92 protein-coding genes, 2 tRNA genes and 2 pseudogenes (1 of these 96 cut by a window edge) are annotated in these 114,643 nt (G+C 72.0%); 39 read left to right on the top strand and 57 right to left on the bottom strand.

Annotated elements, in window-relative coordinates; all coding sequences use genetic code 11:
- Positions 1–405, bottom strand: partial view of a mycothiol conjugate amidase Mca gene (gene mca, locus AB4Y83_RS13815; protein ID WP_442297226.1) — the 5' end (the start) only. Its footprint begins 645 nt before the window's first position; 405 of the gene's 1,050 nt are visible here — the first part of the coding sequence; the start codon lies at positions 403–405; the stop codon falls past the left edge of the window.
- Positions 406–585: 180 nt separating this feature from the next.
- Between mca and AB4Y83_RS13810 the strand changes: the two genes are divergently transcribed.
- Positions 586–957, top strand: coding sequence for a DUF4307 domain-containing protein (locus AB4Y83_RS13810; protein WP_442297225.1), 372 nt, complete (start codon positions 586–588; stop codon positions 955–957).
- A gap of 211 nt (positions 958–1,168) precedes the next feature.
- Positions 1,169–1,450, top strand: a pseudogene (locus AB4Y83_RS13805) (transcription elongation factor GreA); the annotation flags it as partial.
- A gap of 126 nt (positions 1,451–1,576) precedes the next feature.
- Here AB4Y83_RS13805 and AB4Y83_RS13800 read toward each other — a convergent pair.
- The 3 genes from AB4Y83_RS13800 to AB4Y83_RS13790 form a co-directional block, all read right to left on the bottom strand.
- The gene (locus AB4Y83_RS13800; RefSeq protein ID WP_442297224.1) at positions 1,577–2,566 is read right to left on the bottom strand and encodes a hypothetical protein; all 990 of its coding nucleotides are present in this window, start codon (positions 2,564–2,566) and stop codon (positions 1,577–1,579) included.
- A gap of 188 nt (positions 2,567–2,754) precedes the next feature.
- On the bottom strand, positions 2,755–4,104 hold the full coding sequence (locus tag AB4Y83_RS13795; RefSeq protein WP_442297223.1) for a glutamate mutase L: 1,350 nt from the start codon (positions 4,102–4,104) through the stop codon (positions 2,755–2,757).
- Between the two features lie 30 nt (positions 4,105–4,134).
- Entirely contained in the window at positions 4,135–5,313 is a 1,179-nt protein-coding gene (locus AB4Y83_RS13790) for a cystathionine gamma-synthase (protein ID WP_442297222.1), read from the bottom strand.
- A gap of 113 nt (positions 5,314–5,426) precedes the next feature.
- On the opposite strand from AB4Y83_RS13790, the gene AB4Y83_RS13785 reads away from it, so the two are divergent.
- Positions 5,427–6,140 carry an SGNH/GDSL hydrolase family protein gene (locus AB4Y83_RS13785; protein WP_442297221.1) on the top strand — a complete coding sequence of 238 codons (714 nt, stop codon included), beginning with the start codon at positions 5,427–5,429 and terminating at the stop codon, positions 6,138–6,140.
- Between the two features lie 49 nt (positions 6,141–6,189).
- Here AB4Y83_RS13785 and AB4Y83_RS13780 read toward each other — a convergent pair whose 3' ends face one another.
- From AB4Y83_RS13780 to AB4Y83_RS13735, 10 genes are all read right to left on the bottom strand, one after another.
- A complete protein-coding gene (locus AB4Y83_RS13780; protein ID WP_442297220.1) occupies positions 6,190–6,999 on the bottom strand; it encodes an amino acid ABC transporter ATP-binding protein in 810 nt (269 codons plus the stop codon).
- Positions 6,996–7,664: an amino acid ABC transporter permease gene (locus AB4Y83_RS13775; RefSeq protein WP_056778147.1), complete on the bottom strand. Its 669-nt coding sequence runs from the start codon at positions 7,662–7,664 to the stop codon at positions 6,996–6,998. Before AB4Y83_RS13775 ends, AB4Y83_RS13780 begins: the two co-directional genes overlap by 4 nt.
- A 7-nt stretch (positions 7,665–7,671) precedes the next feature.
- Positions 7,672–8,484 (bottom strand): transporter substrate-binding domain-containing protein, encoded by an 813-nt coding sequence (locus tag AB4Y83_RS13770; RefSeq protein ID WP_442297219.1) that lies wholly within the window; start codon positions 8,482–8,484, stop codon positions 7,672–7,674.
- Positions 8,485–8,650: 166 nt separating this feature from the next.
- Complete coding sequence (locus AB4Y83_RS13765) at positions 8,651–9,139, bottom strand: DUF4825 domain-containing protein (protein WP_442273845.1); 489 nt, start codon at positions 9,137–9,139, stop codon at positions 8,651–8,653.
- Between the two features lie 115 nt (positions 9,140–9,254).
- Positions 9,255–9,875 carry a response regulator gene (locus tag AB4Y83_RS13760; RefSeq protein ID WP_442273844.1) on the bottom strand — a complete coding sequence of 207 codons (621 nt, stop codon included), beginning with the start codon at positions 9,873–9,875 and terminating at the stop codon, positions 9,255–9,257.
- Positions 9,872–11,326, bottom strand: a complete 1,455-nt coding sequence (locus AB4Y83_RS13755) for a sensor histidine kinase (RefSeq protein WP_442297218.1) — start codon at positions 11,324–11,326, stop codon at positions 9,872–9,874. Before AB4Y83_RS13755 ends, AB4Y83_RS13760 begins: the two co-directional genes overlap by 4 nt.
- A gap of 44 nt (positions 11,327–11,370) precedes the next feature.
- The gene (locus tag AB4Y83_RS13750) at positions 11,371–11,844 is read right to left on the bottom strand and encodes a hypothetical protein (RefSeq protein ID WP_442273842.1); all 474 of its coding nucleotides are present in this window, start codon (positions 11,842–11,844) and stop codon (positions 11,371–11,373) included.
- 45 nt (positions 11,845–11,889) lie between these two features.
- Entirely contained in the window at positions 11,890–12,303 is a 414-nt protein-coding gene (locus tag AB4Y83_RS13745) for a hypothetical protein (RefSeq protein WP_442297217.1), read from the bottom strand.
- Positions 12,304–12,467: 164 nt separating this feature from the next.
- Positions 12,468–13,466 carry a GNAT family N-acetyltransferase gene (locus tag AB4Y83_RS13740; RefSeq protein WP_442297216.1) on the bottom strand — a complete coding sequence of 333 codons (999 nt, stop codon included), beginning with the start codon at positions 13,464–13,466 and terminating at the stop codon, positions 12,468–12,470.
- Entirely contained in the window at positions 13,463–14,479 is a 1,017-nt protein-coding gene (locus AB4Y83_RS13735; protein ID WP_442297215.1) for a GNAT family N-acetyltransferase, read from the bottom strand. The genes AB4Y83_RS13740 and AB4Y83_RS13735 overlap by 4 nt, the downstream gene beginning before the upstream one ends.
- Before the next feature lie 162 nt (positions 14,480–14,641).
- Here AB4Y83_RS13735 and msrA point away from each other — a divergent pair, with 162 nt between their 5' ends.
- Positions 14,642–15,316: a peptide-methionine (S)-S-oxide reductase MsrA gene (gene msrA / locus AB4Y83_RS13730; protein ID WP_442273838.1), complete on the top strand. Its 675-nt coding sequence runs from the start codon at positions 14,642–14,644 to the stop codon at positions 15,314–15,316.
- 100 nt (positions 15,317–15,416) lie between these two features.
- Here the strand turns inward: msrA and AB4Y83_RS13725 are convergent, their stop codons facing one another.
- On the bottom strand, positions 15,417–25,952 hold the full coding sequence (locus AB4Y83_RS13725) for a calcium-binding protein (RefSeq protein ID WP_442297214.1): 10,536 nt from the start codon (positions 25,950–25,952) through the stop codon (positions 15,417–15,419).
- A 224-nt stretch (positions 25,953–26,176) separates the two neighbouring features.
- Here AB4Y83_RS13725 and AB4Y83_RS13720 point away from each other — a divergent pair, with 224 nt between their 5' ends.
- Together AB4Y83_RS13720 and AB4Y83_RS13715 are read left to right on the top strand one after the other, a co-directional pair.
- The gene (locus AB4Y83_RS13720) at positions 26,177–26,641 is read left to right on the top strand and encodes an SRPBCC family protein (protein WP_442273836.1); all 465 of its coding nucleotides are present in this window, start codon (positions 26,177–26,179) and stop codon (positions 26,639–26,641) included.
- Positions 26,641–27,096, top strand: a complete 456-nt coding sequence (locus tag AB4Y83_RS13715; protein ID WP_442297213.1) for a GNAT family N-acetyltransferase — start codon at positions 26,641–26,643, stop codon at positions 27,094–27,096. Before AB4Y83_RS13720 ends, AB4Y83_RS13715 begins: the two co-directional genes overlap by 1 nt.
- A 72-nt stretch (positions 27,097–27,168) precedes the next feature.
- On the opposite strand, the gene AB4Y83_RS13710 is transcribed toward AB4Y83_RS13715, so the two are convergent.
- The 3 genes from AB4Y83_RS13710 to AB4Y83_RS13700 form a co-directional block, all read right to left on the bottom strand.
- Complete coding sequence (locus AB4Y83_RS13710; RefSeq protein ID WP_442274016.1) at positions 27,169–29,127, bottom strand: M13 family metallopeptidase; 1,959 nt, start codon at positions 29,125–29,127, stop codon at positions 27,169–27,171.
- 136 nt (positions 29,128–29,263) lie between these two features.
- Positions 29,264–29,902, bottom strand: a complete 639-nt coding sequence (locus AB4Y83_RS13705) for a hypothetical protein (protein WP_442297212.1) — start codon at positions 29,900–29,902, stop codon at positions 29,264–29,266.
- A complete protein-coding gene (locus AB4Y83_RS13700; RefSeq protein ID WP_442273833.1) occupies positions 29,899–31,245 on the bottom strand; it encodes a PspC domain-containing protein in 1,347 nt (448 codons plus the stop codon). The genes AB4Y83_RS13705 and AB4Y83_RS13700 overlap by 4 nt, the downstream gene beginning before the upstream one ends.
- Positions 31,246–31,279: 34 nt before the next feature.
- Here AB4Y83_RS13700 and AB4Y83_RS13695 point away from each other — a divergent pair, with 34 nt between their 5' ends.
- Both AB4Y83_RS13695 and AB4Y83_RS13690 read left to right on the top strand, forming a co-directional pair.
- Positions 31,280–32,824 carry an ATP-binding protein gene (locus AB4Y83_RS13695; protein ID WP_442273832.1) on the top strand — a complete coding sequence of 515 codons (1,545 nt, stop codon included), beginning with the start codon at positions 31,280–31,282 and terminating at the stop codon, positions 32,822–32,824.
- Positions 32,821–33,525: a LuxR C-terminal-related transcriptional regulator gene (locus AB4Y83_RS13690; RefSeq protein WP_056778093.1), complete on the top strand. Its 705-nt coding sequence runs from the start codon at positions 32,821–32,823 to the stop codon at positions 33,523–33,525. The genes AB4Y83_RS13695 and AB4Y83_RS13690 overlap by 4 nt, the downstream gene beginning before the upstream one ends.
- 122 nt (positions 33,526–33,647) lie before the next feature.
- Here the strand turns inward: AB4Y83_RS13690 and AB4Y83_RS13685 are convergent, their stop codons facing one another.
- On the bottom strand, positions 33,648–34,478 hold the full coding sequence (locus AB4Y83_RS13685; RefSeq protein WP_442297211.1) for an alpha/beta fold hydrolase: 831 nt from the start codon (positions 34,476–34,478) through the stop codon (positions 33,648–33,650).
- Between the two features lie 250 nt (positions 34,479–34,728).
- Between AB4Y83_RS13685 and AB4Y83_RS13680 the strand changes: the two genes are divergently transcribed.
- From AB4Y83_RS13680 to nirD, 5 genes are read left to right on the top strand one after another with little or no spacing between them, the layout of a single operon-like run.
- Positions 34,729–36,219: a nitrate/nitrite transporter gene (locus tag AB4Y83_RS13680; RefSeq protein ID WP_442297210.1), complete on the top strand. Its 1,491-nt coding sequence runs from the start codon at positions 34,729–34,731 to the stop codon at positions 36,217–36,219.
- A complete protein-coding gene (locus tag AB4Y83_RS13675; protein ID WP_442297209.1) occupies positions 36,216–38,363 on the top strand; it encodes a molybdopterin oxidoreductase family protein in 2,148 nt (715 codons plus the stop codon). Before AB4Y83_RS13680 ends, AB4Y83_RS13675 begins: the two co-directional genes overlap by 4 nt.
- The gene (locus AB4Y83_RS13670) at positions 38,360–39,934 is read left to right on the top strand and encodes an FAD-dependent oxidoreductase (RefSeq protein WP_442273829.1); all 1,575 of its coding nucleotides are present in this window, start codon (positions 38,360–38,362) and stop codon (positions 39,932–39,934) included. The genes AB4Y83_RS13675 and AB4Y83_RS13670 overlap by 4 nt, the downstream gene beginning before the upstream one ends.
- Positions 39,934–42,492 (top strand): nitrite reductase large subunit NirB, encoded by a 2,559-nt coding sequence (nirB, locus tag AB4Y83_RS13665; protein ID WP_442297208.1) that lies wholly within the window; start codon positions 39,934–39,936, stop codon positions 42,490–42,492. The genes AB4Y83_RS13670 and nirB overlap by 1 nt, the downstream gene beginning before the upstream one ends.
- A gap of 18 nt (positions 42,493–42,510) precedes the next feature.
- Positions 42,511–42,945, top strand: a complete 435-nt coding sequence (gene nirD, locus AB4Y83_RS13660; protein WP_442297207.1) for a nitrite reductase small subunit NirD — start codon at positions 42,511–42,513, stop codon at positions 42,943–42,945.
- Positions 42,946–43,076: 131 nt separating this feature from the next.
- Here the strand turns inward: nirD and AB4Y83_RS13655 are convergent, their stop codons facing one another.
- Positions 43,077–43,961 (bottom strand): SDR family oxidoreductase, encoded by an 885-nt coding sequence (locus tag AB4Y83_RS13655; RefSeq protein WP_442297206.1) that lies wholly within the window; start codon positions 43,959–43,961, stop codon positions 43,077–43,079.
- A 96-nt stretch (positions 43,962–44,057) separates the two neighbouring features.
- On the opposite strand from AB4Y83_RS13655, the gene AB4Y83_RS13650 reads away from it, so the two are divergent.
- On the top strand, positions 44,058–44,447 hold the full coding sequence (locus tag AB4Y83_RS13650; RefSeq protein WP_056826742.1) for a winged helix-turn-helix transcriptional regulator: 390 nt from the start codon (positions 44,058–44,060) through the stop codon (positions 44,445–44,447).
- Here AB4Y83_RS13650 and AB4Y83_RS13645 read toward each other — a convergent pair.
- Together AB4Y83_RS13645 and cobA are read right to left on the bottom strand one after the other, a co-directional pair.
- Complete coding sequence (locus AB4Y83_RS13645) at positions 44,437–45,651, bottom strand: uroporphyrinogen-III synthase (protein WP_442297205.1); 1,215 nt, start codon at positions 45,649–45,651, stop codon at positions 44,437–44,439. The two genes, AB4Y83_RS13650 and AB4Y83_RS13645, sit on opposite strands and share 11 nt — an antisense overlap.
- Positions 45,648–46,718: a uroporphyrinogen-III C-methyltransferase gene (gene cobA / locus AB4Y83_RS13640; protein ID WP_442297204.1), complete on the bottom strand. Its 1,071-nt coding sequence runs from the start codon at positions 46,716–46,718 to the stop codon at positions 45,648–45,650. The genes AB4Y83_RS13645 and cobA overlap by 4 nt, the downstream gene beginning before the upstream one ends.
- 167 nt (positions 46,719–46,885) lie before the next feature.
- Between cobA and AB4Y83_RS13635 the strand changes: the two genes are divergently transcribed.
- The gene (locus AB4Y83_RS13635; protein ID WP_442297203.1) at positions 46,886–47,587 is read left to right on the top strand and encodes a sirohydrochlorin chelatase; all 702 of its coding nucleotides are present in this window, start codon (positions 46,886–46,888) and stop codon (positions 47,585–47,587) included.
- Here the strand turns inward: AB4Y83_RS13635 and AB4Y83_RS13630 are convergent.
- The 3 genes from AB4Y83_RS13630 to AB4Y83_RS13620 form a co-directional block, all read right to left on the bottom strand.
- Positions 47,580–47,945, bottom strand: coding sequence for a fluoride efflux transporter FluC (locus AB4Y83_RS13630; RefSeq protein ID WP_056778062.1), 366 nt, complete (start codon positions 47,943–47,945; stop codon positions 47,580–47,582). The two genes, AB4Y83_RS13635 and AB4Y83_RS13630, sit on opposite strands and share 8 nt — an antisense overlap.
- Positions 47,942–48,307 (bottom strand): fluoride efflux transporter FluC, encoded by a 366-nt coding sequence (locus AB4Y83_RS13625; RefSeq protein ID WP_056778059.1) that lies wholly within the window; start codon positions 48,305–48,307, stop codon positions 47,942–47,944. Before AB4Y83_RS13625 ends, AB4Y83_RS13630 begins: the two co-directional genes overlap by 4 nt.
- Before the next feature lie 101 nt (positions 48,308–48,408).
- Positions 48,409–49,035: a WXG100 family type VII secretion target gene (locus tag AB4Y83_RS13620; protein WP_442297202.1), complete on the bottom strand. Its 627-nt coding sequence runs from the start codon at positions 49,033–49,035 to the stop codon at positions 48,409–48,411.
- A 123-nt stretch (positions 49,036–49,158) separates the two neighbouring features.
- On the opposite strand from AB4Y83_RS13620, the gene AB4Y83_RS13615 reads away from it, so the two are divergent.
- Together AB4Y83_RS13615 and AB4Y83_RS13610 are read left to right on the top strand one after the other, a co-directional pair.
- Entirely contained in the window at positions 49,159–49,812 is a 654-nt protein-coding gene (locus AB4Y83_RS13615; protein WP_442297201.1) for an IMPACT family protein, read from the top strand.
- Between the two features lie 72 nt (positions 49,813–49,884).
- Positions 49,885–50,457 carry an HhH-GPD-type base excision DNA repair protein gene (locus tag AB4Y83_RS13610; protein WP_442297200.1) on the top strand — a complete coding sequence of 191 codons (573 nt, stop codon included), beginning with the start codon at positions 49,885–49,887 and terminating at the stop codon, positions 50,455–50,457.
- 103 nt (positions 50,458–50,560) lie between these two features.
- On the opposite strand, the gene AB4Y83_RS13605 is transcribed toward AB4Y83_RS13610, so the two are convergent.
- Positions 50,561–51,931: a cystathionine beta-synthase gene (locus AB4Y83_RS13605; RefSeq protein ID WP_056778051.1), complete on the bottom strand. Its 1,371-nt coding sequence runs from the start codon at positions 51,929–51,931 to the stop codon at positions 50,561–50,563.
- Between the two features lie 156 nt (positions 51,932–52,087).
- Between AB4Y83_RS13605 and AB4Y83_RS13600 the strand changes: the two genes are divergently transcribed.
- The gene (locus tag AB4Y83_RS13600) at positions 52,088–53,248 is read left to right on the top strand and encodes an SGNH/GDSL hydrolase family protein (RefSeq protein WP_442273818.1); all 1,161 of its coding nucleotides are present in this window, start codon (positions 52,088–52,090) and stop codon (positions 53,246–53,248) included.
- A gap of 61 nt (positions 53,249–53,309) precedes the next feature.
- Here AB4Y83_RS13600 and AB4Y83_RS13595 read toward each other — a convergent pair whose 3' ends face one another.
- On the bottom strand, positions 53,310–54,071 hold the full coding sequence (locus tag AB4Y83_RS13595) for a hypothetical protein (RefSeq protein ID WP_442297199.1): 762 nt from the start codon (positions 54,069–54,071) through the stop codon (positions 53,310–53,312).
- A 322-nt stretch (positions 54,072–54,393) separates the two neighbouring features.
- Between AB4Y83_RS13595 and AB4Y83_RS13590 the strand changes: the two are divergent.
- Positions 54,394–55,536, top strand: a pseudogene (locus AB4Y83_RS13590) (acetyl-CoA C-acetyltransferase); the annotation flags it as partial.
- A gap of 385 nt (positions 55,537–55,921) precedes the next feature.
- Here AB4Y83_RS13590 and AB4Y83_RS13585 read toward each other — a convergent pair.
- Positions 55,922–56,803, bottom strand: a complete 882-nt coding sequence (locus AB4Y83_RS13585; protein ID WP_442273814.1) for a Bax inhibitor-1/YccA family protein — start codon at positions 56,801–56,803, stop codon at positions 55,922–55,924.
- Between the two features lie 185 nt (positions 56,804–56,988).
- Between AB4Y83_RS13585 and AB4Y83_RS13580 the strand changes: the two genes are divergently transcribed.
- Both AB4Y83_RS13580 and mptB read left to right on the top strand, forming a co-directional pair.
- A tRNA-Leu gene (locus tag AB4Y83_RS13580) sits at positions 56,989–57,063 on the top strand.
- A gap of 192 nt (positions 57,064–57,255) precedes the next feature.
- Entirely contained in the window at positions 57,256–58,839 is a 1,584-nt protein-coding gene (gene mptB, locus AB4Y83_RS13575) for a polyprenol phosphomannose-dependent alpha 1,6 mannosyltransferase MptB (protein WP_056778036.1), read from the top strand.
- Positions 58,840–58,857: 18 nt separating this feature from the next.
- Here mptB and AB4Y83_RS13570 read toward each other — a convergent pair whose 3' ends face one another.
- The 4 genes from AB4Y83_RS13570 to eno all read right to left on the bottom strand — a co-directional run bounded on the left by AB4Y83_RS13570 (position 58,858) and on the right by eno (position 62,552).
- Positions 58,858–59,832, bottom strand: coding sequence for a Ppx/GppA phosphatase family protein (locus tag AB4Y83_RS13570; protein WP_442297198.1), 975 nt, complete (start codon positions 59,830–59,832; stop codon positions 58,858–58,860).
- Complete coding sequence (locus AB4Y83_RS13565; protein WP_442297197.1) at positions 59,825–60,400, bottom strand: DUF501 domain-containing protein; 576 nt, start codon at positions 60,398–60,400, stop codon at positions 59,825–59,827. The genes AB4Y83_RS13570 and AB4Y83_RS13565 overlap by 8 nt, the downstream gene beginning before the upstream one ends.
- 60 nt (positions 60,401–60,460) lie before the next feature.
- Positions 60,461–60,859 carry an FtsB family cell division protein gene (locus AB4Y83_RS13560; RefSeq protein ID WP_442297196.1) on the bottom strand — a complete coding sequence of 133 codons (399 nt, stop codon included), beginning with the start codon at positions 60,857–60,859 and terminating at the stop codon, positions 60,461–60,463.
- A gap of 391 nt (positions 60,860–61,250) precedes the next feature.
- Complete coding sequence (eno, locus tag AB4Y83_RS13555) at positions 61,251–62,552, bottom strand: phosphopyruvate hydratase (protein ID WP_020144939.1); 1,302 nt, start codon at positions 62,550–62,552, stop codon at positions 61,251–61,253.
- A gap of 406 nt (positions 62,553–62,958) precedes the next feature.
- Here eno and AB4Y83_RS13550 point away from each other — a divergent pair, with 406 nt between their 5' ends.
- Positions 62,959–64,395, top strand: coding sequence for a sugar transferase (locus tag AB4Y83_RS13550; RefSeq protein ID WP_442273810.1), 1,437 nt, complete (start codon positions 62,959–62,961; stop codon positions 64,393–64,395).
- A 112-nt stretch (positions 64,396–64,507) separates the two neighbouring features.
- Here AB4Y83_RS13550 and AB4Y83_RS13545 read toward each other — a convergent pair whose 3' ends face one another.
- The 5 genes from AB4Y83_RS13545 to AB4Y83_RS13525 all read right to left on the bottom strand — a co-directional run bounded on the left by AB4Y83_RS13545 (position 64,508) and on the right by AB4Y83_RS13525 (position 71,329).
- Positions 64,508–65,491: a MazG family protein gene (locus tag AB4Y83_RS13545; RefSeq protein ID WP_442297195.1), complete on the bottom strand. Its 984-nt coding sequence runs from the start codon at positions 65,489–65,491 to the stop codon at positions 64,508–64,510.
- 19 nt (positions 65,492–65,510) lie between these two features.
- Positions 65,511–66,080, bottom strand: coding sequence for a hypothetical protein (locus AB4Y83_RS13540; RefSeq protein WP_442297194.1), 570 nt, complete (start codon positions 66,078–66,080; stop codon positions 65,511–65,513).
- Between the two features lie 33 nt (positions 66,081–66,113).
- Positions 66,114–69,794, bottom strand: a complete 3,681-nt coding sequence (gene mfd, locus AB4Y83_RS13535) for a transcription-repair coupling factor (protein ID WP_442297193.1) — start codon at positions 69,792–69,794, stop codon at positions 66,114–66,116.
- A 102-nt stretch (positions 69,795–69,896) separates the two neighbouring features.
- A complete protein-coding gene (gene pth, locus AB4Y83_RS13530; protein WP_056778006.1) occupies positions 69,897–70,490 on the bottom strand; it encodes an aminoacyl-tRNA hydrolase in 594 nt (197 codons plus the stop codon).
- A gap of 155 nt (positions 70,491–70,645) precedes the next feature.
- Positions 70,646–71,329, bottom strand: a complete 684-nt coding sequence (locus AB4Y83_RS13525) for a 50S ribosomal protein L25/general stress protein Ctc (protein ID WP_442297192.1) — start codon at positions 71,327–71,329, stop codon at positions 70,646–70,648.
- Positions 71,330–71,645: 316 nt separating this feature from the next.
- On the opposite strand from AB4Y83_RS13525, the gene AB4Y83_RS13520 reads away from it, so the two are divergent.
- A complete protein-coding gene (locus AB4Y83_RS13520; RefSeq protein ID WP_442297191.1) occupies positions 71,646–71,882 on the top strand; it encodes a hypothetical protein in 237 nt (78 codons plus the stop codon).
- Positions 71,883–72,035: 153 nt separating this feature from the next.
- On the opposite strand, the gene AB4Y83_RS13515 is transcribed toward AB4Y83_RS13520, so the two are convergent.
- Entirely contained in the window at positions 72,036–73,070 is a 1,035-nt protein-coding gene (locus AB4Y83_RS13515) for an EamA family transporter (protein ID WP_442297190.1), read from the bottom strand.
- A 124-nt stretch (positions 73,071–73,194) separates the two neighbouring features.
- Here AB4Y83_RS13515 and AB4Y83_RS13510 point away from each other — a divergent pair, with 124 nt between their 5' ends.
- Positions 73,195–73,755: a CGNR zinc finger domain-containing protein gene (locus tag AB4Y83_RS13510; protein WP_442297189.1), complete on the top strand. Its 561-nt coding sequence runs from the start codon at positions 73,195–73,197 to the stop codon at positions 73,753–73,755.
- 75 nt (positions 73,756–73,830) lie between these two features.
- Here AB4Y83_RS13510 and AB4Y83_RS13505 read toward each other — a convergent pair whose 3' ends face one another.
- From AB4Y83_RS13505 to AB4Y83_RS13490, 4 genes are all read right to left on the bottom strand, one after another.
- Positions 73,831–74,811 (bottom strand): ribose-phosphate diphosphokinase, encoded by a 981-nt coding sequence (locus AB4Y83_RS13505; RefSeq protein WP_442297188.1) that lies wholly within the window; start codon positions 74,809–74,811, stop codon positions 73,831–73,833.
- A complete protein-coding gene (gene glmU / locus AB4Y83_RS13500; protein ID WP_442297187.1) occupies positions 74,808–76,352 on the bottom strand; it encodes a bifunctional UDP-N-acetylglucosamine diphosphorylase/glucosamine-1-phosphate N-acetyltransferase GlmU in 1,545 nt (514 codons plus the stop codon). Before glmU ends, AB4Y83_RS13505 begins: the two co-directional genes overlap by 4 nt.
- Before the next feature lie 393 nt (positions 76,353–76,745).
- Positions 76,746–76,824, bottom strand: a tRNA-Gln gene (locus tag AB4Y83_RS13495).
- A gap of 53 nt (positions 76,825–76,877) precedes the next feature.
- Positions 76,878–79,124, bottom strand: coding sequence for a sigma-70 family RNA polymerase sigma factor (locus AB4Y83_RS13490; protein ID WP_442297186.1), 2,247 nt, complete (start codon positions 79,122–79,124; stop codon positions 76,878–76,880).
- 396 nt (positions 79,125–79,520) lie between these two features.
- Between AB4Y83_RS13490 and AB4Y83_RS13485 the strand changes: the two genes are divergently transcribed.
- Entirely contained in the window at positions 79,521–80,126 is a 606-nt protein-coding gene (locus tag AB4Y83_RS13485) for a TetR/AcrR family transcriptional regulator (protein WP_256793883.1), read from the top strand.
- Positions 80,127–80,257: 131 nt separating this feature from the next.
- Here AB4Y83_RS13485 and AB4Y83_RS13480 read toward each other — a convergent pair whose 3' ends face one another.
- Positions 80,258–82,048 (bottom strand): sigma-70 family RNA polymerase sigma factor, encoded by a 1,791-nt coding sequence (locus AB4Y83_RS13480; protein WP_442297185.1) that lies wholly within the window; start codon positions 82,046–82,048, stop codon positions 80,258–80,260.
- A gap of 586 nt (positions 82,049–82,634) precedes the next feature.
- Here AB4Y83_RS13480 and AB4Y83_RS13475 point away from each other — a divergent pair.
- Positions 82,635–84,116, top strand: coding sequence for a cryptochrome/photolyase family protein (locus AB4Y83_RS13475; RefSeq protein ID WP_442297184.1), 1,482 nt, complete (start codon positions 82,635–82,637; stop codon positions 84,114–84,116).
- A 12-nt stretch (positions 84,117–84,128) separates the two neighbouring features.
- Here the strand turns inward: AB4Y83_RS13475 and AB4Y83_RS13470 are convergent, their stop codons facing one another.
- On the bottom strand, positions 84,129–85,019 hold the full coding sequence (locus AB4Y83_RS13470) for a methyltransferase domain-containing protein (protein WP_442273799.1): 891 nt from the start codon (positions 85,017–85,019) through the stop codon (positions 84,129–84,131).
- 55 nt (positions 85,020–85,074) lie between these two features.
- Between AB4Y83_RS13470 and AB4Y83_RS13465 the strand changes: the two genes are divergently transcribed.
- Entirely contained in the window at positions 85,075–85,617 is a 543-nt protein-coding gene (locus AB4Y83_RS13465) for a MarR family winged helix-turn-helix transcriptional regulator (RefSeq protein WP_056826719.1), read from the top strand.
- A 13-nt stretch (positions 85,618–85,630) separates the two neighbouring features.
- Here AB4Y83_RS13465 and AB4Y83_RS13460 read toward each other — a convergent pair whose 3' ends face one another.
- From AB4Y83_RS13460 to metG, 7 genes are all read right to left on the bottom strand, one after another.
- On the bottom strand, positions 85,631–85,993 hold the full coding sequence (locus AB4Y83_RS13460) for a VOC family protein (RefSeq protein ID WP_442297183.1): 363 nt from the start codon (positions 85,991–85,993) through the stop codon (positions 85,631–85,633).
- Positions 85,994–86,055: 62 nt separating this feature from the next.
- Positions 86,056–87,927: an ABC-F family ATP-binding cassette domain-containing protein gene (locus AB4Y83_RS13455; protein ID WP_442297182.1), complete on the bottom strand. Its 1,872-nt coding sequence runs from the start codon at positions 87,925–87,927 to the stop codon at positions 86,056–86,058.
- Positions 87,928–88,072: 145 nt separating this feature from the next.
- Positions 88,073–89,017 carry a 4-(cytidine 5'-diphospho)-2-C-methyl-D-erythritol kinase gene (locus AB4Y83_RS13450; protein WP_442297181.1) on the bottom strand — a complete coding sequence of 315 codons (945 nt, stop codon included), beginning with the start codon at positions 89,015–89,017 and terminating at the stop codon, positions 88,073–88,075.
- Between the two features lie 30 nt (positions 89,018–89,047).
- Positions 89,048–89,971: a 16S rRNA (adenine(1518)-N(6)/adenine(1519)-N(6))-dimethyltransferase RsmA gene (rsmA, locus tag AB4Y83_RS13445; RefSeq protein ID WP_056826715.1), complete on the bottom strand. Its 924-nt coding sequence runs from the start codon at positions 89,969–89,971 to the stop codon at positions 89,048–89,050.
- Positions 89,972–90,119: 148 nt separating this feature from the next.
- Positions 90,120–91,286: a ubiquitin-like domain-containing protein gene (locus AB4Y83_RS13440; RefSeq protein WP_442297180.1), complete on the bottom strand. Its 1,167-nt coding sequence runs from the start codon at positions 91,284–91,286 to the stop codon at positions 90,120–90,122.
- A 185-nt stretch (positions 91,287–91,471) separates the two neighbouring features.
- A complete protein-coding gene (locus tag AB4Y83_RS13435; protein ID WP_442297179.1) occupies positions 91,472–92,353 on the bottom strand; it encodes a TatD family hydrolase in 882 nt (293 codons plus the stop codon).
- Positions 92,350–94,269, bottom strand: a complete 1,920-nt coding sequence (metG, locus tag AB4Y83_RS13430) for a methionine--tRNA ligase (protein WP_442297178.1) — start codon at positions 94,267–94,269, stop codon at positions 92,350–92,352. The genes AB4Y83_RS13435 and metG overlap by 4 nt, the downstream gene beginning before the upstream one ends.
- A 133-nt stretch (positions 94,270–94,402) precedes the next feature.
- Between metG and AB4Y83_RS13425 the strand changes: the two genes are divergently transcribed.
- Complete coding sequence (locus tag AB4Y83_RS13425; protein WP_442297177.1) at positions 94,403–94,834, top strand: SRPBCC family protein; 432 nt, start codon at positions 94,403–94,405, stop codon at positions 94,832–94,834.
- A gap of 101 nt (positions 94,835–94,935) precedes the next feature.
- On the opposite strand, the gene AB4Y83_RS13420 is transcribed toward AB4Y83_RS13425, so the two are convergent.
- A complete protein-coding gene (locus AB4Y83_RS13420) occupies positions 94,936–95,361 on the bottom strand; it encodes an OsmC family protein (RefSeq protein ID WP_056777946.1) in 426 nt (141 codons plus the stop codon).
- 130 nt (positions 95,362–95,491) lie between these two features.
- Positions 95,492–96,322, bottom strand: a complete 831-nt coding sequence (rsmI, locus tag AB4Y83_RS13415) for a 16S rRNA (cytidine(1402)-2'-O)-methyltransferase (protein WP_442273790.1) — start codon at positions 96,320–96,322, stop codon at positions 95,492–95,494.
- Between the two features lie 197 nt (positions 96,323–96,519).
- Between rsmI and ppc the strand changes: the two genes are divergently transcribed.
- A complete protein-coding gene (gene ppc, locus AB4Y83_RS13410) occupies positions 96,520–99,357 on the top strand; it encodes a phosphoenolpyruvate carboxylase (RefSeq protein WP_442297176.1) in 2,838 nt (945 codons plus the stop codon).
- Positions 99,358–99,520: 163 nt separating this feature from the next.
- On the opposite strand, the gene AB4Y83_RS13405 is transcribed toward ppc, so the two are convergent.
- Positions 99,521–100,501, bottom strand: a complete 981-nt coding sequence (locus AB4Y83_RS13405; RefSeq protein ID WP_442297175.1) for a helix-turn-helix transcriptional regulator — start codon at positions 100,499–100,501, stop codon at positions 99,521–99,523.
- Positions 100,502–100,562: 61 nt separating this feature from the next.
- On the opposite strand from AB4Y83_RS13405, the gene AB4Y83_RS13400 reads away from it, so the two are divergent.
- Positions 100,563–101,138, top strand: coding sequence for a DinB family protein (locus tag AB4Y83_RS13400; protein WP_442297173.1), 576 nt, complete (start codon positions 100,563–100,565; stop codon positions 101,136–101,138).
- A gap of 14 nt (positions 101,139–101,152) precedes the next feature.
- Positions 101,153–101,761 carry a DinB family protein gene (locus AB4Y83_RS13395; protein ID WP_442297172.1) on the top strand — a complete coding sequence of 203 codons (609 nt, stop codon included), beginning with the start codon at positions 101,153–101,155 and terminating at the stop codon, positions 101,759–101,761.
- Positions 101,762–102,145: 384 nt separating this feature from the next.
- Here AB4Y83_RS13395 and AB4Y83_RS13390 read toward each other — a convergent pair whose 3' ends face one another.
- The gene (locus AB4Y83_RS13390) at positions 102,146–102,526 is read right to left on the bottom strand and encodes a hypothetical protein (RefSeq protein ID WP_442273785.1); all 381 of its coding nucleotides are present in this window, start codon (positions 102,524–102,526) and stop codon (positions 102,146–102,148) included.
- Between the two features lie 58 nt (positions 102,527–102,584).
- Positions 102,585–103,322 carry a dienelactone hydrolase family protein gene (locus AB4Y83_RS13385; RefSeq protein WP_442273784.1) on the bottom strand — a complete coding sequence of 246 codons (738 nt, stop codon included), beginning with the start codon at positions 103,320–103,322 and terminating at the stop codon, positions 102,585–102,587.
- 64 nt (positions 103,323–103,386) lie between these two features.
- On the opposite strand from AB4Y83_RS13385, the gene AB4Y83_RS13380 reads away from it, so the two are divergent.
- The 7 genes from AB4Y83_RS13380 to AB4Y83_RS13350 all read left to right on the top strand — a co-directional run bounded on the left by AB4Y83_RS13380 (position 103,387) and on the right by AB4Y83_RS13350 (position 112,643).
- Positions 103,387–104,262, top strand: a complete 876-nt coding sequence (locus AB4Y83_RS13380; protein WP_442273783.1) for a CPBP family intramembrane glutamic endopeptidase — start codon at positions 103,387–103,389, stop codon at positions 104,260–104,262.
- Positions 104,263–104,329: 67 nt separating this feature from the next.
- The gene (locus AB4Y83_RS13375; RefSeq protein ID WP_442273782.1) at positions 104,330–105,925 is read left to right on the top strand and encodes a dolichyl-phosphate-mannose--protein mannosyltransferase; all 1,596 of its coding nucleotides are present in this window, start codon (positions 104,330–104,332) and stop codon (positions 105,923–105,925) included.
- Positions 105,926–106,204: 279 nt separating this feature from the next.
- Positions 106,205–107,803, top strand: coding sequence for a phospholipase C (locus tag AB4Y83_RS13370; RefSeq protein WP_442297171.1), 1,599 nt, complete (start codon positions 106,205–106,207; stop codon positions 107,801–107,803).
- A 958-nt stretch (positions 107,804–108,761) separates the two neighbouring features.
- The gene (locus AB4Y83_RS13365) at positions 108,762–109,319 is read left to right on the top strand and encodes an RNA polymerase sigma factor (protein WP_442297170.1); all 558 of its coding nucleotides are present in this window, start codon (positions 108,762–108,764) and stop codon (positions 109,317–109,319) included.
- Positions 109,312–109,857 carry a hypothetical protein gene (locus tag AB4Y83_RS13360; protein ID WP_442297169.1) on the top strand — a complete coding sequence of 182 codons (546 nt, stop codon included), beginning with the start codon at positions 109,312–109,314 and terminating at the stop codon, positions 109,855–109,857. Before AB4Y83_RS13365 ends, AB4Y83_RS13360 begins: the two co-directional genes overlap by 8 nt.
- Before the next feature lie 311 nt (positions 109,858–110,168).
- Positions 110,169–110,729 carry a DUF4265 domain-containing protein gene (locus AB4Y83_RS13355; RefSeq protein ID WP_082622882.1) on the top strand — a complete coding sequence of 187 codons (561 nt, stop codon included), beginning with the start codon at positions 110,169–110,171 and terminating at the stop codon, positions 110,727–110,729.
- Between the two features lie 258 nt (positions 110,730–110,987).
- Positions 110,988–112,643 carry a lipase family protein gene (locus AB4Y83_RS13350; RefSeq protein WP_442297168.1) on the top strand — a complete coding sequence of 552 codons (1,656 nt, stop codon included), beginning with the start codon at positions 110,988–110,990 and terminating at the stop codon, positions 112,641–112,643.
- Positions 112,644–112,743: 100 nt separating this feature from the next.
- On the opposite strand, the gene AB4Y83_RS13345 is transcribed toward AB4Y83_RS13350, so the two are convergent.
- Positions 112,744–113,007, bottom strand: a complete 264-nt coding sequence (locus AB4Y83_RS13345) for a hypothetical protein (protein WP_442297167.1) — start codon at positions 113,005–113,007, stop codon at positions 112,744–112,746.
- 680 nt (positions 113,008–113,687) lie between these two features.
- On the opposite strand from AB4Y83_RS13345, the gene AB4Y83_RS13340 reads away from it, so the two are divergent.
- Positions 113,688–114,491 (top strand): TIGR02391 family protein, encoded by an 804-nt coding sequence (locus tag AB4Y83_RS13340; protein ID WP_442297166.1) that lies wholly within the window; start codon positions 113,688–113,690, stop codon positions 114,489–114,491.
- Positions 114,492–114,643: the final 152 nt, after the last annotated feature.

Genomic DNA, 114,643 nt, shown 5'->3' with positions numbered 1-114,643 from the left:
CTCGTCGTACGTCGTCATGACGTGCGGTCGCCACGCGCGGATGACCCGGACGAGCGCCTCGGTGGTCACGTCGATGTCCTCGAGACCGAAGCAGCCGTCGGGCAGCGGCGGCAGCGGGTCGCCCTCCGGCAGACCGGAGTCGACGAAGCCGAGCCACGTGTGCTCGCAGCCGAGCACCTCCTGCGCGGCCTTCATCTCGTCGCGGCGCACCTGGGCGATGTCGCGCAGGATGTGCGGGTCGTCCTTGAGCTTCTCGTTGAGGATGTCGCCGCGCTCGCCGCCCGTGCACGACACGACCATGACGGAGGTGCCGGCGGCGACGTACCTGGCCGTCGTCGCGGCGCCCTTGCTCGACTCGTCGTCGGGGTGCGCGTGCACCGCCATCAAACGCATGCCCTCGGCCACGTGGCTCCCTGTTCGTCGTCAGTTTCGTGGGTGGGACGCGGGTGGCTGGTGGTGTCCGGTGCCCCTCGGCGTCCGGGTCCGTGCGGCTCGCGCCGTGCCATGGGAGACACTGGACCCGTCCGCCATCCTCTCACTCCCTCGCACCTGACGATGCGCGGGCTCGAACCGCCAGGACTCCGTATGCCGTCCCGCACGACCCTGCCCCGCCCCGCCCCCGGCCAGCTGAAGTGGTGGGTCGTCGGCACGGTCGGCATCCTCGCCGGTGTCGGCCTCGCGATCTGGTTCGGCCTGTCGTCGACGCTCGGCCAGCCCTCCTGGCAGACCCTCGGCTACAAGGTGGTCAGCGACCAGCAGGTGCGGGTCGACTTCCAGGTCTACCGACCGGGCGGCACGGCCCTCACGTGCACGGTGGAGGCGCTGTCGCGCGACTTTGCCCCCGTCGGGACGAGCACCGTGCAGGTGCCGGCGAGCGCCGACGAGACCACGGACGAGTCGGTGACGCTCCGCACGACGTCACGAGCCGTGACCGGACAGGTCAAGACCTGCTCGTGAACGGTGCCGCCGCCGGGGGTCGCCAGCGCGGAAATGCCGCGTGAACTGCACGTTTGCCGTTCATTTTGTTATCCTTGTTGCTTCATCCAGGGTCCGGACCCGTCGCCGACCGGCATCACGAGTCGACGACACCACGGTTCGGGCCCATATTTTTGTGCAGGCGCCCACGCGAGCACCGCGTGGGCGCTGTTCATCCGAGGAGTGACACACCGTGACCGAGACTGCCGCTGGCTTCCTGACCCAGGAGGCCCATGACCGCCTCAAGGCGGAGCTCGACCAGCTGACGGGCGAAGGTCGCATCGAGATCGCGCACAAGATCGAGGAGGCCCGCGAGGAGGGCGACCTCAAGGAGAACGGCGGCTACCACGCCGCCCGCGAGGAGCAGGGCAAGATGGAGGCCCGCATCCGCCAGCTCACCGAGCTGCTCCAGAACGCGACGATCGGCGAGACGCCCCCCGACGACGGCGTCGTCGAGCCGGGCATGCTCGTGACCGGACCGCGGGGGCCGGCCCCTCCCCGGCGGGGCCGGCCCGCTCGCACATCCCCACCCTCACCCGTCGAAAGGCCGAAGTTCGCGGGTCCCTGATCGTCGAAAGGCCAAAGATCGCGGTTGCCACCGCTAAGACCGTCGACGGCGAGGCCGAGCGAACTGAGCAGGCGCGAAGAACTGCGGCGCGGCGGCGATCACGTCCAGCACGTGAGCGTTGACCCCCAGGCAGCCGGCGATCTCGCGCAGCTTCGCGGCACGGGCTTCGTGCTCGAACACGTCGGCAGAGACGATCTCGACGACGGCCCAGTCGCCTCGCTCGACCCGGTCACGGCGGAGACCGTCATGGACCTTGTCCCGTGAGCGAGTGTGGAACTCGACGCCCATGTACTCCCCCACGACACGTTGCTGCTCCCAGACGAGGTCGCCGAACCCGAGCCACTCGCCGGTGTGACTGACCACCGGGCGGTTGTGACGAGGCTCCGGAAGTCCTGCCCGAGTGACCATCAGACGGCTACGGGTCTCCATGGGCGACCACGCTCCGAGCCGCACCCGTGGCAGGGCGAACGTCAGGGTCACCTTGCCACGGGGCCGCACCCGCGCCTCGACGGCCCGCTTGAGCGGGGCGACCTCCCCCAGGAGGTTTGCTGCCGCATCGCCCGCAACGATGAGGTCATCGAGGCCAACCGGGAGTCCGGCACCGACGTACTCCCCGAGGTCCGCCCACGTGTCCGCAGGTCCGACGACCGGAAGACCGTGAACCTCGACGACCTCTCTCGACTCCAGACCGCGGTGACCCATCACCTCGCCGCGCCGGATCCGATTGGCATCGGTGGGCGTGACGATGTGGATGTGCGGATCCTCGTCGAGCGCATACGGCAGGGGGATCCCGAGGAGACGAGCCGCCGTGGCGTGCGCGAACGCGAACTCCCGGGGCGCCGCGGCGGCGAACGCATACGTACGCTCGAGCAGCGTCGTCGGAATCTCTACGGTGCGGACGCCCGGTGTCGGGGTCCACAGGTCGTCGGCACGCAGTCGGGAGGGTGTCACTCCCCGTCGGAGGGCCTCGGACGTCCTGAAGGGACGAGTGAGCAGGTCGGGTGGCAGTGCTTGGGCTTCCATGCCCAGACGGTCCGGCGCCATGGCACGTCGCGCGACGCCCGTCGGGTCACCTGTGCGTAACGGCGCCTGCGGCCAAAGAGGTGTGGACAACGGTTGGTGCCCGCAAACGTTGGCCCCTCGACGGGTCAGCACCCGCAAACGTTGGCCCCTCGACGGGTCGGCACCCGCAAACGTTGGCCTTTCGACGGTTAGAGGATTTGGGTGGCTACGGCTCGGGCGAGGTGGCCCTCGTCGGGGTCGTCGGCGAGCAGGCCGGCCGCAAAGAGGAGGTATGCCGTGTCGACGGTCGCGCGGGCGGCGCGCGGCACCTTCCAGCCACCGGCGTGGTCGGCGAGGACCGCGCCGAGCACGTGGTCGCGCCCGGCGGCGTCTGTGTGGCGCAGCACTCCCCCGGACCCGACGAGCGCCGTGACGTTCGCGAGCGGCCGCGGCGACTCTGTCGGCTGGGCCGGGCGCGCGTGCCGGCGCACCGCGACGAGCGCCGCCAGCCGCGCGAGCTCGAGGTCGAGCGCGCGCTCGGCGTCGTCGACGGGGAGCGAGCCAGGGCGCTCGTGGACGCGGGCGGCATACGCGGTCAGGGCGTCGCGGTCGGCGACGGTGTCGAGCAGGTGCTCGGCCACGGCGGCCTCGACGACGTGCTCGGCGTTCCACCGCATGCCGAGGTCGCCCTCGACGGTGCGGGCGTGCCACAGCGGGGCCACGACGTCCTTGCGCAGGCTGGCGTCCTCGCCCTCGGGGGTCAGGCAGGAGTAGACGTCGGTCGTCGCACCGCCGACGTCGACGACGAGGACGTCGCCGCCGTCGGTCACCGAGGCCAGCACCTCGACGCCGCGCAGGACGACGTCGGGGGTCGCGGCCTCGACCATCGCGGCGAAGGCCGGGTCACGCGACAGCCCCTTGCCGCCGATGACGTGGCGCAGGAAGGCGTCGCGGATCGCGGCCCGTGCCGACCCGGGCGCGATGACCCCGATCTGCGGGAGGACGTTCTCGGCGAGGACCGTCGGCCGGCCCGTCGTCGCGAGGACGGCCGCCGCCTCGTCGCGCGCGTCGACGTTGCCGGCGACGACGACCGGCACGGCGTGCGCCCCGTGCCCGCCGATGGCGCCCTTGGCGAGCCGGGAGGCGTTGTGCAGCAGGACGTTGCTGTTGCCGCCGTCGGTGCCGCCGACGAGCAGGATCATGTCGGGCCGGGCCGCGCGGATGCCCGCGACGTCGGCGGTCGTCAGCTCCCCGGCCGCGACGTGGACGACCTTGGCCCCGGCGGACAGGCCGACCCGGTGCCCGGCCTGGGCGGTGACGGTGCGCTCGTAGCCGACGACGGCGAGCCGCAGCCCACCACCCGCGCTCGAGCAGGCCCGCACCGTCGCGTCGTCAGGGACGTCCAGCTCGTCGCGCAGCGTCCGGTAGCCGTCGAGGATGTCGCCCCGCCCCTCGGTACCGGTCGTCGGGGTCGACGCCGTGCCGAGCACGGCGCCGTCGTCGGCGAGGAGGGCACCCTTGGTGAACGTCGACCCGAAGTCGACGGTGAGGATCGTCATGCGCGGTGGTGGTCTCGTGGCCCGGAGCGGTCAGCCGTGGATGTCGAGCGCCTCGCGCAGGTCGGCGATGAGGTCGTCGACGTCCTCGATGCCGACCGAGAGGCGGATGAGGTCGGACGGCACCTCGAGCTCGGTGCCGGCGACGCTCGCGTGCGTCATGCGACCCGGGTGCTCGATGAGCGACTCGACACCGCCGAGCGACTCGCCCAGCGTCCAGAGGCTCACGGCCGCGCACGCCTTGACGGCGGCGTCCTCACCGCGACGCATCCGGAAGCTGACCATGCCGCCGAAGCGCTTCATCTGGCGCGCGGCGACATCGTGGTTGGCGTGGCCGGGCAGCCCCGGGTAGAGCACCTGGGAGACGCCGTCGTGGCCCTCGAGGAACTCGACGACCTTCTCGGCGTTGTCGCAGTGACGCTCCATGCGAATGGCGAGGGTCTTGAGCCCGCGCAAGGTCAGCCACGAGTCGAACGGCCCGGCGACGCCGCCGATGCTGTTCTGGTGGAAGGCGATCCGCTCCTCGGCGTCCTCGTAGCCGGGCACCGTGATGTTCCTGGTTGTCACGACGGCGCCGCCGACGACGTCGCTGTGGCCGCCGGAGTACTTCGTCGTCGAGTGCGTCACGACGTCGGCGCCGAGCGCGAGCGGGCTCTGGAGGTAGGCCGTCGCGAACGTGTTGTCGACGACGAGCACGGCGCCGACCTCGTGGGCGATCGCGGCGATGGCCTCGATGTCGGCGATGCCGAGCAGCGGGTTGGTCGGGGTCTCGACCCAGACCATCTTCGTCTGCCCGGGACGGATCGCGGCACGGACCCCCTCCAGGTCGCCCATGTCGGCGATGGAGTGCTCGATGCCCTGGGGCTTCGCGACCTTGTTGAAGTAGCGGTACGTGCCGCCGTAGGCGTCGTTCGGGACGACGACGTGGTCGCCGGGGACGAGCAGCGCGCGGGCGACCGTGTCCTGGCCGGCGAGGCCGGACGCGAAGGCGAAGCCGCGGCTGCCGCCCTCGAGCGCGGCGATGCACTCCTCGAGCGCGGTCCGGGTCGGGTTGGCCGACCGGCTGTACTCGTAGCCGTTGCGGAAGCCGCCGATGCCGTCCTGCTTGTAGGTCGAGACCTGGTAGATCGGGGGCACCACCGCTCCAGTGAGCTCGTCGGCCTCCTGGCCGGCGTGGATGGCGCGTGTGGAGAAGCCGTGCTCGTCAGACATGAGGACGAGCCTATGCCCTGAGCCGCGGCCCCCCGAAGCCCGTCGGGCTCCGCCGCCACCCGCGACGGCGGCGCTGCGGCGGAGGTCACACCGACGTCTGCGATGCTGCCCCGGTGGGGCCCGACTTCGACTACAGCAACCGCAGCCACCGACCGCGTGGTCCGGTGCTGTCGGCGCTCTCGACGGCCTTCCCCGGCATCCGCTCGGTCCAGGAGCAGGTGCTGCCGTATGCCGGGTGGTGGGAGTCCCACAACCGCGTGGCCGCCGCGGGTGGCGGGCCACTGTGGATCGCCCTCGGCGACTCGATGACGCAGGGCATAGGCGCGAGCGCCCCGGACCGCGGGTGGGTCGGGCAGCTGAGCGAGCGGCTCATCGTGCGCGGCTGGGACCACCGCATCGTCAACCTCGGAGTCAACGGCGCGCGGGTCGAGGACGTGCTCGACCGGCAGCTACCGGCTCTCGAGTCCCTCGCCACGGACGGCCAGACGCCCACGCTGGTCACGGTCGTCATCGGTTCGAACGACGTCGTCATGCGCCGCCACCGTCGTGGGCTCGTCGAGCGCTTCGCGGCGATGCTCGACCGGTTGCCCGAGGGTGCGCTCGTCTCGAACCTGCCCAACCCGCACCGCGAGGCCCGCGCCGTCGACGCCATGCTGCGCGCACGCGCCGACGCCGGTCACCTCGTCCTCGTCGACATGCGCCGTGACGGGCCCCGGTCGTGGCGGGGCCGACTCGCGTCGGACAAGTTCCACCCCAACGACCGCGGCTACGCCGAGATGGCGACCGTCGTGGAGCGCGCCGTCGACCGAGCGGGCCTCATCGCCTGATCCGGCCGGACGGCATACGTCCTCGGGTTGCGCTGCGCCGCAGCGCCGCTCAGTCGAGCGGGTCGAGGATGCGGTGCAGGAACTGGCGGGCTCGCTCGGTGCGCGGTCGGGTCAGCACCTCGTCCGGCGTGCCGCGCTCGACGACGACACCACCGTCCATGAAGAGCACCTGGTCCGCGACCTGCTGGGCGAAGCGGATCTCGTGCGTGACCACGACCATGGTCCAGCCCTGTGCCGCAAGGTTCTTCATGACCACGAGCACCTCGCCGACGAGCTCGGGGTCGAGGGCCGACGTCGGCTCGTCGAAGAGCATCAGCTTGGGCTTGATCGCGAGCGCGCGGGCGATGCCGACGCGCTGCTGCTGCCCGCCGGAGAGCTGGTAGGGGTAGGCGTCGGCCTTCTCCTCGAGCCCGACGAGCCGCAGCAGCTCGCGCGCCTCCTCAGCCACCTCGGCGCGGTCGCGACGCTGCGCGAGGACCGGCCCCGCCGTGACGTTCTCGAGCACCGTCAGGTGCGGGAAGAGATGGTGCGACTGGAAGACCATGCCGCTCTGGGCGCGGAGGGTCGCCACCTGCTGCCTGGTCACCGGACGCTGCGCGAAGTCGACCTCGACCTCACCGATGCGGACGACGCCAGCGTCGGCGACGTCGAGCGCGTTGAGCGAGCGCAGCACCGTCGTCTTGCCCGAACCGGAAGGGCCGATGAGGACGGTGACGCTGCCCGGGGCGACCTCGAAGTCGATCGACCGGAGCACCTCGTGGTCGCCGAACGACTTCGCGAGGCCGGACACCGAGAGGAGCGGGGCGGGCCGCGGCGCAGCGGATTCCGCCGGCATCAAGGGGGTGGTGGGCTCGGTCATGTCGAGACGTACCTGTTCTGTCGTTCCTCGAGACGGGCTTGGACGAAGGAGAGGACGAGGCACACGACCCAGTAGTAGACGGCGGCGACGCCGTAGAGCGCGAAGAACTCGTAGGTCGGTGCCGCGGCCTCCTGCGCCACGCGGAGCAGCTCGGTGACCTGGATGGTCGAGGCGAGCGAGGTGTCCTTGACGAGGGAGATGAGCGTGTTGGACAGCGGTGGGATGGCCGTGCGCACGGCTTGCGGCAGGACCACCCGGCGCAGGGTCGTGACGTAGCCCATCCCGACCGTCGAGGCCGCCTCCCACTGGCCCTTGGGGACAGAGAGGATGGCCGAACGGATCACCTCGGCCGCATAGCCACCGACGTTGAGAGTGAAGGCGACGACCGCGGCCGGGAAGGGGTCGAAGCGCACCCCGAGGGCGGGCAGGCCGTAGTAGATGATGAAGAGCTGGAGCAGCAGCGGCGTGCCACGGACCAGCGAGACGTAGATCCGCGCCAGGGACGAGACCACCCGCACCGACGACAGCCGCATCAGGGCGACGCCGAGCGCGAGGACCAGCCCGAGGACGAAGCTGATGAGAGTCAGCGGGATCGTCGTGGTCACCGTGGCCCGCAGGAGCGGGCCCAGCGAGTCGAGGATCAGCTGGGTCGTCTGTTCGTTCACGACCCGATCACGAACCGGAGGCGCCGGCCGGCTGCTTCGAGACGTCGGCCGAGAAGTACTTCTGCGAGATCTTCGTCAGGGTGCCGTCGGCCTCGAGGTCGGCGAGCGCCTGGTCGATGGCGGCGACGAGGTCGGAGTCCTTGCGCGTCGCGACGACCTGCTCGGAGACGTCACCGGTCTTGGCCGCGATCTTCACCGTCGTGTCGCCCGTCGACTTCAGGTAGTCGAGGACCGCGAGGCTGTCGTTGACGGTCGCGTCGACACGCGACTGCTTGAGCAGCGTGATGGCCTGGGTGAATCCCTCGACCGACTCGACCTGGGCGCCGGCATCCTTGGCGACCTTGGCCCAGTTGCTCGTCAGGCTCTGCGCCGACTTCTTGCCCTCGAGGCTCGTGAGCGAGGAGATCGTCGCGTCGTCGGCGCGGGTGGCGATGACGCCCTCGGACCACGTGTAGGTGCTGCTCAGGCCGTAGAGGCCGGCGCGCTCCGGGTTCTTCGTGACCTGGTTGACGACGACGTCGTAGCGGTCGGCGGCCAGACCGGCGAAGATCGCGTCCCACGGCGTCTCGACGTACTCGACCTTGACGCCGAGCGTGTCGGCGACGGCCTTCGCGACCTCGACGTCGTAGCCGGTCAGGGCGTTCGTCTTCGGGTCGTGGAACGAGAACGGCGAGTAGGTGCCCTCCGTGGCGACGCGCAGGACGCCCGCCTGCTTGACGGACTCGAGGTCGGAGCCGCCACCGGAGCCGGTGCTGCAAGCGGTGAGGACGACGGCGACGAGCGTGGCGAGCAGGGCGGTGAGGGTGAACCTCGAACGCATGGTGGGTACTTCCTGGTGGATCGGTGGGATGGGGTCGGGACGGCCGCCAACCTATAAGCCCATCTTGGGATGGGCATAATCAGGTGTCGGCATGGCCCACCGCGTGCCAACCGAGCGCGAGCCGTTCGCATTCCCGCCCGGCGTGTCACCACCGCCGCGGAGGTGCTCAGTCGTCGAGCGAACGGACGTAGTCGGCGAGGGCGGCACGGTCGGTGCCCAGCGTCTTGACGTCGTGCCCGAGGGTCGCGGTCGCCTCGCGCGCCGTCAGGGAGAAGGTGCTGCCCGGGCCGGTGACGTGGACGGCGTCGAGGTTGGTCACCGTGCCGAGCAGCAGCGTGGCCGGCCCGGTGAGGTCGGTCGCGTCGAGCGGTTTCGCCGGGTCGGTGACGGTGATCGTCACGGCATACGGAGGTCGGGTCGTCCACAGCGAGAGCGTGTAGCTGCCGGCGGGTCCGAAGCCGGCGTCCCCGACGAGAGCGATGACCTTGGAGTTGTCGCCGACGTATGCCGTCCGGTCGGCCCAGAGCGCCTGCGCGCGGTCACCCGCAGCGACCGACCCGGACGCGTCGGGAGACGGGGCGTCGGCCGGGGACGAGGTGCACCCGGCGAGGGCGACGACCCCGACGGCGAGCGAGGCGACGACGTTCCGGACCATGTGGGGTCTCCTGTCTGCGGCACCGACCACCGGTGCGCTGCAGGTCAGGGACGCGGCGCGCACTCCCGCGGTTCCCGTCGGCCGCGGTGGGATCGAGCCACTCCTCGCGAGGGCCTCAGCCGACGCCGTGGTCGCGGGCCCAGAGCGCCGCCGACGTCCGGTCACCGACGCCGAGCCGACGGAAGACGTTGCCGAGGTGCACCTTGACGGTGCGTTCGCTGATGCCGAGGGTGCGGGCGATCTGCTTGTTGGCGAGGCCTCGTGCGACGTGTGTCAGCACCTCGCGCTCGCGCTCGCTCAGGGCCGGCCCGGCCGAGCGCCGGTCGGGCGACGGGAGCAGCGCGCGAGCCACGCGCGGGTCGAGGGGCGCGTGTCCGGCGGCCGCGGCGCGGACCGCGTCGAGGACGTCCCGGGGCTCGCTGTCCTTCAGCAGGTAGCCGATGGCCCCGGCCTCGACCGCGGCGCGAACCCGGTCGGCCTCCGCGAACGAGGTGAGGACGACGACGGGAGACGTGGTGCCGGCGGCGCGGAGGCGGCGGATCGCCTCGACGCCGTCGACGCCGGGCATCGAGAGGTCCATGAGGACGACGTCGGGACCGAGGTCGCCGACGACCACGACGGCCTCCGCCCCGTCGGCGGCCTCCCCGACGACGCGGAGGTCGTCGCTGGCGTCGATGATGGTGCGCAGGCCGGCACGGACCAGCCGGTGGTCGTCCACGACGACGACGGTCGTCATCCGTCCTCCTTCTGCACCGGGAGTGCGAGCAGCCACAGCGTGCCGCGTCCCGGCGCGGACCGGACCCGCAGGACCGCCCCGACGTCGGTCGCCAGGTCGGCGAGGACGCGTACGCCGAAGTGTCCCTCGAGACGGGGCAACAGTGTGGGATCGAAGCCGATCCCGTCGTCCCGGACCCGGAGCACGACCGGGCGCGCCGGGTCGGAGCCGTCGGCGGAGAGCCGGATCCAGACGTGCGTGGCCCCGGCGTGGCGCACGACGTTGCGCAGGCACTCGCGGGTGACGCGGTGCGCCACCTGCTGGGCCAGCTCGCCGAGCCGCGCGGCCTGCTCCCCGTCGACGTCGACGGACACCGCGATGCCGCGTCCGGCGAGCGGACGAGCGAGGTCGGTGACGGCCGTCGCGAGGCCGGCGTCCGCGAGCCGCTCGGGGTAGATGTCGACGAGCAGGGAACGCAGGCTGGCGATGCTCGCCCGCACCGTGGAGGCCGCGTCGCCGATCGTCGAGGAGAGTGCCGAGCGGCCCTGTGCCCGTGCGGACTCCGCAGCGCCGCTGACGGCGAAGGAGCTCGCGACGAGGTCCTGGACCGGACCGTCGTGGAGGTCGGCCGCGATGCGGCGGCGTTCCCGGGCCGAGGCGTCGACCGCGCGCCGCAGCAGGGACTCGCGCTGCTCCTGCGCGGTGCCGAGCCGGTCGAGCAGGCGCCAGATGATCGGCGCCATGAGGACGAGGAGCAGCAGGAGGCTGCTCGCGAGCACTCCGGCCAGACCGCGCCACAGGTCGAAGGCGCGCGTGCTGACGGGACCGTAGTCGCCGTAGACCTCGAAGAGCAGCTCGGAGCCGGACGGGGTCCACACCGGGCGGTACACCTCGAGGAGCTTGCCGCCGTAGCGCTCGAACTCGTTCTCGGACCGGTCGAGGTCGGACACCTCGGCCCGGGTCTGCGGCGCGACGAGAGTCTCGCTCTGCTCGTCGCCCAGCGCGAAGTGCTGACCCACGAGCCGCGTCTCGTCGGCGTAGACGATGCGTCCGTCCGGTGCCCACAGCTTGACCCTGACGATCCCGTTGGGCAGCACACGTGCGCGGACGACCTGGTCGAGAGCGGCGTACGCGGCCGGGTCACCGGTGAGGAGGGCGTCCTGCAGCACCGGCTGGACGACGGCCAGGGCCAGCAGGTTCGTCGTGTGCGCCGCGTCGTTGACGGCTTCGCGCTCGGCGAGCCGGCTCGCCGCGAACGAGGCCCCGACCATGACGACGACGAAGACGACGAGGGCCGCGAGCCCGAGCTGCACGAGCATCCGGCGCCGGCTCGGCAGGGGGCGCACCCGCGCCGGGGCGACGCCGTCGGCGAGCGTCCACCAAGGGGGGAGGTCCCGGTGGTCACGCCCGCCGACGGCTCGCGGCGCGTCCGGGGGCTGGGGGTCCCCCGGGTGCGGCGCCGGCACAGGCACCGGGATCGTGTCCCCGGCGCCTGCGCGGTCGGTGCGCTGACTGGTCAGTGGTCGTCACCACCCGAGTCGTCCGAGCCGTGGCCTCCGGACGAGTGCGAGCCGGACGCGTGCGGGCCGGAGTCATCGGAGCCGGAACGCCCCGACCCCGAGTCGTCGCCCCCCGAGTGCGACGACCCGGAACCGGAGGACCCGGACGAGCCGGAGCCCGAGGAGCCGGAACCCGACGAGGCAGAGCCCGACGAGCCGCCCGCACGGTGGTCGTCGCCGGCCTCGGTGCGGGAGTCGCGGGGACGGTCGCCGCCGTGGTCGTCACCGACCTCGGTGGTCCGGGTGGCGCTCGGGGTGGCGGACGGCATACCCGTCGGGGTCGGGTCGTCGTCGCCGGACTCCGGCAGGAGCTGCGCCGACGCGGGGACGCGGGCGGGGACGCTCTGGGCGAAGGAGCTGTTGCCGACGAGCCCGAGGGTGGCCGGGACGAGGGCGGCGACAGCAGCCGCGGCGAGGGTGAGGCGTCTCATGGGGGTGGACCTTTCGTGGGTGGGCGCGAGGGCGGCGGGCTGCGGTCAGCCGGGGTAGACGACGGTGGCTCGGCACTCCTGGCCCGTCGCCGCGTAGCGGGCGTAGGCGCGGATCGTGTCCGAACCGGCGCGGTTCGTGACGAGGCTGCGCACCGTGAACGAGCCGCTCGGCGCCGTCGTGACGGCGGACCCGGACCGGACCGGGACGGTGTTGTCGCTGAGCGCGACGCTCCAGCGCTGGCCGACGCGGTTGCTGTCGACCTCGAGCTCGACCCGGATCCGGCGGTCGTCCTGCTTGGCCTTGAGCGTCCACGTCGCGCCGGCCGAGCAGGTGCCCGACGTGCGCACCTCGAGTCCCTTGGCCGAGGCGGCCGGCGCGAGGGTGACGGCGCCTGACGCGAGGGCTGCTGCGACGAGGGCGATGGCGGACGTGGCGGTGAGAGTTCGGCGAGTCCTCATGCGTGACCTCCTGGTGGGGGCCCGTCCCGGGTGGTCGGCGGCGGGTCAGCGGGTGCTGTGGGTCCACCGTGCGTCCTCGGGGCGGGCAGGCACCATCGGGCTTTGGTCCTAGTACCTGCTCACGACGACGCCGTGCAGCCGCCGTGGGTTCACCGAGCCCGGGCTCAGAGGTCCTTGGCCCACTCCCGCGTCCAGCCCGTGACGACGAAGCCCATCCGCTCGTTGATGGCGACCATGTGGGTGTTCGTGTCGGCGTTCCACGTGCGCACCGCCGTGACGTCGGGGCGCTCCCGGCGGAGGGCGCGGAGGTTCGCGGTCTTGACGGCGAGGCCGAGCGCCCGGCCTCGGTGCTCCCGGAGGACGAGCGTGTCCGACTGGACGGCGAGGTCGGGCTGCCCGGGCCGCACGACGATGTCGGTGAAGGCCACGAGGCGTCCGGTCGGCACGTGCCGCGCGACGGACTCGATGCCCCAGATGGGACTCGGCGTGTTCCACAGCAGCCGCACGCGCTCGGCGTCCCAGTCCTCCTCGTCGAGGTCGATGTCGCCGGACGGGGCGTCGGTGCTCATCCGTCGTGCGAGCAGCGCCCGGTCCTCGAGCCACGCCTCGGGAAGCCCGTCGACCGACGTCTCGATGACGTATGCCGCCGGGTCGGGTCGGGGGTCGAGCGCGGTCAGCGCTGCCTCGTCCACCGGCAGGGCCAGGTCCTGCCGGAGGTCGAGGAGCGTCTGCCGGTAGCCGTTCACGTGGGCGAATCCCGTTGCGGCGTCACCGTTCTCGACGGGCGCGCCGCTGTGCTCGTGGATGCGGTCACACCCCTCGTCGCGGAGCACCTGCTCGCAGTGGACGAGGAGTGACGAGCCGATCCCGCGCCGCTGGTGGTCGGGGTGCACCGAGAGCCACAGCCCCGCGGTGCCGACGTTGTCGCGCGTCCGACGGATCGTCTGCGCCGCGGCGACTGGGCCGTCCGCGCCTTCCTCGGTGACGACGAAGGACCGCCGCACCTCGTGCCGGCGCTCCGCGACGTCGACGATCTCAGCGACCGTCGTGCGCTCGGCGGCGTCGCCCCACACGTGGCGGTTGGCTGCGTGGTGCACCTCGAGCCAGGCCTCGCTCGTCGGGTCGTCGACGGCGAGGTCGATCTCCTTGATCTGCAAGGTCATTCGCCGCTCCCGGTGATCTTCTGCCATTCCCGGCTGTACCCGTCGACGGCGTAGCCGAGCTGCCGGTTGACCGCGAGCATGTGCTCGTTGGAGTCGGCGTTCCACGTGCGGACCGCCGTCACGTCGGGCAGCTCGTCCATGAGCCGCAACGCGTTGGCCGCCTTGAGCCGGAGACCGAGCCCATGCCCGCGGTGCTCCTTGAGCACGAGGGTGTCCTGCTGGTAGCCGAGGTCGGGGCTTCCTGCGGACACCCCGATCGTCGTGAAGGCGACGAGACGGCCCGAGGGCGTGTGGCGCGCGGCTGACTCGACGATCCGCCGCCCGGAGGCCCGCGTGCGGGCGTGCGTCTCCCGCAGGCGGTCGGCGTCCCAGGCCTCCTCCTCGAGGGCGAGGTCGTCCGTGGGGGCGTCGGTGCTCATCCGCTGCTGGAGGACCGCGCGGTCGTCGAGCCACGCCTCGGGCATCGTGTCGACGAAGGTCTCGACGGCGTAGTCGTCGGTGACGGCCACCAGCGCCGAGAGCGCGTCGCGGTCGGCGGGAAGCGGCATGGCGCTGCGGAGCATCGTCTGCCCCACGGCGTAGCCGTGCCGAGCGGCGAACGTCTCCGCGAGGTCGACACCGCCCTCGGCCCACTCGGTCTCGCCCATCAACGTGCCGCGGCCGTGCTCGCGGGCGATCGCCTCTCCCTCGCGCAGGAGGGCCTCACCGATGCCCCGCCGCCGGTGGTCCGGCAGGACCGACAGCCAGAACAGGGCCAGGTCGAGGTTGTCGCTCGTCGGGATCCGGGCCTCGAACGCACCGACGAGACGGTCCCCCACCCACGCCGCGCGAGCGACCCGCGTGCCCGACGGCGAGCGGTGGAAGCCCCGGATCTCGTCCAGGGTCCAGGCGCTGCCCGCGGGACCGAACAGCTCGCGCTGGACGGCTGCGTGGACGCCGATCCAGTCGGTGGCCGCGGCCTCCTGGGCACGGTCGAGCAGGTCGATCGGCCGGATCTCGAGGTCGTCGCTCATGTGGGCAGTCTGTCGGGCCGGCCCCGCGCGCGGCGAGCGATTTGTCCGGGACCGCGCCATCCGGCATACGCGGGGGGTCGCGGACGTTACAGGGACGTAAGACGCTCCCAGCACGAAGGATGTGACACTGGCATGGTGTTCGGATTCGGTAGGAAGTCCCAGATGCCCAGCCGCGACGAGGCCCTCCCGGGCCGCGCGGACCGCCCGTATGCCGTGAACCCCACCCATGTCGTGCTGGGCACCCCGCTCGAGGGCCCGTGGCCCGACGGCTCCGAGGTGCTCTACGTCGCGATGGGCTGCTTCTGGGGGGTCGAGCGGATCTTCTGGAAGCAGGACGGCGTCGTCTCGACGGCGGCGGGCTACATGGGTGGCTACACGCCCAACCCGACCTACGAGGAGACGTGCACCGGGCGCACCGGCCACGCCGAGACCGTCCGCGTCGTCTACGACCCCGAGAAGACCTCGCCCGAGCTGCTGCTCAAGGCCTTCTGGGAGAACCACGACCCGACGACGTCCAACCGCCAGGGCAACGACATCGGCACCGCCTACCGCTCGGCGATCTACTGGACGACCGAGGGCCAGCGGCTCGCCGCTGAGGCGACGCGCGAGGCGTTCCAGAAGGTGCTCGATGACAACGGCTACGGACAGATCACGACGGAGGTCCGCTCCGCGGACGACGCCGGGCCGTTCTACCTCGCCGAGGACTACCACCAGGGCTACCTCCACAAGAACCCCGGCGGCTACTGCAACCACGGCCCCAACGGCATGACGTGCCCGGTCGGGATCGTGCGCCAGGACCAGCTCCCGGCCCAGCAGGACATCGCTCCGCCGGCCTGACGCCGGACGCAGGGCGCACGTCGCCCGACGCACGACCGCGGCGCCGTGGGATCTCGGATCCCACGGCGCCGCAATCATGCCCGGCTGATGCCGGCGGGCCTCAGTTCTGGCAGGCCGCCTCGTCGAAGTGGCCAGGCGTGCCCGGGTAGGCCGCCCCCGCCCCGTGCTCCGTCTCGCCCGGGTGGACGAGGGCGAGCTCGCGGAAGGCCGAGGTCCCCGCCGTCGTCACGTCGGTGGCGGACCGTCCGGCGCTCGTGGCCCACGCCAGCTGCTGCAGGAAGTCCTGCATCGCCGGCGAGTGCTGACGCACGTCGTTGAAGCCGCCGTAGGCCGAGTTGCAGTGCGAGAACAGGTTGTAGGCGCCGTTCCAGTCGATGAGCCGGTCACCGGCGTTCGGGCCGTTGGCCGTCACGTCGCCCTGCATGACGTCGCGGTCCCAGCCGCCGTAGATCCAGTCGGTCCCCTGGTGGTGGTTGTTGTTCGCGGGGTCGGCGTCGTCGGTCCCGGTCATCTCGAACCACAGGCACGGGTCGACCGTCGTGACGGCCTTCTTCGTGCCCGACGTCAGCGGCCAGTCGCCGAGCGTGCACCCGGTGCCCGGCGTGTAGCTGCCGCGCGGCCTGAGGTCGAGCAGGTCCGAGCCGAGGACGTCCTGCTTCGTCGGGTCGGACTCGCCTGCGCCACCGAAGAGGTGGTCGACGAACCGGTCACCGGTGCCGCGCGACGTCGGGTCGAAGGCGCCGTTCGTGCGGCAGTCAGGCGTGTTGCCGTCAAGCCCTGCGTCGCAGCCCTGGCCGCCCCACAGCACGTCCTCGCCGTCGTCACCGAAGACGTCGTCACCGCCACTGTCGCCGTTGGCGACGTCGTCGCCGTAGCCGGCGTGGATGGTGTCGTCGTCGGTGCCGCCCCGGATGAGGTCGCGCCCGCCGTCGTCCATGCCGTTGTGCGGCATCGACGCGTCGGTCGACGAGCCGATCCACTGGTCGCCGTCGACGTCGTGGAGCAGGTCGACGCGCCGGTCGTACGCCGTCCGCGCGAAGCCGGTGAAGCTCTCCTTGGGCGGGCTGTTGAGCGAGCTCGTGAACGCCGCCGGGCTGTCGCCGGCGCTGAGGTACTGGTTCACGATGCCGCCGCGGTCGCCGACGATGGCGTCGCGACCGCTGTCCCCCGTGATGCGGTCGTTGCCGAGCTCACCGTAGAGGTCGTCGTCGCCGGCGCCACCGGACACGGTGTCGTCGCCGTCCTGGCCCCAGATGCCGTCGTTGCCGTCGTCACCCCAGATGACGTCGGCACCGAAGGTCCCGACCACCTCGCACGTCGCCTGCGCCGTGGAGCAGAAACGGGTGCTCGGCCCGGGCAGCGCCGGGTCGTGCGTGCGCGACGCGGTCGCGTCGGCCGGGAGCGGACCGTCCGGGTAGCGGTCGGCATACGCCTTCTCGGAGCGAGTGCCCGCTGCGCCGACGAGCGTGCGCAGGAGCGAGCCGTTGTCGCCGAGGACGACGTCGTCGCCGCCGTTGCCCTCGATGACGTCGGCGCCGTCGCGGAAGCCCGGAGTCGGGGTGCCGCCGACGATGTCGTCCTGGCCCGCATCGGTGCTCAGGCCCCGGAGCAGCCCCACCGGGCTGGCCGACCCGGGCCAGGCGGCGCTCAGTGCCGTCGCCGCGGTGCCGTGCGCCGACGCCGGGCCGAACGGCAGGTCACCGAAGAGCGCGTCGGCTCCCCCGTTGCCCTGCACGTGGTCGGCGCCGGCGTCACCGGTGATGACGTCGTTGCCGTCCTGTCCCTCGAGCACGTCGACGCCGTCGCCGCCGGAAAGGCGGTCGAAGCCGTAGAGCGTCGCGGACGGCGTCGTGAGGAAGCCCGAACCCACCGACCGGTCGTACGGCTCGATGACACGGGACGTCATCGCCGCGCCCGGGGTGCTCCCGAGGCGGACCGTCACCGAGGTGGGTGCCTGGCCCGCGACCGGGCGCAGCACCTGACCGTTGTCGCCGAGGACGACGTCGTCGCCGGGACCACCGAAGACGGCGTCGTCGGTGTCCGGCTGGCCGGACGTCGTGTCGCCGGAGCCACCCTCAGGCGTAGAGCTGCCGCCGACGAGGTCGTCGTCGCCGAGGTCGCCCTCGACCCAGTCGATGTCGGGCCCACCCTCGACGTAGTCGTCGCCCGCGTCGCCCTTGAGTCGGTCGGTGCCACGCTGACCGAGCACGACGTCCGCGTCGTCACCGCCGAAGACCTGGTCGGCCCCCGAGTTGGCGAGGACCGGGCCGGCGCCGAGGTCGAGCAGCGTGATCCGGTGCGTGGTCGCGAAGCCGCGCATGCGCGTGATCGGCGTCGAGTCGGCCGCGCTGACCCCGGAGGTCACGACGGCGTTGTCACCGGCGACGATGTCGGGGCCGGCGTCGCCGAAGAGCACGTCACCGGAGTCCGGTCGCCCGACCCCGGCGGTCGCCTGCTGGAACGAGCCACCGACGACCTCGTCCTCGCCTCGGTCACCGTGGACGAGGTCGGAGCCGTTGTTGCCTTCGAGGTGGTCCGCGTCGTCGCCGCCGTTGACGCGGTCGTCGCCGAGCCCGCCGTACGCCGTGTCGTCGCCGGCGCCGCCGAAGAGCTTGTCGCCGCGACCGGCGTCGGGAGAGGTCCCGGCGAGGTCGAACGGGACGGCAGGCGCGTCTGCAGACGTCGACGGGTCGTCCACGGTGCCGTTGTCACCGATGAGGATGTCGCGGCCGGTGTCGCCCGAGAGCACGTCGCCGGCGTCGGCCGGGTCCGTGTCGGTGCGGCCCGCGGCCCGCGTGCCGCCGTAGACGAGGTCGTCGCCGTCGCCGCCGCTGGCCCAGTCGGCGCCGTCGTTGCCCTCGATGACGTCCGCGGCCTCCTGGCCGTAGAGGACGTCGGCGCCGGCGTTGCCGAAGAGCAGGTCGAGGCCCTGTCCGCCGTAGCCGCGGTCCTGGCCGGTGCCGCCCCAGGCGCGGTCGGCGCCGTCGCCGCCGAAGAGGACGTCGTCACCCTGCTGGCCGCAGACGAGGTCGTCGCCACCGCGGGCGTCGACCCGGTCGGCCGCACCCCCGGCGGAGATGGTGTCGACGCCGGCGCCACCGGTGATGAGGTCGGGACCGTCGTCGGTGCTCGGGTCGCCGCCACCCGACGTGCCTTCCGGCACCGGGTCGGACGCGACGGGCGAGCCTGCGCGACAGGTCTCGTCGGCGGCGGCTGCCACGGTCGCGGCGTCACGCAGGGTGTCGCCGAAGATCGTGGACGCCCCGTCGCCGCCGATGACGTGGTCGCTGCCCCGGCCCCCCACGAGCGTCTTGGGAGACGGCGCCGTGCCGGCGGGCAGGGCCTGGTGCTCGACGAGGCGGGTGTGCCCGAAGGTGACCCCCTCGATCGTCTCGGTGGCCCCGAGTCCACCGACGCGGCTGGGCTCGGCGACGACGTAGTCGTCACCCGGTCCGCCGTAGATCGCGTCGGAGCCGTAGCCGCCGACGAGGGCGTCCTCGCCCCCGCCGCCGAGGATGCGCGCGTGCTCGGACGGCGCCGAGTGGCTCGTGACGACGTCCTGCTCGCGGCTGCCGTAGACGACGTCGTCGCCGGAGCCGGTCTCGACGATGTTCGGCACCGTCGGCTGGCCGCTCGGCGTCGTGAGTGTGTCGGCGGGGCCGGCTGCGTCGACGCCAAAGTTCTGCTCCGACGCCGTGTAGATCGTGTCGGGTCCGGTCCCGCCGGTGACCGAGTCGCTGCCGAGCCCGCCGACGAGGACGTTGCCCTTCGAGCGGATGGTGGATCCGGAGCCGTCCGGCCGGTCGGCCGCGACGCCCACCTTGTCGTCGCCGGGACCGGCGTCGACGCGGTTGCGGCCCAGGCCCACGCTGATGGTGTCGGCGCCGCCCGTGGCCTGGGCGCGGGTCGTCGGGTCCACGCTCAGCTGGGCCGGGTCGACGAGGTCGCCGAGAGTGATGGGCGTCTTGCCCGGCCAGTTGGCATCGTCGACGCCGTTGAGCGTCGCCGAGAAGGACTTCGGGGGCGAGGGCAGGCTGCCGTCGCCGGTGACGAAGTCGTCGCCCTGTCCGGTCGTGATGGCGTCGGCGCCGACCCCGCCGGCGACGCGGGCGACCTGGCCCACGGCGTCGGCGGTGACGATGCGGTCGTCCCCGTCGCCGCCGTCGACCCAGGAGCTGCCCGTGCCGGTCTGGATCTGGTCGTTGCCGGGGGTGCCGAAGACGATGGCGTCCTTGTCGAAGGACCTCAGGTCTCCCGCGCCGCCCGCCGACGACGGGTCGGAGTCCTTCTTGCCGTCGCCCACGAAGCTGACGACGAGGGGCGTCGACGAGCCGCGGCCGTCGACGACGACGCGCTTCAGCGTCGGGTCGAGGTACTCACGGCGCTCACCGAGCATCTGGATCGCGAAGCCGTCGAAGCCCGCGTCGGTGCCGTCCGGGTCGGCGGCCGTCTGGGCGAAGTGCAGGGCCGTCACCTTGACGACGTCCGCCTCGGTCTCGCTCGTGTTGCCCCAGGGCTCACCGCGCTGGCTGTCGGTGCCGAAGCGTCCGGCGAAGACGGCGAGCGTGCCGTCCGAGGTGCCGCCGAGTCTGGGTGGTGGTGGGGTGCAGTTGGGTTGTGCCGTGAAGTCGAGCAGCGTGATGTCCGCGAGGTTGATCGAGAAGGACACGCTGAACGGCGAGAACCCGAGGGTCACGTAGAGGCGCAGGAAGAGGCTGAGCCGGCCCGTGGTCGTGAAGAGGCAGAGCGGGTTGTTGACCGCGGCGTGGAGGAACTCGCTGACCCGGAACTTCCCGTCGTTGTTCGGGTCGTTCCAGTGGAAGCCGATGGTCAGGTGCAGCCCACCCTCGATGCCGACGGTGATGATGACGGCCGTGACCGCGGCGCCGGCGGCGATCTCGCCGTCGAGCTGGACGACCGGCACCGGCCGCCCCTCGGAGTCCGTCGTCTTGAAGTAGAGGCCGTCGAGAAGCTTGACGGGGTTGACCGCGGCTCCCTGCTGGGCGGCCTCGACGGCATACCTGATGCCGGCGGTGTCGAGGCCGGCCATGAAGCGCAAGGTCACCGACGCGGACCCCGACAGTGTCACCATGACAGGCGGCGGGGCGTAGACCGGTCCGAACGACTGGCGCCAGGTGAAGCCGAGGGTCAGCGGGCCGCTGTCGAACTCGACGAGCGAGACGTCGCTGCCCATGAGCAGGCTGAAGACCGACGACGGGTTGTCGAGGATCGGGAAGGTGAAGCCGGACCTGCTGGCGCTGCCGGCGGCGGCGCCGGCACCGAAGACGTTGCCCTTGCCGCCCTTGGTGTTGAGGGCGGACTTCACGCTGTCCGGGCTGGCCGCGCTGGCGGTCTTGATGAGCGAGCCCGCGGTGCCCGGCGCGAGGCTGCTCGTCGGGGACACGTCGGTGTCGAGGGCCTTGTCACCGCTCACGGTGAAGCTGCCGATCGGGATGAGGCACGACGGCCCCCCACCGCCGCAGTCGGGCAGGTTGTTGATGAGCGTGGTGAGTGCGGCGATCTTGTCGACGAAGTCGAGCTTCGGGCCGCCGGCCAGGGTGTTGAACGTCTTGGCCAGCGTCATGAGGCTGACGTCGCCGCCACCTGCCATCCGGCTGAGGTCGGACAGGACGGGGATCGGGGCGTAGAGCGTGTCGAGCACCGGCTGGAGCGGGCCCGTCACGGACTTGACCTTCTTGAGCACCGGCCCGAGCAGGTTGGACAGGAAGCCACCGGCGTCGATGGCGACGTCCTTGAACTCGATGGATGGTGCGCCGAGGTGCTTGAGGTCCTGGTTCGTGAACTCCCAGCCCATGACGAAGTTCGCCTGGACGCCGGGAAGCACCGAGTCGACCGACGCCTTGACGATCCAGTCGGCCTTGACCTTCGCCGTCAGCGAGATGCCGAAGAGCGACGACGCGTGGCCGTCGCCGATGTCGGCGACCGTCAGGACCGAGCCGTCGGACTCGGTCGTGTCGCGCGACGTGAGGTCGACGAGGAAGGCGCCGGCGAAGAGCGGCGCGGTGCCGTTCTTCGTGACGTCGATGTCGAGGAACGCGAGCTGGGCCTTCATCGACGCAGGCATGTCGAAGCGCGCGCCGAGGCCGAACTCGGGCGCAGCCGCCCCGTCCTGCCAGGCGTCGTGCGTGTAGATGACGAAGCCCTTGGTCGTGTTGACACCGGCCTTGAGGTGCAGCTGGAGGCCGACGCCGTAGGTGATGGCGTCGGTGTCGCCCGCCTTGAGGGCGAGGCCCGGGATGCCGATGTCGAGCGGCAGCTTCTTGCCGTCACCGAGACAGCCGGAGCCTGCGACGCAGCCCTGCTCGGGGGTGACCGTGCCCGCCTTGATGGTGAAGGCGAGGCTGATCCCGTTGATGCTCGTCGTCGGGCAGTCGGTGCGGTCGGGCTTGGTGCTCACGGGCGCGTATGCCGTGGCCGTGGCGGTGCCGTCGTCGGTGAAGGTCTGCGCGCTGCCGGACGCCGCGTCGACGACCTTGACGAGCTCGTAGGCGCCGCCGTCCTTGCTGCGCAGCACCTTGTACTTCGTGGCACCAGGGGCCGCCGACCACGACACCGTGATCGAGTTGCCGCCGCCGAGGGTCGTCCACGACGTCGTCGCCGCGGCGCTCGCGCCCGAGGGGACGGTGTCGCCGCCGGTGCCGGAGCCGCTGCCCTGGCTGGCGACGATCTCGTAGCGCCACGAGGTGGAGCCCGTCGTGGACGGCGTGGCAGCAAGGGTCGGTGCGCCGGTCGGCTCGAGCTTGAGCTTGCACTCGTAGTTGACCTCGAGCGTCGTCTTCTCCAGACCGGCTGCGGTGATCGCCTCGGCGAGCTTGTCGTTGACGTAGGTGCGGGCCTCGGCCGGGCTGGCCGGCACGCTGCCGAGCTTGGACTTGATCTCCGTCCGGAGCCGGCCGATGGAGTCGGCGCCCTGCTGGAGGTCCTTGCCGACGAACGGCAGCTTGCCGTCGAAGGTGGCCAGGCGCATGGCCTGCTCGATCTTCTCGAGGTAGCCGTCGAGGCCGGGCCCGATCTGGGTGAAGTCGGCGAAGGCGCTCGCGAACGCCGCGGACAGGTCGGGCACCTCGAAGCGCTGCTTGGCGGCGTCGGGGGCCGGGAGGTTGCCCGTCAGGGTGGCCAGGTCGGCGGGGTTCGTCGAGTCCGGGAGCCGTAGCGCGATGGAGCCCAGGGAGGCCGGCGGGCTGCCCGGCACGGTCGCGTAGAGCGGGACGGTGCCGCAGACCATGAGCGGGGTCGCGAGGCCCTCGCCGCAGTCGACGGGGGTGTTCGAGGCGTTGAAGCTGACGTCGAGGCCCGAGAGGAAGGTCGAGAAGCTCACCGGGGTGTCGGCGGTCGCGCTCGCGTCGGCCAGGTCGAGGCTGACGTCGGCCTTGAGGGACACCTGCTTGGCCGCATCGCCGCCGGGGTCGCCGGCCGAGACGGTCAGCGGTCCGATGGTGCCCGCGACGCGGCCGTTGAAGCTGGCCGCGGCCGCGACGCTGACCTTCGAGTCGGCGAGGACCTTGAGCGAGGTGGCGTCGCCCGGCCCCGTACCGGGCGCGAGCGGCACGACGAGGCCGACGTCCACGCCGCCCTTGACGTGCACGGAGCCCTGGCCGCTGGCGGCCGCCGAGACGAGCGACTGGTCGCCGCCGAGGTCGAGGCGCAGCGGCGCGTTCGTCTGGTAGTCGCGCTTCCAGTCGAGGTCGAGCACGACGCTCGGCGTCCCGCCGTCGTCGAGGTAGCGGAAGTGCAGCGCGCCGGTGCCGAGTCGCTCGTCGAGGAACGCGACGAGGTCCTGCATGTTCTGCGGCGGGTGCACCGACATGATGTCGATGGCGTCGTCGAGGGGCGAGCGGAAGGTGTATGCCGTGTCGTCGGCCGGCTTGGTCGTCCAGTTGTCGGTCAGGGTGACCGTGTCACCCGAGACCGACGCGGCGACCGCCACCTGGGTGCCGACGACGACGGTGCGTCCGACGAAGGACGCGTCGAACGTGCGGCCCACATGCTGGAGGGTGTTCGTGCCGTAGTTGACGTCGCTGCCGACACCCGACGAGTCGCGCTGCATGAGGTCGCGCAGGGAGGTGCCGGTGCCGGGGATCTCGCGGCTGTAGACGCCCGACGCGCCGCCGGGCTGGGCGTCGGCGAGCTGGGCGGCGAGGGTCTGGAAGGTCTTGAGCACGATCGCGAAGAGCTCGGCCTGTGAGCCCGGCTTGATGTCGAGCGCGAAGATCCGGCTCAGCCGGCTGAGGTCAAGCTGGGGACCGTCGGTCCCGGTGAGCCGGGTCAGGTCGTTCCACGAGGCGGAGACGCCGACGTCGGTGCCGGCAGGCAGGAAGCCGTCCGCGTCGGGGATCGAAGCCTTGAGGTCTGCGGTGGCACGGACGTTGACGTCGACGTCGAGCAGGTCGCCGGCCTTGCTGGGCCCGGTCGGGCTCGCCGTGACGAGCTGGTCGAAGAGCTGGCGCAGGCGGATGTCGTGCTGGGCGTCCCCGGCCTGCTTGAGGCCGATCGAGAGCATGTGCCCCGTGCCGGGGGCCGAGCAGTCGGCGGGCGCGGCGCTGTTGCACACCGCGAGGTGCCCCTTGAGGCGCACCTGGAAGAAGCCGGCGTTGGCGGTGAAGTCGACCGCGGTGTCGATCGGGAAGTCGGCCGTGAGCAGCGGGCTGCCGGTGCGGATGAGCACGCGGTCGGCGCCCAGCGGGAGCGAGGTGACGTTGGTCTTGAACGCCCCGGTCGTCTGGAGGAACGGGCAGGCCTCGGTGTTGCCCTCGAAACCGATGCACGCCGCACCGGTGCGGGCGTCCTGCAGGTCGAGCACGAGCGTCAGGTCCGCCGCGAACGACGGCTTGACGGTGGCGAAGGTCTGGGCGGAGTTCGCCCGCAGGATGCCGCGGCGCGGTCCACCGGCGACGGGCTGGTCGGTCAGCCGGTCGCCGAAGGTCACGGCGCCGAGCTGGGCCTCGGGACCGACGATGACGAACGGCGTTCCGGCAGATGGCTGCCCACCGATCCAGGGTCCCGAGAGCGTCAGCGCGTTCTTCGTGTTCGAGGCGATCTCACCGGCGGACGTGCCGGCCATGACGCGCATGCCGGTCCACTGGTTCGCCTGCCACGGCTGGGAGCCGTCGTCGAGCGTGAGGCCCGTGGCGGCATACGTCGCCGAGGGCCGGGAGGTGCGGGCACTGCCGGCGTCCATGGCGACCCCGGTGCTCGGCGCGGTCTTGACCATGCGCATGCGGAAGACGAGCTTGCTCGTCGTCGGGTCCCACGCGAGGTCGTCGAGGCCGATGCCCGCCGCCTTGAGCTTGGCGATGAGGTCCTGCAGGGAGTCGAAGGTCGGGTTGCCGACCGTTGTCGCGTCGAAGCCGGACGGCGACGGCTGGTCGGGGTCCGGCTGCTGGACGACGTTGGCCTTGAGGAAGTCGACGAGGACCTGGTTGGCCTTGACGGCGTCGGACACGGTGCCGCGCAGGAAGGGCAGATCGAGGTTGCCGGTCGTCGGGAGCGGTCCGGCGCCGTCGGGGTCGAACTTCGCCTGCTGGATCCCGGTCAGGGCGACCGCGACCTGGGCGAGGCCGTCGGCGAGGTCGCGCAGGCTCATGTTCTGGAACTTGCCGACGAGGGTGGCGAGGGTCGGCGCCGAGACGGTCGGCGTGCCGGTCGAGATGTTCGCCCACGTCAGCGTGACGTCGGCGGCGACGTTGCTCGGGAAGCTGACGCCCGCGATGCCGCTCGTGTCCGCGGCGATCGACAGGGTGCCCGTGACCGAGCCCGGGGTCCCGGGGTCGGAGGCCGAGCCGGTGGGGTCGAGGTCAGCCGACACGAGGCCGGCCAGGGAACCGTCCGCGGCGAGCTCACCGTCGCCGACACCGGCTGCGTCGTAGGCGAGGACCCCGTCGTTGTTCGGGTCGTTGACGCGGGCGTATGCGTGCGCCTTCACGGTGAAGTCGGTGCTCTTCAGCGTGACGCCGAGGATGCCGACGGCGGCCTTGGCTGCGCCGGACAGCTGCGCCGTCACGTCGACGTCGAGCCGCGGCGCGTGAGCCGCGTCGCTGGCGAGGTAGACGCGGTTGGTCGTCGGTCCAGTCCAGACGACCCAGAGGGAGAGGGTGGCCTCGACGGTGGCCGTGACCCCCTTGGGTGAGGACAGCTCGACCTTGGGGCTCGTGGAGCTGACGGTGAGCGCCTGCTGGTTCGCGGTGCGGGTCACGACGAGGTTGACGTGCACGCGCTTGCCGTCGGCGAGGTCGTCGACGGAGACGTCGAGCGTCCCGGTGCGACCTCCCGGCAGGGCGACCGACTCGCCCGACGTCGCGAGGTCGGCCCACGTCGTCGTGCCGGCGAGCGTCGGGGACACGCCCTTGGCGATCAGGTCGTCAGCGCCGGCGAGGCCGCCGGGGCTCGCCGACACGAAGGGAATCGGCTTCCCGAGCGCGCCGATGCCGGCGAGCCCGGAGGTCCAGGCGGCGAGGTTCCGCGTGCCTCCGCTGCCGCCCAGGAGCGCGACGAGGCGGTCGACCCCGGGATCGGGGTCGGCGGCATACGCAGGCGACTGGCCGGCCAGCGCTCCCACGACGACGAGGAGCGAGGTGAGACCGGCTCCGAGGGCACGACGAATCGACTTGCGCACCATGATTCTCCCCATGTGGGGGCGTGTCGTGTGCCCGTTCCCTGCGCGAGCCGTGTCCGCCACGCCATCCCTCGGCCCAAGGTATTGAGGAACACGTCACATGTCCGGAAAACCCCCGGAACTCATTCCGAATCGGTGATATCGGGGCGCATGTGACACATGGGACAAAAGGGTTGGCCGGCTCCGGGGTGCGCCCTCCCGGTGGCTCGCGATGGCAGGATGCCGCCATGGCCGACAAGAGCTTCCACATCAGCCGCGAGACGACGATCGCCGCTCCCCCGGAGCGGATCCACGCTCTCGTCAACGACTTCCACGAGTGGCAGGCCTGGTCGCCCTGGGAGGGGCTCGACCCGGCGATGGAGCGCACGTACGCCGGCCCGACGTCCGGTGTCGGCGCCGTCTACGCCTGGCGCGGCAACAGCAAGGCCGGCGAGGGCCGCATGGAGATCCTCGAGTCGGAGCCGCAGCACCTCGCCGTGGACCTGCTCTTCGCCGCCCCGATGAAGGCGCACAACCGCGTCGACTTCACGCTGGCGCCCGCCGGCGAAGGCACCCGGGTCGAATGGGCCATGACCGGCCCGCAGAACCTCGTCATGCGCCTCATGAGCAAGGTGTGGTCGATGGAGAAGCTCATCGGACCCGACTTCGAGAAGGGCCTCGCGCAGCTCAAGCGCACCGCCGAGAGCGCCTGATGGGCCTGGAGATCCGGCCGGCGACCCGCGACGACGTGCCGGCGATCGTGGCCATGCTCGCCGACGACCCGCTCGGCGCCGCCCGTGAGGACCTCGGCGACCCGCAGACGTACGACGCGGCCTACGACCGGGTGGTGGCCGACGCCGGCCAGCACCTCGTCGTCGCCGAGCGTGACGGCTCGGTCGTGGGCACGCTCCAGCTCACCGTCATCCCCGGACTCTCCCGGCGCGGAGCCACGCGCTCGGTCATCGAGGGCGTGCGCGTCTCCCGCGACGAGCGCGGCACGGGTCTCGGGACCGAGCTCCTCACGTGGGCCGTCGAGGAGTCACGCCGCCTCGGGTGCACCCTCGTGCAGCTGACGAGCGACGCGAGCCGCACCCACGCCCGCCGCTTCTACGAACGGCTCGGCTTCGTCGCATCGCACGTCGGCTTCAAGCTCGCCCTCGACGACTGACCCCGCGGGCGCTGCCCACGGGGTCGGTCGTCACGCGACGGCGCCACTCGGACGGCCGCCGAGGGCGCTCGCTCAGAAGATGCGGACCCGCTCGGCCTCGTCGAGCCACAGGGCATCGCCGGGCTTGACCGCGAAGGCCTCGTGGAACTCGCTGAGGTTGCGCACGGCATTGCCGCGGACGTCCTGCGGGGAGTGCGGGTCGATGGCGAGCAGCCGAATGGCCTCGGCCTCGCGGGCCTTGCCCTTCCAGACCTGTGCCCAGCCGATGAAGAAGCGCTGGGGGCCGGTGAACCCGTCGAGCTCCGGCATGCCGGTGTCCTCGGTCGCGATGCGGTAGGCGGAGTAGCCGATCTGGAGGCCGCCGAGGTCGCCGATGTTCTCGCCGACGGTGAGACCGCCGTTGACCTTGTGGTCGTCGGACAGCCCGGCCGGGGTGTAGCCGCTGAACTGCTCGATGAGCCGGTGCGACAGCGCGTCGAACCGCTCCCGGTCGGCCTCGGTCCACCAGTCGCGCAGGGCTCCGGTGCCGTCATAGCGGGAGCCCTGGTCGTCGAAGCCGTGGCCCAGCTCGTGGCCGATGACGGCGCCGATGCCGCCGTAGTTGACGGCGTCGTCGGCCTCGAGGTCGAAGAAGGGCGGCTGGAGGATCGCGGCCGGGAAGACGATCTCGTTCATCGACGGCATGTAGTAGGCGTTGACGTGCTGCGGCAGCATGAACCACTCGGTGCGGTCGATCGGACCGCCGATCTTGGCGAGGTTGCGGTCGACCTCGAAGGCCGAGCTGCGGCGCACGTTGCCCACGAGGTCGGTCGGGTCGATCTCGATGGCGGCGTAGTCGCGCCACACGTCGGGGTAGCCGATCTTGGGCGTGAACGCGTCGAGCTTGTCGACGGCCTGCGCACGGGTGTCGGGACCCATCCACTCGAGCGAGGAGAAGGAGCGGCGGAAGGCCTCGACGAGGTTGGCGACGAGCTGCTGCATGCGCTCCTTGGCCGCCGGGGGGAACCAGCGCTCGGCATACAGCTGGCCGACGGCCTCGCCGACACACGACTCGACGACGGAGACGCCGCGCTTCCACCGCTCCTTGTTCTCCGGCTGGCCCGAGAGCGTGCGGCCGTAGAAGTCGAAGTCCTCGTCGACGAACGACTGCGGGAGCACCGACGCGAACTCCGACAGGACGTGCCACGTCAGCCACGAGCGCCAGTCGGCGACATCGGTGGATTCGAGCGCGGCCCCGAGGCCGGTGACGAAGCTCGGCTGGCGCACGACGACCTTGTCGAACGAGCCCGCAGGCGCACCGAGGCCGGACAGCCATGCGTCCCAAGGGAACTGGGGCGCGAGTGCCTTGGCCTCGTCCAGCGAGTGCGCGTTGTAGGTCTTGATCGCATCGCGGTTGCTCACGGTGTCCCAGTGCGAGGCCGCGAGGAGGGTCTCGAGCGCCATGATGCTCGTGGCCTTGGCTCCGGCGTCTGGGATGCCGGCGAGACCGAGCAGCCTCTCGATGTGCGCGACGTAGGCCGTGCGGATGTCGGCGTACTTGTCCTCGCGGTAGTAGGACTCGTCCGGCAGACCGAGACCGGCCTGCTCGAGATAGACGACGTAGTCCTCGGGCGAGCGCTCGTCGGGCGACACGAAGTGCTGCAGGGCGCCGGCGACACCGTCACGGGCGACGCGGCCGAGGGCCGCTCCGAGGGAGTCGACGTCGTCGACCGCCGCGACCTCCGACAGCACGACCTGCAGGGGCGCGAGCCCGAGCTCCTCGATGCGGTCGGTGTCGGTGAAGCTGGCGTAGAGGTCGCCGACCTGGCGCTTCGGAGACCCGGGGGCGCCCGCCTCGGCGGCGGCCGCCTCCTCGATGAGGTCACGCACCCGCGCGGTGGACTCCTCGCGCAGGATGTCGAAGGTGCCGAAGCGGGCCCGGTCGCCCGGAATCTCCGTCGTGTCGAGCCAGGTGCCGTTGACGAACCGGAACAGGTCGTCCTGGGGCCGGGCGGACCGGTCGAATCCCTCGAGCGTGATGCCGGACTTCATGAGCACGTTCTCTCCCCACTGCGAGTGCCGGACCTGACCGGCGAGCGTGCTGCCGAGCCTAGTCACGACCGCCGACGCCACGTGCGCCGACCACCCCGGGAGGAGGTATGCCGTGTGCTGGCGTCGGCGGCCGGGCTCAGCGCCGCAGCCGGCCGGCGACGACGCCTGCGAGGCCGACGAGCAGGAGCATCCCGCCGAAGGCACCGATCATCGACGGGCCCACCATCCGGAAGCTGAGGTCGGCGTTGGTGAGGTTGGCGACGAGGATGTAGGCCGCGACGAGCATCGTCAGCAGGCCGAGCATGATCGACCCGGGACGCGGGCCCTTGCGGACCGTGACGAGAGCCGGGCGCGGGGCCGGCTGCGGCGCGGACGCGGGAACCGTCGGTGCCGGCCACGAGGGGTCGGGCGCCGAGGTCGTCGGCGGCGGCAGGTGCGGGAGGAGGGCCCCCTCGGCGACGGCGTCGTCGGGGACCGGCGTCGCGGGCTCGACGCGGAAGGGCGTCGCCGACGGCAGTGCCTGGGTCGACGTGGCCGGGATCGTCGTCGTCTCGGCCGGGTCGGGCATCGGGTCGGGCGTCGAGGCGGGCATCGAGGCGGGCATCGAGGCGGGCGTCGGGGCCGGCACCGGGTCGGCCGTCGGGTCGCGGAACTCCGCCGTCGGGTCCGGGGTGTCGTTGCTGCTCATGTCACTGCTCTCCGCTGGGTTCGTCGTCGGGTCGTTCGTCGGGTCGTTCGTCGGGTCGTTCGTCGGGTCCTGGGGTCGGGCGCTCATGACGCGCTCGCCGTCGTGATCTTGATCTGGCCGACGCCGAGCTCGGCGTCGACGACGATCTCGGGGGTCTTGGTGGTGTCCCCGAAGGTCACCGTCTGCGTCCATCCCGTGCCCTCGTGCTGGAGCTGGTCCGGCCCGACGCGTCGCATGCCCTCGCCGGCCACGCCGGTTCCCGTGGCGATGATCTCGCCGGCGCGTGCCCTCGTGTTGACGACCACGTTGACGCCCTCGGGGACGACGAGGTCGAGCTCGCCGACGCCCATCGTCGTCGTCACGGTGTCCGTTCCGGTGGTGCCCTTCCAGTTCGCGTCGCGCAGGTCGACCTTCATCTGGCCGAGGCCCAGCTCGAAGGCGGGAGCCGGCGTCATCGAGGTCACCGTGTAGCTGCGGTCGCCGGCCTGCCAGGGCTGCGACAGACCCATCGGCGCAGCCGTCGTGGCTGCGGCCGCGATCATGCCGGTCACGGCGAAGAACGCGAGCCCTCCGGCCCGGCGGCCGGCGATGCCGGCCACGAAGATGCCCAGGCCGAGCACGCCCAGCCCGGAAGCGATCCCGACGGCCGCGTGGTTGCCCGGCCAGCCGGCGGCCTGGGCGACGGACGACATCACGACACCGACGACGATGGCGAGCCCGAGGACGAGCAGCCCACCGGCGAAGCCGATCGCGCGGGTCCGCTCACGGACGGGCGTCGGTGCGGGTGGCCGCGGCGTCGCGAGGGTCGCACCGGCGTTGGCTGCCGCATTGCCCGTCGAGCCGTATGCCGTCGCGGCCGCGGGTGCCGGGGTGCCGGTGCCCGTGCCGGGCTGGCCGGCGGCCTCACCGGTCAGTGGATCGACGGTCGTGGCGCCGGCCGCACCTGGTCCGCCGGTGCCGCGGTTGCGCCACGGCGCCTGCTGCATCAGCTCGCGGCCGGTGGCGGTCCGGGTCGCGAACCACCAGGCACCGACGACGAGGAGCACGAAGCCGAAGAAGCGGAAGCCCCTCGAGTCGCCGCCCCACCAGGGCCCACCCCCGAGGACGGAGATGGCCGTGACGACGAGGAGGAAGATCGAGCTGCCCTCGCCGTGCTTGAGGGCGCGCTCGACGTGGATCTCGCCGCGCTCGTCGGGCATCAGGAGCCAGAGCACGAGATAGAGGGCGACGCCCATCCCGAAGAAGATCGAGAAGAGGATGAAGCCCGCCCGGACGACGAGCGGGTCGACGCCGAGCCAACGGGCCAGACCCGTCGCGACGCCGGCGAACCAGCGACCGTCTCCCTGACGCACGATCCCCGGGCGTCGCAGAGCGGTGTAGAAACCGTCGAGGCCGTGCCCCTGCGGAGGGGCGTCATTGCTTTTCGTCATGCCACCACAGTGACGCGCCGGACGCCCGCCAACCATGAGGGTCGACCCTGAGCGCACCCTGACGCGACCCCCAAAGGAGGCCGGGATGGTCGCCCTCGCCCGCCGGGTGAGTCAGGATGGAACGGTGCAGACGGCATACGAGAACGGAACGGGCCCCGTGCGCCCGGCCTGGCGGGCGACGCCACGGCCCCCGCTCGTGCGCCAGCGCCAGGGCAAGGTCATCGCGGGAGTCGCGATGGGGCTCGCCGAGCACCTCGGCCTGCCGGTCGTCGCCGTCCGCGTGGCTCTCGTCCTGACGAGCATCCCCTTCGGCGCGGGGCTCGTCGTCTACGTCTTCCTCTGGGCCACGATGCGCGAGGTCGGCGACGTCGACCCCGCCGTCTCCTCCGCCCCGACCCTGTCGCCGGGCGGCCCGATCGCCACCGGCCCCGCGAGCGCCGGCACCATGTCCGGCTCCCCCGGCGTCCGACAGCACCACGTCGACCTCGCCGGCCTGCGCACGTGGCTGCGGAGCGGCAACCAGGCCGTCATCATCACGCTCCTCGGCGTGGCCGCCCTGGCCGTCGCGGGGGCGCTCTGGCTCGGGGGTGCCGGTCTCGACGTCCACGCGGAGCTCATCCTCCCGGTCGTCGCCATCGTCATCGGCGCGATCTTCTTCTGGTCGCAGCTCGACGACACCGACACCCTCGGCGCCCGCCGCCCGGTCCGCTGGATCTGGCTCGTCGTCGGCCTCGGCCTGACCATCCTCGGCCTCGTCGGCCTGCTCGTGCGCGGTACCAACCTCACCGAGCTGTGGCAGGTGGCGGGTGCCGTCCTCGCCGCCCTCGTCGGGGTCGCCGTCCTGTCGGCACCGTGGATCCTGCGTCTCTGGAGCAACCTGCGCCTCGAGCAGGCCGCGCGCATCCGGGCCACCGAACGCGCCGACATCGCCGCCCACCTGCACGACTCGGTGCTCCAGACCCTGGCCCTCATCCAGCGCCAGTCCGGCGACGCCGCGACCGTCGCGCGTCTCGCCCGCGCCCAGGAGCGGCAGCTGCGCAGCTACCTCTACGACGAGGACGCCCGGGCCGGCACGCTCGGTGCCGCGCTCACCGCGGCCATGGGCGAGGTCGAGGACCTCCACGGCGTGCCCGTCCAGCTCGTCGTCACCGGCGACCGGCCGATGGACGAGCACCTCGACGCCCTCGTCAAGGCCGTGCGCGAGGCCACGTGGAACGCCGTGCGCCACGCGAGCCCGCCCGTCAGCGCCTACGTCGAGGTCGGGCCCGACGCCGTCGAGGCGTTCGTCCGCGACCACGGCGCGGGCTTCGACCTCGACACCGTGCCCGACGACCGAGCCGGTGTGCGCGAGTCGATCATCGGCCGCATGGAGCGCCACGGTGGCACGGCCCGCATCCGGCGCCGCGCCGACGGCACCGAGGTCGTCCTGCGCCTGCCGGTCCGGCAGCCGAACGAGCCCGAGGCGTCCTCCGCCGGCGGGCCGGCTGATTCCCCCGCACCAGTCACCGACCCCAGCAGCACAGCCGGCAGCCACCCTCGCAGCACGCCGGACCCCGACCCCCAGGAGCAGGCTTCATGACCGACCCGCGGACCATCCGCATCGTCATCGTCGACGACCACCACATGTTCCGCACCGGCGTGCGCGCCGAGCTGACCTCCCTCGCCGCCACGCCGCGGGCCGGGGCCTTCACGCTCGAGATCGCCGGCGAGGCCGGTGCGGTCGAGTCGGCCGTGCAGGTCATCAAGGAGCAGCGACCCGACGTCGTGCTCCTCGACGTGCACCTGCCCGGCGGCGACGGGCACGGTGGCGCCGACGTCATCCGAGCGTGCGCCGGGGTCCAGTCCGGCGCCGACGTGCCGGTCCGCTTCCTCGCGCTCTCCGTCTCAGACGCCGCCGAGGACGTCATCGCGGTCATCCGCGCCGGTGCCCGGGGCTACGTCACGAAGACGATCAGCGCCGAGGAGCTGCTCACCGCCATCGGTCGGGTGGCCGACGGCGACGCCGTCTTCAGCCCGCGCCTCGCCGGCTTCGTCCTCGACGCGTTCGGCGCGACGGCTGGTGAGGTCGCCGAGATCGACGAGGAGCTCGACCGCCTCTCGGCGCGCGAGCGCGAGGTGATGCGCCTCATCGCGCGCGGCTACCAGTACAAGGAGGTCGCGAAGGAGCTCTTCATCTCCGTCAAGACCGTCGAGACCCACGTCAGCTCGGTGCTGCGCAAGCTCCAGCTCAGCTCACGCCACGAGCTGACCGCCTGGGCCATGGGCCGCCGCCTCCTCTGACCCGCCGCATCCTCCTGCGCCCTGGACCGAACGCAGCGTTCGGTCGCGAAAGCGTTGTTAGAACAGAGAGTTCGTCACCGAACGCGGCGTTCGCGACGTGGGCGGGAGCGGGCGTATGCCGGTCAGGCGGGGTCGGCGACGAAGCGGCGCAGGGCGGTGACGATGATGTCCGGCGCGTCGGTGTGCACCCAGTGACCGGCGCCCTTGATCGTGAAGAGCCGCGTGCGCGGGAAGTGGCGTCGCATGCGCTCGCCGTCCTCGCGCTTGACGTACCGGGAGTCGCCGCCGGCGACCCACAGCACCGGGCCCTCGTAGGGCGCGAGCTCGTCGGCGTCATGGGGCCAGTCGGCGATGCGTGAGTCGACCCCCAGCGCGGCGTCGCTCGCGACGAGGTCGAGGTTGACCTGCCAGCGCCACGTCTGGCCGTCGCGGCGCAGGTTCTGCAGGAGGAAGGCCTTGACGCCGGGGTCGGGCTCGCTGAAGCGGGCCTCTGCGTCACCGCGGCTCGTCAGCTCGCCGAGCGGCAGGGCCTGCATCTCGCGGATGTAGCCCTCGAAGCGCTCGAGCGAGCCGTAGCCCTTGGGCGCGATGTCGACGACGACGAGTCGCTCGACCAGCTCGGGGTGGCGCAGCGCGAGCACCATGGCGACCTTGCCGCCCAGCGAGTGGCCGACGACGGCCCACTGCTCCCCCTCGCCGACCGCGCGGAGCGTCGCTGCCACAGCGTCGGCATACGCGTCGAGCGAGAACTGCTGCGACCACGGGGACCGCCCGTGGTCCGGGAGGTCGACGAGCAGGCAGCGGGCGTCCGTGCCCTCCGGGCCGCTCACCGCCTTGGCGATCTGGTTCCAGTTGCGGCCCTGGCCGAAGAGACCGTGCAGGAAGGCGATGCGCGGCCCGGCCGTGCCCACGGACAGGGTGTTGAGGGAGGCCTGGTCAGCAGCCGTGGTCATGAGCGCGAGCCTACGCGGCGGTCCACCTCACGCTGCTCCCGGTCGTCCGTGAGGGCCCCGCGGGAGAGCTCCGTGCGTGACCTCACCGACCCTCCCGGAGTCCGTGAGACAGCTGTAACCACGGTGTCACAGCGGACCCGGCGACCGGCAACACCGGCTTCCTAGCGTGAGCGTCACGCTCTCGCAGCGGCCCAGAACCGCCTCACCCCGTCACCGTCCCGCTCGGCTCGAGCAGCCCAGGAGGAACCCCGTGAGCACCACCACCGGAAGCAGCACCGACAGCACCACCGGCAGTGCCGCCGAGACCAGCACCACGTCACCCACTCTCGCTCCTGCGCTCGACCGTCGCGGTCGCTTCCGTGAGCTCACCGCCCCCAGGACGCGGGTCATCCGCGACTGGGACCCCGAGGACACGGCGGCGTGGGAGGGCGGCAACAAGGACGTGGCGCGCCGCAACCTGATCTGGTCGGTGGCCACCGAGCACATCGGCTTCTCGATCTGGTCGATCTGGTCGGTCATGGTCCTCTTCATGCCGCAGGCGGTCTACGGCTTCACGCCGGCCGACAAGTTCTTCCTCGTCGCCGTCCCGACACTCGTCGGCGCCGTGCTCCGGGTGCCCTACACGATGGCGACGGCCTTCTTCGGCGGTCGCAACTGGGCCATCGTCAGCGGCATCGCCCTCCTCGTGCCGACCACCCTGACGTGGTGGCTCATGGTCAACCCCGGCCACTCGCTGTCGACCTTCCTGCTCGTGGCCGGTCTCGCGGGCCTCGGCGGCGGCAACTTCGCCTCGTCGATGACGAACATCAACGCCTTCTACCCGCAGCGGATGAAGGGCTGGGCCCTCGGGCTCAACGCCGGTGGCGGCAACATCGGCGTTCCGGTCATCCAGCTCGTCGGGCTCCTCGTCATCGCGACGCTCGGCAACCGCCGGCCCGAGGTCGTCTGCGCCGTCTACCTCGTGCTCCTCGCCGTGGCCAGCATCGGCGCCGCGGTCCGCATGGACAACCTCGACCACCAGACGGCCAACCCGAAGGCGATGCTCGAGGTGCTGCGGCACGCCGACGCCTGGGTCATCTCGCTGCTCTACATCGGCACCTTCGGCTCGTTCATCGGCTTCGGCTTCGCGTTCGGCCAGGTGCTCAACCAGACGTTCCTCGCCGGCATGACCGGCAGCGCCGCCCCGACCCCGGCCCAGACCGCGGCCGCGAGCCTGCACGCCGCCCAGATCGCCTTCATCGGACCGCTCCTCGGCTCGGTCAGCCGTGTCTGGGGTGGCAAGCTCGCCGACCGCCGAGGCGGGGCCGCCGTGACCCTGTGGACGTTCGTCGGCCTCACCGTCGCGGGCGTCCTCGTCACCCTCGCCGCTCGCTCCGACGACGTGACCTCGGGCGCGGCGACCGGGCTCCAGCTCACCGGCCTCATCGGCGGCTTCGTCCTCCTCTTCGTCCTCTCGGGCATCGGCAACGGCTCCGTCTACAAGATGATCCCGGCCCTCTTCGAGGCGAAGTCCGCCTCGATCCCCGGTCCCGCGGTCGAGCGCACGGCCTGGTCGCGCTCGATGGCCGGCGCCCTCATCGGCATCGCCGGCGCCATCGGTGCCCTCGGCGGCGTCCTCATCAACCTCGGGCTGCGCGCGTCCTACCAGGGCGCCGGCCACTCGGCCACGGCCGCGTTCGTCGTCTTCACGCTCTTCTACGTCGGCGCCGCCACCCTGACGAAGGTGCGCTACCGCCGATGACCGCCACCTCATGGAGAATGCCGTCCCGCTCGCTCGGTGGGGACGTCCCCTCCGAGCAGGCGGGCGTCGCGACGCACTGCGCCTACTGCGGGCTCCAGTGCGCGATGACGCTCACCGGGTCGTCGGCGGCCGACCTCACGGTCAGCCCTCGTCGCTTCCCGACGAACCGGGGTGGCCTGTGCCAGAAGGGATGGACGAGCGCGGAGCTGCTGCGCACGCCCGGACGCCTCACGACCCCGCTGGTCCGCCGCGACGGCGACCTGACCCCCGCGTCGTGGGACGAGGCCCTCGACGTCGTCGCCGATGCCATCGTGCGGACGCAGGCGGTATACGGGCGGGACGCCGTGGCAGTCTTCGGCGGTGGGGGTCTGACCAACGAGAAGGCCTACCAGCTGGGCAAGTTCGCGCGAGTGGCGCTCCGCACGAGCCAGATCGACTACAACGGCCGCTGGTGCATGAGCTCGGCCGCCGCCGCCGGCATCCGCTGCTTCGGTCTCGATCGGGGCCTCCCCTTCCCCGTCACCGACATCGGCTCGGCACACGCCGTGCTGCTCCTCGGCGCCAACCCCGCCGAGACGATGCCGCCCTTCCTGACGCACCTCGTCCGCGCCGCCGACGCCGGAGGCCTCATGGTCGCCGACCCGCGTCTGACGCCGACCGCGGCCAAGGCCGTCGACGGCGGCGGTCTGCACCTGCAGCTGCGCCCCGGTACCGACGCCGCCCTGGCCCTCGGGATGCTCCACCTCGCCGTCACCGAGGGGTACGCCGACCGCGGGTTCGTCGCCGAGCGGACCTCGGGCTTCGACGACCTCTGGCCGATCGCCGCGCAATGGCTGCCCGAGCGCGTCGAGCGGGTCACGGGTGTCGCCGTCACGACGATGCGGGCGGCCGTCGCCGCGCTGGCCCGCGCCCGCGACACCGAGCGCGGCGCCTACGTCCTGTCGGCCCGCGGCAGCGAGCAGCACGCGAGCGGCACCGACACGGTGACGGCGTTCATCGCCCTCGCCCTCGCGCTCGGGCTGCCCGGCAACCCCGGCACCGGCTTCGGCACGATCACCGGCCAGGGCAACGGCCAGGGCGGACGTGAGCACGGCCAGAAGGCCGACCAGCTCCCCGGCTACCGCAAGATCGACGACCCGGCCGCCCGGGCCCACGTCGCCGCGGTCTGGGGCATCGACCCCGCGGACCTGCCGGGTCCGGGCCGCAGCGCTTTCGAGCTGCTGTCGGCACTCGGCACCGACGGCGGTGCGCGCGTCCTCATGGTCCACGGCAGCAACCCCGTCGTCTCGGCCCCCGACGCACGGGTCGTGGCCGAGCGCCTCGCCGCCCTCGACCTGCTCGTCGTCTCCGACTTCGTCCTCTCCGAGACGGCCGCCGTCGCCGACGTCGTGCTCCCCGTGCTCCAGTGGGCCGAGGAGGAGGGCACCCTCACCAACCTCGAGGGCCGGGTCCTGCGCCGCCGCAAGGCGCTGGACGCCCCCGTGGGGTGCCGCAGCGAGCTCGAGCTCTGGAGCGAGCTGGCACTCCGGATCGGTTGCAGCACAGCCTTCCCCACCGACCCTCGGGTCGTGTTCGACGAGCTGCGCCGGGCCTCGGCCGGCGGACCGGCCGACTACTCCGCGGTGACGTGGGAGCGGCTCGATGCCGGCGAGAGCCTGCACTGGCCGTGCAGCACCGAGCGACCGCAGGGCACGCCGCGGCTCTTCCTCGACGGCTTCGCGACACCCGACGGCCGCGCCCGCTTCGTCGCCGTCGACCACGTGGGGCCCGCGGAGGCCGACGACGCGGCATACCCCCTGGTCGCGACAACGGGTCGGGTGCTGCAGCACTACCAGTCCGGCGCCCAGACGAGGCTCGTCACCGAGCTGTCGGCGGCGGCCGGCGACATGTTCGTCCAGGTGCACCCCGACACGGCCGACGCGGCCGGGCTCGGTGACGGCGACCTCGCCGACGTCGTGAGCCGTCGCGGCCGCACCCGCGCCGTCGTCCGCGTCGACGACGACATGCGCGCCGACGTCGTCTTCCTGCCCTTCCACTGGGCCGGCGACGCGCGAGCCAACTCGCTGACCCACGCCGCCCTCGACCCGACCAGCCGCATGCCCGAGTTCAAGGCGTGCGCCGTCCGCCTGGAGGCCATCGCATGACCCGCCACCGCAGGCACGTCCTCGTCGTCGGCAACGGCATGGCCGGCGCCCGGCTCGCCGAGGAGATCCGCCACCGTGACCCCGACGCCGAGCGCTTCGCCGTCACGGTCGTCGGCGAGGAGCCGCACGCGGCCTACAACCGGGTGCTCCTGTCGACCGTCGTCGCCGGCGGCATCAGCCCGCGCGACACGCGCCTCAAGCCCGACGGCTGGTGGGCCGCGCGCCACATCGACGTCCTCGCCGGATCCCGGGTCGCAGCCGTCGACGCCGACGCACGCACGGCGACGCTCGACACCGACGGCACCGAGCGCGTCGTCACGTGGGACGAGCTGGTCCTCGCGACCGGCAGCACGAGCTTCGTCCCCCCGACCGAGGGGTTGTATGCCGGCTCGCCCGGTCCCGCGACCCCGCTGGCCGACGGGGTCGTCGCCTTCCGCACGGTCGACGACTGTGGCCGCATCGTCGAGGCAGCCGAATCCGCCTCCACCGCAGTCGTCCTCGGCGGCGGTCTGCTCGGGCTCGAGGCGGCCCGTGGCCTGCTCGCCCGCGGCGTCGACGTCACCGTCGTGCACCCGCAGGACTTCCCGATGGACCGCCAGCTCGATGCCGACGGCGGCGCCGTCCTGTCCCGCGTCGTCCGCGGGATCGGCGCCCGCCTCGTCCTCGGACGCCTCGTCGTCGAGCGACACGCACCGGTCGACGGGGTGTCCGCCCACGTCGTCCTCGACGACGGCACGATCCTCGCCGCCGACCTCGTCGTCGTCGCGACGGGCGTCCGGCCCCGCACCGACCTCGCCGTCGCGACCGGTCTCGACGTCGACCGCGGGATCGTCGTCGACGACCGCCTGGCCACCTCGTTCCCGCACCTCCACGCCATCGGCGAGTGCGCCCAGCACCGCGGTGAGGTGCCCGGCCTCGTCCAGCCCGGCTGGGACCAGGCCCGCGTCCTCGCCGACGTCCTCACCGGCGCCGACCCCGACGCCACGTACGAGGGCACGAGCGTCCTGACCCGGCTCAAGGCTCCCGACATCGACCTCGCGAGCATGGGCACGGTCGACGTCGACGTCCACGACCCCGGTCACGAGGTGCTCGCCTTCACCGACCCGAGCCGGGGCCGCTACGCCAAGCTCGTGCTGCGCCAGGACCGTCTCGTCGGCGCCATCCTGCTCGGCGTCGGTGACGCGGCGGGCGCCCTGACCCAGCTCTACGACACCGGCTCGGTCGTCCCGCGGGACCGTCTCTCGCTCATGCTCGGTCGCGCGATCACCCGGTCGGGAGCGACCGAGGCCGTCAACCTCGCCGAGATGCCCGGCGCGGCCGTCATCTGCCGGTGCAACACCGTGACGAAGTCCGCGATCGTCGGCGCCTTCCGGGCCGGCGCCGAGACCGTCGGCGCGGTCGCCGAGGCGACCCGCGCGACGACCGGCTGCGGCTCGTGCAAGGGCGCCGTCGACGGCCTCTGCTCGTGGCTGCGCTCGTCGGAGCCCGCCCCCACCCCCACCGCCTCCCCCATCTCCTCGACCCCCGAACCGGTGCCGGCAGCCGCCGCCCTGACCGAAGGAGCCGCCTGATGTCCACCCCCACCGAGAACCCGACGGGCACCACCACCCGCACCGTCGTCGTCGTCGGCCACGGCATGGTCGGCCACCGCTTCGTCGAGGCCCTGCGGTCCCGCGACACGGAGAGCACGTGGAAGGTCACCGTCCTCTCGCAGGAGGCCGAGGCGGCATACGACCGCGTCGGCCTCTCCTCCTACGTCGGAGCCTGGGACCGCACGTCGCTCGCCCTCGCGGGCAACACGTATGCCGGCGACGACCTCGTCGACCTGCGGCTCGGCACCCGGGCCGAGCGGGTGGACCGCGAGGCTCGCACCGTCACGACGAGCACCGGGGACGTCATCGCCTACGACGAGCTCGTCCTCTCGACCGGCTCCCACCCCTTCGTGCCCCCGGTCCCGGGCCATGACTCGACGGGCTGCTTCGTCTACCGCACGCTCGACGACCTCGACGGCATCCGCGTCGCCGCCGAGTCCGCGATCGAGCGGGCCGCGGCGGAGGGGCGCGAGGCGAACGGCCTCGTCGTCGGCGGTGGCCTGCTCGGCCTCGAGGCGGCCAACGCCCTGCGCCTGCTCGGCCTCACGCCGCACGTCGTCGAGTTCGCTCCCCGCCTCATGCCGCTCCAGGTCGACGACGGTGGCGGCGCGGTGCTCGAGGGGCTCATCAGCCACCTCGGCGTTCAGGTCCACACCGGCGCCGGCACGAGCTCGATCGCCGCGCAGGACGACGGGCGCCTCGCCGTCGAGCTCTCCGACGGCACGGCGCTGCTCACCGACCTCGTCGTCTTCTCGGCGGGCGTGCGCCCGTCGGACGCCGTGGCGCGCGCCGCCGGCCTCGACGTCGGGGAGCGGGGCGGCGTCCTCACCGACGTCGCCTGCCGCACGAGCGACGAGAACGTCTGGGCCGTGGGCGAGGTCGCCGCCGTCGAGGGTCGGTGCTACGGCCTCGTCGCCCCCGGCTACACGATGGCCGAGGTCGTCGCCGACCGGCTGCTCGGGGGCGAGGCGACGTTCCCCGGCGCCGACCTGTCGACCAAGCTCAAGCTGCTCGGCGTGGACGTCGCATCCTTCGGCGACGCGATGGCCACGACCCCGGGGTCCCTCGAGATCGTCCACACCGACGCGACGAAAGGCACCTACGCCAAGGTCGTCGTCAGCGACGACGCGCGGACGCTGCTCGGCGGGATCCTCGTCGGCGACGCCTCGGCGTACACGACGCTCAAGGCGTACGTCGGCCGCGAGGTCCCGGGCGACCCGGGTGCACTCGTCTCGCCCGCTGGCGCCGAGCTCGGCACGGACGCCCTCCCCGACGACTCCGTCATCTGCTCGTGCAACAACGTCACCAAGGGGTCGATCTGCGGTGCGATCGCCGAGGGCGCCTGTGACCTCGCAGCCATCAAGGGCTGCACGAACGCCGGAACCACCTGTGGTGGTTGCCTGCCCATCGTCAAGAAGCTCCTCGTCGACTCGGGCGTCGAGCTCTCCAAGGGCCTGTGCGAGCACTTCGAGCAGAGCCGGGCCGAGCTGTTCGAGATCGTGGCCTCGACGGGCATCCGCACCTTCTCGGGGCTCCTGGCGCGCTACGGCACGGGCACCGGCTGCGAGATCTGCAAGCCCACCGTCGCCTCGATCCTCGCTTCGACGAGCAGCGACCACGTGCTCGACGGCGAGCAGGCGGCGCTCCAGGACAGCAACGACCACTTCCTCGCCAACATCCAGAAGAACGGCACCTACTCCGTCGTCCCGCGGATGCCCGGGGGTGAGGTCACGGCCGAGCAGCTCATCACGATCGGCCAGGTGGCCCAGGACTTCGGGCTCTACGTCAAGGTGACCGGCGGCCAGCGCATCGACCTCTTCGGCGCCCGCGTCGAGCAGCTGCCCGCCATCTGGCAGCGCCTCGTCGACGTCGGCATGGAGTCAGGGCAGGCCTACGGCAAGTCGCTGCGCACCGTGAAGTCGTGTGTCGGCTCCTCGTGGTGCCGTTACGGCGTGCAGGACTCGGTCGGGATGGCCGTCGACCTCGAGCACCGCTACCGCGGTCTCCGCTCGCCGCACAAGATCAAGTTCGGCGTCTCGGGCTGTGCGCGCGAGTGCGCCGAGGCCCGCGGCAAGGACGTCGGCGTCATCGCCACCGACAAGGGCTGGAACCTCTACGTCTGCGGCAACGGCGGCCAGACGCCGGCCCACGCGCGGCTGCTCGCGAGCGACCTCGGCGACGAGACGCTCGTGCGCTACATCGACCGCTTCCTCATGTTCTACGTCCGCACGGCGGACCGCCTCCAGCGCACGGCTCCGTGGCTCGACGCGCTCGAGGGCGGTCTGGAGCACCTCAGGGCCGTCGTGTGCGACGACTCGCTCGGGATCGCCGACGACCTCGAGGCGGCCATGGGCCGTCACGTCGCGGGCTACCAGGACGAGTGGAAGGCCGTCCTCGACGACCCCGAGAAGCTCTCGCGCTTCGTGTCGTTCGTCAACGCGCCCGAGGAGGCCGACCCCACCGTCGCCTTCGACGAGTCCGGCCCACGCAAGGTGCCGGTGCTGCTCGGGCTTCCCGTCGTCCGTGAGAACGCCTGATACCGAAGGGAACCCGTCATGACCACACTCGTCACCCCGCCGCAGGCGCTGCCGCCCGAGGTCGCGGCCGCGGCCGGTCGCAACGTCGTGCGGCCGGGCATCCTGCCGTCCCCCGGAGCGAGACAGTGGGTGTCCGCCTGCCCGGTCACGGCGCTCGTGCCCGGCCGTGGTGTCGCCGTGCTCCTCCCCGGCGGCGCCCAGGCGGCCCTCTTCATGCTGCCCAACGGGATGATCTACGCCGTCGACAACCTCGACCCGTACGCGCGGGCAGCGGTCCTCTCGCGGGGCCTGACCGGCGACCGCGGCGGCGAGCCGACCGTGGCCTCACCGCTGCTCAAGCACGTCTTCTCGCTGCGCACCGGCGCCGCCCTCGACGATCCCGAGGTGGCCCTGCCGACGTATGCCGTCCGCGTCCAGCACGGCATCGTGCGAGTCGGCCTCCCGCTGCCCTGAACCGTCGAAAGGCCACGATCTGCGGGTCCCCCGCCGTCGAAAGGCCAGAATCTGCCGGTCCCCATCGTCGAAAGGCCACAAACCGGAGCCCGGTGTGTGGCCTTTCGACGGGTGGAACGGGGCGAGCGGGGTCAGGCTGTGGGGGTGGTGGCGACGAAGCCGGCGCTCAGGGCGCCTTCGAGGCTGGTCGTCGGGCGGCCGATGAGACGCGACAGGTCGCCACTGTCGGTGAACAGGGCCCCCGCGGCGATCCCGCGGTCGCTGTCGGCCAGCACGCCGGCATACCCCTCGGGGAGGCCGGCCGCGACGAGAGCCGCGGTGTAGTCGGGGACGGACAGGTCGCGGTAGGCGACCTCGCGTCCGGCGACGCGACCCACGGTCTCGGCGAGCTCGCCGAGGGTGAACGCGTCGTCGCCACCGAGCTCGTAGACGGCGCCCTCGTGACCGCGTCCGTCCTCACCCGCGAGCACGACGGCGGCGGCGTCGGCATAGTCGGCCCGGGTCGCGGCGCTGACGCGCCCGTCGCCGGCGGCACCGAGGACGGCGCCGTGCTCGAGGACGGTCGGCAGCTGGCCGGTGTAGTTCTCGAGGTACCAGGAGTTGCGCAGCAGGGCGTGCGGCAGGCCGGACGCTGCGAGCAGCTCCTCCGTGACACGGTGCTCGGCGGCCAACACGAGGTCGGACGTGTCGGCGCGCGTGATGCTCGTGTAGGCGAGGAAGCCCACCCCGCCCCGCTTCGCCGCATCGATGACGTTGGCGTGCTGGGCGATGCGCTGGCCGACCTCGCTTCCGGAGACGAGGAGGAGCCGGTCGACACCTTCGAACGCAGCGTCGAGCGACGCCTGGTCGGTGTAGTCGGCGCGGCGCACCACGACACCGCGGTCAGCCAGGTCGGCGACGGACTCGGGGTTGCGGGCGATGGCGAGGACGTCGGCGGCGGGCGTGCCGCGCTCGAGGAGGGACTCGACGACGAGACGGCCGAGGTGACCGCTGGCACCGGTGACGAGATGGGTCATGACGTTCCTTTCGGGTGGGGCTGACACCCTCCAGAACGACCGCCACAACAGCATGCTTCCCAGAAGTTAGTACCCACTTTGAAGTAAGGTACTGACATGACGGTTAGTCCCACCCTGCGTCGGCACTTCCCCGACGGCGTCTTCGCCTCCGACTGCCCCAGCCGCGTGGTACTGGACCACGTGACGAGCAAGTGGGGCACACTCGTCATCCTCGCCCTCGCCGAGGGCGATCCGCTGCGGTGGAGCGAGCTGCGCCGTCGCGCCGAAGGCGTCAGCGAGAAGATGCTCGCCCAGACCCTGCGCATGCTCGAGGCCGACGGGCTCGTCCACCGGGACGCCCGGCCGGTCGTCCCGCCGCACGTCGAGTACACCCTCACCGCACGTGGCGGCGAGCTCGCCGAGCGGATGGTGCCGCTCATGGACTGGATCGCCGACCACGCGCCCGCGATCGTCGGCGACGCCGAGGCGGCCGCCGCTACACGTTGAGCCGGTAGCCCCGTCGCACCACGGTCTGCACGAGGTGACGGTCGGGCAGCGCTGACCGGAGCCGGCTCACGGCCATGTCGAGCGCGTGCTCGTTCTCGGCCTCGGGCAGCTCGTCGAGGAGCCGCTCGCGGCTCAGCACCACGCCCGGCTCGGACATCAGGGCGGCGAGCATCGCCCGCGGCCCGCGGGCCAGGGTCACCGTCTCGCCGCCGAAGGTCACGACCCGCCCGTGCACGACGAGCGGACCCAGCGCGGTCTGGACCTCGGCGACGCCGTGGAGCGTCAGGTGCTCGACGACGGTGCGGATGAGCGCGCCCATCCGGAAGCGGTCGGGCACGATCGGTGTCACCCCGAGGTCGAGCAGCGGCGCCGCCGTCACCGGTCCGACCGCAGCGGCCGTGACGCCGCACCGCAGGGCATCGACGAGCACGCCGTCCATGCCGAGCTGCGCTGCGGCAGAGACGAGTCCGTCGACGGCCGGCGCCGACGTGAAGGTGACGACGTCGACCTCACGGGCCGCAACGGCCGCGACGAGACGTCCCAGCCGGCTCTCGTCGGTCGGCCGCACCCAGCGGTAGGGCGCCACGGTCAGCACCGTCGCCCCGGCCGACCGGAGCCGTTCGAGCTGCTCGACGTCCTCGTGGCCGTGCAGCTGCACGGCCACCCGCCTCCCGACGACGCCGCCCTCGAGGGCTAGCCCGACGGTCGACGCGGTCCGCTCGTCGTCGGCGATGCCGTCGTCGACGTGGCCCGCCGCCCGCACGGCGCCGCGCGCCTTGGGTCCGCGGACGATGACGCGGGCGTGGTCGAGGGTTCGCGCCAGGTCCTCACCGAGGCCGGCCGCATCGGCCGCCTCGATCCAGCGCCGGAAGCCGTAGGCCGTCGTGACGATGACGACGTCGGGGCGGCAGTCGATGACGGCGCGCGTGTCACCGATGAGGATCTCGTCCTCCTCGACGGGGGCGATCCGCACGGCCGGCGCGTGCAGCACCTCGGCGCCGCGGCGCACGAAGGCGTCGATGAGGTCTCCCGACCGCCGGTCGGACGTCACGGCGATCCGGAAGCCGTCGAGCACCGGACCGGTGGGGTCCACGCGCACGGCGTCGGGATCGGGTCCCGTCAGCTCGGCCGACCACGCCGTGGGCGGGTGGCTGCGCCGCGCTGCCCCGGCTTCTCGCGTGGACGAGACGCCCGGCTCGCTCACGCGACGACGTCCATCGCGAGGCCGTCGGCGCCCCGGGACCCCACGCGACGCGCCCAGACCTCGGCCTGGCGCACGACCTCGCCGACGACGATGACCGACGGCGACGACGCCCCGGCCCGGACGACGAGGTCGGGCAGCGTGGCTAGGGTCCCGACGATGCTGCGCTGGTCGGGGGTGAAACCGCGCTCGACGACGGCAGCCGGGGTGTCTGCGGCGAGTCCGGCCCGGGCCAGCGCCGTCGTCAGCGGGACGAGGTTGTGCATCCCCATGAGGAAGACGACGGTTCCCCCGAGTCCCGCGAGCGCGCTCGCCTGCTCGGGCTCGAGCGGCACGTGGCCGGACACGACGGTGAAGGCGTGGCTGACACCGCGGTGGGTCACCGGTATGCCGGCACTCCCCGGCACGCCGACGGCGGACGAGACCCCGGGGACGACCGTCACGGGCAGCCCCGCCTCGACGGCCGCCGCGACCTCCTCGCCGCCCCGGCCGAAGACATAGGGGTCGCCACCCTTGAGCCGCACGACCGTGAGGCCGGCGAGGGCGCGCGCGACCATGATCCGCTCGATCTCGTTTTGGGGCACTGCGTGGTGCCCCGGCCGCTTGCCCACGTCGACGACCTCCGCCCCCGGGGCGAGGCGGGCGACGTCACCGACCTCGGCGAGCCGGTCGGCGAGCACGACGTCGGCCTCCGCGAGGGCGCGGATCCCGGCGAGCGTCAGCAGCTCGAGACCCCCGGGACCCGCCCCCACGAGGACGACCCGGCCCCGGGGCGCATCCGGGACCGGCTCGGTCACGACGGGGCACCGTCCCGCGAGCGCGTCACGGACCGAGCCCCAGCCGGCTCCGGGCCCGACGAGCACCGCGAGCCGCGCACGTGCGCACACCTCGTCCGTCACGTCCCCCGGCGAGGCGGCGACCGTGACCACGGCACCGGCCCGTTCGTGACGACGCACGACGGGGGCGGTGAGGCCCGGAGGCCCCACGACGAGCACGGGCAGTCCCGTCAGGTCGGTCTCGATCAGCACGGCGGCCTCCCGTCGCAGCTCGTGGTCCACGTCGGCTCCCACGGTAGGAAGCGTGTGTTTCGTCCGCGTTTCCATCCCGCGATGCCCCGGTAACGGCGGACTCACCCGGGCGTATGCGTCCCGTGCGGTCGCCCGACCGGGTCCCGTCACGCGTCCCCCCGAAGCCCACGCTCCGACCCGACGTGACACCGACCTGACAGAGTGAGCCCATGACCAGCCCCGTGCCCGCACCTGCGCCCGTGCTCGTGGCGGTGGCGCACGGCACGTCGTCGGCCGCCGGCCGGTCGGCCATCGGCAGCCTCGTCGCGGCGGTCGCCGCGCGGCGCCCGGACCTCACCGTCCGTGCGGCGTTCGTCGACGTGCAGCCCCCGGACCCTGCCGCCGTGCTGTCGTCCCTGCACGACGACGCGCCCGCCCGGCTGGTGCCGCTGCTCCTGTCGGCCGGCTACCACGTCTACGTCGACCTCGCCGAGGCCGCCGAGCGAGTGCCCGGCACCACGGTCGCACCGGCCCTCGGCCCCGACGACCGCCTCGCCGACCTGCTGCGCGACCGGCTCGTGGCGGCCGGGCTGCGGGACGACGACGACGTCGTGCTCGGTGCCGCCGGGTCGTCGCAGGCCTCGGCGGTCGCCGACTGCGAGCGCGTCGCCGCCGCGCTCGCCCGGCGCCTGGGGCGACCCGTCGTAGCCGGCTACCTGTCGGCCGCCGAGCCGAAGCTCGCCGAGGCCGTTGCGGCACAACGCGTTCCGGGGCGTCGCGTGGTCGTCGCCACCTACCTTCTCGCGCCCGGTTTCTTCGCCGACCTCGCCGGCAGGTCCGGCGCGGACGTCGTCACCCCACCGCTCCTGCTGCCCCACGAACCCGCGCCCGAGGCCCTCGTCGACGTCGTCGTCGAGCGCTACCTCAGCTGACGAGCGCCCAGGCGCCCCAGGCCGCGAACAACCCGAGTGCCACGTTGACGGCGATGTTGCCGACGGCGTCACGGCGACGGTTCTCGAGCCACAGCTCCACCGTGTCGGCCGCGAGCGTCGACAGGGTCGACAGGCCGCCGCAGAAGCCACCGATGAGGACGAGCGACCACGTCGGCCCCAGCTCGACCCGGTCGGCCACGACCGCTCCACCGACCACCGACGCCACGACGTTGGCGGCGAGCACACCGAAGGGTAGCGGACGCTTCGTCAGCGTCCGCACGAGCCACGTCCGCAGGAGGGCGCCGATCGAGCCGGCTCCCACGGCGAGCGCCCAGCCCCACCACGCGACCGCGCTCACGCGGTCTCCCTGTCACCCTCGGTGAGCAGGCCACCCAGCCACATGCCCAGGGCCGCCGCGGCCACCCCGAGGACGATGCTCGTCAGCAGGCCGAGCGCGACGGCATACCCGGGGGTGCCGTCGACGAAGGCGATGCTGAGCGCCGAGAAGGACGTCAGCGAGCCGAGGCCGCCCGAGGCGAGCATCGAGCGCAGTCGGGGCCGCACGGGAAGCCGGACGAGCACCCCGAGCAGGAAGGCGCCGACGACGTTGATGACGCTGATCCGCGGGTCCCAGCCGGCCGCGCCGCTGCCGCCCATCGTCAGGAGCAGCCGGAGCAGCGTGCCCACGGCGCCGCCGAGGGCCACTGCGAACGGGTGCATGGCGCCAGTCTCTCAGCCCGGGCACGGCTGTCCGCGCGAGGCCACGGTCCGGGCGAGCCGCGACCCGACCGTGCTGAGCCGTCCCGACTGCTCGGGCGTCCTCAGCGGATCGGCAGGCCGAGACCGTGCGCTGCCGCCGCTGCCACGTCGGCAGGAAGGACCGGGCCGTACGTCGCGTCGACCGGCCCCGACCCGGCACCGACGGACGGGCTGCCGAACCAGTGACCCCAGCCCATCCCGTGCAGCGGCTGCGGAACGCCCGGCGTGACGAGCGGTCGACCGCCGTCCGGGCCCCACCCGACGAGGACCTGCGACCACCCGGCGGCAGACGCGGCGTGCAGCGTGGGTCGACCCCCGTGACCACGCCCGTGACCTTCCCCGTGGCCACCCGTGTGACCGCCCGCGGGCGCCACAGCACCACCGCCACCGCCGACGCCGTCGTGCGACCCTCCGGCCGCGGAGCTTCCGCTCGAGCGGTGCTGGAGGTCGGCGTTGTCGTGCAGGCGTCGCGACAGCCGGTCGAACTCCGTGCTGATGCGCGTGAGGTCGTGCTCGACCCGCCGCCACCGCTCGACGAGGTGTTGCAGGTCCGGCCCCTGCCAGGCCCGCTGCATCGTCGACACCGCTCGCTGCCCACGCGCGCGGACGACGTCGACGTCACGGCCGAACGACGCCATCCGGCCCGCCGAGTCGCGGAGCGCGTCGACGTCAGCACCTTTCGAGAACACAGATCTCCCCTTCACCCCTGCACACCGGGCCCATCCTCACCTGCCGGCGCATCCCCGTGCAATGGGGAGTCCTCCCCGGTTCGAGGGCATACTCGGAGCGTCCCGCCCACCGCCCGAGAAGGTATGCCGCTGAGCCCGCCACGTCGCTACCTCACCCTCGCGTCCCCGGCCTCCGCCGAGCTCGAGGTGAAGCGGTCGCGCTTCGTGTGCGACGTCGCGCCGGTGCCGTCCGAGGAGGACGCCCGGGCGTTCGTCGAGACGGTGCGGTCGGTCACGCGGGACGCGCGGCACCACTGCACGGCGTTCGTCCTGGGGCCCGACGGTGGCACGCAGCGCAGCAACGACGACGGCGAGCCGTCGGGCACGGCCGGCGCGCCGATGCTCGACGTGCTGTGCGGACAGGGCCTGACCGAGGTCGTCGCCGTCGTGACCCGGTGGTTCGGTGGCACTTTGCTCGGCACGGGAGGCCTGATCCGCGCGTACGGGGACGCCGTCTCCGCCGCCGTCGACGCTGCGACCGTGGTGGCGTACGCGCGGCGCGACGGGCTCGTCGTCACGGTGGGCAGCGCCGACGCGCCCCGCGTCGAGAACGCCTTGCGGGGCCACCCGGGCTGCGCCGTCACCTCGACGACGTGGGGCGCGACCGGGCTCGTCCTCGACGTCGCGGTCGAGCCCGGCACCGGGGACTCCGTGCGCGGGCTCGTCGGCGCGCTCACCGCAGGCGCCGGAGAGGTCACCGGCGGACCCGGGTCGTGGGTCCGGGTCCCGACGCGGTAGTCCTCCCCTCCCGGTCGCCTCGGTCCCCGCCGGTCCCACCGGCAGGCGACGGACGCGTGAGAGCATGCCTGCATGGCCTTCCACATCGCCAACGATCCCGCCGCGGACCAGGTCCTCGACGAGCACCCTTTCGCCATCGTCGTGGGGATGATGCTCGACCAGCAGTACGGCATGGAGCACGCGTTCCGCGGCGGCTACAAGGTGCTGAGCCGCTTCGGCACGCTCGACCCCGCCGCGATCGCCGCAGCGGACCCCGCGGAGTTCAAGGCCATGGCGAGCACCCCTCCGGCGATCCACCGTTTCCCCGGCTCGATGGCGGCCCGGCTGCAGGATCTCGCTGCCCTCGTCGAGGACCGCTACGACGGCGACGTGACCCGGCTCTGGACCGAGGCGACGACGGGAAAGGAGCTGTTCAAGCGGGTCCAGGAGCTGCCGGGCTTCGGCAAGCAGAAGGCACAGATCTTCGTGGCGCTGCTCGCCAAGCAGCTCGGGGTCCGGCCGGAGGGCTGGGAGGCCGTCGCCGGTGACTACGCTCTCGACGGCTACCGCTCGGTCGCCGACGTCGTCGACGGCGACTCCCTTCTCAAGGTGCGGGAGTTCAAGCAGGCCAAGAAGGCCGAGGCGAAGGCCAAGCAGGACGCCTGAGCCACACCACGCTTCGTACGTATGCCGCTGGGCTCGCTTCTCGTGGAAGCGAGCCCAGCGGCATACGGCGTCTCGGACGAGAGCTGACCGGGAACTGACGGGGTCAGTCGGCGAGGAAGCCGAGCAGGTCGGCCCGGGTCAGCACACCGATCGGCTTGCCGTCCTCGACGACGAGGATCGCGTCGGACTCCTCGAGCTCCTTGCGGGCCGCCGAGACGGGTGAGCCGGCGCCGACGAGGGGCAGGCCCTTCTCCATGTGCTTCTCGACGGAGTCGGCGAGGTGCGCCTGACCGGTGAAGAGCGCTGCGAGCAGGGCCCGCTCGCTGACGGAACCCGCGACCTCGCCGGACATGACGGGCGGCTCGGCCTTGACGACCGGCATCTGCGAGACGCCGTACTCGCGCAGGATCTGCACGGCGTCGCGGATCGTCTCGTTGGGGTGGGTGTGCACGAGGGCCGGCATGTCACCGGACTTGCCGTGGAGCACGGACCCGACCGTCGCCTCGGTGTGGTCGTTGAGGAAGCCGTAGGAGTGCATCCACTCGTCGTTGAAGATCTTGCTCATGTAGCCGCGGCCGGAGTCGGGCAGCAGCACGACCATGACGGCGTCCTCGGGCAGGTCCTTCGCGGCACGCAGCGCGGCCACGACGGCCATGCCGCACGAGCCACCGACGAGCAGGCCCTCCTCGCGGGCGAGTCGGCGGGTCATCTCGAAGGAGTCGGCGTCGCTGACGGCGATGACGTCGTCGACGACGGACGGGTCGTAGGCGCCCGGCCAGAAGTCCTCACCGACGCCCTCGACGAGGTAGGGGCGGCCCGTGCCGCCGGAGTAGACGGAGCCCTCCGGGTCGGCCGCGATGATGCGCACGGCGCCGTCGCTGACCTCCTTGAGGTACTTGCCGGTGCCGCTGATCGTGCCGCCCGTGCCCGCGCCCGCGACGAAGTGCGTGATGCGCCCGTCGGTGTCGCGCCAGATCTCGGGTCCGGTCGTCAGGTAGTGGCTGTTCGGACCCTCGGGGTTGTAGTACTGGTTCGGCTTCCACGCGCCGTCGATCTCGCGGACGAGGCGGTCGGAGACGGAGTAGTAGGAGTCGGGGTGCTCGGGCTCGACGGCCGTCGGGCAGACGACGACCTCGGCGCCGTAGGCCTTGAGCACGTCGCGCTTGTCCTGGCTCACCTTGTCGGGGCAGACGAACACGCAGTGGTAGCCGCGGCGCTGCGCCACGAGGGCCAGACCGACTCCGGTGTTGCCGCTCGTCGGCTCGACGATGGTGCCGCCGGGCTTCAGCAGGCCGTCCCGCTCAGCGGCCTCGACCATGCGCAGGGCGATGCGGTCCTTCACCGAGCCGCCGGGGTTGAAGTACTCGACCTTCGCCAGCACCGTGCACCTCACCCCCGCGTCCGCGACGACGGAGCCGAGCTTGACCAGGGGCGTGTTGCCGACGAGGTCGGCGACGTTCTCTGCGTACTTCACGCGTCCATCCTAGGAGGGCCGTCCCACGGTCCGAGACACGCGGGTGCCCGCCACCGCGCCGGCAGGACGTGCGAAGCGGCACGGAGCGTCCGGCCCGGGCGTTACCGTGGTGGACCCGGTCGAGCATCTCGACCCGGCAGAGGAAGGGGGTCCGGCATGGGGCGTGCACGACGCGCGCGCAAGATCGCCCAGGCGGCCGCCTACGGCGGTGGGATGGGGGTCGCCGGTCTCGGCGCGCTCGGAGCCCTCGGCTACGGCATCCTGCGCGGCGAGGCGATGATGGCCCGGAGGATCGTGGGCCAGCACTTCGAGGGCGCACCGTCCGACAGCGGCACCTACGGGTCCGGCCCGGGGACGCCGGTGCGGTTCCTCGTGCTCGGCGACTCGACCGGGGTCGGGATGGGCGCCGAACACCCTCACCAGACGGTCGGGGCGACGATCGCGAGCGGCATCGCCGCCTTCAGCGGCCGCCCTGTCGAGCTGACCAACGTCGCCGTCATCGGCGCCGAGTCGACCGGCCTCGACGAGCAGCTCGAGCGCGGCCTCGCGGCCGTCCCCCAGCCCGACGTCGCCGTCATCATGGTCGGCGCCAACGACGTGACCCACCGCATTGACCGCTCGATCGCCGTGCGCCACCTCGAGATGGCCGTGTGCGGCCTACGGGAGGCCGGGGCCGAGGTCGTCGTCGGCACGTGCCCCGACCTCGGCGCCATCCAGCCCGTGCCCCAGCCGCTGCGCCTGCTCGCCCGCCGCTGGTCGCGTGACCTCGCAGCGGCCCAGACCGTCGCTGTCGTCGAGGCCGGCGGACGCGCCGTGTCGATCGGCGACCTGCTCAGCGAGGCGTTCTCGGCCGAGCCGCACGTCATGTTCAGCAAGGACCGCTTCCACCCGAGCCCGGCCGGCTACGCCCGCGTCGCCGCCGCCCTGCTCCCGACGGTGAGCGCGGCGCTCGACCTCTTCGGCGAGGGCAGTGCCCCCACCGAGCCCAACCTGCGGCGCGGCGAGAGCGTCGGGCCGCTGGCCGTGGCCGCGACCAAGGCGGTGACCCAGCCGGGCACCGAGGTGGCTCCGGCCGAGGTGGGCGGCCAAGCGCGCGGGGCCCACGGACGCTGGGCCGTGCTGCTGCACCGCATCCGCCCCACCGTGCCCGGCGACCCGACCGCGCCGGATGCTGGGCCATCCGGGACGGCATACGGCCTCGGTGACCTGGACCCGGCCCCGTCGGACGTCACCGACCGGACGGACTCGGCCGACCACTCCGGCGGCACCGACGAGCGGCCGGCCGGCGGGCGCGCCGAGGACCCCGTCCTGCACTGACCGGGACATGCCGAAGGGGCCGCCCGCTGATGCGGACGGCCCCCTCGCAGGGTGGACGAGGTCAGCTGATCTTCATGATCTGACTGGCGTCGGGCGCCTTGATGCCGAGGTCGGCGTTCCACTGCGAGAAGTCGAGCTGACCGGGGCTGGCCTTGGAGCCGGTGAAGCGCACGACCTCGAACTTGTCCTTCGAGACGTAGAGCGCGCCCTCCGACTTGCCCTTCTTGTCGGTGAGGACCCAGCAGTCCACGCCGCCGACGTTCTCGCTCGCGACGTCGGTGGCCAGCTGCTGGGGCGTGACCGCGCCAAAGGCCTTCTGGAGGAAGCTGTTGAGGCTGAGGCTCTGGGTCATCGACCCGGCCGAGGACGGCGCCTTGATGAACTTGTCGCCGGCGTTCTGCACCGACGCCGGAGCACCCTGCTTCTTCCAGAAGGTCGCGTCGCCCTGGATGTAGACGGCGTCGCCGACGGAGATGACGCGCGCCTTGCCGTCGCCCTCCAGCTCGATGGCGATGTCGGCGGTCTTGCCGTCGCTCGTGCCCTTGAAGTCGATCTTGATCGTCTTGCCACTCTGGTCGACTTGGCCGACGAAGGCGCCCGACGTCGCGGCGAGCGCGTTCGTCTTGGCCTTGTCGAGGATCTCCGACGCCTCGGGCGCGTCGCTGGCGGCCGACGTGGACGAGCTCGCCGAGGCGGCGGGCGTCGACGCACTCGAGCTGGTGGAGCCGGTGGCGGGCGTCTCGGACTTCGAACACGCGGCGGCGCCGAGGCTGATCGCGATCGCGCCGGACACGGCGACGACGCGGGTCGTGAAGGTCTTCATGGTGGGCGTGCCCCCTGATCGTCGGAGGGTCCGGCGTGAGCGTCCGGACCCGGCCGGCGCGTGGAGGCGCCGACAACTCATCCACCCTAGCGGTCGCCCAGGCGGACCTCGGAGTCGTACCCGCTCGGCGGGAGGCGTCCTCGAAGCGCCCTGGCGGGGCGGAGCTGACCGGGCGTACGCGTGGGGTGGGCGAGACGCACGTCATGGCCGGTGGCCTGTCCAACCGGTGCGAGGACGTCCTACCATCGTGGGGACTGAGCAAGCGCTTAGTCGCCCGTCGCACCGCCGCGCGGGCCGTCGATGCTGCACCAGGAGATCTCCCGTGACCGAAGCCGTCATCGTCTCGACCGCCCGCTCGCCGTTCGGCCGGGCCTTCAAGGGCTCGCTCAAGGAGGTCCGTCCCGACGACCTTGCCGCGACCGTCATCCAGGCCGCGCTCGACAAGGTGCCCGCCCTCGACAAGCGCCTCGTCGAGGACCTCTACCTCGGCTGCGCCGAGCCCTCGGGCCGGCACGGCTCCAACATGGCCAAGGTCGTCGCCACGCTCCTCGACCTCGACGCCACCCCGGCCGCGACGATCAACCGCTTCTGCGCCTCCTCGGCCCAGACGACACGGATGGCCTTCCACGCGATCAAGGCCGGCGAGGGCGACATCTTCGTCTCTGCCGGTGTCGAGTGCGTCTCGCAGTACACCGACTGGGCCGGCGCCGGTGGCGCCAAGGAGGACCAGCAGAACGGCCGCTTCGCCGACGCCCAGGCCCGCACCAAGCGCATCGCCGAGACCAACGAGACGTGGACCGACCCCCGCGAGGAGGGCCTGCTCCCCGACATCTACATCGCGATGGGCCAGACGGCCGAGAACGTCGCGACGGCCTACGGCATCTCGCGCGAGCGCCAGGACGAGTGGGGCGTCACGAGCCAGAACCGCGCCGAAGCCGCCATCGGGCGCGGGTTCTTCGACTGGGAGATCACGCCGGTCACGACGCCCGAGGGCACCGTCGTGAGCAAGGACGACGGCCCCCGCGCCGGCGTCACCCTCGAGGCCGTCCAGGGACTCAACCCCGTCTTCCGGCAGGAAGGCACGGTCACGGCCGGCAACTGCTGCCCCCTCAACGACGGCGCCGCGGCGCTCGTCATCATGAGCGACACCAAGGCCAAGGAGCTCGGCCTCGAGCCGCTCGCCCGCGTCGTCTCGACGGCCGCGACGGGCCTCTCCCCCGAGATCATGGGCCTCGGTCCGGTCGAGGCGACGAACCTCGCGCTCAAGCGGGCCGGACTGTCGATCGGCGACATCGACCTCTACGAGATCAACGAGGCCTTCGCCGCGCAGGTCATCGGGTCGGCCGACCAGATCGGCATGGACTACGACAAGCTCAACGTCAACGGCGGTGCCATCGCGATCGGCCACCCGTTCGGCGCCACCGGAGCCCGCATCACCGGCACGCTCATCAACGCGCTCCGCGAGTGGGGGCACCGCCCCCGGGGGGACGGGGCCCACTCGACGTTCGGGGCCGGGGAAGGTGCTCGACTAGAGGCAACGGCGTATGCCGGCAAGCTCGTCCGCGACGTCGGACGGGTCGGCGTCTGGCTCGGCCCGGAAGAGGTCGAGGACCATGACGGCCAGCTGGTCCATGACGACGGCCGGCCCGAGCTCGGGCACCGGCTGCGCGTCGACGCCACGGGACCCGGCCACCCGGTCGGCGAGCGTCTGGACGAGGGCCCGGACGGACGGCATACGCGAAAGCGCGTGGTCGAGCGGTAGCTGGTGCCACCGCTCGACCACGCGCCGGAGCTCGTCGGACACCTCGTGCGGGGTCGGCGAACCCACGCTCTGAGGTGTCACGAGCGCGTCAGTCGCGCAGACGCGCGAAGAGACGGACGAACTCGATGTAGAGCCAGACGATCGAGACGATGAGGCCGTGGGCGAGCAGCCACGAGTACTTCTTCGGGGCGCCCATCTGGACCGCACGGTCGATCGAGTCGAAGTCGACGGCGAGGGAGTACGACGCGAGGCCGACACCGAGGATCGACAGGCCGATGCCGAGCGGGCCGCTGGCGCCGAAGCCCCAGCCGTGGATGACGCCGGTCATGAGCAGCACGACCTGCAGCAGCGAGAAGAGGCCGTAGCCGACGATCGCGAAGAAGAACATCCGGCGCGTCTTGTCGTTGACCTTGACGAAGCCGGTCGCGTAGCCGACGTACATGGCCACGAAGACGCAGAGCGTGGCGAGGACGGCCATCTGCACGACGCCGTCGTAGTCCGGGATCGCCGCGATGTACTGGCTGAAGGCGCCGAGGAAGGCGCCCTGGAGCACGGCGTAGACCATGAGCAGCGGCACCGAGACCTTCTTCATGAAGGCGATGACGAAGCCGAGGATCAGCGTGCCGAACATACCGCCGAGCCAGAACGGCAGCGTCATGTCGGTGTTGGCCTCGGTCCAGAACCACGACACGAAGGCCACGGCGATCGTGACGACGAAGAGCGTGATGCTCTTGACGACGACGTCGTCGACCGTGACGCGACCGGTGTCGGCCGGGCCGGCCGGCGGCTGCGCGTACATCTCGTTGAGCTGCTGCGCCGTCATCGCGTCCTGGCCCGCGTAACCGGTCGTCGCAGCCTGGGTGCCCTGCTGCGCCTGCTGTGGGCTGCCCTGCGGCGAGCCGAAGCCGGCGTAGCGCTCCTTCTCGATCTGCTTGTTGAGCCGGTCGAAGACCGGGTTTCCACCTGCCATGTGAGTGCGCTCCTAAAAGCACTGGGTGCCACGACCCGCGACTGGGCGTGGCGACTGTCCCCAAGAGTAAGCGAACGCACCGCACCGGAAGGTTCCCGCGCGCGAGAAGTGCTCGCCCGACACGGGATCGTGACGCGCCCCGCGGTGACCCCGGCGACCCGGCACGACGGCATACTGGGGACCCCGCCCCCGTGGCCCAATCGGCAGAGGCAGGCGACTTAAAATCGCCACAGGTGAGGGTTCGAGTCCCTCCGGGGGTACGTCACGGGCGTCGGCTGTCCCGGCACGGTTCGGTAACGCCACGCTCACGCCTTGGCGTGGCACGCCACGCACGCGCCCGCTCCGCCTAGACTGGCCGTCGAGACCGAGGTCCAGGGGCCCTTCCGATGCGCTCCTTCTCGACCTGTACCGCACCTCGAGTGCGAACCCCTCACCACACGAAGGAGCAGCGGGTGCTGGAGCATCGTGTCGCCGGCGCGACGACCGCTGCTCCGCCGCGCGCGGCCTGGGTCGTCGACCCGCGCGTCGTCGACTTCGGTGACCGCCTCTCCGCCGCGCTCCGGCGCACGTGGGCCGACCCGATGGTCCGGCGCGGCACGCTCGGCACGACCCTCGTGGCCGCCGGCTCCGTCAGCCCCGCCTTCCTGCCCGCCGACACCTTCGAGCTTCCCGCCTCGCCGCTCATCGAGCGCTTCGGCCTCGTGTGGCTCGGCTCAGGCGCCGGACGGGTCCTCACGACGATCCTGCTCGCCGTCGGCATGGCCCTGCTCGTCGACGCGTGGCTGCGGATGCGCCCCGTGCACGGCCGCAAGGCCCCGTCGATGGCCTGGCTCTTCTGGAGCCTGCCGATCATGCTCGCGCCGCCGCTCTTCAGCCGCGACGCCTACAGCTACGCCGCGCAGGGACAGATCGTCCTGCGCGGGATGGACCCGTATGCCGTGGGGCCGTTCTGGGTGCCCGGCCCCTTCGCCGACCAGGTCGACCCGATGTGGATCGACACGCCGGCGCCCTACGGTCCGCTCGCACTGCAGGTCCAGCACCTCGTCGTCAGCATCTTCCCGGAGAACGCCTACGTCTCGGCCCTGGCCATGCGCGTGCCGGCGCTCCTCGCGGTCGGGCTGCTCGCCTACGCCCTGCCGCGCCTCGCTGAGCGCTACGGCGTCAGCGGTCGGCACGCCCTCTGGCTCGGCGTGCTCAACCCGCTCGTCCTCATGCACTTCGTCGGCGGAGGCCACGGCGACGCCGTCATGGTCGCCCTCGTGACCTTCGCCCTGCTCCTCGCGAGCCGCGGCCAGTTCGTCGTTGCGGCCGTGACGATCGCCGCGGCCGCCGCCTACAAGCAGACGGCCGTCCTCGCGCTCATCGGCGTCGTCGGCATGGCCCTGCAGGCGCAGACCGATCTGGAGCCCGGAGCTCCCGCACGGCTCAAGGCGATGGTCCGGCACGGCCTCGTCTACGGCGGCGTCACCGCGGCCGCCTTCACGGCGATCACCGCGGTCTCCGGTCTGGGCTGGGGCTGGATCCCCAACCTCTCCGTGCCCGTGTCGCTGCGCTCGATGCTCTCCCCGCCGACGTTCGTCGGCAGCGTCGTCGAGTGGCTGCTGAGGCTCGCCGGCATGCCCGAGAGCGTGACCTCGGCGCCCGTCCCCATCGCCCAGACGATCGGGCTGCTCCTGGGTCTGGCCGCCATCGCATGGATCACCTGGCGCGTCGCGCCGCGCAACCCGGTGCTCGCCACGGCCGGAGCCCTGCTCGTGCTCTGCGCCTCGGGTCCGGTCATCCACCCGTGGTACCTCCTCTGGGGAGGGCTGCTCCTCGCCGCCGTGCGCCTCTCGGCGAAGCACGTGCGCGCCGTCGTCTTCGTGACACTCTTCTTCGTCACCTACGGCGTCGTCGACGCGACGGTCTCCAACGGCACGTGGGCGCTCGGCGTCTCGGCCGCGCTCTGGATGGCGGCCCGCCTGCGCGCCAACCGCCGTCGCGTGCACGAGCAGGCCGACGAGCCCTTCCTCGCTGCCGCGCTCCCCCGCCGCTGAACCCCGGTCAGGCGTCGGTCAGCCGCGCCGGGCTGCGCTGAGGGCGATGCCGTCGAGGATGTCGTGCTCGGACGTGACGACCTCGGTGACGCCTGCACGGTCGACGACCCGCTCGACGATGCGGCGCCACACGAGCGCACCGGCGCCGATGACGTCGACGCGTCCCGGGTGCATGTGGGGCAGCTCGGCGCGCCGCGCGCGCGGCATCGCCAGCAGGTCGTCGCAGGCGGCGACGATGTCGGCCGGGGTGGAGCGGGCCAGGTGGATCCGCACGGCGTCGTATGCCGGCAGGCGCAGCAGGTGCGCCGTGATCGTCGTGACGCTGCCGGCCAGACCGACGAGCGTCGCGACGCCCTCGAGCGGGACGACGGACTCCGCGACGTCCAGTGCGGCGTCGATGTCCCGGGTGGCAGCGGCGACCTCGTCGTCGGTGGCGGGGTCGGTCACGAGGTGTCGCTCGGTCATCCGGACGCAGCCGATGTCGACCGAGCGTGCGGCCTCGACGTGGTCGGTGCCGCGGACGAGCTCGGTCGAGCCGCCGCCGAGGTCGACGACGAGGTAAGGACCGGAGACACCTTGGGCCGCCAGGCCACCCGTGGCGCCGGCGAACGACAGTGCGGCCTCCTCGTCACCGGAGACGACCTCCGGCGAGACCTCGGAGCCGTAGTGATCGACGAAGGCCGCGCGCACACCTTCGATGAAGTCCGAGGCGTTGCGCGCGTCGCGGGACGCCGAGGTGGCGACGAAGCGCACGTGCACGGCGCCCAGCTCACGGCACGAGGCGGCATACTCCCGCGTGACGGCGAGCGTGCGCTCCATCGACTCGGGGGCGATGACACCGGTGCGGTCCACGCCGTGGCCGAGGCGGACGATCTCCATCCGGCGCAGCACGTCGGTGAGCGCCCCCGTCAGCGGGTCGACGTCGGCGACGAGCAGACGGATCGAGTTGGTGCCGCAGTCGATCGCGCCGACGCGGACGATCCGGTCACTCACCGGGGGCTCCCTCGACGCCGGCGTCCTCGGCCGCGTGCAGGGCCGCGCACGACGTCGGCAGCCACCAGTCGTCGAGCATCGCGAGGGCCTCGTCGCCGAGCGGGTTGACGCCCGGACCGGCCGCCAGGGAGTGTCCGACAAGGACATGGAGGCACTTGACGCGGGTCGGCATGCCACCGGCCGAGATGCCGTGGATCTCGGGCACGTCTCCGAGCTCGGCCCGCTGCGCGAGGTAGTGCTCGTGCGCCCTCGCGTAGGCGGCGGCGAGCCCCTCGTCGTGGGCGAGCCGCTCGGTCATCTCCTTCATGACCCCGGCCGTCTCGAGGGTGCTCACCGCGCCGGTGAGGCGCGGGCACGTCGCGTAGTACGTCGTCGGGAACGGAGTGCCGTCGGGCAGGCGGGGTTCGGTGCGCAGGACGTCGGGCTCCCCGCACGGGCAGCGGTGGGCCACCTCGGCCACGCCGCGCGGGCGGCGACCGAGCTGGCGCTCGACGGTGTCGAGGTCGGCGACCTCGGCGTGGTGGGCGCCGGCGACGGCCGGTGCGGACGGACGGGAGGGGTCGCTCACGCGGGACTCACTTCTCGGGCTCTCAGGGGCGCCGGGGGGGTGCCGTGGGTGACGACGAGGTCACTTGGGGCGGTTGACCCCGGCGGTGGGTCGGTCGGCGATCTGGATGGACTGCCACACCTTGCCGTACCACGGCGATGCGGCGTTGGCCATGGGCGCGGCGACGACGGGGCGCTCCGCAGCGGGAGCGCTCGCCTCGTTGCTCGACGGGTCGATGACGGTGTAGGCGCGGTCGCCGACCCGCACGAACTTGAGGCGTTCGCGGGCCTGGACCTCGATGTAGGCGGGGTCCTTCCACAGCGCCGCCTCGCGCTCGAGCCGGGCCACGGTGTCCCGCTGGGCGGCGACCTTGTCCTGCATGGCCGCGGCGTCGCCCCGCTGCTGGACGAGGGATCGGAGGGTGGGCACGATGGTCACGGCGAGCATGACGAGGATGCCGAGCAGGATGGCACCGCGCACCCAGGCCGTCGAGGCCGACGGCGGGGCCGTCTGCGGGGTGCGGGGCCGGGCCGCCAGGGCCGGGCGCTCCTTGCCGGCTCCGGGACGGCTCGCGCGCGCAGCCCCCGGACGGGACTGACCCGGCCGGGTGGCTGACGAGCGGCTCGCGCCCGCACGGCTGGTCGACCGGGCCGAGGACGGGCGACCGGTGGACGTCGACCCCGACGTCCCGGTACCGGCCCCCGGCTTCGACGTGGCCTTCGGACCGGGCTTCGGACCGGGCTTCGGACCGGGCTTCGGACCGGGCTTCGCGCCGGGGGCCTGCCGGGGGGAGGCCGGTCGCGCGCCACCACCCGAGCGGCCCGTCGACGACGGGCGGCCCGGGCGGGACGGCGTGCGGTCGGCCACGAGGTCAGCCCTCGGCGCCGAAGCGGCTCGCGTCGAAGCGCGGGAAGGCGCCCGTGCCGGCGTAGACGGCGGCGTCGTCGAGCTCCTCCTCGATGCGCAGCAGCTGGTTGTACTTCGCGACGCGCTCGGAGCGGGCCGGGGCACCGGTCTTGATCTGGCCGCAGTTGGTGGCGACGGCGAGGTCGGCGATCGTGACGTCCTCGGTCTCACCGGAACGGTGGCTCATCATGCAGCGGTAGCCGTTGCTCTGCGCCAGCGTCACGGCGTCGAGCGTCTCGGTGAGCGTGCCGATCTGGTTGACCTTGACGAGCAGCGCGTTGGCCGTGCCGGTCGAGATGCCTCGCCCGAGTCGCTCGGGGTTGGTGACGAAGAGGTCGTCGCCGACGATCTGCACCTTGGAGCCGAGCAGGTCGGTCATGGACTTCCAGCCGTCCCAGTCCTCCTCGTTGAGGGGGTCCTCGATGGAGACGAGCGGGTAGGCCTCGACGAGCTCGGCGTAGTAGGCGATCATCTCGTCGGCCGACTTGCTCGCGCCCTCGAAGGCGTAGGAGCCGTCCTCGAAGAACTCGGACGCCGCGACGTCGAGCGCGAGGGCGATGTCACGGCCCGGCTCGTAGCCGGCGGCCTTGATCGCCTCGAGGATGAGGTCGAGGGCGGCACGGTTGGACTCGAGGTTCGGGGCGAAGCCGCCCTCGTCGCCGAGGCCGGTCGCGAGACCGCGCTCGTGCAGGACCTTCTTGAGCGCGTGGTAGACCTCGGCGCCCCAGCGCACGGCCTCGCGGAAGGTGGGCGCGCCCACGGGCGCGATCATGAACTCCTGGATGTCGACGTTGGAGTCGGCGTGCGACCCACCGTTGAGGATGTTCATCATCGGGACCGGGAGCACGTGGGCGTTCGGGCCACCGACGTAGCGGAAGAGCGGCAGGCCGGCCGACTCGGCGGCGGCGTGCGCGACGGCGAGCGAGACGCCGAGGATCGCGTTGGCGCCGAGGTTCTCCTTGTTGGCGGAGCCGTCGAGCGCCATCATCTCGGCGTCGATGAGGCGCTGCTCGCTCGCGTCGAAGCCGACGAGGCGCGGGTTGATCTCCTCGATGACCGCGTCGACGGCCTGCTCGACGCCCTTGCCGAGGTAGCGGCCCTTGTCGCCGTCACGCCGCTCGGACGCCTCGAAGGCCCCGGTCGAGGCGCCCGACGGGACGGCCGCGCGAGCGAACGTGCCGTCGTCGAGACGGATCTCGACCTCGACGGTGGGGTTGCCGCGCGAGTCCAGGATCTCGCGGGCGCCAATCTCCTCAATGCTGGCCACTTGGCTCTCCTGTGCTGGTGCTGCTCATGGGTGCTCATGGGGTGCTCGGCGCGGACGAGTCGCAGCGCTGCGAACCCCCCGCGCACCGAGCACAGGTGCTGGGGACGAGCCTAGCCCGTGGGGTCTCCGGGCCGGTGGAGCGACCCGGCATACGGGCAGGTGGAAGGGCACGTGGGGCAGACCGGGACGTATCGGGCACGGGGACAAACCGGGGTCCTTCCGCCCAAACATTTTTACTACTTCCTTACCAAAGGCTGACCGGGAGAAGGCATACTCACAACTAGCCATCCGGGGGGGTGGAGCTGGTCGTGAATAGGGCACCAGTGGGTGCCGGGGGTGGGGTGTTGTCATGGGTCAACCCATGCGCGAGTCGGGGGTTGTTCTACTGAATGTGAGCGCGCGTCCGGTGACGCAGCCGCTCAGCGAGAGGGGCCGGGGGCAGCGTCTGCTGCAGCTCGGGATCGCCGGTGGTGACCTGGTCATCATCACGGCGGCGACGGCGCTGGCGGCCGTCGGACGCACGAGTCTCGACGTCTTCAACGCCGCGAACGACGTCAACCAGGTCGCCCAGTCGGTCGGCCTGTGGATCGTCGCCGCGTGGATGGTCGCCAACCTCGCGCTCGGGACGTACACGAGCAGCCACCTGGGGGTGGGCACGATCGAGTACGCCCGGGTGTGCAGCGCGGCCGGCCTCACGGCCGGGGCCATCGGGATCCTCAGCTACCTGACGAAGTTCAACCTCTCGCGAGGCTTCTTCGTGCTGATCTTCGCGATCGGGGTCCCGCTCGTGCTGCTCTGGCGGTGGTACGCCCGCCGGCTCGTCCACCGGGCCCACGCCCACGGCCACCTGCTGACCCGGGTGCTCATCTCGGGCTCGGCCTCACACGTCGACGACGTCGCCGCGGTGCTCGAGCGCGAGACGTGGCTCGGCTACCGCATCGTCGGCGCGCTGACGCCCTCGTCGCACCCGACCGCGGCGACCCCGCGCGGGGTGCCGGTCGTCGGGAACACCGGGCAGACCGCGGAGTCGGTCATCGCCGAGAAGGCCGACATGGTCGTCTTCACCGAGGGCGCGTTCCCCTCGGCCGTCGACTTCCGCCGCATCGCGTGGGACCTCGAGGGCCACCACGTGCAGATGGCGGTCGTCCCCAGCCTCAGCGACATCAGCTCGGGGCGGATGGCGATGCGCCCGGTCGGCGGACTGCCCCTCGTCCACGTCGAGCAGCCGCAGAGCCTGGGCGCCTCACGTGGCCTCAAGCGCGCCTTCGACTTCGCCGGAGCGACGCTCCTGCTGCTCGTCGCGGCGCCCCTGATGATCCTCGTCGCGATCGCCACCAAGCTCCAGGACGGCGGACCGATCCTCTTCCGGCAGACCCGCGTCGGCCGCGACGGCGAGCTCTTCGAGTGCCTCAAGTTCCGCAGCATGGTCATCGACGCCGAGGCCAAGCTCTCCGGCATCTCGCACCTGAACCAGAACGCCGACGGCGTCCTCTTCAAGGCCCAGGCCGACCCGCGCATCACCCGGGTCGGCGCGTTCATCCGCCGCTACTCCATCGACGAGCTGCCCCAGCTGATCAACGTCGTCAACGGCGACATGAGCCTCGTCGGCCCCCGACCCGCCCTCCCGGCCGAGGTCCGTCGCTACGTGCCCGACGTCCAGCGCCGCCTCCACGTCAGACCCGGCGTGACCGGCCTCTGGCAGGTCTCCGGACGCAGCGACCTGTCCTGGGAGGACACCGTGCGCCTCGACCTCTACTACGTCGACAACTGGTCCATCGTCCAGGACCTGTCCATCATGGCCAAGACCATCCACGCCGTCTTCGCCTCGCGCGGCGCCTACTGACGCGCATCCTCAGCCCGGTGAGGGCCGCGCCACCGCACCCCGGTGACGTGGCCCTCACCATTCGTCCCGCTTGGGCCGGCACGACCCCGAGGGCGTATGCCGTCCGGCCGGCTCAGGCGTCGGCGTCGGGGTGCGTGCTGGCCGCGCTCGCGGCCTCCAGAGCGCGCAGGGTCTCGCGGAGGGCGGCCTCCGCGTCGATGCCCTCGGCCCGTGCCGTGCGGACGAGGTCGAGCAGCTGCGCACCGAGCCCCCCGCCGGCGACGGCGGCGTCGACGAGGTCCTCGCGGCCCGCGCGACGCAGCCGGGAGACGTACTTCTCGGCCCGGGCGAGGGCCGGCAGCGAGCTCGGGACGCCCTCGACCGGGTGGGTGCGGTGCTGCTTCTCGTCGGCCTTGATCGACTCCCAGTTGGCCTCGACGGCGTCGGCCGTGTCGGCCTCGACGTCGGCGAAGACGTGCGGGTGTCGCCGGACGAGCTTGTCGACGAGACCGCCGGCGACGTCGTCGATGTCGAACGGCTCGCTCGGGTGCTCCTGCGCCACGCGGGACTGGAACGCGATCTGCAGCAGCAGGTCGCCGAGCTCCTCCTGCATGTGCGACGGATCGCCGCTCTCGATGGCCTCGATGGCCTCGTGCGCCTCCTCGAGGAGGTACGGCACGAGCGAGTCGTGGGTCTGCTTCGCGTCCCAGGGGCAGCCACCGGGCGACCGGAGCCGGTCCATGACGGCGACGACGTCGAGCAGCCGGGCACCGGGCACGTCGAACGAACCGATGAGCAGCTCTACCTCGGGTGGCTCGGGCAGCCGGGTCACCTCGACCGCGACGGCGTCGCTGAGGCCGGGGTCACCGTCGGACGAGCCGACCCACACGACGTCACCCACCTCGGAGGCGGTGACGAGGTCGCGCGCGAGGTCGGCCGGGTGACCGTCCTCGCGGGGACGCACCGCGATGCCGGCCTCGACGAGCGCAGCGACCTGCGGCTCGTCGGGACGGCCCCACACGGCATACGCCCGCTCGAGGCTCTGCCACGCCTCACGGGTCAGCAGACCCGGGGCGATGCGTGGGGTCGTGACGAGCAGGACGACGCGGGCAGTCACGACGCAGGGCTGCGGAGGTCTACTGGGCCGGGGCCGTGGCGGGGGCGGTGGCCGGGGCGGTGTTGCCGCCCGGCTTGACCCAGTTGGGCGTCTGCTGACCGATGGTGAAGTAGACGGGCCCCTCGGCGGACTGCACGACGGAGCCGTACTTGGGGTTGACGCTGATGTCGGCCTTCTTGAGGTCGGCGCGGTAGGCGGCGACGTCGGCGGGCGTCATCTTCTGCGACTGGATGAGGGCGACCGCCGCGACGAACTCCTTCGTCGTGTCGGTGGCGTCGGGGATGGAGGAGATGACCGAGGCGTACGTCTCGTCGGGCTTCCAGCTGCCGGACTTGCCGACGACGTCCTTGAGCAGCGGCGCCGCGACGAGGGCGGTGACGACGATGTTCTCGGCGAAGTCGAGCTTGGCCGCCTTGAGCTGGTCGTACGTCTCACGCACGTCGGACTCGTGGATGACCTCGCCGTTGACGACGGCGGCGGCCTGCTGGCGCGTCTCGAAACCGCACCCGCCGAGCAGCGACACGGCGCCGAGCGCGGCGATGCCGACGACGGCCACGCGCTTCGCGGGTTGAGCAGACCAAGCCTTCACTGATTTCCTCCTCTGGCGGATGCGTCTGACATCCTACGGTGCTGCCACGCGGGTTTTCGCCGCGCCCGACGAAGCGCCCGCCGAGGCCCTGGCCGCGGCTCCCGACGCGGCGGCGATGTCGTCGAGCAGGACGGCCGTGATGAGCTGCCGCGCCCACGTCAGCACCTCGACGTCGCGGAGCGGCTTGCCGCCCACCCGGGCCGTCATCGGAGCCGGGACGAGGATGGTGCCGAGGGCGTCCTTGACGAGCGTGCCCGGGTAGAGGCGCATGAGCCGCAGCTGTTGGCTCTCGCGGAGGTCCTTGACCGGGCCGAAGCGCACGACCTTGCCCTGCACGCCGATGTCACCGATGCGCGCCTCGCGGGCCACGACGCGCAGCCGCGCGACCTCGAGGAGGTTCTCGACGGGCTTCGGCGGTGCGCCGTAGCGGTCGCGCAGCTCGGCCTCGATCTCGTCGACGGCCTCGAACGTCTCGACCGTCGCGAGCTTCTTGTACGCCTCGAGACGCAGCCGCTCCCCCGGCACGTAGTCGTGCGGCAGGTGCGCGTCGACGGGCAGCTCGATCTTGATCTCGGCCGGCAGGTCGACGGCGTCGCCGCGGAAGTCGGACACGGCCTCGCCGATGAGGCGCACGTAGAGGTCGAACCCGACGCCCTGGATGTGTCCGGACTGCTCGCCGCCCAGCAGGTTGCCGGCGCCGCGGATCTCGAGGTCCTTCATGGCCACGGCCATGCCCGAGCCGAGGTCGGTGTTGCTGGCGATGGTGCGCAGACGGTCGTGCGCCGTCTCGGTCATCGGCTTCTCGGGCGGGTAGAGGAAGTAGGCGTAGGCCCGCTCGCGGCCACGGCCGACGCGACCGCGCAGCTGGTGCAGCTGGGACAGGCCGAGGACGTCCGAGCGCTCGACGATGAGGGTGTTGGCGTTGGAGATGTCGAGGCCGGTCTCGACGATCGTCGTGCAGACGAGCACGTCGAAGCGCTTCTCCCAGAAGTCCTCGACGACCTGCTCGAGCTTGTGCTCGCCCATCTGGCCGTGCGCGGTGGCGATGCGCGCCTCGGGGACGAGCTCACGCAGGCGTGCCGCCGCCCTCTCGATGCTGCTCACCTTGTTGTGCACGAAGAAGACCTGGCCCTCGCGCAGCAGCTCGCGGCGCACCGCCGCCGTGATCTGCTTCTCGTCGTAGGCGCCGACGAAGGTCAGCACCGGGTGGCGCTCCTCGGGCGGCGTTGCGAGCGTGGACATCTCGCGGATGCCGGTGACGGCCATCTCGAGCGTGCGCGGGATGGGCGTGGCCGACATCGACAGGACGTCGACGGCCGTGCGCATCGTCTTGAGCAGCTCCTTGTGCTCGACGCCGAAGCGCTGCTCCTCGTCGATGATGACGAGCCCGAGGTCCTTGAACGTGACGTCCTTGGCGAGCAGGCGGTGCGTGCCGATGACGAGGTCGATGGTGCCGTCGGCCATCCCGGCCATGACGTCCTTGGCCTCCTTGTCGCTCTGGAAGCGAGAGAGGGAGGCGACCTTGACCGGGAACTGCGAGTAACGCTCGGCGAAGGTCTGCTGGTGCTGGCTCACGAGCAGGGTCGTCGGCACGAGGACCGCGACCTGCTTGCCGTCCTGGATGGCCTTGAACGCCGCGCGAACGGCGATCTCGGTCTTGCCGTAGCCGACGTCGCCGCAGATGAGCCGGTCCATCGGGACCTGCTTCTCCATGTCGGCCTTGACCTCGTCGATGCTGATCAGCTGGTCGGGGGTCTCGACGTAGGCGAAGGCGTCCTCGAGCTCGCGCTGCCACGGGGTGTCGGGCGCGAAGGCGTGTCCCTTCGTGGCCTGGCGGGCGCTGTAGAGACGGATGAGGTCGGCCGCGATCTGCTTGACGTAGCGCTTGGCCCGCGACTTCGTCCTGGACCAGTCGGAGCCACCCATCTTGTTGAGGGTGGGCTCCTCGCCACCGACGTACTTCGTCACCTGGTCGAGCTGGTCGGTGGGGACGAAGAGACGGTCACCGGGCTGGCCCCGCTTGCCCGGGGCGTACTCGATGACGAGGTACTCGCGGGTCGCGCCGGCGACGGTGCGCTGCATCATCTCGACGAAGCGGCCGACACCGTGCTGCTCGTGGACGACGTGGTCCCCGGGGCGCAGCTGCAGCGGGTCGACCTGGTTGCGGCGCCGCGACGGCATACGACGCATGTCCTTGGTGGACGTGCCGCTGCCGGGCTGCCCGGTGAGGTCGGTCTCGGTGAGCACCTCGACGCGGGCGCCCTCGTGGACGAAGCCGCGGCCGAGCGTGGCGGTCGTGACGTGGACCCAGCCCGGCTCGAGCGCGTCGTCGCGGGTGGTGTCGAGGGGACGCACGGCGACCTCGTGCTCGCCCAGCACCTCGGCAACGCGCTTGGCGAGGCCGGGGCCCTCGGTGACGACGGCGACGGTCCAGCCGTCGGCGACCCGTTCGCGCAGGTGCTCGACGGCGCGGTCGGTGTCGCCGCGGAAGGCCTCGGGGTCGGTGGTGCGCACGGCGAGGCGCTCGTCGACGTCGTCGTCCTCGATGACGAGGTCGGCGTCGGCCGCGAAGGGCGTCAGCGTCCACCAGGGGCGACCGGACCGCTCGGCGAGGGCACGGACGTCGGCGAGCGACCAGTAGGACGCACTGCCGAGCAGCGACTGGAGGTCGACGGGCACCTGGTTGCCGGCGGCGGCGTTGGCCCAGCTCGCCTCGAGGAACTCCTCGCTCGTCGCGACGAGGTCGTGGGCGCGGCGGCGGACCCGCTCGGGGTCGGCGAGCAGCACGATCGAGTGCTCGGGCAGGACGTCGAGCACCGACTCCATGCCGTCGACGAGCGCCGGGGCGAGGGACTCCATGCCCTCGACGGCGATGCCCTCGGCGACCTTGGACAGCATCTCGGCGACACCGGGCAGCTGGTCGGCAAGGGCCCGGGCTCGGGCGCGCACGTCGTCGGTGAGCAGCAGCTCGCGGCAGGGCGGGGCCCAGAGCCCGTGGTCGGCGATCTCGAGGGAGCGCTGGTCGGCGACCTTGAACCAGCGGACCTCCTCGACGGTGTCGCCCCAGAACTCGATGCGGACCGGGTGCTCCTCGGTCGGCGGGAAGACGTCGAGGATGCCGCCGCGCACGGCGAACTCGCCGCGTCGCTCGACGAGGTCGGTGCGGGTGTAGGCGGCGCCGACGAGGGCGTCGACGACGTCCTCGAGAGGGCGCTCGTCGCCGGCACGCAGCGCGACGGGCACGAGGTCGCCGAGCCCCTTGGTCAGGGGCTGGAGGACGGCGCGGACGGGTGCCACCACGACCGAGAGCGGGCCGTATGCCGGGTCGTCGGGATCGGGGTGCGCGAGCCGTCGCAGCACGGCCAGTCGCCGGCCCACGGTGTCGCTCCGGGGCGAGAGGCGCTCGTGCGGCAGGGTCTCCCACGACGGGAAGACGGCGATGCGGTCTGCGGGGAGGAAGAGGCCCAGGGCGCTCGCGAGGTCGTCGGCCTCGCGCGTCGTCGCCGTGACGACGACGAGAGGGGCGGGCTCGGTGGCCGCCGGGTCGGTCGACGCGGCTGCGGACCCGTCGGCGCGCTGGGCCAGCGCGGCGACGAGGAACGGCCGGGTGCCGTCGCTCGCGGAGACGTCGACGAGACGGGCCCGCCCCACCTGGTCGAGGACGTGGCGGACATCGGGAAGCGCCCTGAAGGCGGACAGCAGTGGGTGCGGCATCAGGTCCTCCAGTCTAGGTCGGTGCGGCGACAGCCGTGACGCCGGTGCGGGCGCCCGCTCGGTGGGGGTCGAAGGGGCCGCGGGCCCGACGGTCACGGGCCGTCAGCGTGGTGCGTGGAAGCGCTGCTGGGCGTCGAGCAGCCCGACCTCGATGAGCGCCTCGACGGCGTCGGCCCCCTCGTCGACGAGGAACGGCAGCACCTCGGTGCGCTCGGCCTTGGAGAAGTCCTTGAGCACGAAGTCGGCCGGGTCCTGGCGGCCGGGCGGGCGCCCGATGCCCAGGCGGACGCGAAGGTAGTCACGGGTCCCGAGCGAGCGCGAGATGGAGCGCAGCCCGTTGTGGCCGCCCTCACCGCCACCCTGCTTGAGCCGGACGAGGCCCGCGTCGATGTCGAGCTCGTCGTGCAGCACGACGATGTGGTCGGTGGGCACGTCGTAGTACTTCGCGAGCCCCGCGACGGCCGACCCCGACTCGTTCATGAACATCGAGGGGACGGCGAGGACCACCTTGGGGCCGCCGACCCGCAGGCGCGCCTCGGCGACGCGGGCCCGGGCGGCCTTGTGCGCCTTGAACGTGGCCCGACCACCCGTCGCCCGACCGGCGACCTCCTCGACCGTCATGGCGCCGACGTTGTGCCGGTTGCCGGCGTATCCGGGCCCGGGGTTGCCGAGTCCGACGACGAGCCAGGTGTCCATGCGGTCCTCGATCGGTGGGTGCTGGGTGGGCGACGAGCCCGCGGGTCAGGGGCGGTCGTGCTGGTGGTGCGGGCACGGGCCCCGCCGAGCCGGAGCTCGGGCGGGACCCGTGGACGCGTGGTGTGGCGCGCGGCGCCACGGAAGGGAGCGGACGCTCAGGCCTCGTCGCTCTCGGCCTTGGCGTCGTCGCCCTCGGCGGACTCGCCCTCGGCGGCCTCGGCGGCCTCCTCGTCGGACTCCTCGCGCTCGATGCCGGCCTCGGCCTCGGCCTCGGCGAGCTCGGCCTCGAGGGCCTCGGCGGAGATGGCCTGCGTCACGTTGACGACGAGAGCCTCCTCGTCGGTGACGAGGGTCGCGCCCTCGGGCAGCTCGACGGCGCCGGCGAGGATCTGCGTGCCGGCCTCGAGGCCCTCGACGGAGACGACGACGTTCTCGGGGATGTTCGTGGCGAGCGCCTCGACCTGGAGCGTGTTGTGGTCGAGCGTGACGACGGTCTCGGGAGCGGCCTCGCCCTCGAGGTGCACGGCGACGTCGACGGTGACCTTCTCGCCCTTGCGGACGACGACGAGGTCGACGTGGTCGATGACCGGCTTGATGGCGTCGCGCTGGACGTCCTTGGCGAGAGCGAGCTGCTCCTTGCCGTCGACGACGATCGTCAGCAGCGCGTTGGCCTGCTTGAGGGCCATCATCGTGTCGTGGCCGGGCAGCGAGATGTGCACGGGCTCGGTGCCGTGGCCGTACATGACGGCGGGGATGTTGCCGGCGCGGCGGATCTTGCGGGCGGCGCCCTTGCCGAAGTCGGTGCGCTTCTCGGCGACGAGCTTGGTGTTGTCGGACACGGGGGTCTCCTGGGTATCTCGGATGAGGCGGTCTCTGTGGTCGGCCTCGACGCGGGACGACGCGCGGTTTTCGGCAGTGACGGAGCGGGACGGTCGTTCAGGGCCGCACGCAGAGGCGAACCCGACCATGAAGTGCTCCACGTCAGGCCACCGCGTCGATCACGGACCTCGTCACGCCCTGCCGTGGCAGCCGTGCACCGTCCCTCGCCGAGGCAACTGCTCGATCTTACGGGACGGACGCCCGGGCGGTGAAATCCACGATCCACGGACGTCCACGGGTCACAGGAAGGGCGTACGCCGGAGCACCCAGGAGTCCGTGAAGCTGCCCCCTCCGCGCACGACGCACGACGGCGACGCGCGCGCACCCCGTGCCCTCGCGCAGCTGCTTCGTGCGCTGGTAGAGGTGCTTCTCACCGGACAGCACGAGGTCGACGCGCTTGCGTTGGTGCCGTTGCTCTCGTGGTTGCCGGAGAGCAGCTCGAAGGGGAACGACGTGCCGACGCGCGAGGTCACGAAGGAGCACCACGCGCTCTCCCCGCCCGGAGACCCGTAGGAGAGGTCGCGGAGGGCCAGGTGCGCATCGGAGCCGGAGCACGACGTGGCCCGGAGCACGCCACCGGTCGTCGCGACGTCACCGCCTGCGGTCACTCCAGGGCGCACCGGCGGACCCGGCGCCCTGGACCGAGCGGAGCGCGAGGGTGGGAGGCTAGGGCCGCGCGGCCGGCCCGGTGACGGGCTCGTCGACGACGAGGCCGGGGCCGCGGGACTCGTCCGCACGGACCGCCACGAGGCCGCCGACGATGAGCAGTCCGCCGACGAGCTGGACCGGCGTCGGCAGCTCGGCCAGGACGAGCCACGCGAAGAGCACCGCGAAGAGCACCTCGGTCAGAGCCACGAAGGAGGCCACCTTGGGCCCGAGCATCCGCACGGCCGCGATGCCGGTGACGTAGGCGAAGGCGGCGGCGACGACCGCGATGACGAGGACCGGCACCCACCAGTCGACGACGACGCCGCCGAGCGGCACGCGTGCCGCCCCCCGGGACATGTCGAGCACGCCGACCAGCCCCGCGAGGCCGAGCGACGCCGCACCCACCACGAGGCCACCGCCGGCGAGGGCGAGCGGCGGCACGTCGTCGTCGACGTGGTCGGCGAGCAGGAAGTAGAGCACGAGGCAGACGGCAGCACCGAGCCCCCAGAGCACCCCGACGACGCTGATGCTCGCGCCCCCGCCCACGACGTCGAGGACGAGGAGCAGCCCGGCCACGGCGAGCGCCACCCCGGCGAGCGTGAGGCGGCGCGGTGCCTGCCGGTGGCGCAGCCAGAGCCAGCCGACGATGAGCACCGGGGCGAGGTACTCGAGCAGCAGGGCCACCCCGACCGACAGGTGCGTCACGGCGTTGAAGTACGCGAGCTGGCAGCCGGCGACACCGGTGAGGCCGTAGCCGACGACGACCCAGCCGTTGCGGCGCAGCGCCGCCCACCGGCCGCGCAGCGACCACAGGGCAGGGCCGAGGAGGACGACGGCGGCCAGGGTGATGCGCATCGTCACGACGGCACCGGGCGACCAGCCACCGACGAGCAGCGACTTGCCGAAGGCACCGGACGTCGCGAAGGCCGCGGCCGACGCGAGGGCGACCCCGAGGCCGACGAGCGGGTGGCGGGCCTGCCGCGACAGCGGCACCGCAGCCCCGTCCGTCCCGGCGCTCCCCCCGGCGCCGACTACCGCGGGCTCTCCGACCACGACTCGCTCCGCCATCACAGTTCCTCGCCGCTCCCGCCGACCGGCTCGCGTCGAGCGAGCATCATGTCAGCACCGAAATTGATTACACTCATGACGGTAGCGACCGCATCCGTCAGGAGTCAACATGCTTTTCACCCATGACACCGATGTCGCCCTCGCCGCTGCCGCAGCCCTCGTCAACACGATGCCGGGCTCGGTCCCCGGCGACGGTGACCCCGACCGCCTGACCTCCCTCGAGGAGCTCGAGTCGCTCTACCGCGACCAGGGGTGGACCGGCCGCTTCGACCGCGACGCCGCTGAGCTCGCAGCGGTCCGGGCGCTGCGGCCCCGGCTGCGCGGCTTCTGGGACGAGGACGAGGCCGGCGTCGTGACCCTCGTCAACGAGCTGCTCGCCGAGGCCCGCGCCGTCCCCCAGCTCGTCGACCACGACGACGTGGGCTGGCACGTCCACGCCACCCCGGCCGATGCCCCGCTCGCCCGACGGATGGCCGTCGAGGCCGCGATCGCGGTCATCGACGTCGTGCGCGCCGGAGAGCTCGCGCGGCTGCGCGTCTGCGAGGCCGCCGACTGCGACGACGTCGTCGTCGACCTCTCCCGCAACCGCTCGCGTCGCTTCTGCGAGGGCGGCTGCGCGGCACGCGCCCACACCGCCGCCTACCGCGCCCGCCGCGCCGCGCACGCCTGAGGACCCGTCACGCACGGAGGGCGTATGCCGCCGGGTGGGTCCCGGCGGCATACGCCCTCGTCGTGTGGTGGCCGCTCAGGCCTTGCCGTCGAAGAGGCTCGTCACCGAGCCGTCCTCGAAGACCTCGCGGATCGCCATCGAGACGAGCGGCGCGATCGAGAGGACCTCGAGCTTGTCGAAGCGGCGGTCGTCGGGGATCGGGAGCGTGTTCGTGACGATGACCTCCTCGACCTTGCAGGCCTTGAGGCGGTCGACGGCCGGGCCCGAGAGGATCGCGTGCGTCGCGGCGATGATGACCCCCGCGGCACCCTGGTCCATGAGCGCGTCGGCGGCCTTGGTGATGGTGCCGGCCGTGTCGATCATGTCGTCGACGAGCACGCAGACGCGGCCCTTGATCTCACCGACGACGCGGTTGGCGACGACCTCGTTGGGCCGGTTGATGTCGCGGGTCTTGTGGATGAAGGCGAGCGGAGCACCGCCGAGGCGTGAGCTCCAGTCCTCGGCGACCTTGATGCGCCCCGCGTCGGGCGAGACGACGGCGAGGTCGAGGTGGCCGTACTTTTTGCCGACGTAGTCCGCGAGGATCGGCATCGCCATGAGGTGGTCGACGGGGCCGTCGAAGAAGCCCTGGATCTGCGCGGTGTGCAGGTCGATCGCCATGAGCCGGTCGGCGCCGGCCGTCTTGAACAGGTCGGCCATGAGGCGGGCCGAGATCGGTTCGCGGCCACGGTGCTTCTTGTCCTGGCGGGCGTAGCCGTAGAAGGGCAGGACGACGGTGATGCGCTTGGCGGAGGCCCGCTTCAGCGCGTCGATCATGATGAGCTGCTCCATGATCCACTCGTTGATCGGAGCGGTGTGGCTCTGGATGACGAACGCGTCGGAGCCGCGGACGGACTCCTCGTAGCGGACGTAGATCTCGCCGTTGGCGAAGTCGTAGGCCGACGTCGGAACGAGGTCGGTGCCGAGGGCCGCGGCGACCTCCTGCGCGAGCTGCGGGTGGGCCCGGCCGGAGAAGACCATGAGGTGCTTCTCGGTCGCCTTGTTGATGCCGCTCATCGCTGGGCGTCCTTCGTCTCGGAGGTCTGCGCGGGGGTCTGCTCTGAGGTCTGCTCTGAGGTCTGCTCTGAGGTCTGCTCCGAGGTCCGCCCGGGGGTCTGCGCCGGGGTGGCCTGCCCCTGCGCGGCCCGGGCGGCCTCGTCCGTCTTCGTGCCGGCCCGGCGCCGGGCCACCCAGCCGTCGACGTTGCGCTGCTGCGCGCGGGTCACGGCGAGCTGTCCCGGGGCGACGTCGCTGACGACGGCCGATCCCGCGGCGACGTAGGCGCCGTCGGCGATCGTCCGGGGCGCGACGATGACCGAGTTGCTGCCGACGAAGCTGTGCGCCCCGACGTTCGTGTGGCCCTTCGTGACGCCGTCGTAGTTGGCGAAGATCGTGCCGGCGCCGATGTTGGCGCCCTCGCCGATCGTCGCGTCGCCGCAGTAGGTCAGGTGCGGCACCTTGGCGCCCGCGCCGATGTCGGCGTTCTTCGTCTCGACGAAGCCGCCGATCTTGCCCTTCGCCCCGAGTCGCGTCCCGGGTCGCAGGTAGGAGAAGGGCCCGACGGTGGCGCCGGGCCCGATCTCCGCGAGCTCGGCCTGGGTCCGCACGACGCTCGCACCGTCACCGACCTCGACGTCGGTCAGCGTCGTGTCGGGACCGATGACGCAGTCGCAGCCGATCGTGCTGGCGCCGAGGATCTGCGTGCCGGGGCGCACGACGGTGTCGGGCCCGATCGTCACGTCGGCGTCGAGCCACGTCGTCGCCGGGTCGATGACGATCGCGCCGTCGCGCATGGCCTGCTCGACGGTTCGGCGGTTGAGCTCGGCGCCGAGACGGGCCAGCTGCACCTTGTCGTTGACACCCTCGGTCTGCCAGAGGTCGGCGACGAGGTGCGCGCGCACCCCGAGACCGCGCCCGCGGGCGATGGCGATGACGTCCGTGAGGTACTTCTCGCCCTGCGCGTTGTCGGTGCCCACCTCGGAGAGGGCTTCGCGCAGGACCGCCGCGTCGAACGCGTACAGGCCACTGTTGACCTCGCGGATCGCGCGCTGCTCCTCGTCGGCGTCCTTCTGCTCGACGATCGCCACGACCGAGCCCTCCGCGTCACGGATGACGCGGCCGTAGCCCGTGGGGTCCTCGAGCGTCGCCGTGATGACGGTGACGGCACTACCGGACGCGTGGTGCGCCGCGACGAGTCCCTCGAGCGTGGCGCTCGTCAGCAGCGGCACGTCGCCGTAGGTGACGACGACGGTGCCGGCGAGGTCGCCGGGCAGCGCCTCGAGCGCGCACTCCACGGCTCGCCCTGTCCCCTTGACGTCGTCCTGGTCGGCGACGACCGCCTCCGGGTCGACCTGCGCCACGTGCTCGGCGACGCGGTCGCGCTCGTGGCGCACGACGACGGCGAGGTGGTGCGGGCTCGTGCCCCGGGCCGCCCGGATCGCGTGGGCCACGAGACTGCGGCCTCCGATCGTGTGGAGGACCTTGGGGGTCGTGGACTTCATGCGTGTGCCCTCACCGGCGGCGAGGACGATCACGGCGGTCGGCCGTAGATCGCTCACAGGGCGCAGCTCCTTTTTGGATCGGGGTGCACTCGGGTGCGGACGACCCCGGCCCACGCGGGCGCCGGGGTGCGCCTCGGCCATGCTACTCGTGGGGAGCGAGGGTGCCGCTCCGGCCACGGGCGCGCCGTGACCCCACTCACATCGACGTCCCACGCGACGGCGTATGCCCGGTGGCACAGGGCGCCGGTGGGGTGCCGGGCGCAAGGCGGCGCCGATCTCTGCCAACCGTGCGACCATGGGAGGACGGGCCCGTCAGTCCCCCCCTAAGTTGGCGGACCCGGGGCTGGCTCTGGCACCAACTCCCTGCCGAGCGGCCAAGGCGTCGCTCGACCGCGAACCCCCACGCATGTCGGGCGACGCCGCTCGTCCGAGGACCGTCACCGGCCCCTGCTCCCCGGGCAGGAGTCGAACCTGCGTCGCTTGTCCTGATTCAAAGTCAGGCGGGCCCTGCCGGCAGACCAACCGGGGATCGTCGTGGACGTGGACAGGGTAGTGCAGACCCCGGGTCGCTCCGTCGCGGACTCATGCACCTGCCGGGTGAGCGTCGCCGGTCGGCGTCTCCGGCGTCGGGTCGCCGGTCGGCGGACCGTCGGAGCCGTGGGCCGTGACGGCGACGACGGATGTCGGATCGGCCGGCGGATCGACCGGTTGGTCGGCTCCTGGACCGATCGAAAGCAGCTGGCCGTTCTCGGCCGCGGGGCTGGACGCCGCGTTCGTCGCCGTGGGGTCCGCCGAGTCTCCGCCAGCCGGAGCGGAGACAGGGTCTGATGTCGAGGATCCCGAATCGCCTTGAGCCGGAGCAGGATCCGTGGGCATCGGGTCGGATGGAGCCGGGTCCGAAGGGGCCGGGTCCGAAGGGGCCGGGTCAACCGGCGTCGGGTCGACAGGCGTCGCGTCGGACGGAGCCGTGGGCGCCGGATCCACGGGCGTCGGGTCGGCAGGCGTCGCGTCGGACGGTGCCGGTGCGTCGGGTGCCGGAGCGGCAGGTGCCGAGGGCGCAGGCGCTGGGTCGACGGGTGTCGGGTCGGACGGCGCGGGGTCCGCGGGTGCCGGAGCGACAGGTGCCGGAGCAGCAGGTGCCGGGTCCGCAGGTGGCGGGGGTGCAGGGGCTGGGTCGACGGGCGTCGCATCGGACGGCGCCGAGACCGCGGGCGCCGGGTCGACCGGCGCGGGATCGGTCGGCGCGGGATCGGTCGGCGCGGGATCGGTCGGCGCGGGATCGGCGGGCGCGGGGTCGGCGGGCGCAGGGAGGAGGGCGAGGTGGAGCACGTCGACCGGAGTCGTGCCGACGCCCGCCGCGGCCCCCGAGCCGGGGGCGAGCACCGCCGTGGCGCCGTCGACCGAGGTGACGACCGACGTCGTCGTCGTACCGAGGTCGTGCGCCGCCGCCGGGGCGACCGAGAGGCCGAGCCCTACGACGAGGCCGGCCATCGCGGTGGCGAGGGGTGGGCCGATCGCCGTCCCGGCCAGGATCGACCCGCCCGTCAACGCCGCGACGGGAGTGACGATGGCCGCGCTCGAGACGAGGGCGGTGGTCCCGGCCACGCCCGCCGCGGCCGGCACCGCGAGGACGGCGCCGCCCGCCCCCGCACACGTGGCCGTACCAGCGGCGGCCGTGCCGGCAGCGGTGGCGGCAGACACGGAGGTCGCCCCCGTGGTCAGGCCCGCTCCTGCAGCCGCGCCGGACGCCGTCGCGCCGGCACCGCTCGCGGTGAGCGTGCCGCCGAGACCGGCGCTGCCTGCGGCGGCGCCTCCGACGGTGGACCCGGCGCCGACCGAGGCGACGGCGCTCGTGCCCGCTGCACCCGCGCCGGCCGTTCCACCCGCAGCACCGGCACCCGCCGTGGCACCCGTGGTCACGCCCGTGGTCGCGCCGGTGGTCGCGCCGGCCGTGGCTCCCGTGGTCGCACCCGTCGTCGCACCCGTCGTGCTGGACCCGACCAGAGCAGCGAACGCCCCCGCGGGCAGTCCGCCGAGCATCGTCGCTCCGGCCGCGAAGAGGAGCGGACCGGTCAGGGCACCGAACCCGTCGTAGACGCGCTGCAGCTCCCGCGCCAGTCCCGACTCGCGAGAACAGCTGGCCAGGTGCGCTTCGACGCGCGCCCGCTGCCTCTCCGTCAGTCGGCCCCGGACGTGACCGCTGAGATGGTCGAGGGTCCAGCGGCAGTCGCTCGCGTCGCAGACCGGCACCCGGCGCCGCAGCCAGGAGTCGAGATAGCGGTCCCGGAGCTCGTCACGAGCGCGCTTCGCGCGCGCACTGGCCACGTTGGCCGACACACCGAGCTCGGGAGCGACCACCCGCGGCGGATGGCCCTCGACCATCGTCTGCCAGAGCAGCCGTCGGTCACCCTCGCTCAACCGGAGAAACGCCTCTCGGACCAGGTCGGTGTCGACGCCCTGCGCGCTGAGGGCCGACAGTCCTTCGTCGGGGCCCGGCAGCAGGTCGAGGTCCGTCGTCGACGTCGGGACGAGGCTCATCTCCCGGCGGATCGCGTCGACGCCGACGGTGCGTACCGTCGACACGAAGTACGCCCGGAAGTTCGACGACGGTCCCCGCCCCTCGCTCAGGAGACGGAAGAGGCGGGCGGAGGCCTCGGCCACCAGGTCCTCGGCGGACACGCGGCCGCGGTACGGCGTAGCGGCGGCGTGGGCGGCGGGCAGGTGCCTGCGCCAGAGGGCCGCGAAGGCCTCCTCGTCGCCCGAGCGCGCCCGCGCGAGCAGCACGCAATCGGACTCCTCGACCCCGGCCGTCGCGAGCGCACCGGTCATGGTGTCGGACCGTGGTCCCATCGTGTGTGCTGACACTCTGCGGCACCTTTCGCCAGATGTGCCTCACCAGTGTGCGCCACGACGGCCGCCCCGTGGGGGTCTTTGCCGAAGTGTCGTCGGGCATGACGGTGAGGTCGATCCGCGCCCGCCCCTTTCGCGTCGAGATCGACCTCACCGGCGGTCTCGCCCGGACCGTGTCCCCACACGGCGCCACGCGCGAACCGCCTCCTCCCTACCAATGACATAGACGTGTCGAGGGGCCGTTTCATGACGGGATTCGGCAAGAAAGTCGGGTCCGGCCTCGTCCGTCGCGGCCCACGAGACCGGGACAGGCACAATGGCGGCGTGACCGCCGACCGCTCAGACCGCGCCGACCGCTCCCGCCCTCGCGCCCGGATGACCGGCCCGGAACGCCGCGAGCAGCTCATCGCCGTGGGGCGCAAGCTCTTCGCCGACAAGGGTTTCGAGGCGACGACGGTCGAGGAGGTCGCTGCCAAGGCGAGCGTCTCCAAGCCGGTCGTCTACGAGCACTTCGGCGGCAAGGAAGGCCTCTACGCCGTCGTCGTGGACCGTGAGATCCAGGCACTGATGGGCGGCATCAGCACGGCGCTCGAGGAGCCCGAAGGGGCGCGGGTGCTGCTCGAGCGGGCCACGCTCGCCCTGCTCGACTACATCGAGAGCGACCCGTCGGGCTTCCGCATCCTCGTGCGGGACTCGCCGCCGGGCCAGTCGACCGGGTCGTTCGCGAGCGTCCTCGGTGATGTCGCGGTGCAGGTCGAGCACCTGCTCGCCGCCGAGTTCAAGCAGCGCGGCCTCGACCCCAGGTCGGCACCGATCCACGCGCAGATGCTCGTCGGGATGGTGGCCCTCACCGGGCAGTGGTGGCTCGACCGGCGCAAGTTCAAGAAGGACCAGGTCGCCGCGCACCTGGTCAACCTCGCCTGGAACGGGCTCTCGGGCCTCGACCGCACGCCGCGGCTCGTCACGGTCCCCCACCGCTGACCAACCCACCTCGAGTGAGCGCCCCGTCCCACACGAGTGAGCGCCCCGTCCCACTCGTCCCACCCCTCCTGTGACGGATGGGACGACGGGCTCACTCGACGGTGGTTGGGCGCTCACTCGAGGAGGGGGGGTCAGGTGGGGCGGAGGGTCTCGGTCCAGGTGTCGCCGGCGGCGTCGGTGACGCGCACGACGACAGCCTGGGTCGCTCCGGTGCCGGACTGCTCGAGCAGCGCCTGGCCCCGCTCCCCCGCGCACCGCACCGCGGACGTGCTCGTCTGGGCGCACGTCCAGCTGGAGTTGCGCACGGAGAGCGTCCCGGCGCCCGACGCGTTGCTGATGCGTACCGTCATCGAGCCCCCGACCTGAGAGCGCACGCGTACGGAGATCCGCGCCGGGTCGCGTCCGGACACGAGGCGGACCGTGATGGTGGGCGCGACGCCACCCGGCTGGGGCGCCGGGGGCGTCGTGGTCGGCGCCGGGGGTGTCGGGCTGGGGGACGGGGGTCTCGTCGTCGGCGGGGCCGGCGGCGTGGTGGCCGGCGGCATCGTCGGCCGTCCGGTGGCCGTGCCCGTCGGGGGCGCCGGAGTCGCTGGGGTCGCGCCACCGCTCTCGGCCGACGTCCCGCCTCGGGGGACCGGGGTGCCGCCGACCGTCGAGGGCGTGCTGCCGGGGTCACGCGCCACGTCGCCCGACGACGGCGACGTCCGAGTCGCCGCCGACGGGATGGGCGAGGCGCTGATGGTCCGGGTGGGCAGGCCGGTCGGGGAGATCGGCAGTGAGGTGACGACGGCTCGTGGGGAAGCACCCGGGACGGCGCCGGCGCCGGTTCCCGCGCGGGCCCCGGGTGCGGCGCTCGAGGCCGTCGCACTCGGAACCGGGGAGGCCGTCGCCGAGGGCGCCGCGAGGGAGGCACCGGGCAGTGCCAGCGCCCCAGCGACCCCGGCCGAGACGGCGAGCCCGGCGACGAGACCGGTGACCCGGCTCGCCACCTGGGCGACGGCATCGACCCCCGACCCGGCGGATGAAGAGGAGGAGGGGGACGGCGCAGGCGGAGCCGGGGCTCCCGCGCCCGGGGCGGGCCCACCCGCGCCGCCGGCGAACCCGGCGAAGCCGGCAGCTCCGGCGCCACCGGAGAGGCCCACGACGGCGGGGAGACTGAGGAATCCAGGCGTGCCGAGACCGGCCAGCAGCGCGAGCGGGACGATGAGCGCCGGGAAGCCGTCGTGGATGACCCTCAGGTCGGCCGCGATGGTCGCTGCGTGCGGGCACTCGGCGACGTGCGCCTCGGCGCGCTCGGTCTGCCGCTTGGGCAGCCGCCCGCGGACGAGCGCCCCGAGGTGGGTCACGGTCCAGCGGCACTCGTCGGTGTCAGCGGCGGCGAGGCCGCGCTCGGCGCGGGCGTCGAGGTAGAGCGCTCGGAGCGACTCGCGGGCGCGCATGGCGCGAACGCTGACGGCGTTGGCGGTCATGCCGAGGGCCGGCGCGACGGCGCGCGGCGCGGCGCCCTCGACCGTGGTGTGCCACAGCACGCGCTGGTCGCGCTCGGAGAGCCCGGCGAAGGCCTCCCGGACGAGGGCGAGCCCCTCGTCGTCGGTCGCGAGGCCCTCGAAGGGGTCGTCGGCCGGATCGGCGAGGACCTCGAGGTCGTCGGCCTCGGTCGGGACGACCCGCAGGTCGCGGCGGCCCTGGTCGATGGCGACGGACCGCACGGCGGAGAGGAAGTAGGCCCGGAAGTGCTCGTCGGGTCCCTTCCCGGCGCGAATCAGCGCGAGGACGCGCGCGGCGGCCTCGGCGACGATGTCCTCCGGGGCCGAGCGGCCACGGTGACGTCCCGCGACGGCATACGCAGCCGGCAGGTGGCGACGCCACAGCTCACCGAACGCCTCGGCCGAGCCTTCTCGGGTCCGGACGAGGAGGGACACGTCAGGGGCCGAGGCCCATGCCTCGCTCGACCACAAGGTCGCGTCTGCCGACAACCCTTTCGCCCTTCTACTGCCCCGGTGCGGGTCAGTCTGCCAAGCGGCGGGGCGGGCGTCGACTCGGAACGCGGGCGTGTGCGAGATCAGGACGAAACAGTCCGGATCGGGCCCTGCGGTGGCACCCTCTTCGGGGTCTGCCTCGACGCGCGGTGGGCAGGTTTCGTCCTTCCGAATGATCCCCTCCACGAAACCACGCGGAAGGACGAAACCTGGCGGCACCACCGAAGACAAACCCGTAGGGGTCACTCCCTCCCCTGACCAAGCGGGAGACCCCTATGGTGCCGTCATCGGTATGACGTGCCGGGACCCATTTCATGACACGGTTTCCCGAAATGGGCCGAAATGCCGGAAATTGACTCAGATTTTCTCCTCGAGCGAGACGGCCGGCCTCGACGAGACCGGGGCCTTAACGCGGCGAGACCGGCGGTTTACCCGGCGACCCGGCGCCCAACCCTGCGAATGCGAATCCCCCACTGTCGCCGGCCTCGGCCATGATGAGGGCCGTGCCCCTGACGACGCCGCCGACCCGATGACGAGGCGCTGGCTCTTCGCCGACCAGCTCGGCCCCCACTTCGACGTGGGCCGCGGGGGCGTCCTGCTCGTCGAGAGCCGTCGGGCGCTGGGGCGGCGACCGTTCCACCGCCAGAAGCTGCACCTCGTGCTCTCGGCGCTGCGCCACCGGGCCGCCGAGCTGGGTGACTCCGCCGTGCTCCTGCGCACCGACACCTACACCGAGGCGCTGCGCGAGGTGGGCGAGCCCGTGCGGGTCCACGAGCCGACGTCGTATGCCGCCGAGCGCCTCGTGCGCCGCCTGCTCGCCTCGGGGATGGTCGAGTCCGTCGACCCGACGCGTGGCTACAGCCTGTCGCGCGAGGACTTCGCCCGGTGGGCCGACGGTCGGCGACGGCTGCGGATGGAGGACTTCTACCGCTTCCAGCGGCAGCGGCTCGACCTGCTCGTCGAGGGCGACCGGCCCGTCGGCGGACGGTGGTCGTTCGACGAGGACAACCGCGAGCCCCCGCCCAAGGGAGCCGAGCGGCTCGATGTGCCGGCGCCCTACCAGCCGCGCGAGGACGACATCGACGCCGAGGTGCGCGACGACCTCGACCGCTGGACGCGCGAGGGCCACGTCCGACCCACCGGCGTCGACGGGCCACGCCTCTTCGCCGTGACCCGTCGCGAGGCCCTGGCGGCCCTCGAACGGTTCGTCACGCACCGACTCGGGGCCTTCGGTCCGCACGAGGACGCGATGCTCCGCGGCGACTGGGCCATGGCGCACAGCCTCCTGTCCGTGCCACTCAACCTCGGACTGCTCGACCCGGTCGAGGTCGCCGACCGCGCCGTGCAGGCCTACCGCGACGGCGACGCACCTCTCGCGTCGGTCGAGGGCTTCGTGCGCCAGGTCATCGGCTGGCGTGAGTACGTCTGGCACCTCTACTGGCACTTCGGCCCGACCTACCGCCGCCGCAACGCCCTGCAGGCCCGGTCGCCACTGCCGGACTGGTTCGAGCGGCTCGACGCCGACGCCGTCGAGGCCGCCTGCCTGCAGGACGCGGTGGCGGGCGTGCGCGACCGCGGCTGGGTGCACCACATCCCGCGCCTCATGGTGCTCGGCAACTGGGCGGCGCAGCGCGGCTACGACCCCGACGCGCTGACCGAGTGGTTCCAGACGCGGTTCGTCGACGGCTACGACTGGGTCATGCCGGCCAATGTCGTCGGGATGAGCCAGCACGCCGACGGCGGAGCGATGGCGACGAAGCCCTACGTCGCTGGCGGCGCCTACATCAACCGGATGAGCGACTACTGCGGCAGCTGTCGCTACGACCCCAGGAAGCGGGTCGGCGACGACGCCTGCCCCTTCACTGCCGGCTACTGGGCCTACCTCGACCGCAACGCCGAACGTCTCGAGGGCAACCACCGGATGGCCCGACCCTTGCAGCAGCGCCAGGGCCTGGCCGACCTCACCGAGGTCGTCGCGCAGGAGCGGCACCGCGGTGACGCAGCGCCCTGAGGCGAAGCCGCGTCAGCGCGGGGCGCGGGCCACGGCGAAGGTCCGCGTGAAGGGGAAGAGCACGCCGAACGCACGACGCGGGTATGCCGTCTCGAGCTCGCGCTCGTAGTCCGTGACGAAGGCGTCTCGCTCGTCGCCGTCGAGGACGCCGAGCACCGGGCGCAGGCCGGTGCCCCGCACCCACTCGAGCACCGGGTGCGGGCTGTCGTGCTCGGCGGTGAGCACGTGCTGGTACGTCGTCTGCCACACGTCGACGTCGGCGACGCGGTCGAGCAGGAGGGCGGCGTAGGTCTCCGGGCGTGCCACGGCCTGGGCCCGGTCGAGGCCCGGGCGCAGGTCGTCGGCGCGGGGGTGGCGCGCGGCGACCTCGCGCATGAGGCGGTGCGACGGCGCCTCGAAGTTCGCGGGGACCTGCATGGCGAACGTGCCCCCGGGCGCGAGGCTCTCGAGCCACGAGGGGATCAGGCGCAGGTGGCTCGGGACCCACTGGAGCGTGGCGTTCGTGACGAGGACGTCGACCGACCCGCCGGACCCGGCGGGGTCCCAGTCCTCGGCGCTCGCCTCGACCCACTCGACGCGGCCGTCGGCGTCGAGGGCCCGGGCGCGCTCGAGCATCTCGGGAGAGCTGTCGACGCCGATGATCCGTGCGCCGGGCCAGCGGTGGGCGAGCCCGAGCGTCAGCGCGCCGGGCCCGCAGCCGAGGTCGACGACGAGCGCGGGATCGTCGGCGTCGACGCGCGCCAGCAGGTCGGCGAAGGGGCGGCCGCGGTGGCCGGCGAAGACGGCATACTGCCGCGGGTCCCAGGCGGAGTCGGCCGAGCGAGCGGCAGCGCCCGGGGCGACGGGACGGTCGGGGGCAGGCTCGGCTGGATCAGCCGCAGGCGGGGTCGTGGGCTCGGTCATGTCGTCTCGCTTTCTTTCGATGTCAAGAGTCTTGACGGCGACTACAGTTGGGGGCATGAGCGCCGACCGCAGGCCCGCCGACGATGTCGACGAGATCGTCGCGGCCTGGCGCCGGGAGCGCCCCGACCTCGACGTGTCGCCGCTCGAGGTGCTCTCGCGGGTGTCGCGGCTCGCGCGCCGCCTCGACCTCGCCCGCGGCTCGGCGTTCTCCGAGCACCTGCTCGACGGGTGGGCGTTCGACGTGCTGTCGGCGCTGCGCCGGGCCGGCGAGCCCTACGAGCTGTCGCCCGGCCAGCTCGTGCAGCAGACCCTCGTCACGTCGGGGACGATGACCAACCGCGTCGACCGACTCGAGCGCAGCGGCTTCGTCGAGCGGCGTCCCGACCCCGGTGACCGGCGCGGCGTGCTCGTGCGCCTGACCCCGGCGGGTCGCGACGTCGTCGACTCGGCGATGGCCGACCTCATCGAGCAGGAGAAGTCGTTGCTCTCGGAGCTGTCGGCGACCGACCGGACCCAGCTGGCCGGGCTGCTGCGGCGGATGCTGGCCCCGCTCGAGACCCGGGAGACCCGCGAGACGCGTCGCGACTCGCACGGCTGAGGTCCTCACCCGGTCACCGCTGCGCCTGCTGGAACTCCAGCCGGTTGCCGACGGGATCGGTGGTGTGGAAGCGGCGCACGCCAGGGATGCTCTCGTCCCACGTCACCGGCACCCCCGCCTGCCCGACGGCGAGCGCGAGGGCAGCGACGTCACCGACCGCGATGCCGGGGTGGGCCTTGCGCGCCGGGACGAAGCCCTCCTCGATGCCGACGTGCACCTCGGCGGAGCCGGCCCGGAACCACGCGCCGCCGCGGGCCCGGAGCCGCTCGGGCTTGTCGACCTCGGTCATCCCGAGGACGCCGACGTAGAAGTCGCGCATGGCGTCTTCGCACCCGGCCGGACCGGACACCTGGACGTGGTGCAGGAACATCTCCATGCCCCCAAAGTATCTTGACATCAAGATACTTTCAAGAGCCCGGCGACCCGGGCTCCAGACAGTCAGCCGACGACCTCCGCGGCCTCGAGCCACTCGAGCTCGAGGTCCTCGCGCTCGGTGACGACCGCCTGCAGCTTCGCGTTGAGGTCGGCGAGGGCCGCGGGGTCCGTGGCCTTCTCGGCCATGTCGGCGTGCAGGCGCTCCTCACGGTCCTGCAACCGCGAGAGCTGCTTCTCGATGCGCGCCATCGACTTGCGCGCCTCGCGCACCTCGGCCGGGCTCGCGGTCGCCGCAGCCTGGGCAGGTGTGCCGTCCGGCGAGCTCGATGGGGCAGCCGCGCCACTGCTCGGGGCCGAGGACGCGGCCGCGCGCGCGACTTGGGCCGCGATGTCCGCCGTGCGCAACCGGAGGTACTCCTCGACGCCGCCGGGCAGCTCGCGCACCTTGCCGTCGCCGAGCAGCGCCAGCTGCTTGTCGGCCACCCGCTCGAGCAGGTAGCGGTCGTGCGAGACGACGACGAGGGTGCCGGCCCAGCCGTCGAGGACGTCCTCGAGGGAGGTGAGCGTCTCGATGTCGAGGTCGTTGGTCGGCTCGTCGAGGATGAGGACGTTGGGCTCCGTGAGCAGCAGCCGGGTCAGCTGGAGCCGGCGACGCTCGCCACCGCTCAGGTCACCGACCCGCGCCTGCTGGCGACCGCCGGGGAAGCCGAGACGCGTCGCGAGCTGGCTCGCACTGATCTCCTTGTCTCCGAGAGTCGTCCACTGCTTGACGTCCTCGATGGCCTCGATGACCCGCCACTGCTCGAAGCGCTCGAGCTCGCGCACCTCCTGCGTGAGGTGGGCGATGGCGACGGTCTTGCCGATCTTGCGGCGGCCGGCGTCGAGCGGGATCTCGCCCGTCAGCGCGCGCAGGAGGGTCGACTTGCCGGCGCCGTTGACCCCGACGATGCCGATGCGCTCCCCCGGCGCGAGCCGCCACGTCACGTGGTCGAGCAGCCGACGCTCGTGCGGTGGCTCGCCCACGGACACCGTGGCGTCCTCGAGGTCGAGCACGTCCTTGCCGAGGCGGCGGCTCGCGAACGACGCGAGCTCGACGCTGTTGCGCGGGGCGGGCTCGTCGGCGATGAGCGCGTTGGCCGCGTCGATGCGGAACTTCGGCTTGCTCGTGCGCGCGGGCGCCCCGCGGCGCAGCCACGCGAGCTCCTTGCGCATGAGGTTGGAGCGGCGGTCGGCGACGACCCCGGCGAGGCGGTCGCGCTCGGCCTTCGCGAGGACGTACGCGGCATACCCTCCCTCGAAGGCGCTGACCTTGCCGCCCTCGACCTCCCACGTGTTCGTCGCATAGGCGTCGAGGAACCAGCGGTCGTGGGTGATCGCGACGGTCGCGTTGCCGGGGCGGGGTCTCTTCGTCGCGAGGTGGTCGGCGAGCCAGGCGACCCCCTCGACGTCGAGGTGGTTGGTCGGCTCGTCGAGCAGGAGCAGCTCGGGGTCCGAGACGAGCAGCCGAGCGAGCGCGAGCCGACGGCGCTCTCCACCGGACTTGGGGCCGACGCGGCTGTCGAGGCCGCCGACGTTCTCGGCCTCGATGCCGCCGAGCAGCCCGGTCAGGACGTCGCGGATGCGGGGGTCGCCCGCCCAGACGTGCTCGGGCAGGTCGCCGAGCACGGCCTCGTGGATCGTCCACTCGGGGTCGAGCGCGTCCTCCTGGGCGAGCATGCCGATGCGGATGCCGTCGGCGCCGCCCTGCTTGGTGATGCGGCCCGAGTCGGCCTCCTGCAGGCCGGCCATGACGCGCAACAACGTCGACTTGCCACCGCCGTTGACGCCGACGACGCCGATGCGGTCGCCCGTGAGGACACCGAGGCTGACGTCGTCGAGGACGTGGGACGTGCCGAAGACGAGCGACACGCGCTCGAGGGAGATCAGGTTTGCCATCGCTGACTGACCCTACGGCCTGCGCGGGCGGCCGCCGAATCCCGCTCAGCGACGCCGGACACCCGCGGCGTCGCCGGTCCGGCTCAGGGGTGCCGCAGCGCTCCGGCGTCAGTGAGCCGGGAGCCCACCGTCGAGCCCCCGCGGCTCAGTCGGCGTGGCGAGGTGTCGCCACAACGTGGGCGCCGTGGACCGGGCCCTTGGCGCGTCGCAGGTCGCGGCAGAGGTCGGAGGCCGCGAGCGACACCGACAGGTCGAGCGAGGCCTCGTGGCTCTCGGTGAGGAAGGCGACGGTCGGGCCCGAGCCCGACACGACGCCGCCGAGCGCACCGAACTCGACGCCCGCGTCACGCAGCTCGCGCAGCTGGGGCCGGAGCGAGAAGGCGGCCGGCTCGAGGTCGTTGTGCAGGGCCGCGCCGAGCAGGGCCGGGTCACCCGAGCGCAAGGCGGCCATGAGCTCGGAGCTGACCTGCGGCTCGGGCACGTCGACGCCGTCACGTGCGCGGAGGCGGTCGCACTCGGCATACACCTCCGGGGTCGACAGTCCGGTGTCGCTGATGGCGAAGACCCAGTGGAAGGTGCCGCGGGCCAGCACCGGCGCGAGCTGCTCGCCGCGGCCGGAGCCCATGGCGTTGCCGCCGGAGAGGATGAACGGCACGTCGCTGCCGAGGGTGGCCGCGAGCTCGGCGAGCTCGTCGCGGTCGAGGCCGAGGCCCCACAGCTGGTCGCACGCCACGAGGGTGGCGGCCGCGTCGGCGGACCCGCCGGCCATGCCGCCCGCGACCGGGATGTCCTTGTCGATGCGGATCGAGAGGCGCTCGTCGACGTCCCAGCGGTCGGCGACGAGACGGGCGGCGCGGACGGCGAGGTTGGCTCCGTCGGTGGGGATGCGGTCGGCATACGCTCCCGCGGCGACGACCTGCCAGTCGTTCCAGCGTGCGACGGAGACCTCGTCGTGCAGCGAGACCGCCTGGTAGACGGTCGCGAGCGCGTGGAAGCCGTCAGGGCGCCGGGGACCGACGCGCAGCTCGAGGTTGACCTTGGCCGGGACCCGCACGGTCACCGCGCCGGGCAGGGTCGGAGCGACAGTCATGCGCCCACCCTATGGGCCGACCCGTCGGCGTCAGGACGTATGGCCCCGACGGCGTGCGCGCGGCTCGGCGGGACGCACGCCCTCCGGTCGGGCCTCCGCGATGCGCGCGAAGGTCAGGATGTCGAGCTGTTCGCCGCGGGTGCGCGGGTCGACCCCGGCGGTGACGAGCGCCTGCTCGGCGGCGTCCGCGGACCCCGCCCAGGACGCGAGCGCCCCGCGCAGGGACTTGCGTCGCTGGAGGAACGCCGCGTCGATGCAGCGGAAGACGTCCTCGCGGCTCGCGGTCGTCTTCGGCGGCTTGCGCCGGCGCAGCGCGACGAGGCCCGAGTCGACGTTGGGCGCCGGCCAGAACACGTTGCGCCCGACCCGCCCGGCCAGCTCGACATCGGCGTACCACGCGGCCTTGAGGCTCGGGACGCCGTAGATCTTGCTGCCCGGCTTGGCCGCGAGCCGCTCGGCGACCTCGAGCTGCACCATGACGAGGACGCGCTCGATCGTCGGGAAGTGCTGGAGGAAGGAGAGCACGACGGGGACCGAGATGTTGTAGGGCAGGTTGGCGACGAGCGCGGTGGGGTCGGGGCCGGGGAGCTTCGTGATCGTCAGGGCGTCGGCCGCGACGAGGCGCAGCTTGTCGGCGTTCTCCGGCTGGAGCGAGCGGACGGTCTCCTCGAGCGCCCCCGCGAGCCGCGGGTCGACCTCGACGGCCGTGACGTGCTTGACGACCGGGAGGAGCGCGAGGGTGAGCGAGCCGAGTCCGGGCCCGACTTCGACGACGACGTCGTGCGGTCCCACGCCGGCCACCCGGACGATCTTGCGCACCGTGTTGGCGTCGACGACGAAGTTCTGGCCCCACTGCTTCGTCGGCCGCACCTCGAGACGCTCGGCGAGCTCACGCACCTGTGCCGGCCCGAGGAGCGCGGCATCGTCTACGGCCGGCGCGTCCTTCTTGCTCATGCGCTCACCCTATGGGGCCGTGCTCGACGGCGTATGCCGTCGGGCGGGTGTCGCAGTCCCGCTCGCTCGCGCACCCGCACACGAACGGACGAGGCCCCCGACCGTGACGGTCGGGGGCCTCTCGTGCATGGCAACGCCTGCCGTCAGGTCAGGCCTTGCACTGCCACTGCGACGTGCCGTTGTCGGCGTAGACGCGGTTGGCCACGGTGATCTGCTGCTCGCGCGAGGCGAGGTCGGCGCGGGAGGCGAAGTCGCCACCGCCGTAGGCGAGCCACGTGGAGGTGAGGAACTGCAGGCCTCCGTAGTAGCCGTTGCCGGTGTTGATGTGCCAGTTACCGGTCGACTCGCACTGGGCGATGCTGTCCCACATGGCCGCGCGGGCCAGGTTGATGCCCGCACCCGAGGTGGAGCCACCGGTGCTGCGGGTGCTGCCGGTGCTGCCGGTGCTGCCGGTGCTCGTCGTGCGCGGGGCAGCGACCGGGCGGGCCTTGGAGCCGACGAGCAGGATGCGGTCGACGGGCGCCTTGGTCACCTTCGAGGAGATCTCCTTGGTGGAGACGACCTTGCCGTCGACGACGGTGGTGCGGACCGTGACGGTGCGCAAGCCGGCGACACCGGCACGCGAGACCTTGGTCTGGTCGGCGTAGAGGTCGCTCGTCTTCTTCTTCGTCGTGCCGAAGCCGATGGACTCGTTGACCTTCTTGTCCTTGGTCTGCACGCGCTGGACGGCGATCCTGGCACCCGAGGTGAGGCGGGTCGTGACCGGCGGGTTGACCTTGTCGGCCTTGCCGACACGGACGCCGAGCTGCGTCAGCGCCTCGCCGACGGTTGCCGCGGCGATGGTCTTCTTCGTCGTCTTGCCGTCGACCACGACCGTGACGGCCTTGGGGGTGACGATGCTGACGGTCAGGCCCTGGCGACCGATGGTCTGCGAACGGGAGACCGACAGACGGGCACCCTCACCGCGGAGGCCGAGCGCGAGGAGCGCTCCGTCGACCGTGGTCTCGGTCGTGCGCAGCTGACGCGTCTTGCCGTCGACCGTGAGGGTCAGCAGGCGGGCGTACTTGACGGTGATCGTGTCGCCGTCACTGATGGGGGCGTCCGCGGCAGGGACGACGACGTCGCCCGGCTTGACCGCGATCCCCTGGCTGTCGAGGACGTCGCCGACCGTGCTGCCGAAGACGTGGGCCGAGCTGGCCGTGCCGTCCACGGAGAGGTTGACGGCCTTGTCGAGCTGGGTCGCGCCGACGGCGCCACCGGTGAGGACGACGGCCGCGCCAGCGGCGGCCAGGATCTTGGCGTTGCGAGAAATCAAAACACTCCGAACGTCGAACGACCCGGGTGCAACGCGCTCTCGATCCGTCCTCCTCACGTCGTCGGAAGGAGGTCGATGCGGGGTGGCAACCGGCCAACAGTCGTCCACAGTGACCGACACACCACGGAAAGGTCAAATTTCGGTAACGGAGACCGACGTCGGTGGACGCGACGTTCTGCAGTGCGCTAAGCGGTTTGCCCGGTTCGCGCCGCACCCCACGGACCGTAGACCCGCTCGCTGTTCTCCGAGACCGCACGACACAGCGCGGGGACGTCGATGTTGAGCACCGCGGCCATCGCCCGGACCGTCACGGGCACGAGGAACGAGGCGTTCGTGGCACCCCGGTGCGGGGCCGGAGCGAGGTAGGGCGCGTCGGTCTCGACGAGGATCCGGTCGAGCGGGATCGCGGTCAGCGCGTCACGCAGGCCGCGCGCGTTCTTGAAGGTCACGGTGCCCGCGAAGCTGAGGTAGTAGCCCCGGTCGACGCACTCGCGCGCCATCGTCAGGTCGCCGGAGAAGCAGTGCAGCACCGTGTGCTCGGGCGCCCCCTCCTCCCCGAGGATCCGGAGCACGTCTGCATGGGCGTCGCGGTCGTGGATCTGCAGGGCCTTGCCGAGCCGCTTGGCGAGGTCGATGTGCCAGCGGAAGCCGTCCTGCTGCACCGGCACGCCCTCGGGGCCGGTGCGAAAATAGTCGAGACCGGTCTCACCGATGACGCGGACGCGGTCGTGGGCCGCGCAGCGCTCCACCTCGGCATACGCCTCCTCGAGCCGACCGCCCGCCGCGAGGCGTGGAACCTCGTTGGGGTGCAAGGCGATTCCGCCGACCAGCTCGTCATGGGCGTCGATGGCGTCCATGGTGAAGCGGATCCCGTCGAGGTCGCACCCGACCTGGACGAGACGGGTCACACCGACGGCGCGGGCGGCCTTGATCGCGTCGGCGACGTCGAACGGCTCGTCACCCTCGCGCGTGATGTCGAGGTGGACGTGGTTGTCGACGACGTCGATGGGCAGCGGGTCCGGCGCCGTCTCCGGCAGGCCCCGCTGCCCCGACGCGTGCGAGGTCATGCGGTCGGTGCCTCGTCGGCGCCGGTGGCGCTCCCGGCGCCCCGGCCGGCGCCCTTCGGCGCACTCATCTTCGGCGCGGCGAGCGGGTCGGTGTGGTGCCGCGTGCCGCCTGGCGCGCTGTCGCCGAGGCGGGCGCGCTCGCCCTCGACGACCTGCTCGGCGTCGAGCTTGACGAAGACGCCGGACGGCTTGGCGACGGGCGTCCCGACGACGACCGGACGCGACTCCCACCGGGGCGTCGCGGAGTACTCGCCGGTGATGACCGGGTAGCTCCGGGCGTCGTCGTCGAGGTCCGCGACGACCTCTAGACGAGGCATCGGCATGAACTGGCCCTCGCCGCCGAGGACGGCGTGGACGCGGTTCGCCGCGTGGGGCAGGAAGGGTGAGATCAGCGTATTGATATCTGAGACGGCCTGGGCCAGCGTGTGCAGCACCGTGGAGAGGCGCTCGCGCTCGTCGTCGCCCTTGAGCTTGAACGGCTCGGTCTTCGAGACGTACGCGTTGGCCTCCCCGACGACCCGCATGACCTCGGCGAGGGCGGCCTTCTGCCGGTGCCGCTCGAGGGAGGCGCCGACGGTCGCGAACGCACCCCGCACGGTGGCCAGCAGCTCCTCGTCGACGGGCTCGACGGCATACGCCCTCGGGATCTCGCCGAAGCTCTTGGCGATCATCGCGGCCGTGCGGTTGACGAGGTTGCCCCAGCCGGCGACGAGCTCGCTGTTGTTGCGCTGGACGAACTCGGCCCAGGAGAAGTCGGCGTCCTGGTTCTCGGGGCCGGCGGCGCAGATGAAGTAGCGGATCGGGTCGGGGCCGTAGCGCGCGACGATGTCCTGGACGTAGATGACGTGCTTGCGGCTCGTCGAGAACTGCTTGCCCTCGAGGGTGAGGAACTCGGAGGCCACGACCTCGGTGGGCAGGTTGAGCACGCCGTACTCCCCCGGCTCGCCGCCCTTGTCACCCCTGCCGGCGTAGCCGAGCATTTCGGCCGGCCAGATCTGGCTGTGGAAGGTGATGTTGTCCTTGCCCTGGAAGTAGTAGGACACGGCCGACGGGTCGTTCCACCACTCGCGCCACCGCTCCGGGGCGCCGACGCGGCGGCCCCACTCGATCGACGCCGAGAGGTAGCCGATGACGGCGTCGAACCAGACGTAGAGGCGCTTGCTCGGGTTGTCCTCCCAGCCCTCGAGCGGAACGGGGATGCCCCAGTCGATGTCGCGGGTCATCGCGCGGGGGCGGACGTCCTTGAGGAGGTTCTCGGAGAACTTGATGACGTTGGGCCGCCACGTGCCGGACGCCTCACGGCCCGCGAGCCACTCGCCGAGCGCACCGGCGAGGGCCGGCAGGTCGAGGAAGAAGTGCTGCGTCTCGATGAACTCCGGCGTCTCACCGTTGATCTTGCTGCGCGGGTTGATCAGCTCGTCGGCGTCGAGCTGGTTGCCGCAGTTGTCGCACTGGTCGCCGCGGGCCTCGGGGAAGGAGCAGATCGGGCACGTGCCCTCGATGTAGCGGTCGGGCAGCGTGCGGCCCGTCGACGGGCTGATGGCGCCGCGCGTCGTCTGCTCGATCATGTAGCCGTTGGCGTGGACCTGACGGAACATCTCCTGCACGACGGCGTAGTGGTTGCGCGTCGTCGTGCGGGTGAAGAGGTCGTAGGACAGGCCGAGGTCAGCGAGGTCCTGGGCGATGACGGCGTTGTACTTGTCGACGAGCTCCTGCGGCGTCAGCCCCTCCTCCTCGGCGAGGACGAGGATCGGCGTGCCGTGCTCGTCGGTGCCGGAGACCATGAGGACGTCGTGCCCGGCCATCCGCATGTACCTGCTGAAGACGTCGGAGGGCACGCCGAAACCGGCCACGTGGCCGATGTGGCGCGGGCCGTTGGTGTACGGCCAGGCGACGGCAGACAGGACATGGCTCATGGCGAGCAATCCTAGGCGGGCCCGTGGCGGCGCCGCGCGGGAGTATGCCGTGGGCCCCGTCGCCCACTCGGGCGCGGTCGCGCTGTCGGCTTCCTTCTAGCGCGAGACGCCCTCGTGCGGGTACGACAGAGGCATGACTGGACACATCGCACAGGCAGAGGTCATCGTCGACGCACCGCCGCGTGCCGTCTGGGGCGCCCTGACGGAGCCGGACCGGGTGAGGTCGTGGATGGCCGGCACCACCCTCACCACCGACTGGCAGGTCGGCAGTCCGATCACCTGGCAGGGCGAGATGGAGGGCAAGCCCTACGAGGACAAGGGCGAGGTGCTCGAGGTCGAGGAGGGCCACCGTCTCTCGATGACGCACTACAGCCCGCTCATGGGCCAGGAGGACCGGCCCGAGAACTACCACACCGTCACCTACACGCTGACCCCGACGAGGGACGGCCGCACCACGCTGGCGCTCGAGCAGGACGGCAACGACTCGCAGGAGCAGGCCGACCAGTTCTCGCAGAGCTGGCAGGGCATGCTCGAGTCGCTGAAGTCGACCGTCGAGTCGGGCTGAGGGCTCCGCGTCTTTCACGAGCGGCCCTGACCCACAACGGAATCGGCGCCGACCCGGAGGGGGTCGGCGCCGATGGCGTGCGGGGCCGCAGCGTCGCGGGCTCAGCCGAGGCGGGCCTCGAGCGAGATCGGCACGGCCTTGAGCGCCTGACTCACCGGGCAGTTGGCCTTGGCGTCCTCGGCGGCGGCCTGGAAGTCCTCGGCCGAGATGCCGGGCACGTCACCGACGACGCTGATCACGATCTCGGTGATGCCCGTGCCCGGGACGAACGTGACGTTGGCGGTCGTGTCGAGCGTCGTCGGGGGCGTGCCGGCCTGCGCGAGACCGTTCGACAGCGCCATCGAGTAGCACGAGGAGTGCGCGGCGGCGATGAGCTCCTCGGGGCTCGTCCTGCCGTTCGACGACTCCGCCCGCGAGGGCCAGTTGACGTCGTAGGTGCCGATGCCCGAGCTCTCGAGGCTGACCTGGCCGGAGCCCTCGAAGAGCGAGCCCTCCCAGTGCGTGCTGGCGGTGCGAGTGGTGCCCATGCCTTGCTCCTTCGCTGTGCAGTCGACTCGGCCGGACGGTCGCCGGCCTCCGAAGAGGGAACGAGAGCAGCCTTGCCCGCTGTTCCCCGGGAGGCAAGGGGTTCGCCTGTCGAGACGGCCCGCCGGGCGGTCAGCGAGCGGCGAGCGACGCGTCGTAGAGCGCCTTCTTGGACAGCCCCGTGCGCGCCGCGACATCGGCGGCGACGTCCTTGAGCCGCTCCCCCGCGTCCACCCGCGTGCGGATGCCGGCCACGGCCTCCTCGAGGGACGGCACCACCCGCTCGGCACCGGCCACGACGACGGTGATCTCGCCCTTGACGCCGCCCTCGGCCCACGCGACGAGCTCGTCGAGCGTGCCGCGTCGGACCTCCTCGTAGGTCTTCGTCAGCTCGCGGCACACGGCGGCCCGGCGGTCCGGGCCGAAGGCGTCGCGCATCGCGGCGAGCGTCTCCGGGAGCCGGTGCGGCGCCTCGAAGAAGACAATGGTGCGCCGCTCGTCGGCCACCTCGGCGAGGACCTTGGCCTTCTCGCCCGGCTTGCGCGGGAGGAAGCCGTCGAAGCAGAAGCGGTCGACCGGGAGGCCCGAGACCGCCAGCGCCATGAGGACCGCGCTCGGTCCGGGGACGCACGTGACGCGTACGCCAGCGTCGACCGCAGCGGCGACGAGGCGGTAGCCGGGGTCGGAGACGGACGGCATACCGGCGTCGGTGACCACGACGACGCGCTCCCCCGCGACGAGCCGGGCGACGAGGTCGGGCGTCCGGGCGGCCTCGTTGTGCTCGTGGTAGCTGACGACCGACCCGGTCGGGGTCACGGCGAGGTCGGTGAGCAGGCGGCGCAGACGACGGGTGTCCTCGGCCGCGACGACGTCGGCGGTGGCGAGCTCCTGCCCCAGTCGGGGGGCCGCGTCCCGTGGGTCGCCGATCGGGGTGGCCGCGAGGACGAGGGTGCCGGTGGTCATGCCGTCATCCTCGCAGGGCACCGACGTGCCGTTGTCGCGACCGCGCGTCACGACAACCGGCCAGGTGGCGGCTCGTCGAGGTCACGAGCCGCCGACGACCCCGACGCCCGTCCACGTGGTGGACTTCGGTGTCCACGAGATGGTCCCCATCGTGGACTCGAAACGCCGACGAAACCTCGACGCGGTACGACAGACCCATGACGAGCCAGGGCCCCGCCACGACCGAGCAGCTCCTCGAGGCCGACCGACGCGAGCCGAACGCCGCGACGTTCGCCTCAGGCGTCTCGTCGGCGCAGCAGCACGCCGCCCTCCGCGCGTCCGTGCGCCAGCTGGGCGCGCTGCTCGGTGAGGCGCTCGAACGCCACGAGGGCGCCGACCTGCTCGCCCTCGTCGAGAAGGTGCGCGGGCTGGCCCGCGAGCCCGAGGACGACGAGCTGCGGGCGCTCCTCGAGGGCGTCGACGCCTCGACTGCCGTCGTGCTGGCCCGGGCCTTCACGGCCTACTTCCAGCTCGTCAACGTCACCGAGCAGCTGCACCGCTGGCAGGAGCTGAGCGCGGTCGAGCAGACCCCGCTGGCAGCGACGGTCGGGCGCATCGGGGCCGCGCTCGAGGCCGGGACCGTCGAGCGCGCCGAGCTCGAGTCGATCCTCGCCCGCCTGGAGTACCGCCCCGTGTTCACCGCGCACCCCACCGAGGCGACGCGACGCACCGTCCTCAACCTGCTCCGGCGGATCGCCGTGACCGTCGACGAGCTCGAGGACCCGCGCCGTCCCGTCTCCGACGGACCGCGTGCCGAGCGTCGGCTGGCCGAGCTCGTCGACATGATGTGGCAGACCGACGAGCTGCGCATCGTCCGACCCGAGCCGACGGACGAGGCCCGCACGGCCATGCACACGCTCCGCTTCCTCGCCGACCAGGTGGTGCCCGACCTGCTCGCCGAGCTCGACCGGACGCTCGCCGGCATCGGCGTCGAGCTGCCACCGTCGGCCCGGCCGCTGCGCTTCGGCGCTTGGGCCGGCGGCGACCGCGACGGCAACCCCAACGTCACGCCCGAGGTGACCCTCGCGGTCATCGGCATGCAGCACGACGCCGGCCTCGCCGAGCTCGTCGAGAAGCTCGACCACATGCTCCACGAGCTGTCGTCGTCGACCCGCTTCGTCGAGGTCAGCGACGCACTGCGCGAGAGCCTCGAGCGCGACGCCGAGGCCCTGCCGGTGACGTATGCCGCCGTGCGCCGGCTCAATGCGGAAGAGCCCTATCGCCTCAAGCTCAGCTTCGTGCGCGTCCGGCTGCTGCGCACGCGCGACCGCCTCACCCACGGGAGCGCGCACGAGCCCGGTCGCGACTACGCAGGCTTCGACGAGCTGCTCGACGACCTCGTCCTCATGCGCGACTCGATGCTCGCGGCCGGTGACACGCTGACGGCGGACGGTGCGATCCTGCGCCTCATCCGCGCGGCCGTCGCCACCGGCACCGGCCTCGCGACGCTCGACGTGCGCGAGCACAGCGCGAAGCACCACGCCGCCCTCGCCGACCTCTACGACCGCATCGGCGGCCTCGACACCCCCTACGGCGAGCTCGACCACGCCGCACGCATCACGGTGCTGTCCCGCGAGATGGCCTCGCGCCGTCCGCTCACCGGTGTCGGCGTCCACGACGTCGGCGACGCCGCGCAGGCGTCCCTGTCACTCATGGCCGCGATCGGGAGGGCGCTCGACACCTACGGCCCCGAGGCGATCGAGACCTACATCGTGTCGATGACCCACGACGTCGACGACCTCTTCGCCGTCGTCGTGCTGGCCCGTGAGGCGGGCCTCGTCGACACGGGCACCGACTCGACTCCGGCCAGCGCGCGCATCGGCTTCGCGCCGCTCTTCGAGACCGTCGCCGAGCTCGAGGCCGCCGGACCGCTCCTCGACGCGCTGCTGTCCGACCCGTCGTACCGCCGTGTCGTCGCGGCCCGCGGCGACGTGCAGGAGATCATGCTCGGCTACTCCGACTCGTCGAAGGACGCCGGGATCGCCGCCTCGCAGTGGCAGATCCACCGGGCCCAGCGCGCCCTGCGCGACGTCGCCCGCCAGCACGGCGTCGTCCTGAGGCTCTTCCACGGCCGAGGCGGTTCGGTCGGACGTGGCGGGGGCCCGACCGGCGAGGCGATCCTCTCCCAGCCCTACGGCAGCCTCGACGGCCCGATCAAGATCACCGAGCAGGGCGAGGTCATCAGCGACAAGTACACCCTGCCCGGACTCGCGCGCTTCAACCTCGAGGTCGCTCTCGCCGCCGTGCTCGAGGCCTCGGTCCTGCACCGGCGGTCGCTGCTGCCGCAGGACGTCCTCGACGGCTGGAACGGCACGATGGACCTCGTCGCGGGACGTGGCCAGGACGCCTACCGCTCCCTCGTGCGCGACCCCGGGCTCGTGCCCTTCTTCGTGTCGGCGACCCCGGTCGACGAGCTGGGCAAGATGAACATCGGCTCGCGGCCCTCCAAGCGACCCGGCGGCGAGGGGGGACTCGAGGACCTCCGCGCCATCCCGTGGGTCTTCGGCTGGACCCAGTCGCGGATCATCCTGCCGGGCTGGTTCGGCGTCGGCTCCGGTCTCGCCGCGGCTCGCGAGGACGGCCGCGAGAAGACGCTGCGCGAGATGTACGGCTCGTGGGCCTTCTTCCGCACGTTCCTGTCCAACGTCCAGATGACGCTCGCGAAGTCGGACCTCGACATCGCCGCCGGCTACGTGCGGGCCCTCGTGCCCAACGACGTCGCCGGGGTCTTCGACACGATCCGCGAGGAGCACGCGCGGACGGTCGAGGAGGTGCTGCGGGTCACCGGACAGAAGGAGCTGCTCGAGGCGGCCCCCGTCCTGCGGCGCACGCTCGACCTGCGCGACAGCTACCTCGCCCCGCTCCACGCGCTGCAGACCTCGCTCCTCGCACGGTCGCGCGCGGTGCCCGACGACGTCGAGCCGGATGCGGACGTGCAGCGCGCACTGCTCCTGACGATCAACGGCATCGCCGCAGGCCTGCGCAACACCGGCTGACCCCCAACCACACTCGAGTGAGCGCCCGACCACACTCGAGTGAGCGCCTCACCCCAAACTCCGCGTTCGTGTGGGACGGGGCGCTCACTCGTGTGGGACGGGGCGCTCACTCGACTGCGTGTGGTCGCGTATGCCGCCGGCCCCGACGAGCGCACCGGCCCGGTCAGCCGGTGGCCGGGTCTCCCGCGGCGCGGAGCATCCGGGACGCCTGCTCGCGCATGACCTCGCGCAGCTCCGGCGGGTCGAGCACGGTCATCTCCCACGGCAGGGCCCCCAGGTGCATCGCCATCGCGCCGAGGTGGTTGCCGCCGGCCTCGAAGATGCAGCGGTCGGGGCCGTCTGCCGTGACGGTGCCGACCGATGGCGGGACCTGCTGGTCCACCGACGACTTCGGCGCCTCGATGCGCACCCGGGCGACGTGGTCGTACGCGTCGCGGCTGATCGCCCGCTGCACGTGCTCGGCGGCGTCGGGCGCGTCGCGTGGGCGGAAGCGCCAGCCGCGGGCCTCGACATCGGCCATCCGGTCGAGCCGGAAGGTGCGCCAGTCCTCGCGGTCGAGGTCGTAGGCGAGCAGGTACCAGCGGCGTCCGGTGGCGACGAGGCGGTAGGGCTCGACGCGGCGTTCCCCCGAACCGCGCGGGCCGGCATACGCGAAGGTGACCCGCTCCGTCTCGCGGCAGGCGCGCGCGAGCAGCAGGAGGGTCGCCGCATCGACCGGCGCGGCTCCACCGTCGAGCGTCACGGTGGCCTCGTGGATGGCCTCGACCTGCGCTCGGAGCCGTCCCGGCAGCACCTGGTCGAGCTTGGCGAGCGTGCGCACCGCCGCCTCCCCCAGCCCTTCGACCGTGCCACCGGCCGCGAGCCGGAGGCAGACGGCGACGGCGACGGCCTCGGTGTCGTCGAGCAGGAGCGGTGGCAGGCGTCGCCCGGCGCCGAGCTGGTAGCCGCCACCGGCTCCGTGGGCGGCGTTGACGGGGTAGCCGAGGTCGCGCAGCCGCTCGACGTCTCGGCGCACGCTCCGCGTCGTGACGCCCAGCCGGTCGGCGAGCTCGGTGCCGCTCCAGACAGGCCGGCTCTGGAGCAGGTCGAGCAGGCGCAGCACGCGGGCCGTCGTGCCGGAGCCGCTGTCGGACGTCGTGGACATGGCTCGAGCATGCCAGCCTCTGCGGACAGAAACTGTCCTATATGGCTGGGAGGGTCGAGCCATGACCACGACACAGACCTCCATCGACTGGACCTCGGCCCTCGTCGACCAAGCCGCCCGGCACTGGACCAACCAGCTGCGCCCCCGTCTCGAGGGACTGACCGACGAGGAGTACCTCTGGGAGCCGACTCCCGGCGCGTGGAACGTCCACCCGCGCGGACAGGGCACGACCGAGATCCAGGGCGGCAGCGGTGCGCTCACCATCGACTTCGCCCACCCCGAGCCCGTCCCCGCACCCGTCACGACGATCGCCTGGCGGCTCGCGCACATCATCGTCGGCGTCCTCGGCGCCCGGGTGCACAGCCACTTCGGCGGCCCGGAGGTCGACTACCTCACCTTCGACTACGCCGGCACCGCCGACGAGGCCCTGGCCCAGGTCGACGCAGCCTTCGCCGCCTGGACCGCAGGCGCCCGGGGCTGGGACGAGGCCGCGCTCGCCGAGCCCTGCGGACCGAGCGAGGGCCCCTGGGCCGAGCACCCGCGCGTCGAGCTCGTCCTCCACATCAACCGTGAGCTCATCCACCACGGCGCAGAGATCGCGCTGCTCCGTGACCTCTACGCCCACCGCGACGACTGAGAGAAGGACCAGACATGGCAGCCCACGTCCCACCCGTCGCCGACGAGCGCGAGAGTCTCATCGCCTACCTCGACCAGCAGCGCGACGCCTTCGCCACCGTCGCCTTCGGCCTCACCGAGGAGCAGATCCGACTCGCACCCACCGCCGGAACCCTCAGCATCGGCGGCCTCGTCAAGCACGTCACCACGTGCGAGCGCGGCTGGACCGAGCGGATGGCTGCGGCGCCCGAGGCGCCGGCCCCGCAGGACCGGTCCCCCGAGGAGCAGGCCGCCGCCTGGGGCGACGACTTCCGCGTCACCGACGGTGACTCACTCGAGTCGCTCCTGGCCGCGCTCGCCGCCCAGGGCGACACGACCCGCGAGGTGCTCCGCCGTGCCGACCTCGGAGCCGCCGTGCCGGTGCCGCGCGACGCCCCGTGGTTCCCCCAGGACGTCGACGCGTGGTCGGTGCGCTGGGTCGCGATGCACCTCGTCGAGGAGCTCGCCCGGCACGCCGGGCACGCCGACATCGTCCGCGAGTCGATCGACGGCGCGACGATGTACGCGCTCGTGGCCGCCCGGGAGGGCTGGCCCGAGACGCCGTGGCTCACACCGTGGCGACCGGCCACGCGGAGCAGCACCTGACGCGAGTTCCGTTGCAGCACAACGCTTGCAGCACAAAGGCGAAGGGCCCTTGGGAGTATGAGTCTCAAGGGCCCTTCTGGTTGATCGGTCGATGATGACGCTCCCGATCGACTCCTCGTCGTCTCCGGTCCCGGCCGCCTCGTCACCCGGCTGCCGCAGTGGGTTGCCCCACCGTGTGGACCCTCGTCTCCGAGTTGTCCCGCTCTCCCCGAGGGGAGGGCGTGAGAGATTTCTATCCCGCACCGACGGGGTCCGCAAGGGCTTTCGCGAAACATTTCAGCGGTCCACAGCCGGGCGGCGTGTCGTCCACAGGAAGGGTCCGTTTCTCCACCGGTCGTACGCGTCGGTGCACAGCTTGTGCACCACCCCTGTGGACGGCGGGGCTCAGTCGCCGGCCCCGCCCGACTCGTCGAGAACGGCCCGCAGGAGGGCCACCCCGGCCGCCGCATCCCGGGCCCGCTCGCGGTCCCCGGCGGCGGCATACGCGGCCTCCGCCTCGACGAGCGAGCGCACCTCGGCGGCCACGAGCGAGCGCTCGGTGGCGTCGTCGAGCCGACGACGCTCGGCCTCCGTCACCCCGAGCCCGACGGCCGCCCCGGCCACGTCGGCCGACGTCGCGACGGTGCGGCCGTCGTCGACGGGAACGGCCTCGGCGTTCTCGATCGCGGCCACGGCGGTGCGCAGCACGCTGGCGGCTGCCCGGTCGCGCTCGCGCATGGCCGTCGTCAGACGGGAGCGCAGGACGGTGCGGAGTGCCGATGACATGCCGAGACGGTATGCCGCTGCCTACCTTGTGCGCCAAGGAGTTTCGCCCCGACTGAGCTCAGCCCGGCGGACGAAGCCGCTCTCGGAAGAAGTCGCGGACGGCCGCGACCGCCTCCGGGTGCTTGTGGTCGGTGAGCGTCGCGTGGTCGTGGCCGTCGAGCTCGACCGCGATGAAGCCGTCGCCGAGCTCACGACGCAGCGTCTCGAACCGCGTCCCCGTGGCCCAGTCACCGCGGTAGCGGACACCGAGCACCGGACACCCCTGCGCGACGCGGCGTCGCACCACCTCGAGGTCCGCAGCCGCCAGGTTGATGTCTGCGGCCCGCCGCCGTCCGAGCGGCAGCGGTGTCGCCGGCTGGGCGACGACGGGGGCCACCACGACGGGGTCGACCATCATCGCGAGCGCGAAACCACCGGTCACGCACATGCCGATCGCCCCCACTCCCGGGCCGCCCACGCGGAGGTGCAGGTCCCGCGCGAGGGCACGCAGCCACCCGGCAAGCGGTGCCGTGCGACCCGTCGCGAACATCGTGAACTCGCGGGTGACGCAGAGCCGCGGCACGACTCGCAGGGCCTCCCACGTGTGCGGTGGGGCGTGCGACGAGCCGAACAGGTGCGGCATCGTCACGGTGAAGCCGTCCTCGACGAGCTCGTCACCCAGCTCGATGACCTCCGGGGTCAGGCCCGGGCTCTCGTGCACGACGACGATCCCAGGCCCCTCACCACGTTCGTAGACGGGGTAGGCGAAGCCGTCCGCGGTGAACTCCCCGCCTGCCCAGCCCGCCAGCAACGACATGCAAGGACCCTACGGCGGTCGGCGCTCCCGTGGGCAGAGTCCACCGCGCGACTACAGTGACGCCATGTCGAGCGACGCCGGTGCGGCACCGACCGAGGTCCCCGCCCACGGCGGCAGCGCCCTCCCGCGGTTCCTGTCCCGGCCGTCGCCACGGGACCCGGCCCCCGTCACCGACCCGGCCGAGCGGCGCGGTCTCCGCTGGGAGACGGTCCTCGTGCTCGGGGTCAGCCTCGGGTCGTCGGCCGTCTACGCCGTCCTCAGCATCATCGAGAAGCTGACCCGTCCGGTCCCGCTGTCGCAGCAGACGACGGCGATGAACCAGTCGGCCACGCCGGGACGTCCGTGGCTCGACCTCGCCTACCAGCTCGCCGGCATCGTCCTGCCCCTCGTCGCCGTCGCCCTGGCGCTCTACCTGCTCAACCACGTCCGGAGGCCGGCTGTCGATGTGCGCGCCGGCCACTTCGTCGGCCTCGACCGCCGCGAGCCCGGCCGTGACCTCCTCCGCGGGCTCGGGCTCGCCGCCGTCATCGGCATCCCGGGACTCGGCTTCTACTTCCTCGCCAAGGCGATCGGCATCAACACCCAGGTCTCGGCCGCCAACCTCGAGGCGGTGTGGTGGTCGGCTCCCGTGCTCGTCCTCGCGGCCGTCGAGAACGCCCTCCTCGAGGAGGTCATCATGGTCGGCTACCTCTTCACGCGGTGGCGCCAGACCGGATGGTCGTGGCCGCTCGTCATCGGGCTCTCAGCGCTGATCCGTGGCAGCTACCACCTCTACCAGGGCTTCGGCGGCTTCGCCGGCAACATCGTCATGGGGCTCGTCCTCGGCCTCGTCTTCGTGCGCACCCGGCGCGTCATGCCGCTCGTCGTGTGCCATGCCGTGCTCGACACCGTGGCCTTCGTCGGCTACTCCGTGCTGCGGTCGCGCGGGGTCTCGATCTGACCGCCCCCGCCGGGCGCCGTCGGAGCGCTGCGCGGCCCACCCAGCCTCACTGCATACGATGTCGCCCATGAACTCGGCCAGACAGGTGCGCGCTCGCCTGCTCGGGGACCCGGCCGACGACTACCGGCTGACCCGCCGCACCGCCGGACGCATCGCGTGGCTCGGCTGGGCCGGGCCGCTCTTCTTCATGCTCGTCGGTGGCTTCATGCGCTTCTGGCACATCGGAGCCCCGCACCAGCTGATCTTCGACGAGACGTACTACGTCAAGCAGGGCTGGTCGATGGTCCTGTACTGGTTCGAGATGAAGAACGACGACGTGCTGCAGCAGGCCAAACAGGTCGACCAGCACTTCACCGCCAACGACCCGATGGTCTACGGCACCGAGGGCGACTTCGTCGTCCACCCACCCGTCGGCAAGTGGCTCATCGGCTGGGGCGAGGCGCCGTTCGGCATCCTCAACTCCTTCGGCTGGCGCTTCGCCGTCGCGCTCGCCGGCACGATCTCGATCTTCATGCTCGGTCGCATCGCCCGTCGGCTCTTCCGCTCCGACCTGCTCGGCACCGTCGCGGCCGCGCTCCTCGCCTTCGAGGGCCACCACTTCGTCCACTCGCGCACCGGCCTGCTCGACATCTTCGTCATGTTCTTCGGGCTCGCAGCCTTCGGCGCGCTGCTCATCGACCGCGACCGGGCCCGCGAGGTGCTCGCCCGAAAGGTCGGTGACCGCGCCCGCACCGCGACGTCGTGGCTGGGGCCGTGGCTCGGCTGGCGGCCCTGGCGCTGGGTTGCCGGCATCATGCTGGGCCTCTCGGCCGGCGTGAAGTGGTCCGGGCTCTACTTCCTCGTCTTCTTCGGGGTGCTCACGGTCCTCTGGGACGTCGGCGCGCGTCGCGCCGCCGGGGTCCGTGGCTGGGGCGCCGGCGGCGTCGCCAAGGACGGGCCGTATGCGTTCGTGCAGCTCGTCGTCACCGCCGTCGTCACCTACGTGGCGAGCTGGACCGGCTGGATCCTCACCAAGGGCGGCTCCTTCCGCACGTGGGCGCAGAACAACCCCGACACCGACTACGGCTGGCTGCCCGACTGGTGGCGCTCGCTGTGGGCCTACCACCAGCAGATGTACGCGTCGACGCAGGCGATCACCTCCTCGCACCCGTACCAGACCAACCCGTGGTCCTGGCTCATCCAGGGACGGCCGACGTCGTTCTTCTACGAGGGCCCGAAGAAGGGCGCCGACGGGTGCCTCGTCGACCAGTGCAGCAAGGCGATCACCTCGATCGGCACCGTCTCCATCTGGTGGGGCGCGACGCTCGCGATCTTCGTGCTGCTCTTCATGTGGGCGCTGCACCGCGACTGGCGCGCCGGCGCGATCCTCTGCGCCCTGTTCGCCGGCTACCTGCCGTGGTTCTTCCTCGGTGACCGGACGATCTACTCCTTCTACGAGGTCGCGTTCGTCCCCTACGCCGTGCTCGCTTGCGTCTACGTCCTCGGGCTCGTCGTCGGCGGCCGCGACGCCTCCCTGACGCGCCGCCGCATCGGCTACGGGCTCATGGGTGCGTTCGTGCTCGTCACCATCGGCCTCTTCGCGTTCTTCCACCCGATCTACGTCGCCGACGTCATCCCGCTGTCGGAGTGGCAGGCTCGGATGTGGTTCCCCAGCTGGGTCTGAACCCGGGCGGGCCGGCCGTCGCCAAGGTGGGACGTCTGCCGGAGACGCCGGTCCTCGGCCGCAACCGGTCAGTGCACGACCCGGACGATCGGGGCAGAACGGTCTACCCTGAACGGTGCACCACCGTTCATCTGACCCATCCCTCGGACCCACCGTCTGCTAGAGGTACGGCCGGCGCCCACGCCCGTTCGGGAGCAGGTGAGGAGACCCCTCATCTGCGGACGAGAGCGCGGAAGACCGCTCCCCAGAAGCGCGCTGTCCCTTCTCAAAGGAGTCCTGATGACGTTCTTTCCCCTAGGCCGAGCTCACGCGCCAGTCGCGGCGGCGGTCGGCGCCCTCGCCCTCCTCGCTGCGTCGGGGCCGACCACGGCCTCACATCCCGACGTCGCGGACGCGGGTGCGGTCTCCGAGGTGCACCCGGTCGCAGCCCGATCACACACGGCCACGGCCACGCCGGTCGAGCACCTCGTGGTCATCTACCAGGAGAACGTCTCCTTCGACCACTACTTCGCCACCTACCCGCAGGCCGCGAACACCGCCGGTGAACCCTCGTTCCGACCGGCACCCGGCACGCCGAGCGTCAACGGGCTGGGCGTCTCCCTGCAGTCGCCCAACAACCCCAACTCCGTCCAGCCGTTCCGTCTGGCCCGATCCCAGGCACAGACCTGCGACCAGGACCACAACTACAAGGACGAGCAGCTGGCCTTCGACCACGGGCTGATGGACAAATTCGTCGAGACCGTCGGCCGAGGTGCCGGCGTCTGCGCCGACTACGGCCACGGCAAGGGTCTGGTCATGGGCTACTACGACGGCAACACCGTCACGGCGCTCTGGAACTACGCGCAGCACTTCGCGATGAGCGACAACGCCTTCAGCAGCACCTTCGGGCCCTCCACGCCTGGAGCCATCAACCTCGTCTCGGGGCAGACGCACGGGTTCAGCCCGGACGGCGGGGCGGTGCCGGCCGCCAGTGGCACCATGATCGGCGACCCCCAGCCGACGGGCGACATCTGCGACACCCGCGACACCAGCTCGTCGGTGGACCCCCGCAATCGAAACATCGGCGACCTGCTCAACGCCCAAGGAGTCAGCTGGGGCTGGTTCCAGGGAGGCTTCGCCGACTGCGCGGCCTCGCACACCGACGCCGGCGGGGTCGTGAGCAAGGACTACATCCCGCACCACGAACCGTTCCAGTACTACGCCAGCACGGCGAACCCCGACCACACGCGTCCGACGTCGATGGCCGAGATCGGACACGCCGGACCCGCCAACCACCAGTACGACCTGACCGACTTCTGGTCCGCCGTGCGAGCGCACAGCCTGCCGTCGGTCAGCTTCCTCAAGGCGGCCGCCTACCAGGATGGGCACGCCGGATACTCCACGCCGCTCGACGAGCAGCGCTTCCTCGTCGAGACGCTCAACCAGCTCCAGAAGTCGTCCCAGTGGGAGCACACCGCCGTGGTCATTGCCTACGACGACAGCGACGGCTGGTACGACCACCAGATGTCGCCGATCGTCAACCAGTCCCGGGAGGCCAATGATGCGCTGACCGGGCCGGGCGCCTGTGGCACCAACCCCGCCCGGATCGCCGGCGGCTACCTGGACCGGTGTGGCTACGGTCCACGGCAGCCGCTGCTCGTCATCTCGCCGTTCGCCAAACGCAACTTCGTCGACCACTCGGTCACCGACCAGACCTCGATCCTCAGGTTCATCGAGGACAACTGGAACACCGGGCGGGTGGGCAACTACTCCTTCGACGAGAAGGCCGGATCCCTGACCAACCTCTTCACCTTCCGGACCCCCGGAGACGACGGCCACGGCGCCCGCGCCCCGCGCCTCACACTCGACCCGGAGACCGGTCAGCCCAAGGCCCTGTGACGAGCCCGTTCCGTTGGTGAAGCCGAGGGGAGCCGTCGCTCCGTCTCCTCCCGAATCCCATCCGGAAATGGCAGAAGGCCGGACGAAAAGCATGTCCGGCCTTCTGCCATCTGTGGAGCTGATGGGATTCGAACCCCTGACCTTCTCATTGCGAACAGGTGCCGGGCCGTTGTCGTGCTCGTCCTGGTGCTCTGCATGCGTTACCTCGGCACCGTTGCCAGATGGCAGTTTCGGGGCTCGGGGGACACCGGGGGGACACGACTCGAGCACACGGGTCTGCGCAGTGACGGGAACCCTTCGCGCTGGCAGGTGCCGCGCAGAAGGCGCGTCAGGAAGTCGGCCACGCGGGCTGTCTCGGTCACCAGGCGCTCGAGGTGGGCAGTGGTCCTCCGTGGGGCTGTGCCCGAGCGGCGACGGCTGGGGCCCCCCTCGTCTAGGCGCCTGAGTCCCGGCCGATCGACGAGGGGCCGGCTGCGAGTGTCGTCAGGACGTCGGGCTCCGCCGTGAGCTCGTCATAAAGCGTGGGGGCGGCGGGGTGCGCGAGGACGGCGCGCCAGCGCCGCCCGCAGCGCGGGGTCCCCGCCGCGGGTCCCCGCGCTTTTCCGCGCCGCAGGCGCGTTTAAGCCAGTACAGAAACTACTCACTGACTCGAACCCCGGATCTGTGCTCCGTCGGGTGATGCGCGACAGTCGCCCGTCAGGTGATGTGCGACAGGGGCGTGGTTCGGCACCGTGGGTTCGAGGACCTGAACACGTGCGTCGACGACCTGGAGGAAGCGCTCAGCGCATCCCGATGAGGGCGGGTCTTCATGTGCGCCGCGCGGCATGACCGGATGTCGCCGTGGAGTTCGCCTCAGCCTCTCGGTGTGGCTGCGACCGACGGCCGGGCACGGTTGTAACGATGGTTGCGTGTCCGGGAGTAGTAGTGCATGGAATCACCGACTCAGCGAAGTACCGGCGTGACGGCAGCGTCAGGCGCCCGGGACGAGCGATGGTTCGAGGACCTGTACGTGCGGTTCAAGGCTCGGGTGTGGGCGTACGCGATCCGTCGGGTGCCCGATGATGCCGATGACGTCGTCACTCAGGTGTTCGCGGTTGCTTGGCGCAAACGCGAGGAGGTGCCTGACAGCTGCCTTCCGTGGCTGTACGCGGTCGCTGCCCGAGAGACGCTGCACGTGCTGCGCACACGTCAGCGCTCTGATCGGCTCGTTGCACGGCTGTCCGGCCGTGGCTGCGGCGTGGTCCCCGACCACAGTGAAGCGGCGGCCGGCCGGGTCGATGCGGCGAACATCGTCAGCCAGGTAATGCACAGCCTTTCAGCCAAGGACGCTGAGGTCCTGCGCCTGTGGGCCTGGGAGCAGCTCGAGCCCGCAGAAATCAGTGTCGTACTCGGAATCACCCCTGCCGCAGCCCGGGTGCGGCTGCACCGCGCTCGTCGCCGGCTCGAGTCACGCCTCACAGCCGCAGCATCCCGACGGACCCCTCTCCTTTCGCGTTCGGAGCCCTCATATGACTGATAACACGACCTCGGGCAGCACCTTGCGTGACCTTCTCTGCTCGGTCGATCCCGCGTCGGCCGCAGGCTATGCCGACCACGACCCGGCCCAGCTGCGCCGCGAAGCCCAGCAGATCCGCCGCGCAACCCGCACACCCTTCCGCCCGCCCGCCCACCGCCGACGCGCCGCTGTCATTGCGGCCGCATCGGTGGCTGTGGTCGCCGCCGGAGGGTCAGCCGCTGCGTGGGTAGCCGCGACCCGCCCGTCAGACCCGTTCAGCGGGTACTGCTCCCCGGCGGTGACGCTGGACCGCGAGGTCTGGGCGCACCGCGGCTTCGCCGTCGCTGAAGGCTCGGACGGTTCCCGGTCGGTGCCTGACGCTCTCGAGGTCTGCGCCACGATGTGGAGTACCGGCATCGTGACCGGCGGCGAGCCGCGTCAGCCGGGATCCACCACCGTGCCGGAGCTGACCGCGTGCGTCATTGATGACACGCTCGTCGTCTTCCCCGCTGGCGCCGGCGTTTGCCGCCAGTTCGGTCTCCCAGCCCTTCGCCGGTGAGCTGTTCAACCGACGGGCTGCCTTTAACGACGTGGCACGAGACGCGGCAAATCCGGTAAACGTCTCACGCTTGATGAGCGGACGTTCGACCTCATGCATGGCATGCTCCATGCTGCGGATCAAGGGAGCGCCCTCGCTCGTAATCGAAGGTCGACCATATTCGACGCTTGCCTTGTGCGGGTCGTGTCAGGTGGCGCCTAGTGGCTGTGGCTCACGACGGTCGCCATGGTTCTTGTGGTAACCGGTCAGTTGGAGCGTCGCACCATAGAGCGGCACGAGCGAGGCCGCGCAAAGCTTGGAGGAGTAGGACCATGGACTCAGGCAATGTCGCGAACCCTCACGAACACCCTCGCGCTGGAACGACTGATGTTGAGCGGCTCTATAAGGTTGCTTTCGATCTGCCGGAGAACCTTGCGAGATGGGCTCGCGCCTCGACGGAGCGTCTATGGACCGAGAAGACGCCGGTGAGAATGGAGTCACGAGTCTGCAACGTCCCCTTCTACGTCAAGGGGATTGCGCTTGGCGACATCGTCCGCGTGCGGGCGGATAACGAGCGTCGAGAGTTGGTGTTCGAGGAGTTCGTCGCGCCTTCTGGGCACTCAACAGTTCGCCTCATCATCTTGGATAAAACTGAGTTGGACCGCATCGGGTCGCTGCTAAAGAAGTTCGAGTGCGCCTGGGAGGTGGACGGCTCAGGCATCCTCTGGGCAATCGACGTACCACCCGCCGTCGCCTATGACACGCTCCTAATCGCCCTCATGCAGCTCAAAGAAGCCGGAAAGATCGAAATCGAAGAGAGCGCCGTTGCACAGGGGCATCGCAAGGGACTTGACACGCTCGGCCAGTCAGGTGGTCTGCCCACTGGAGGGTGAGGAGTGACCACAACGGCAGCGCGGCGTGACTGCGCGCGCGTGGCCGTCCTCAGAGCGGCAGATGAGTGCGTTTGTGGCCTGCGTGAATCAAGCCTTCATGACTGTGGAGTTCCAAGGACTGCGGATCGGCGATAACCCTCAACGAGGTGTTTGTGCGGCAGCTGCGGGGAGTTCTAGTTTCCTGCCATGGGCGGGGGGGAGGCCGTTGACGATGACGTGAGACCTGCACCTCGGGTGCGGTCGTCGGTGTGGCCTGCGGTGACCGGAGTCCTGCTTCTGCTGCTTGGCGGCTACCTGATGGTGCGCCCGCTGACTTCGCTGGGGTTGTTGCTGCTGGCGATAACCCTGGGGCTGCTGGTGGCTGGGGTCCGTGAGCTCGTCGGGGTCGATGACGACGGATCTCGCTCCGGGTGGCGGTTTGTCCGTGGTGCCGCGTATGTGCTGGGTGCGGTCGGGGTCGTGGCGTTCACCGGGCTGGGGGTGCGCGCGGTGATCCTCGTGGTCGGCGTCTCCTTGGTCATCGCGGGCGTGACCGACCTGGTCGACGCCCGCTCGGTCCGCGGTGTGGAGCGGTGGGGCGCGGCGTTGGGCGGGCTGGCCTCCGTGCTCTTCGGCCTGCTGGCCCTGGCGTGGCCTGATGTCAGCGTCATCGTCATCGGGGTGCTGGTCGGGCTGCGGCTGATCCTGCTGGCGATGCGGCTGCTGGCCGTGGCCCTGACCCGGGTCCGGGGTACGCAGGGCAGCCCCAGGCCGGTGCACGGGTGGAGACGCTGGGCCGGCCTGGCCGGCAGCGCGCTGGCGCTCGGGCTGGCCCTGGTACTGGTCCTGGTCAGCCTGACCCTGCAGCGTGGCGCCCCTACCCCCGGCAAGCTGGTGCGCACCGAGCCCTACACCCGCAAGATCCCAGATGGCGCCTCGGCTTGGCGGATCCTGTACAGCACCACCCGTGACGAAGGGCAGCCGGCGGTCGCCAGCGCGCTGGTCGTCGTGCCGACCGCCAAGGCACGCGACGGCATCCCCGTCATCGCGTGGGCGCACGGCACCACCGGCGCCGTCCCCGGCTGCGCTCCCAGCGTCATCGACCCGTTCGAGTCCGGCGCCTTCTTCAACCTCGACCAAGTGCTGGCCAACGGGTGGGGCCTGGTCGCCACCGACTACGTCGGGCTGGGCACCACGGGCCCGCACCCCTACCTCATCGGGCAGGGTGAGGGCCGCTCCGTCCTGGACGCCGTGCGCGCCGCGCACCAGCTGCGCGAGGTCAGCCTCGGCAAGGACACCGTGGTCTGGGGCCACTCCCAAGGCGGCCACGCCGCCTTGTGGACCGGCATCCTGGCCCCGACCTACGCCCCCGACCTGACCATCGACGGCGTCGCTGCTCTGGCGCCGGCCAGCAACCTGCCCGGGCTCATCGACAACCTCGGCAACGTCACCGGCGGCGAGCTGTTCGCCTCGTACGTCATCGACGCCTACGCCAGCGCCTACCCCGACGTCACCTACCGCGAGTACGTCCGCCCGGGGGCGCAGCCCATCGTCAAGCAGATGGCCGGCCGGTGCCTGGCGGAGAAGAGCACCCTGCTGTCGGTGCTGACCATCAAGTCACTCGACAAGACGATGTGGAACGGTGAGCCGAACCGTGGCGCACTGGCCGCCCGGCTTAACCAGAACGTCCCCACCGGCCGGATCCAGGCCCCGCTGCTCATCGGCCAGGGAGGCGCCGACAGCCTCGTCGTGCCGGCCGCCCAGGACGCCTACGTCAAGGCACGCTGCGCCGCCGGGCAGCAGGTCGACTACCGCACCTACCCGGGACGCGACCACGTGCCGCTCGTCGAACCCGACTCGCCCGCGGTGCCGGATCTCATCGCTTGGACCAAGGACCGCCTCTCAGGCAAAGCGCCGCTCAACACCTGCAGTTGAGGGCCGGTCCGCTCCTCCCGTCAGGCGACTCCGTCCCCGAGCAGGGGCCCTCGTAGCCGTCACCCGTTTCCCGCCCGGCGGCAGAAGAGGACGTCCCAACTCAGCCCGCCCACTCGGCAAGGACAGGCTCGAGGATCTGCCGCCCTATTTGAAGATGGTTCTCCTGGTCATTCGTGTACGAGGCGAACTCCAGATCGCTTGCAGCCTTCAGCAGCAGTTGAGGCAGTGGCGCGGACGCGTTGTCCAGCGCTCCGGCCGCTTGTTCGGCCAGACGGGAGAGGTCCAGCAGGCTCGCGGTGCCGTCTTCGAACGCGGTCCACGCTTCCCTGAGTGGCGCGAGGACGCGGCGGCCGTGGTCATCCATGGCTGCAGGGTACGGACTAATCCGCGGCCACGCGATCATGAAAAGCTCGCTCGGCGGCAAGACAGGACGCTTCAGTGAGCCGCTTCTCGTGCTGCACTCCGCACGTTAGCGGCCACCTCTAGTCTGCGGCTATGAGGCTGGCTTGGATGGTCACGACGGTGGCAGGTGTGCTCATCGCGGGGTGCGGTGGACCTGATCTGGTGCCTGGAGGACCCGCACCCGAACCGGTGCGTAGTTGGGGAACCAGCTCGCCCGGAGTATGGGCAGCCGACGCCGTCGACGTCCCAAGTCCTTCCGGTGGCGCCGTTCGGGTCGCAGCAGGGCTGAACGGCCGAGGTGAACTACTCATCACGACGTGGGGCAGCTCGTCGTGCCCTCGGCTGCCGTCCTCTGTGGAGACGGACGGCTCAAGCGTCGTCGTGGAGACGAAGCAGTTCAACCTCTTCGGTGGTGATGGTTGCACTTCCGATGCTTCGCCAACCACGAGCTCGGTCTCCTTGCCGTCGGGTGTCTCCATGAATCGGAGCCTGCAGGTCGTCGTCGACGGCACTCCCGTCACCGCCCGTCGCGTGTAGCGGAGCCATCCTCGTCGCGAAGGCGAGGATCGCGGCATGACAGCGCGTCCGCTCGATAATGGCCATGGCGGTTTTCGGCGGCGTCCAGACTGTTCGAATCAGCTGATGCAGCTGAGGCTCTGGGAAGATCAGCGCATGCCCTTCGACAGTCGCGGCGACCGCCGCCCGGTAGCAAACCCGAGCAACAGCCCCTTCTTGAGTCAGATGCGCGCCACATTCGGCACGGAGATGGTGCGCGTGCTTCGCAACCTTGGAACCGAGGATGAGGAGTCCTTTGAGACCGAGGCGCTCATCCAAGGCAAGCTCGGCTCCTTCGACATCAACACGCCGGTATTCGAGGGCGACTACGTGGAGTTGCCGGATCCGCGGCGCGGAGAAGGTGGCGTGGAGCTGCGGTATGTCGCGAAAGCAACGGTGCTGCGGGCTGGGCCAGAGGACATGCACCGAGTGAAGGTCGAGTGGGGCACGACTCCTCCGCCTCCTCGGGTCGCCCCGGTCCGGCGGCTGAGCCTCGAGAATCTCCACCCCGGGGTGCAGGATGCTGCCGGCGAGTTGTTCATGGATGGCCACTACCAGCCTTCAGTCGCGGAGGCCTTCAAATCTTTGGAGGTTCGCGTCCGCTCCATGACGGGCTCCTCTAAGTCTGGTGCGCCGCTAATGGGCGACGCCTTTGCCTTCCAGAAGGACGACCCGCCCATCGACGTTGCGATCCACGAGGGCCAGAGCGGAAAGGATGAACGCGAAGGCTTTCACGCCATCTTTCGCGGCGTCATGCTCGGCATCCGCAACCCTCGGGCCCACGAGCTCTTCGCTGCCGAGGACCCCCAGCAGGCGCTGGAGTATCTCGGGCTCGCGAGCCTCCTTCACCGACGTCTCGATGCGGCCGAGCTAAAGGATCAACGATCCTGAACGCGGCAGACATCCCAGGTTCTGTTGCTGTCAAGCAGCGCGTTGGAGGATGTGCTCCCAGGCGATTCTTTCGTCGTACAACGCGCCTGTTTTGAGGCAGCCGTGCAGGATGCCGATCCACCGGTTCGCGAGCTGTCGTAGGGCGGCTTGGT

Origin of the sequence: Terrabacter sp. RAF57, from assembly GCF_052113925.1 — a bacterium.
In the GTDB taxonomy this organism is placed as follows: domain Bacteria; phylum Actinomycetota; class Actinomycetes; order Actinomycetales; family Dermatophilaceae; genus Terrabacter.
Note: the sequence above shows the minus strand (reverse complement) of the source record. Positions and strands in the feature narration are given on the sequence as shown.

Bases quoted from the DNA above. Each gene is read 5' to 3' on its own strand.
- AB4Y83_RS13780 (WP_442297220.1), bottom strand. From the start codon at position 6,999: ATGACCGAGCCCACCACCCCCTTGATGCCGGCGGAATCCGCTGCGCCG.
- nirD (WP_442297207.1), top strand. From the start codon at position 42,511: ATGACCACACTCGTCACCCCGCCGCAGGCGCTGCCGCCCGAGGTCGCG.
- AB4Y83_RS13585 (WP_442273814.1), bottom strand. From the start codon at position 56,803: ATGGCAGGTGGAAACCCGGTCTTCGACCGGCTCAACAAGCAGATCGAG.
- AB4Y83_RS13795 (WP_442297223.1), bottom strand. From the start codon at position 4,104: ATGACGATCCTCACCGTCGACTTCGGGTCGACGTTCACCAAGGGTGCC.
- AB4Y83_RS13595 (WP_442297199.1), bottom strand. From the start codon at position 54,071: ATGAAGACCTTCACGACCCGCGTCGTCGCCGTGTCCGGCGCGATCGCG.
- AB4Y83_RS13355 (WP_082622882.1), top strand. From the start codon at position 110,169: ATGGACTCAGGCAATGTCGCGAACCCTCACGAACACCCTCGCGCTGGA.
- AB4Y83_RS13685 (WP_442297211.1), bottom strand. From the start codon at position 34,478: ATGACCACGGCTGCTGACCAGGCCTCCCTCAACACCCTGTCCGTGGGC.
- AB4Y83_RS13635 (WP_442297203.1), top strand. From the start codon at position 46,886: ATGACCAGCCCCGTGCCCGCACCTGCGCCCGTGCTCGTGGCGGTGGCG.
- AB4Y83_RS13390 (WP_442273785.1), bottom strand. From the start codon at position 102,526: ATGTCATCGGCACTCCGCACCGTCCTGCGCTCCCGTCTGACGACGGCC.
- AB4Y83_RS13490 (WP_442297186.1), bottom strand. From the start codon at position 79,124: ATGACCGGTGCGCTCGCGACGGCCGGGGTCGAGGAGTCCGATTGCGTG.
- AB4Y83_RS13435 (WP_442297179.1), bottom strand. From the start codon at position 92,353: ATGACCTCGCACGCGTCGGGGCAGCGGGGCCTGCCGGAGACGGCGCCG.
- AB4Y83_RS13375 (WP_442273782.1), top strand. From the start codon at position 104,330: ATGAACTCGGCCAGACAGGTGCGCGCTCGCCTGCTCGGGGACCCGGCC.
- AB4Y83_RS13380 (WP_442273783.1), top strand. From the start codon at position 103,387: ATGTCGAGCGACGCCGGTGCGGCACCGACCGAGGTCCCCGCCCACGGC.
- AB4Y83_RS13360 (WP_442297169.1), top strand. From the start codon at position 109,312: ATGACTGATAACACGACCTCGGGCAGCACCTTGCGTGACCTTCTCTGC.
- AB4Y83_RS13615 (WP_442297201.1), top strand. From the start codon at position 49,159: ATGCCGCTGAGCCCGCCACGTCGCTACCTCACCCTCGCGTCCCCGGCC.
- AB4Y83_RS13690 (WP_056778093.1), top strand. From the start codon at position 32,821: ATGACCGACCCGCGGACCATCCGCATCGTCATCGTCGACGACCACCAC.
- AB4Y83_RS13455 (WP_442297182.1), bottom strand. From the start codon at position 87,927: ATGGCAAACCTGATCTCCCTCGAGCGCGTGTCGCTCGTCTTCGGCACG.
- AB4Y83_RS13715 (WP_442297213.1), top strand. From the start codon at position 26,641: ATGGGCCTGGAGATCCGGCCGGCGACCCGCGACGACGTGCCGGCGATC.
- AB4Y83_RS13790 (WP_442297222.1), bottom strand. From the start codon at position 5,313: ATGTCTGACGAGCACGGCTTCTCCACACGCGCCATCCACGCCGGCCAG.
- AB4Y83_RS13460 (WP_442297183.1), bottom strand. From the start codon at position 85,993: ATGGAGATGTTCCTGCACCACGTCCAGGTGTCCGGTCCGGCCGGGTGC.
- AB4Y83_RS13800 (WP_442297224.1), bottom strand. From the start codon at position 2,566: ATGGAAGCCCAAGCACTGCCACCCGACCTGCTCACTCGTCCCTTCAGG.
- AB4Y83_RS13625 (WP_056778059.1), bottom strand. From the start codon at position 48,307: ATGCACCCGTTCGCAGTGGCCCTCGGCGGCGCCGTGGGCACGCTGCTC.
- AB4Y83_RS13675 (WP_442297209.1), top strand. From the start codon at position 36,216: ATGACCGCCACCTCATGGAGAATGCCGTCCCGCTCGCTCGGTGGGGAC.
- AB4Y83_RS13395 (WP_442297172.1), top strand. From the start codon at position 101,153: ATGGCAGCCCACGTCCCACCCGTCGCCGACGAGCGCGAGAGTCTCATC.
- AB4Y83_RS13600 (WP_442273818.1), top strand. From the start codon at position 52,088: ATGGGGCGTGCACGACGCGCGCGCAAGATCGCCCAGGCGGCCGCCTAC.
- AB4Y83_RS13405 (WP_442297175.1), bottom strand. From the start codon at position 100,501: ATGTCCACGACGTCCGACAGCGGCTCCGGCACGACGGCCCGCGTGCTG.
- AB4Y83_RS13700 (WP_442273833.1), bottom strand. From the start codon at position 31,245: ATGACGAAAAGCAATGACGCCCCTCCGCAGGGGCACGGCCTCGACGGT.
- AB4Y83_RS13475 (WP_442297184.1), top strand. From the start codon at position 82,635: ATGACGAGGCGCTGGCTCTTCGCCGACCAGCTCGGCCCCCACTTCGAC.
- AB4Y83_RS13695 (WP_442273832.1), top strand. From the start codon at position 31,280: ATGAGGGTCGACCCTGAGCGCACCCTGACGCGACCCCCAAAGGAGGCC.
- AB4Y83_RS13710 (WP_442274016.1), bottom strand. From the start codon at position 29,127: ATGAAGTCCGGCATCACGCTCGAGGGATTCGACCGGTCCGCCCGGCCC.
- AB4Y83_RS13770 (WP_442297219.1), bottom strand. From the start codon at position 8,484: ATGCGTTCGAGGTTCACCCTCACCGCCCTGCTCGCCACGCTCGTCGCC.
- AB4Y83_RS13340 (WP_442297166.1), top strand. From the start codon at position 113,688: ATGCAGCTGAGGCTCTGGGAAGATCAGCGCATGCCCTTCGACAGTCGC.
- pth (WP_056778006.1), bottom strand. From the start codon at position 70,490: ATGGACACCTGGCTCGTCGTCGGACTCGGCAACCCCGGGCCCGGATAC.
- AB4Y83_RS13485 (WP_256793883.1), top strand. From the start codon at position 79,521: ATGACCGGCCCGGAACGCCGCGAGCAGCTCATCGCCGTGGGGCGCAAG.
- AB4Y83_RS13705 (WP_442297212.1), bottom strand. From the start codon at position 29,902: ATGAGCGCCCGACCCCAGGACCCGACGAACGACCCGACGAACGACCCG.
- AB4Y83_RS13510 (WP_442297189.1), top strand. From the start codon at position 73,195: ATGCTTTTCACCCATGACACCGATGTCGCCCTCGCCGCTGCCGCAGCC.
- AB4Y83_RS13765 (WP_442273845.1), bottom strand. From the start codon at position 9,139: ATGGTCCGGAACGTCGTCGCCTCGCTCGCCGTCGGGGTCGTCGCCCTC.
- AB4Y83_RS13655 (WP_442297206.1), bottom strand. From the start codon at position 43,961: ATGACCCATCTCGTCACCGGTGCCAGCGGTCACCTCGGCCGTCTCGTC.
- AB4Y83_RS13345 (WP_442297167.1), bottom strand. From the start codon at position 113,007: ATGGATGACCACGGCCGCCGCGTCCTCGCGCCACTCAGGGAAGCGTGG.
- metG (WP_442297178.1), bottom strand. From the start codon at position 94,269: ATGAGCCATGTCCTGTCTGCCGTCGCCTGGCCGTACACCAACGGCCCG.
- AB4Y83_RS13750 (WP_442273842.1), bottom strand. From the start codon at position 11,844: ATGAGACGCCTCACCCTCGCCGCGGCTGCTGTCGCCGCCCTCGTCCCG.
- AB4Y83_RS13725 (WP_442297214.1), bottom strand. From the start codon at position 25,952: ATGGTGCGCAAGTCGATTCGTCGTGCCCTCGGAGCCGGTCTCACCTCG.
- AB4Y83_RS13720 (WP_442273836.1), top strand. From the start codon at position 26,177: ATGGCCGACAAGAGCTTCCACATCAGCCGCGAGACGACGATCGCCGCT.
- AB4Y83_RS13505 (WP_442297188.1), bottom strand. From the start codon at position 74,811: ATGAGCGGCATCAACAAGGCGACCGAGAAGCACCTCATGGTCTTCTCC.
- AB4Y83_RS13370 (WP_442297171.1), top strand. From the start codon at position 106,205: ATGACGTTCTTTCCCCTAGGCCGAGCTCACGCGCCAGTCGCGGCGGCG.
- AB4Y83_RS13610 (WP_442297200.1), top strand. From the start codon at position 49,885: ATGGCCTTCCACATCGCCAACGATCCCGCCGCGGACCAGGTCCTCGAC.
- AB4Y83_RS13740 (WP_442297216.1), bottom strand. From the start codon at position 13,466: ATGACCTTGCAGATCAAGGAGATCGACCTCGCCGTCGACGACCCGACG.
- AB4Y83_RS13745 (WP_442297217.1), bottom strand. From the start codon at position 12,303: ATGAGGACTCGCCGAACTCTCACCGCCACGTCCGCCATCGCCCTCGTC.
- AB4Y83_RS13650 (WP_056826742.1), top strand. From the start codon at position 44,058: ATGACGGTTAGTCCCACCCTGCGTCGGCACTTCCCCGACGGCGTCTTC.
- AB4Y83_RS13760 (WP_442273844.1), bottom strand. From the start codon at position 9,875: ATGACGACCGTCGTCGTCGTGGACGACCACCGGCTGGTCCGTGCCGGC.
- AB4Y83_RS13385 (WP_442273784.1), bottom strand. From the start codon at position 103,322: ATGTCGTTGCTGGCGGGCTGGGCAGGCGGGGAGTTCACCGCGGACGGC.
- AB4Y83_RS13400 (WP_442297173.1), top strand. From the start codon at position 100,563: ATGACCACGACACAGACCTCCATCGACTGGACCTCGGCCCTCGTCGAC.
- AB4Y83_RS13810 (WP_442297225.1), top strand. From the start codon at position 586: ATGCCGTCCCGCACGACCCTGCCCCGCCCCGCCCCCGGCCAGCTGAAG.
- AB4Y83_RS13420 (WP_056777946.1), bottom strand. From the start codon at position 95,361: ATGGGCACCACTCGCACCGCCAGCACGCACTGGGAGGGCTCGCTCTTC.
- rsmI (WP_442273790.1), bottom strand. From the start codon at position 96,322: ATGACCACCGGCACCCTCGTCCTCGCGGCCACCCCGATCGGCGACCCA.
- AB4Y83_RS13425 (WP_442297177.1), top strand. From the start codon at position 94,403: ATGACTGGACACATCGCACAGGCAGAGGTCATCGTCGACGCACCGCCG.
- AB4Y83_RS13465 (WP_056826719.1), top strand. From the start codon at position 85,075: ATGAGCGCCGACCGCAGGCCCGCCGACGATGTCGACGAGATCGTCGCG.
- AB4Y83_RS13735 (WP_442297215.1), bottom strand. From the start codon at position 14,479: ATGAGCGACGACCTCGAGATCCGGCCGATCGACCTGCTCGACCGTGCC.
- mfd (WP_442297193.1), bottom strand. From the start codon at position 69,794: ATGCCGCACCCACTGCTGTCCGCCTTCAGGGCGCTTCCCGATGTCCGC.
- nirB (WP_442297208.1), top strand. From the start codon at position 39,934: ATGTCCACCCCCACCGAGAACCCGACGGGCACCACCACCCGCACCGTC.
- rsmA (WP_056826715.1), bottom strand. From the start codon at position 89,971: ATGAGCAAGAAGGACGCGCCGGCCGTAGACGATGCCGCGCTCCTCGGG.
- AB4Y83_RS13470 (WP_442273799.1), bottom strand. From the start codon at position 85,019: ATGACCGAGCCCACGACCCCGCCTGCGGCTGATCCAGCCGAGCCTGCC.
- msrA (WP_442273838.1), top strand. From the start codon at position 14,642: ATGCCCAGCCGCGACGAGGCCCTCCCGGGCCGCGCGGACCGCCCGTAT.
- ppc (WP_442297176.1), top strand. From the start codon at position 96,520: ATGACGAGCCAGGGCCCCGCCACGACCGAGCAGCTCCTCGAGGCCGAC.
- AB4Y83_RS13450 (WP_442297181.1), bottom strand. From the start codon at position 89,017: ATGACTGTCGCTCCGACCCTGCCCGGCGCGGTGACCGTGCGGGTCCCG.
- AB4Y83_RS13670 (WP_442273829.1), top strand. From the start codon at position 38,360: ATGACCCGCCACCGCAGGCACGTCCTCGTCGTCGGCAACGGCATGGCC.